This is a genomic window from Pseudomonas brenneri, assembly GCF_007858285.1.
GTDB lineage: Bacteria > Pseudomonadota > Gammaproteobacteria > Pseudomonadales > Pseudomonadaceae > Aquipseudomonas > Aquipseudomonas brenneri.
On sequence record NZ_VFIL01000003.1, the window covers coordinates 285,029 to 398,692 of the forward strand.

Consider the following 113,664-nt stretch of genomic DNA (forward strand, 5'->3'; position numbering starts at 1 on the left):
AATCAGCCGGTCCAGGCGCTCCTTGGCCTGATCGAACTGCTGCTGTTGCAGTTGCGACAGGTCCATCGGCACATCGCCGCCAAAGGCCATGGCCATGGGTTCGACGATATGCACCAGGGACAGCTTGACGCTATCGCCGGCGATGGCCACGGCGCGCTTGATCACCGGATCGCACTCTTCGGTCAGGTCCACGGCGACCAGAATATGTTCGTAAGTCATGAGGCGTTCCTCCAGGGGACTGCAATAAGTTCAGTATGGCTGCTTTCAAGCGGATGGGGTTGCGTCAGGTCAAATCCGCTCATCTAGAAATTCGGGAGTACACATATGACGGTCTGGATAGTGGTGTCAATCCTTGTGGTGGTGTTGAGCCCCCTGGCATGGCTGCGACCTTCGCGCCACCAGAGCGGGCGCATGGCCCTGCGCATGGAGGCCCGCCGCATTGGCCTGGCGATGCAATTGTCGCCCCAGGAATGGCCGCACTGGCTCAAGCAGGAGCCGCCCAGCCCGTGTGCGCAGTACTGCCGGCCACGGCGCAGCAGTAAGCCGGCCCTCTGGTGTTACTGGCAGTTGGAGCCGGGGGTGTGGGTCAATCAGTGGCGGGAAATCTGCGTCGACGAGAAGTTGTTGCCGCATTTTGCAAAGCTGCCGGATAACGTCTACAAAATCGAAGCCGACGGGCAAATGATCGCCTTGTATTGGGGGGAGAAGGGCGAATTGAGCGTCTTGCAGGACATCAATGCCTTGCTCAAGGCCCTGGCCTGACAGCGTTCCACTGTTCCACTGTAGGAGCGAGCTTGCTCGCGAAAAACCTGAGCACGCCGCGTTAAACCAGGTTTAGCGCGTTATCGTTGACGATCTTCGCGAGCAAGCTCGCTCCTACAGTGACGAAATCACAGGCAATAAAAAGCCCGACATCATCATCGGGCTGGAGTTGGCCAGGCAGGCCGGTAATTCTTCAATTCATCACGCCGCGCATTCGCACAGGCGTTCAAACGTGCGGCTAGCCTAGCCGGATATTCGCCGCTGTACAGGCCTTTTCTAAGCTTTTTGTATTATTGATTATGTGAATGCCTGCGCATTGATTCGCCTTGGCGGTTCTGAAATGACTGAAAAGTCGCGTTTTAGCGGCCCTTTCGAGCGATTGACAATTGTCGGAAATTGGCTGAAGGTGGCGTACCCAAATCAAACGGGCGTATGAATTGAGTGTTTGTCTGTCAGACATCTCAGACATAATCCCGACTATCGCATTGGCGGGTGTGCCTGGCGCATTGGCGTAAGCATTGACGTAATGATCAATGCCCGACCAGAGGCCAGCGTCCAGTGTGTACTGTTCAGCTTCCATATCGTGGAGATCAGTTGATGATTTACGAAGGTAAAGCCATCACGGTTAAGGCTCTTGAAAGTGGCATCGTCGAATTGAAATTCGACCTCAAGGGTGAGTCCGTCAACAAGTTCAACCGTCTAACCCTGAACGAACTGCGTCAGGCCGTAGACACCATCAAGGCTGATGCATCGATCAAAGGTGTGATCGTCTCCAGCGGCAAGGACGTGTTCATCGTCGGCGCTGACATCACCGAATTCGTCGACAACTTCAAGCTGCCCGATGCCGAGCTTGTGGCTGGCAACCTCGAAGCCAACAAGATTTTCAGCGATTTCGAAGACCTCAACGTGCCGACCGTTGCCGCGATCAATGGCATCGCCCTGGGCGGCGGTCTGGAAATGTGCCTGGCCGCGGACTTCCGCGTCATGGCCTCCAGCGCGAAAATCGGCCTGCCGGAAGTCAAGCTGGGCATCTACCCAGGCTTCGGCGGTACCGTGCGCCTGCCGCGTATCATCGGTGCCGACAATGCCATCGAGTGGATTGCCGCCGGCAAGGAAAACCGTGCTGAAGACGCGCTGAAAGTGGGCGCAGTCGATGCCGTGGTTGCTCCGGACAAACTCGCAGAAGCTGCACTGAACCTGATCAAGGGCGCCATCAGCGGCGAATTTGACTACAAGGCCAAGCGTCAGCCGAAGCTGGAAAAACTCAAGCTCAACGCCATCGAACAAATGATGTCGTTCGAAACCGCCAAGGGTTTCGTCGCCGGTCAAGCGGGTCCTAACTACCCGGCCCCGGTCGAAGCGATCAAGACCATCCAGAAAGCCGCGAACTTCGGTCGCGACAAGGCCCTGGAGATCGAAGCCGCCGGCTTCGTCAAACTGGCCAAGACGTCTGCTGCACAGAGCCTGATCGGCCTGTTCCTGAACGATCAGGAACTGAAGAAAAAGGCCAAGGCCTACGACGAAATCGCCAAGGACGTGAAACAGGCCGCTGTACTCGGCGCCGGTATCATGGGTGGTGGTATTGCCTATCAGTCGGCGTCCAAAGGCACGCCGATCCTGATGAAAGACATCAACGAGCACGGTATCGAGCAAGGCTTGGCAGAAGCCGCCAAGCTGCTGGTTGGCCGCGTTGATAAAGGTCGCATGACGGCTGCGAAGATGGCTGAAGTGCTCAACGGCATTCGTCCTACGCTGTCCTACGGCGATTTCGGCCACGTCGACCTGGTGGTCGAAGCGGTTGTCGAGAACCCGAAGGTCAAGCAAGCGGTCCTGGCGGAAGTTGAAGCCCAGGTCAAGGACGACACCATCCTGGCGTCCAACACCTCGACCATTTCCATCACCTTGCTGGCCAAGGCCCTCAAGCGTCCGGAAAACTTCGTCGGCATGCACTTCTTCAACCCGGTGCACATGATGCCGCTGGTGGAAGTGATCCGTGGCGAGAAGTCCAGCGAGCTAGCCGTTGCCACCACCGTTGCCTACGCCAAGAAAATGGGCAAGAACCCGATCGTCGTCAACGACTGCCCGGGCTTCTTGGTCAACCGCGTGCTGTTCCCGTACTTCGGCGGTTTCGCCAAGCTGGTCAGCGCTGGTGTGGACTTTGTGCGTATCGACAAGGTCATGGAAAAATTCGGCTGGCCAATGGGCCCGGCGTACCTGATGGACGTGGTCGGCATCGACACCGGCCACCACGGTCGCGACGTCATGGCTGAAGGCTTCCCGGACCGCATGAAAGACGACCGTCGTTCGGCCGTTGATGCGCTCTACGAGGCCAAGCGCCTGGGCCAGAAGAATGGCAAGGGTTTCTACGCCTACGAGACCGACAAGAAGGGCAAGCAGAAGAAAGTTGCCGATCCATCGGTTCACGAAGTGCTGGCTCCGATCGTCTACGAACAGCGTGAAGTGTCCGACGAGGACATCATCAACTGGATGATGATCGCCCTGTGCCTGGAAACCGTGCGTTGCCTGGAAGACGGCATCGTTGAAACCGCCGCCGAAGCCGATATGGGCCTGGTGTACGGTATTGGTTTCCCTCCATTCCGTGGCGGTGCGCTGCGTTACATCGACTCTATCGGTGTGGCCGAGTTCGTTGCCCTGGCTGATCAGTACGCTGATCTGGGCCCGCTGTACCACCCGACTGCGAAGCTGCGCGAGATGGCCAAGAACGGCCAGAGCTTCTTCGGTTAAGCGCCCAAACGACTAGAGCGAGAATATTTATGAGCTTGAATCCAAGAGACGTCGTGATTGTCGACTTCGGTCGTACTCCGATGGGCCGCTCCAAGGGCGGCATGCACCGCAACACCCGTGCCGAAGACATGTCGGCGCACCTGATCAGCAAGCTGCTGGAGCGCAACGTCAAGGTCGACCCGAACGAAGTCGAGGACGTGATCTGGGGCTGTGTGAACCAGACCCTGGAGCAGGGCTGGAACATCGCCCGCATGGCGTCCCTGATGACCCAGATCCCGCATACTGCTGCCGGCCAGACCGTCAGCCGCCTGTGTGGTTCGTCCATGAGCGCACTGCACACTGCCGCCCAGGCGATCATGACCGGCAACGGTGATGTGTTCGTGGTCGGCGGCGTGGAGCACATGGGCCACGTCAGCATGATGCACGGCGTCGATCCAAACCCGCATATGTCGCTGTACGCGGCAAAAGCCTCGGGCATGATGGGCCTGACTGCGGAAATGCTTGGCAAGATGCACGGCATTACCCGTGAAGCCCAGGACGCTTTTGGCCTGCGCTCGCACCAGCTCGCCCACAAGGCAACCCTGGAAGGCAAGTTCAAGGATGAGATCATCCCGATGAACGGCTACGACGAGAACGGTTTCCTGAAGCTGTTCGATTACGACGAAACCATTCGTCCGGATACTACCCTGGAAAGCCTGGCAGCCTTGAAGCCGGCATTCAATCCAAAGGGCGGCACCGTGACTGCCGGTACTTCGTCGCAGATCACCGATGGTGCCTCGTGCATGATCGTGATGTCGGCCCAGCGCGCCCAGGACCTGGGGATCCAGCCTCTGGCAGTGATCCGTTCCATGGCCGTGGCGGGTGTGGACCCGGCGATCATGGGCTATGGTCCAGTACCGGCCACACAAAAAGCCTTGACGCGCGCAGGTCTGAGCATCTCCGACATCGACTTCTTCGAGCTCAACGAAGCTTTCGCCGCACAGGCCCTGCCCGTGCTGAAAGATCTGAAAGTACTCGACAAGATGAACGAGAAGGTTAACCTGCACGGCGGTGCGATTGCCCTGGGCCACCCATTCGGTTGCTCCGGTGCACGTATTTCCGGCACTTTGCTTAACGTGATGAAGCAAAATGGCGGCAACCTTGGGGTTGCAACCATGTGCATTGGTCTCGGCCAAGGCATTTCCACCGTCTTCGAACGCGTCTAAGCGTTGAGTTGACGGAAGCCGGGGCCCAGTGCCCCGGTTTTTGTTTTTTGGAATTTTTAATTTTTTTTAATAAATTTTGTAAGAGGGCCAGAGCATGAAAGTCGAACCAGGGCTCTACCAGCATTATAAAGGTCCCCAGTACCGCGTTTTTAATGTGGCGCGGCACTCCGAGACCGAAGAAGAAGTGGTGTTTTACCAAGCACTGTATGGCGATTACGGCTTTTGGGTGCGCCCCTTGAGCATGTTCCTGGAAACCGTCGAAGTTGACGGCGAGCAGGTCCCGCGCTTTGCTTTGGTGCAGGTCGAACCCAGCCTTTTTTCAGGGCAATAACGGCCGGTTGCGCAGAATGCTGCGCTTGACCTCACTGTGTTGCCACTATATATAGCGTTGCCGCGTCAGGCGCCAACCGCCTTTCTCTTCTCGAATTCAGGAATTTTCCGATCCATGGGCAAATCGCTGGTCATTGTGGAATCCCCGGCTAAGGCCAAGACCATCAACAAGTACTTGGGTAACGAGTACGTGGTGAAGTCGAGTATCGGCCATATCCGAGACCTGCCCACCAGCGGTTCGGCTAGCGCCAGCAAGGAGCCTGCTGCCAAGCGCGGCAAGGCGGCTGCGGGCGAAGGTCCGGTGCTCTCGCCTAAAGAGAAGGCGCGCAAGCAGCTGGTCTCGCGCATGGGTGTGGACCCGGATCATGGCTGGAAGGCCAAGTACGAGATCCTTCCGGGCAAGGAAAAGGTCATCGAGGAGCTGCGCCGGCTCGCCAAGGATGCCGACACCATCTATCTCGCAACGGACTTGGACCGCGAAGGGGAAGCCATTGCCTGGCACCTGCGCGAAGCCATCGGTGGGGACGACAGCCGCTACAAACGCGTGGTGTTCAACGAAATCACCAAGAAGGCGATCCAGGAAGCCTTCTCCAAGCCAGGCGAGCTGGACATTGACCGCGTCAATGCCCAGCAGGCCCGTCGCTTCCTCGACCGCGTCGTGGGCTACATGGTCTCGCCGCTGTTGTGGGCGAAGATCGCCCGTGGCCTGTCCGCCGGCCGTGTGCAATCGGTCGCGGTGAAGCTGGTAGTGGAGCGCGAGCGCGAGATCCGTGCGTTCATCCCTGAAGAATACTGGGAAGTCCACGCCGACCTCGGCACCGCCAAGGGCGCGACCGTGCGCTTTGACGTGGCCCGCGAGAAAGGCGAGGCCTTCAAGCCGCTTAACGAAGCCCAGGCCATGGCTGCGCTGGAGAAGCTCAAGGCTTCCAGCTACAGCATCGTCAAGCGCGAAGACAAACCGACCAGCAGCAAGCCGTCGGCGCCGTTCATCACCTCCACCCTGCAACAGGCCGCGAGCAACCGCCTGGGCTTCGGGGTGAAGAAGACGATGATGATGGCCCAGCGTTTGTACGAAGCGGGCTACATCACGTATATGCGTACCGACTCCACCAACCTGTCGCAAGACGCGGTGGCGATGGCGCGCACTTATATTGAAAGCGAATTCGGCAAGAAGTACCTGCCGGAGAAGCCAAACGTCTACAGCAGCAAGGAAGGCGCACAAGAGGCTCACGAAGCGATTCGTCCGTCTGACGCCAATACCGAGCCAAGCAAGCTCACGGGCATGGAGCGCGACGCTGAGCGCCTCTACGAGCTGATCTGGCGCCAGTTCCTGGCCTGCCAGATGCTGCCGGCGCAATACCTGTCCACCACCGTCACCGTGGGTGCCGGGGACTTCGAGCTGCGTGCCAAGGGGCGTATCCTCAAGTTCGACGGCTACACCCGTGTGATGCCGCAAATCGCCAAGCCCGGCGATGATGACGTGCTGCCAGACATGGCCCAGGGCGATGTGATGAAGCTGATCAAGCTTGATCCGTCCCAGCATTTCACCAAGCCGCCTGCGCGTTATTCGGAAGCCAGCCTGGTAAAAGAGATGGAAAAACGTGGCATTGGTCGTCCTTCGACCTACGCGGCGATCATTTCCACCATCCAGGACCGTGGCTACGTGGCCCTGCATAACCGTCGTTTCTATTCGGAAAAGATGGGCGATATCGTCACCGAGCGTCTGTCCGAGAGTTTCTCCAACCTGATGGACTACGGCTTTACCGCAGGCATGGAAGAGAACCTCGATGACGTGGCCCAGGGCGAGCGGGACTGGAAGAATGTACTCGACGAGTTCTATGGCGACTTCAAGAAGAAACTCGAAGTAGCCGAGAGCCCGGAACACGGTATGCGCGCCAACCAGCCGGTGATGACGGATATCCCGTGCACCACTTGCGGTCGGCCGATGCAGATCCGCACTGCGTCTACCGGTGTGTTCCTCGGTTGTTCGGGTTATAGCCTGCCGCCTAAAGAGCGCTGCAAGGCCACCGTCAACTTGGTGCCAGGCGATGAAATCGCTGCCGATGACGAGGGTGAGTCCGAGTCGCTGGTACTGCGTGGCAAGCACCGTTGCCCGATCTGCAGCACCGCGATGGATGCTTATCTGCTGGATGAGAAGCGCAAGTTGCACATCTGCGGTAACAACCCGGATTGCAACGGCTACGAGATCGAAGAGGGCACCTACCGCATCAAGGGCTACGAAGGCCCGAGCCTGGAGTGCGACAAGTGCGGCAGCGAGATGCAGCTCAAGACCGGCCGTTTCGGCAAGTTCTTCGGTTGTACCAATACGACCTGCAAGAACACCCGCAAACTGCTGAAAAGCGGTGACGCGGCGCCGCCGAAGATGGACCCGGTGAAGATGCCTGAGCTCAAGTGCGAGAAGGTCAACGACACCTATATCCTGCGTGATGGCGCTTCGGGCTTGTTCCTGGCGGCCAGCCAGTTCCCGAAAAACCGCGAGACTCGTGCACCCCTGGTGATGGAGATCGTGCCGCACAAGGACGAGATCGACCCGAAGTACCACTTCCTGTGTGAAGCGCCGAAGAAGGATCCCGACGGTCGTCCGGCCGTGATCCGCTACAGCCGCAAGACCAAGGAGCAGTACGTGCAGACCGAAGTAGACGGCAAGCCTACGGGTTGGAAAGCGTTCTACGACGGCGGCAAGTGGAAGGTCGAGGACAAGCGCCAGGGCGCTTGATCTGTAGGCGCGAGCTTGCTCGCGAAGGTCGTTAACGATGACGCGATAAACCTGGTGCACTGCGGTGCTCTCAGGTTTTTCGCGAGCAAGCTCGCTCCTACAGGCCGTATCATACTTATGTCGTTGTGGAGACTGCCGTCATGGCCAACGAACTCTATACCCGTACCAACCAGAAAATTTACTTCGCGGGTTTGTCCCTGGACGCCCTTGGCCGTGCCGAGGAAGGAAAGGAGATGAACGCTATCGCGCTGGTCCAGGCGGGGCGAGAGTCGGCGTTGTTCCATCTGTATGGCGCCTTGTTGGGTCTGTGCCATGAAATTGCCGGCTTCTATCGTTTGCCTCAGGCGCATGCGCCGCGGGCCGAGGATATCCTGACCCGTGAGGTGCTGGAGTCGCTGGCCATTCCTGAGTTGGCTGAGCTGGTGGAGATGGCTCGCAGCCCTGACAGTTGGCTGGCACGTTTGCTGGCTGCGCATTCGGCGATGTTTCAGCCGCCGCGTGTGCCGCACAAGCCCAAGGGCGATGTGACCCAACCGCTGATCGTTGCGGTCAGCCTGGAAGAGGAAGGCCCCGAGCCACTGAGCCGGGCCGAGTTGGAGAGCTGGCGCCAGGAACTGAAAAAACTGGCGATACGCTTTCGGGATGGGTTGAACGAGTGCTGAGCCGGATAGCGTTGGCAGGGTAATGAGGCGCTACAGACCATTCATCCAGCTGTACAGAAAGCTGTTCAGATCCTGAGCGAGGCTCTGCTTATGACTGATATAATGCCGGCCTTTCGTGGAGAACAGATTTTTATGCCAACGTCCTTTCTGGAAATTGTTGAACTGCCCGACGGCCGAATTGAGCTGCGCAGGGCTGAGGACGAGGGTTCTCTGGTGACTTTGGATTTTTCCGAGGACGCCAAGGCATTCCTGCAAGGCCAACACGTGGAAGTGGCAAAAGCCATGCTGAGCGTTGGTGTGCAGATGGCGGGGCGCCTGGCTGAGGGCGAACCGGAGAAAGACGACGGTCCACGGATTCTTCACTGAGTCCGCTTGTCGTTTTTAAGATTCAAATGCTCAATCGGCTTCTCAATTCTGTAGAAGCCTAGCGTCCATCGCAGGCACTGACCTGACGTCAGGCTGCAATCGGACGACCTGTACCACTCCCGATAACGCGTTGCGCGTCAGGCTCGGGCTTATCCCAAACGAATATTCAAGCTCTGTGCATCGCCCGTACGCGCTGCGCTGATCAACTGCTGCTTGGCCGAAGCGCCCAGTGGATTCAGCCAACTGACCACCGTGTGGCTGCGTCCGAGGCGCAGCGCTTCACAGGTCAGTTGCTGGGCGCTCTGGGTGCCGCGTGGTTGCAGCAGCAGGATGCGTTCGCGGTTCAGGCCCGCATCCCGCAACCAGGCCTGGGTCAGGCTGGAGGGCGGGGCGATCAGGGTCAGCCAGCGGGCGTCCTGTTCTTCGCTCAGGTTGCGAAGAATGGGGGCCAGCAGGCTCAGGCAGTTTCCGGCAGCGCCGCGCAACGACAATTCACTGAATACCTCAGGTTCAGCGGTGGCGGTCCATGGGGACTGCACCGTCTCGTTGAGGATAGGTGCAAGTGGCTGGGCCAAAAAGGCCTCAAACAGCGGCAGTTGTGTGTGTTGTTGCACGCGTGGGAACTGCATGATGCCTCCGTTAGCGGCGAATAACGCCGACACTCAAGCCTTCGATCACCAGGTCCTGATCCTTCAGGTTGACTTCAATCGGCGAAAACTCGGGGTTTTCTGCCAGCAGCCAGACTTTGCTGCCTTCGCGCTTGAAGCGCTTGACCGTCACTTCATCGCCGATGCGGGCCACGACGATCTGGCCGTTGCGCGCTTCGCGGGTGGTGTGGACGGCCAGCAGGTCGCCGTCGAAGATGCCCACGTCCTTCATGCTCATGCCATGGACCCGCAGCAGGTAGTCGGCGCGAGGATGGAAGAAGGTCGGGTTGATATTGCAGGACTCTTCGACGTGCTGTTGTGCAAGAATCGGCGCACCGGCAGCGACCCGGCCGATGATCGGCAGGGTCGATTCGTCAGCCTTGGCCTCAAAGCCAGGGATACGAATGCCGCGCGATGCACCAGGGGTCATTTCGATCGCGCCCTTGCGGGCAAGGGCCTTCAGGTGTTCTTCGGCAGCGTTGGGGGATTTGAACCCCAGCTCCAGGGCGATTTCCGCCCGGGTCGGCGGATAGCCGTTGTCGTCGAGGCAGCGCTTGATAAAAGCGAGAATCTCAGCTTGGCGTGGCGTCAGTTTTAGCATGTTGATCGCTCTGTCTTTTTATACAGTGACTGGGATTATATACAGTGAACTGCGCTTGGCAATCATCGTTTTTGCCGACTCCGCCGGACGGTCATCCGTCGGTCCTTGCAAAGCCTTGGGATAGCGCTGCCAACAGGCCGTTGAAGATGTGATTAAATAGGTGCGAATCGGGTGACTGCCCGGCCGGAAAACGGACCTGCAGGCTTGACATTGCACAAGGTGAAACGTATGTTTCAAACAAGTGTTTGTCAGGCGGAGTAGCCATGGCCCAGTCGGAAACCGTTGAACGCATTCTCGATGCTGCCGAGCAGTTGTTCGCGGAAAAAGGATTTGCTGAAACTTCATTGCGGCTGATCACCAGCAAGGCCGGGGTCAACCTGGCGGCAGTGAACTATCATTTCGGCTCGAAAAAGGCTTTGATCCAGGCGGTGTTCTCACGCTTCCTCGGGCCGTTCTGTATCAGCCTCGACCGTGAGCTGGAGCGGCGCCAGGCCAAGCCTGACAATAAGCCAAGCCTGGAAGACCTGCTGGAAATCCTCGTCGAACAGGCCCTGGTGGTACAACCGCGCAGTGGCAACGACCTGTCGATCTTCATGCGCCTGCTGGGCTTGGCTTTCAGTCAGAGCCAGGGCCACTTGCGACGTTACCTTGAGGACATGTACGGCAAGGTATTCCGTCGTTATATGTTGCTGGTCAACGAGGCGGCCCCGCGTATTCCCCCTATCGAATTGTTCTGGCGCGTGCACTTCATGCTCGGTGCTGCGGCATTCAGCATGTCGGGGATCAAGGCCTTGCGCGCCATTGCCGAGACGGATTTCGGGGTCAATACCTCCATCGAGCAGGTGATGCGCCTGATGGTGCCTTTCCTGGCAGCCGGCATGCGTGCCGAAAGCGGTGTCACCGACCCGGCCATGGTGGCCGCGCAGTTGCGCCCCCGCAGCAAGTCTGTGCCCGTGCCTGCCAAGGTTTAACCACTGGCGTCTGGGCGCCACCGCTTGCATCCGCTAAGCTAGCCGCCCATGCCGATTTCAAACAGTTACCCGCACCCCGTCACCTTGCCAGGTCAAGCCTGGCAAGGTGACGGGGTGCGCGCGTCATTCAAGGAAAAATTATGACTGCTGCCCTGCAAGGCTCTTTGATGGTGGACGTCGCCGGCACCTGGCTGACGGCTGAAGATCGTCACTTGTTGCGCCAGCCTGAAGTGGGTGGCCTGATCATTTTTGCGCGCAACATCGAACATCCACGGCAAGTGCGGGAGTTGAGCGCGGCTATTCGCGCGGTACGCCCGGACCTGCTGCTGGCTGTCGATCAGGAAGGCGGGCGAGTGCAGCGCCTGCGCCAGGGCTTTGTGCGTCTGCCGGCCATGCGCGCCCTGGCGGACAATCCCAATGCCGAATACCTGGCCGAGCAGTGCGGCTGGGTCATGGCCACAGAAGTACTGGCTGTTGGCCTGGACCTGAGCTTCGCCCCGGTGCTGGACCTCGACTACCAGCGCAGCGCCGTCGTAGGCACGCGCTCGTTCGAAGGCGATCCAGAGCGCGCCGCGTTGCTGGCCGGGGCCTTTATCCGGGGCATGAACAGCGCCGGCATGGCTGCCACTGGCAAGCATTTCCCGGGCCACGGCTGGGCCGAGGCAGACTCCCACGTCGCCATTCCCAATGACGAACGCAGCCTGGAACAGATTCGCGCCCATGACCTGGTGCCGTTCGCACGCCTGAGCAAGCAGTTGGCTGCCGTGATGCCTGCGCATGTGATCTACCCGCAGGTCGATAACCAGCCGGCAGGTTTCTCGCGCCGCTGGTTGCAAGACATCCTGCGCGGTGAGTTGCAGTTCGATGGGGTGATTTTCAGTGATGACCTGTCCATGGCCGGTGCTCATGTGGTGGGGGATGCGGCGAGCCGTATCGAGGCCGCTTTGAGCGCAGGTTGCGATATGGGTCTGGTGTGCAATGACCGTGCGGCCGCCGAGCTGGCCCTGAGTGCAGCCCAGCGCATGAAGGTCACGCCGTCGGCGCGGATTGCCCGTATGCGTGGGCAGGCGATTGCCTCGACTGACTATAAGCAGAACCCACGTTGGTTGGCGGCGCTCGGCGCGCTTCGGGATGCTCAGTTGATCGAATAGGATTGAGGTGCGCCTATCGCAGGCAAGCCAGCTCCCACATTTGAATGTATTCACAGATCAAAATGTGTGGCTTGCCTGCGATAGGGGCCTAACAGTCAGCGCTTCTCTTGCTTATTGGGCAGCGGCGCAAACAGCGCCTCGATATCCTCGTTGCCCAACTTCCAGTCGCCAGTGGTGCGTCCATCCAGCACGCCCGCCGCCAGGTCTGACTTTTCCTGCTGCAACGCCTGGATCTTCTCTTCCACGGTACCGCGCGCAATCATCTTGTACACAAACACCGGTTTTTCCTGGCCGATGCGATAGGCGCGGTCGGTGGCCTGGTTTTCCGTGGCCGGGTTCCACCACGGGTCGTAGTGGATCACGGTGTCGGCTTCGGTCAGGTTAAGCCCGACGCCACCGGCCTTGAGGCTGATGAGGAAGATCTGCAACTTGCCACTTTGGAAGTCCTTGACCGGCGTGCGGCGGTCGCGGGTCTGGCCGGTCAGCAAGGCATAGGCGACTCCGCGTTTTTTCAGCTCGATCTCAATCAGGCTGAGCATTGAGGTGAACTGGGAAAACAGCAGAATCCTGCGCCCTTCGGCAAACAGCTCATCAAGCATCTCCATCAGGCTGTCGAGCTTGCCCGAGCTGCTGCCGCGTGCGGGCAGGGTGGCATCGTTGACCAGGCGCAGGTCACAACAGACCTGGCGCAGCTTGAGCAGCGCTTCAAGAATGATGATCTGGCTGCGGGCCACGCCCTTGCGGGTGATCTCGTCGCGGACCTTCTTGTCCATGGCCAGGCGCATGGTTTCGTACACGTCACGCTGGGCTTCATTGAGATCGACCCAGTGGATGATCTCGGTCTTGGGCGGCAGCTCGGTGGCCACCTGTTCCTTGGTGCGGCGCAGCAGGAACGGTTTTATCCGGCCGTTGAGGTGCTGCAATCGCACCTCGCTGCCGCGTTTTTCGATGGGCACGCGGTAATCACGGTTGAAGCTCTTAACATCACCCAGCCAACCCGGCAGCAGGAAGTGGAACAGCGACCACAGCTCGCCCAGGTGATTTTCCAGCGGCGTGCCGCTCAGGCACAGGCGCTGGCGTGCATTCAGCTCGCGGGCGGCCTGGGCGGCCTTGCTGGTGGGGTTCTTGATGTATTGGGCTTCGTCGAGGATCAGCACATGCAGCGGCTGCGCGGCCAGTTGCTCGATGTCCTTGGGCAGCAGGGCATAGGTGGTCAGCAGCAGGTCGTAATCCTGCAATTGTGCGAAGTGCTTCTTGCGTGCGGCTCCGTACAGCGCCAGGACCTTGAGCTGCGGGGTGAAGTGCGCCGCTTCGTCGAGCCAGTTGGGGATCAGGCTGGTCGGCATCACCACCATGCACGGTCGGTCCAGGCGCCCGGCGATTTTCTCGCTGAGAATATGCGCCAGGGTCTGCAGGGTTTTGCCCAGGCCCATGTCGTCTGCGAGAATCCCGCCCACTTCCAATTGGCGCAGGGACTGCATCCAGCTCAGACCTTCGAGCTGATACGGGCGCAATGTCGCGTTCAGGCCCTCGGGCGCCGTGCAGGTGAAGTCCTTGATATCCCGCAGGCGTTGGGCAAAGTTGCGGATAAGTTCGCCGCCTTCCCATTGCAGGGGCAGGTCTTCTAGCGAGTTGAGGCGAATGGCGTCGGCCTTGGCCAAGCGCAAGGCGGTGCTGCCGGGCTCTTGCAGGTAGAACTCGCCGAGGGTTGCCAGCACCGGTTTGAGCCGGCCATAGGGCAGCGCCACCTGCAGTGGGCCGTGGCCGCCATTGGGCAAACCGGGGATGTTCACCAGGATCAGTTCGTCGTCGCGGCGGCGCGCGAGCTTTTCCGGGTTGAGGATTTCGGTGTGGGAGCGCATCAGGTTCAACAGGATCGGCAGCAGGCTCAGGCGTTCGCCATTGACGATAATCCCCAGCTCCAGGTCGAACCAGTCGCGTTCCGGCACTTCATCGACGCTGGCGTACCAGTCATCGACGGGGCTCAGGTCGAAGCCGAAGTCCTCATCGATCTGCAACTCCCAACCCTCGGCGCGCAGGGTGGGCGAGGCGTTGAGGGTGAAGTTCAGCCAGGCGCTGTCATTGACCATCTCAAACAGCTCGCCGGCGCTTTCCGGCAAGGCCTTGCTCTGGCGGGTGGCGATCTTGAAACCGAGCAGGCGCAATTGTTCGCGATACTGTTGCTCGATCTCGGGATGGCGCTTGATCCGCAGGCTCTGGGTTTCCTGGCGGACTACGATGTCGGCATTTTTCTGGCCGCTGACGTAGTTGCCCAGGTAGTTGAACGACAGCGCCGCGCGGTGCTGGATGTAGCGCTGCATCTTGCCGTTGCGCGGCTCAAAGGCGCTGAACTCGATGCTGGCCAGCCACAGGCGCGGGATCGGCTGCACGTCTTCGAGCACCACTTGTGGCAGCACTACGCGGTTATCCAGCACGGCCTGGAGCTTCTCCAGCAGCTCGGCGTCCTTGGCCGCTGCCGGAAAGGCCAGGGTTTCCTGAACCTGCAGAAGTACTGCGGCAATGTGTTTGCAGTTGGTGTGCACGGGGCAGGTGCAGCGGCTGTCCACCAGGATCAAGGTGCCTTTGGCCGATTCGCGCAGGGAGATGGTCTGGCGGTAGACATTGCCGCCTGAGCCTTCGCAGCTGGCGATGATGGTGCTGTCGCCTGACTCGACGATGCGTACGCGGTTTTCCAGGGCGTAGCGCCGGCCGCGCTCCAGGCTTTGCTCCTTGAAGCGGTTGGCCCAGGAAGGCGCCAGGGGTTTGGTCAGCGGCGACGGCAGGGACATGGTACTGGATCAGTCCGCCAGGCCGGGCGGTGGTGCGCTCGGTGGTTTGGCGGTGAGGGAGGTGATCTTGACCAGTAGGGCCAGGTGGCCGCCGTCCAGGTAGTTGAGTTGGTTGTTCTTGGTGCGTACGTCCGGCTGGCTCAGGTGTTCACTGGCAATCACGCTGCCGTTGCTGTCGAACTGGTTGAGCCAGAAGCTCGCATCAATCCGGGTGAAGCGCCCCAGTTGCAGGTCCAGGGTGCCCTGGATGGGGAACTGGCCGAACTGTTCCTGGCCATCGGTGATCTTCAGCTTGACCGCCTGTTCGCCCAGGTTCTGTTCCCAGGCCTTGTGCAGCAGCACGGTGTAGTCGCCACTGGCCTGGAGTTTCTCGACGATATTGTTCAGGCGTGGCGGGCTGATTTTCTCGATGCCCTGGCGCGCGTCGACAGCCCAGTTTTCCGGGGCGGGCCGGCTGTTGAGCTGGGGTTCCGCATTCTGGCGGACGAGGATCATTTCCACCTGGTAGAGGCTGTCGGCAAACGCCGAAGGTGCGACTACCACCAACAACAGGCTCAGGATACGAAACAGGCGCATGGGGCGTCCTTCAAGCAGATTTCGGGATGAGGCGTTCAAACAGCGCCTCCAGTGTATTAAAGCGCTCTTCTGCGCGTTCCATCGGCACCATGAACTTGAACAGCGTGGCACCTTCGAATTTGTAGCGGTTGGGCTGGCCCTGGATCAACTTGATCAACACCAACGGGTCCACCGGCGTCTGCGCTTCGAACTCGATACGCCCGCCTTGAGGGCCGGCGTCGACCTTCTTGATCCCCAGTTGCTCGGCCTGCAACTTGAGCAGGGTCAGGCGCACCAGGTTCTTGGTCGGTTCCGGCAACAGGCCGAAGCGGTCGATCATCTCCACTTGCAGGTCCTTGAGGCCTTCTTCGTCGGTGGCCGAGGCGATGCGCTTGTACAGGATCAGCCGCGCATGCACGTCTGGCAGGTAGTCCTCGGGAATCAACGCCGGCAAACGCAGGTTGATTTCCGGGCCGCCGCCCAGTGGTTGGTCGAGGTTCGGCTGCTCGCCTTTGCGGATGGCCTTCACCGCGCGCTCCAGCATCTCCATATAGAGGGTGAAGCCTACGGCCTGGATCTGCCCGCTCTGGCCGTCGCCCAGCAGTTCACCGGCGCCACGGATTTCCAGGTCGTTGGTGGCCAGCACAAAGCCCGCGCCCAGGTCCTGGGTGTTGGCGATGGCTTCCAGGCGTTTTTCGGCGTCACCGGTAATCTGCTGGCGCGGTGGCGTCAGCAGGTAGGCATAGGCCTGGTGGTGACTGCGCCCGACCCGGCCACGCAGTTGGTGCAACTGCGCCAGGCCGAACTTGTCGGCACGCTCGATAATGATGGTGTTGGCGCTCGGCACGTCAATGCCGGTCTCGATGATGGTCGAGGCGATCAGCACGTTGAAGCGCTTGTGGTAGAAGTCGCTCATCACCTGTTCGAGTTCGCGCTCGCGCATCTGCCCGTGGCCGATGCCGATCCGCGCTTCCGGCACCAGTTCGGCGAGGTCGGCGGCGCATTTCTCGATGGTTTTTACATCGTTGTGCAGGTAGTAGACCTGGCCGCCGCGCAGCAGCTCGCGCAGCAGGGCCTCTTTGATCGTGCTGTTGTTCTGCTCCATGACGAACGTGCGCACCGACAGGCGTCGCGCCGGCGGCGTGGCGATGATCGACAGGTCGCGCATGCCCGACACCGCCATGTTCAGTGTGCGTGGGATCGGCGTGGCGGTCAGGGTGAGGATGTCGACCTCGCTGCGCAAGGCCTTGAGCTGCTCCTTCTGGCGCACGCCAAAGCGGTGTTCTTCGTCGATGATCACCAGGCCCAGGTTCTTGATTTTCACGTCGTCCGACAGCAGTTTGTGGGTGCCGATGACGATGTCGATCTTGCCTTCGGCCAGATCGGCGACAGCGGCATTCACTTCCTTGGCCGACTTGAAGCGGCTCATCACCTCCACGGTCACCGGCCAGTCGGCAAAGCGGTCGCGGAAGCTGTTGTAGTGCTGCTGGGCGAGCAGGGTGGTCGGCACCAGGATCGCCACCTGGCGGCCGCCATGCACCGCGATAAACGCGGCGCGCATCGCCACTTCGGTCTTGCCGAAGCCCACATCGCCACAGACCAGGCGGTCCATGGGCTTGGGTGCGAGCATGTCGGCGCGCACCGCATCGATGGTGGTTTGCTGGTCCGGGGTTTCTTCGAAGGCGAAGCCGGCGCTGAAGGTGGCGTAGTCGGCCTTCGGGTCGGCGAACGCATAACCTTCGCGGGCTGCACGACGGGCATAGATGTCCAGCAGTTCGGCGGCCACGTCACGCACCTGTTCGGCGGCCTTGCGCTTGGCTTTCTGCCAGGTCTCGGAGCCCAGGCGGTGCAACGGCGCGAGGGCGTCGTCGCTGCCGGTGTAGCGTGCGATCAGGTGCAGGTTGGCCACGGGCACGTAGAGCTTGGCGCCCTCGGCGTATTCCATAGTGAGGAATTCAGCGGCTTGGTTGTCGATCTCCAGGGTCTGCAGGCCCAGGTAGCGCCCCACACCGTGGTCGATATGCACCACCGGTGCGCCTTCGCGCAGTTCGGTGAGGTTCTTGATCACCGCGTCGTTGTTGGCGTCTGCACGTTTTTCCCGGCGCCGGCGCTGCATCACGCGTTGGCCGAACAGCGGGCTCTCGGCAATCAGCGCCAGGGCCGGATCATCCAGTTGCAAGCCTTCGTTGAGCGGGGCAATGGTGATCGCCAGGCGGTCCTTGCCGGCCACGAAGTCCGGCCAGCTGTCGACGGTTTTTGGCCGCAGCTTCAGGCGTTCCAGCAACTCCAGCAGCACTTCGCGGCGCCCGGCGGATTCGGCGGTAAACAGCACGCGGCCCGGGAAGTCGCCGAGGAAGTCGGACAGCGCTTGTAGTGGTTGGGTGGCCTTGGCTTCGATGGCCAGGTTCGGCAGGGCCTGGGCGGGGAAGCGTTCGCGACCGACACCGGCTTCTACATCCTGTTGGCTGGCGACCACGCGCGGCCAGTTCTTGAGGCGGGCGAAGCAGTCTTCTACCGGCAGGAACAGCTCGGCAGGCGGCAATAAAGGCCGGGATGGATCGACGCGGCGCTCTTCATAACGGTTACGCACATCGTTCCAGAAGTTTTCCGCTGCCTGTTCGATGCCTGGCAGCGAGAACACCTGGGTGTCCTGGGGCAGGTAATCGAACAGGGTCGAGGTTTCATCGAAGAACAGCGGCAGGTAGTACTCGATACCGGCGGGGGTAATCCCGCTGCTCAAGTCCTGGAAGATCGGGCAACGGCGGAAGTCCACGTCAAAGCGTTCGCGAAAGCGCGCCTTGAAGCGTGTGACCGCGTCTTTTTGCAGGGGGAACTCCCGGGCCGGCAGCAGCTTGATCGACTGCACCTTGTCGATGGACCGCTGGTTTTCCGGGTCGAAGGTGCGCAGGGTCTCGATTTCGTCGTCGAACAGGTCGATGCGGTAGGGCAGTTTGCTGCCCATCGGGAACAGGTCGATCAGCGCACCGCGCACCGCGAACTCACCATGCTCGTACACCGTATCGACGCAGCGATAGCCGCTGGCTTCCAGGCGGGTGCGCATTTGCTCCACATCGAGCTTCTGGCCGATATCCAGCACCAGGCTGCTGCCGAGCAGGAACTTGGTCGGCGCCAGGCGGTGCAGGGCGGTGGTGATCGGCACCACCAGCACGCCGTGGGCCAGTTCCGGCAAGCGGTACAGGCTGGCGATGCGCTGGGAGATGATGTCCTGGTGCGGCGAGAACAAGTCGTAGGGCAGGGTTTCCCAGTCCGGGAAATGCAGCACCGGCAAATCGGGGGCGAAGAAGCTCAGCTCCTGCTCCAGCCGTTCGGCACTTTGGCTGTCGGCGGTCAGTAGCAGGGTAAAGCGCTTGGCTGCACTGGCAGCCTCGGCAATGGCCAGGCTCAGGGCGGCACCGGGCAGATTGCCCCAATGCTGTTTACCTGCCTCGGCAGGGAGTAGCGGTAGACGCAGGACGGGCACGGAAGGTTGAGCTCCAGCGTTGCGACAAAGTCGGTAATTGTAACGGCCCGGAGTGCCGCCTGTCAGTTGCTGACTGTGCCTATTACGGTTTGTAGGAAATGTAGTGGCTAAGACAAACAATGCGCGGTTTTGACTCGATATGTAGTGCAAAAATGCATGGATGTTTCGGAGGGTTACGGACAAGTCGCCCGGGTCTTTCCCTGAGGGGTACGCTGGAAGCCGCGTATTTACTGGGCTGTAGCGCGGCGAAAATTATTTGCAAGGGCTTTTGTTGCGTGGCGCGCATTGCTCCGAGGGCGGTCGGGCGGCATAATGTAGCCCCTTTTTTCTGCCCCTACATGTGGAAGGTTCCCGTGACTCAGAAGCCCGACCAGTGTCTTGGTGAATGGATCGACCGTGAAGCACTCGCTGAAGCGATGATTCCGCTTATCGGTCAGCTGTACCGCAATAACAATGTGGTGAGCTCGATCTATGGCCGCAGCCTGATCAACCAATCAGTCATCGCGATTCTCAAGGCTCATCGCTTTGCTCGCCATCGTTCTGCCGACGATAGCGAACTCTCCGTCCACGAAACATTCCCTCTGCTTAAAGCCATGAGCGAGCTCAAGCTCGGCGCGGCTTCGGTGGACCTGGGCAAGTTGGCCTATAAATTCCGCAACGAAGGCAATGGCCGTACTGCCGAGCAGTTCGTCCGTGAAGAAATGGCCGACGTGGTTGGCCAGCAAAACGCTGCGGCCCGCAAAGGCACCGACGTTGTGTTGTACGGCTTCGGTCGTATCGGCCGCCTGCTGGCGCGCATCCTGATCGAAAAAACCGGCGGTGGCGACGGCCTGCGCCTGCGGGCCATTGTCGTGCGCAAAGGCGCCGAGAACGACCTGACCAAGCGCGCCAGCCTCTTGCGCCGCGACTCGGTACACGGTTCGTTCAATGGCACCATCACCATCGACGAAGAAAACAACACCATCACCGCCAACGGTAACCTGATCCAGGTGATCTACGCGAAGAACCCGACTGAGGTGGATTACACCCAGTACGGCATCCAGAACGCATTGCTGGTGGACAACACCGGTGTATGGCGTGATGCCGACGGCCTGGGCCAGCATTTGGCCTGCCCGGGTATCGACCGCGTTGTGTTGACCGCGCCTGGCAAGGGCAAGCTGAAGAACATCGTTCACGGCATCAACCACAACGAAATCACCGCTGACGACAAGATCGTGTCCGCCGCTTCCTGCACCACCAACGCCATCGTGCCGGTGCTCAAGGCAGTGAATGACAAGTTCGGCATCATCAACGGCCACGTCGAAACCGTTCACTCGTACACCAACGACCAGAACCTGATCGACAACTTCCACAAGGGCGATCGCCGTGGCCGTAGCGCCGCGCTGAACATGGTCATCACCGAGACCGGTGCGGCCACCGCTGCTGCCAAGGCCCTGCCTGAGCTGGCCGGCAAGCTGACCGGTAACGCGATCCGTGTGCCAACGCCGAACGTGTCGATGGCCATTCTCAACCTCAACCTTGAGAAAGCCGCCACCCGTGAAGAGATGAACGAGTACCTGCGCTACATGGCGCTGCATTCCGATCTGCATAAGCAAATCGACTTCGTCAACTCGCAGGAAGTGGTATCGACCGACTTCGTTGGCTCACGCCACGCCGGTGTGGTGGATGCTGAAGCGACCATCACCCAGGATAACCGCGTTGTTCTGTACGTCTGGTACGACAACGAGTTCGGTTACAGCTGCCAGGTGGTACGCGTGATGGAAGACATGGCTGGGGTCAACCCGCCTGCGTTCCCACGCTAAGCATCAGCGCTAAATGAAAAAGCCCCGACTGGTTCGGGGCTTTTTTATGCCTGGGGGTTTTGTGTTGGGTTTCAAGGCCTCATCGCGGGCAAGCCTGCTCCCACAGTTTGATTTGCGAATACATTCAAATGTAGGAGCGGGCTTGCCCGCGATAGCGATCTATCAGGCCCCACCGACCACCGAAGCCTGCGCAGTGCGCAGTTCATGCCGGTTACCCTTGAACAGCACCAGGGTCGCAACCAACCCCAGCACCGCCGCCCCACTGAGCCAGATCCCCGGCGCGGCCTTGTTATCCAGCACATGGATCAGGTAGGTACAGGCCGCTGGAGTAAAGCCGCCCAAGGTCGCGGTCGCCAGGCTGTAGGCCAGGGAGAAACCGGTGGTGCGCACCTCAACTGGCATGATCTCGGTCAGGGCGACCACCATGGCGCCGTTATACGAGCCATAAAGGAACGACAACCACAGCTCGACGATCAGCAGATGGCTGAAGCTGGGGTTGGCCACCAGCCATGACAGAGCCGGGTACGCCGTGAGGATGGCCAGAATCGTCGCCCCCAGCAGTAGGGGTTTACGGCCAATCTTGTCCGACACTGCCCCCATGACCGGTAGCCAGAAGAAGTTCGACAAGCCGATGCACACGGTAACCAGCAACGCATCGAGGTCTGACAGGTGCAACTCGGCCTTGCCGAAGGTCGGTGTGTAGGCGGTGATCAGGTAGAACGACACCGTGGTCATCACCACCAACGCCATGCCGGCCAGGACGATGCCGAAATTCTGGCCAATGGAGTGGATGATTTCCTGCAGGGTAGGGCGATGTTTGCGCGCCTGGAATTCCGGGGTTTCTTCCAGGGAGCGGCGAATCACGAAGATCACGGGCACGATCAGGCAACCGATCAGGAACGGCACGCGCCAGCCCCATTCACCCATTTCCTCGGGGCTCAGCCAATGGTTCAGGCCTACGCCCAGCAGGCCGGCAAATACCACGGCGGCTTGTTGGCTGGCGGACTGCCAACTGACAAAGAAACCCTTGCGCCCCGGGGTGGCGATTTCTGCCAGGTACACCGAGACCCCGCCCAGCTCGACACCCGCAGAAAAGCCTTGCAGCAACCGGCCAAACAGCACGATCAGCGGTGCGGCCACCCCGAGGGTGGCGTAGCCAGGGACGCAGGCGATCAGCACGGTGCCGGCAGCCATCATGGCCAGGGTGATCACCAGGCCTTTTTTACGGCCGTGGCGGTCGATGTAGGCGCCGAGGAAAATCGCCCCCAGCGGGCGCATCAGGAACCCGGCACCGAAGGTCGCCAGGGACAGCATCAGGGACGCAAAGGCGCTGTCGGCAGGGAAGAAGGTCTTGGCGATGGCCGTGGCGTAGAAGCCGTAGACCATGAAATCGAACATTTCGAGGAAGTTACCGCTGACAACGCGAAAGATCGCCTTGCCTTTGCCCGTGGTGCTGGACATGTCATTTACTCAACTGGCTATCTTGTTGGAAATCCCTGGTTGTTGTTCGTCCGTGCTGCAGGATCTAGGCGCGCGGCGGCGCCAAAGAGTTTTGTAACCATATGTGTATCCGTGGTGGTGAGCAACAAAAACCGTTAGCAAGCTGGCTATTAACCCCTGGCCAGGCCTCATCAGGCGACGACATGCCGCATAATGGCCCGCCCCGAAAATATGCTTGAGTGCGGCTTCATTCAGTTTTCAGTAGCGATAAGGTTGTGTGGCTTATGGACGGTTTGCGATACGCAGTGGTGGGGGCTTTGTTGGCTATCCTGGCGGGCTGCGACAAAGGTGAGTCTCTGGAGGCTTTTGGTGGCCCGACCATGGGCAGCACTTATTCGATCAAATATGTCCGCACCCCCGGCACGCCGGCGGCCAGTGATGTGCAGCCGCAAGCGGAGAGCATCCTTGGTGAGGTCGACCGGCAGATGTCGACCTATCGCAGCGATTCCGACATAGAGCGCTTCAACGATCTGCCGGCCAACAGTTGCCAGCCGATGCCCGAGCCGATCCTGCACCTGGTGCGCACCGGCGAGCAGTTGTCCCAGGCCAGTGGCGGCGCTTTTGACCTGACGGTCGAGCCACTACTGAACCTGTGGGGCTTCGGTCCCCAGGCGCGGCAGGTAAAGGTCCCGGATCCTATGGCATTGGTCCAGGCACGCCAGCGCGTCGGCCATCAGCATCTGCGCATCGAGGCTGGCCAGTTGTGCAAGGATGCGGCGGTTCAAGTGGACTTCAACAGCATCGCCGCCGGCTACACGGTGGACCGGATTGCCGGGCGGCTTGAGCAGTTGGGTATTCACCGGTATCTGGTCGAAGTGACTGGCGAACTCAAGGCCGCCGGGCGCAAACCTGACGGCACGCCCTGGCGCGTGGCCCTGGAAGAACCGCGTGATGACCAGCAGGTGGCCGAGCGGATTATCGCGGTGGACGGTTTCGGCGTATCGACTTCAGGTGACTACCGCAATTATTTCCAGCAGGATGGTCGCCGCTATTCCCACACCCTCGATGCCCGCAGTGGGGCGCCGATTACCCATCACCTGGCGTCGGTCACGGTGCTGGATCCTTCGGCGTTGATGGCCGACGGTTTATCGACGTTGCTGTTGGTGCTGGGGCCTGAAGAAGGCTGGGACTATGCAGAAAAACACCGGATCGCGGCATTTTTTGTGATGCGTGAGGGGGATGCTTTCGTCACACGCAGCAACAAAGCGTTCGAACAACTGACGCCGGTCAAGCCGTAATCAATACGGTGTAGTAAAGGCAAAACTGGCCTACGACGCGACCAAGGGTTAATGTGCGCGGCGTTGAGCCTTATATAGACTGTGCCCCGGCTCACACACCTGAGCCTATTTGATCCTTCATGACCGCTGGCCGCGGCATGATTTAGCCAGGCGCCCAACCGTGCGCCCTGGCCTGTTCTGAGGAGTACGCATGGCTGTCTACAACTACGACGTGGTGGTACTGGGTTCCGGCCCAGCTGGAGAAGGTGCGGCGATGAACGCCGCCAAAGCTGGGCGCAAGGTGGCGATGGTCGATAGCCGGCGTCAGGTCGGCGGTAACTGCACCCACCTGGGCACCATCCCGTCCAAGGCCCTGCGTCACTCGGTGCGCCAGATCATGCAGTTCAACACCAACCCGATGTTCCGGGCCATTGGTGAGCCGCGCTGGTTCTCGTTCCCGGATGTACTGAAAAGCGCCGAAAAGGTGATTTCCAAGCAAGTTGCCTCGCGTACCGGCTACTACGCCCGTAACCGCGTCGACTTGTTCTTTGGTACTGGCAGCTTCGCCGACGAGCAAACCGTCGAGGTGGTCTGCGCCAATGGCGTGGTCGAGAAACTGGTGGCCAAGCACATCATTATCGCCACCGGCTCGCGCCCGTATCGCCCGGCGGATATCGATTTCCACCACCCGCGTATCTACGATAGCGACACCATCCTCAGCCTGGGCCACACCCCGCGCAAACTGATCATCTATGGCGCCGGCGTGATTGGCTGTGAATACGCCTCGATCTTCAGCGGCCTGGGTGTACTGGTGGAGCTGGTGGACAACCGCGACCAGTTGCTGAGCTTCCTCGACTCGGAAATTTCCCAGGCGTTGAGTTACCACTTCAGCAACAACAACATCACCGTGCGCCACAACGAGGAATACGACCGCGTTGAAGGCCTGGACAACGGGGTGATCCTGCACCTCAAGTCCGGCAAGAAGATCAAGGCCGATGCCTTGCTCTGGTGCAATGGCCGTACCGGCAACACCGACAAGCTGGGCATGGAAAACATCGGGGTCAAGGTCAACAGCCGTGGCCAGATCGAGGTGGATGAAAACTATCGCACCTGCGTCACCAACATCTACGGTGCGGGCGATGTGATCGGCTGGCCGAGCCTGGCCAGTGCTGCCCACGACCAGGGCCGTTCGGCCGCTGGCAGCATTGTCGACAATGGCAGCTGGCGCTACGTGAATGACGTGCCGACCGGGATCTACACGATTCCCGAGATCAGCTCCATCGGCAAGAACGAACACGAGCTGACCAAGGCCAAGGTGCCTTACGAAGTGGGCAAGGCGTTCTTCAAGAGCATGGCGCGTGCGCAGATCGCCGGCGAGCCGCAAGGCATGCTGAAGATTCTGTTCCACCGCGAGACCCTGGAAGTGCTCGGCGTGCATTGCTTCGGCTACCAGGCCTCGGAGATCGTGCACATCGGCCAGGCCATCATGAACCAGCCGGGTGAGCAAAATACCCTCAAGTATTTTGTGAACACCACGTTCAACTACCCGACCATGGCCGAAGCCTATCGGGTTGCCGCGTACGACGGCCTCAACCGGCTTTTTTGAGCGGCTCCGGCCGGTGGCCTGAGCCGGCCGGGGAGACCGATTTCAGTAATTCCCGAGAGTGGCAGTGGCCAAACCGGGAAAGTCTGTAATCAGGCTATCTACGCCGAAGTCGGCGAGCCTGCGCATCAGCGCGGGTTCGTTGACTGTCCACACGGACACGTGCAGGCCCTGGCGCTGGGCTTTTTCCAGTCGCTCGGGGGTGCACAGCGTCCAGTTCAACGCCAGAATCTCACAGCCGTAGTTCTGGGCGACCTTCAGCGGGTCGAGCCAGGCATATTCGGCGACCAGTCCACGGGATAGGTCCGGCGTCAGGTCCAATGCGGCCTTCAACACTTCCCGCGAGCTTGAGGTCACGGTGACCTTGTCCAGCAAGCCAAACCGCTGGGCCATTTCCCGAATCGCCAGCACGGTGGTCGCGGCGCGGGTGCGCGAGGCACTTTTGACTTCCAGTTGCCAGTGGTCGAAGTCGCACTTTTCGAACAGCTCTTCCAGGCGTGGGATCGGGCAGGGGGTGACCCAGCCCGGGCCGCCCTTGCGCGCGTCCATCTTCACCAGGTCGGCGGCGGCGTATTCCACCACCTTGCCACGGCGGTCGGCGGTGCGCTTGAGGGTCGGGTCGTGGATCACCATCAACTCGCCGTCCATGGACAGGTGCAAGTCCAGTTCGCAACGGCGCACGCCGTGCTTGAGGCATTGCTGGAAGCTGGTCAGGGTGTTTTCCGGTGCTTCGCCTTTGGCGCCGCGATGGCCATAAATCAGGGTCACAGATGCTCCTTTGCGCCAGGTGTCCTGGCTGGATAAATACGAAATCAGGTGTCTAGGCCGTCGTTTTGTTCGCGGGCCAGGCGCCGTTCCTGGGCCTGTTTTTGCAGAATGTAGCGGGCCAGCAACTGGCGCTGGGCGTCGGTCATGGACTCGAACTCGGTGCCAACGTCGAAGCCGCTGCCTTTGGGGTCGCAATGGGTGACTTTGGCTCTTAACAGTAGGCCAAGGGCCTGGGGCATCAGTACCAGCTTGACCGCCAGGTGGCTGCCCGGCGGCAGTGGCGTGGGGTGCTGGAAGTCGATACCGCCTTCGGAGATGATCACCGGCTGCGGTGCGCCGATCTCACCCAGCAGGCTTTGCGCCATGACCTGGCTGAGCAAATCCATGCGTTTGTTCTGCACCTTGAGGAAGGCGGCGAGGGTGCGGTCGCGCTCGCCAAGCTGGCGCAGCAGGTGCTGGGATTCGAATTCGCTCAGGTGCAGTTCACTGAGCAGATTGAACAGTGGGGAATCATCCAGCAACACTTCCTTGCCCAGCGCTTGGGCGGCAGGCAGGCTTTTGATTTGAAGTGCGATCATGTCGTCGATACGGTAGTATTCGCGGCGATCTTCTTCATCTAATGTCGTCATGGCGAACCCCAGGTAACGGTAATGGTCTGAGTGTAAAGCTGCTTACCAGACCCCGCCACCGGGACGTCTTCTTTTCCTCCGAACAAGCCCCGACATGTTCAGACCTCTCTTCGTATTTATCGGCACGCGTTATACCCGTGCAAAGCGTCGCAATCATTTTGTGTCGTTCATTTCCCTGACCTCCATGATCGGACTCGCCCTGGGCGTGGTCGTGATGATCGTGGTGCTATCGGTGATGAATGGCTTCGATCATGAGATGCGCACCCGCGTGCTGGGCATGGTGCCCCACGCGACCATCGAGTCCGGTGAGCCCCTGGCTGACTGGCAAGGCCTGGCCGACAAGGTCAAGCAGAACCCCAAGGTGCTGGCCGTCGCGCCGTTTACCCAGATGCAGGGCCTGTTGACCAACGATGGCAAGGTGCAGAAAGTCCTGCTCAATGCCATCGATCCGGCGCAGGAGCGCAAGGTCTCGATCATTGACCAGTTCATGCAGCAGGGCCAACTCGACGCCCTTACGCCTGGCAGTTTCGGCATCGTCATTGGTGACCGCGCAGCAGCCAAGCTGGGCGTGGCCATCGGCGACAAGCTGACCTTTGTCGCCCCTGAGGTCACGGTGACCCCGGCCGGTATGTTCCCGCGCATGAAGCGCTTTACCGTGGTCGGCATCTTTCATGTCGGTGCCGGCGAGATCGACGGCTTCCTCGGCTTGACCAACCTTACCGACCTGGCTCGCCTGCACCGCTGGAAGCCGGATCAGGTGCAGGGCCTGCGCCTGAAATTCAACGACTTGTTCGAGGCGCCGCGCGGTGCCTGGGAAATCGCCCAGCAGTTGGGTGAAAGCCAGTACTACGCCCGCGACTGGACCCGTACCCACGGCAACCTGTACCAGGCGATCCGCATGGAAAAAGCCATGATCGGCCTGTTATTGCTGCTGATTGTCGCGGTGGCGGCCTTCAACATCATCTCCACCCTGGTGATGGTGGTGAACGACAAGAAGGGCGATATCGCCATCCTGCGCACCCTCGGCGCCACGCCGGGGCAGATCATGGCGATCTTCATGGTCCAGGGTACGGTGATCGGTGTGGTCGGTACCGTGATCGGCACGGTGGTGGGGATTTTCGCCGCGCTGAACGTCAGCGCCGCCATCGCCGGTGTCGAAACCCTGATCGGCCACAAGTTTCTCAACGCCGACGTCTACTTCATCGATTATTTGCCATCCCAGGTGCAGAGCCAGGATGTGTTGATGGTGGGCGGCGCCGCGTTGGTCCTGAGTTTCCTTGCCACCCTGTATCCAGCCTGGCGCGCGGCACGTACCCAGCCGGCGCAGGCTTTACGTTATGAGTGAATCGGGCATGAGTGAAAAAGCAATCCTGAGCTGCCGCAACCTGGGCAAATCCTACGAGGAAGGCCCGGAATCGGTGGTGGTGTTGTCCAACCTGCAGCTTGAACTCCACCCTGGCGAGCGCGTGGCGATCGTCGGCAGTTCCGGCTCCGGTAAAAGTACCTTGCTCAACCTGTTGGGCGGCCTCGATACGCCGTCCCATGGCAGTGTGTGGCTGGCCGGTGAAGAACTCTCGGCCTTGAACGAGAAGGCCCGTGGCCAGTTGCGCAATCGCTCCCTGGGCTTTGTGTATCAGTTCCACCACTTGCTGCCAGAGTTTACCGCCCTGGAAAACGTGTGCATGCCGCTGTTGATCGGCAAGACCGCGATCCCGCAGGCGCGCCAGCGTGCCACGGCGTTGCTGGAGCGCGTCGGCCTTGGCCATCGCCTGGAGCACAAACCGGCAGAGTTGTCCGGCGGCGAGCGCCAGCGTGTGGCGATTGCCCGTGCCCTGGTGAACAACCCGGGCCTGGTGATGCTCGACGAGCCGACTGGCAACCTCGACTCCCACACTGCCCAGGGCATCAAGGACTTGATGTTGGAGCTGAGCACCCAGATGCGCACCGCGTTCCTGGTGGTGACCCATGACATGAGCATGGCCCGGCAGATGGACCGTGTGCTGCACCTGCAGGAAGGTCATCTGGTCGCCATTTGACCTGTTTCAAGCCCGGGCCCCCGTGCCTGGGTTTTCTATTTTTTCAGGCGGTGCAAGCGAATGTTCAGACCGTTATCGATTTTCATCGGCACGCGCTATACCCGCGCCAAGCGCCGCAACCGTTTTGTCTCGTTTATCTCGATGACCTCGATGATCGGCCTCGCCCTGGGCGTGCTGGCGATGATCGTGGTGTTGTCGGTGATGAATGGTTTCCAGCGGGAAATGAGCTCACGCATCCTTGGCATGGTGCCGCACGCCACCATCGTCGGCGTCAACCCGATCAGCGACTGGCAACCGGTGGCGGCGGCTGCCCTGAAGAACCCGGAAGTCACGGCGGCCGTGCCGTTCACCGAGATGGAAGGCATGCTGTCGTACAAGGGCTCGATGCAACCGATCCAGATCAGCGGCATTGATCCGGCCCAGGAAGGCAAGGTGTCCATCGTCACCCAGCATATCGTCCAGGGAAGCCTGGAAAACCTGCAGCCGGGTGAGTTCGGCGTGGTGATCGGGGAAATTACCGCGCGCCGTTTCCGCCTGAATGTGGGCGACAAGCTGACGCTGATCGTCCCGGAAATCAGCACTGCTCCTGGCGGTATCACCCCGCGCATGCAGCGGTTGAACGTGGTGGGCGTGTTCAAGGTCGGTGCCGAGCTGGATGGTTCGATGGCCCTGATCCACGTCGCCGATGCCGCGCAAATGCTGCATTGGCAGCCCAACCAGGTGCAAAGCGTGCGCCTGGCGGTCAAGGATCTGTATGCGGCGCCCAAGGTTTCGGCGGATATCGCCACAGGCCTCGGTGCAGCCTACAAGGCGGACGACTGGACCCATACCCAGGGCAGCCTGTTCAGCGCGATGAAGATGGAAAAGACCATGATCGGCCTGTTGTTGCTGATGATCGTGGCTGTCGCGGCCTTCAATATCATCGCCACGCTGATCATGGTGGTGAACGACAAGGGCGCGGACATTGCGATCCTGCGCACCATTGGCGCCACGCCGCGGCAGATCATGGCGATCTTCATGGTCCAGGGCACGGTGATCGGTATCGTCGGCACCCTGATTGGCGGCGTGCTGGGGGTGATTGCCGCGCTGAACGTCAGCGAACTGGTGGGCTGGATGGAGCGCGTGACCGGGCAGCATATCTTTAGTTCGGACGTGTATTTTGTCAGCAACCTGCCTTCGGAACTGCAAGGTGGCGATGTGCTGCTGATTTGCAGTGCCGGGTTTGTGTTGAGCTTTTTGGCGACGATCTACCCGGCGTATCGCGCGGCGAAGATTGAGCCGGCGCATGCCCTGAGATATTCGTAGGGTTCAAGACCGCTTTCGCGAGCAAGACCGCTCCCACATTTGTACCGCGTACTCTCTTTGAAATGGGGTCAAATGTGGGTGTGGGCTTGCTCGCGATGAGGCCCGCCCAGCTTGCATCAATCCCTCTTGGGCAACTCAATCACAAACCGCGTCCACCCCGGCTGTGACTCACAGAAAATCCTCCCCCCATGCGCCCGCACTATCGACTGGGTAATCGCCAACCCCAGCCCCGCATGCTCACTGCTGCCTTCATGCCGTGCCGGATCCACGCGGTAGAACCGGTCAAACAGCTTGGTCAGCAACCCCTGGGGAATCCCGGTTCCGGTGTTTTCCACGCTCAGGTTCACGCCCTGGGCGTTTTCGCTGATCCTCACCCGCACTTCACCGCCCGGCGGGGTAAAGCGCAGGGCATTGTCCAGCAGATTGGAAAACGCCCGGCGCAGCATGCTGCGGTCACCGGCGGCGCTGGCGCTGCCGTCGCGCAACAGGTTGACCTGGGCATCCTCGGCCAATGGCGCGAAGAACTCCAGCAAGGCATCTACCTCGTCGGCCAGGGCCAGGGGCTCGCGTCTGGGGTTGAGTAAACCGTGGTCGGCCTTGGCCAGGTACAACATGTCATTGACCAGTTGGGCCATCCATTGCAGTTCTTCCAGGTTGCTGTGCAGCGCTTCGCGGTAGTCCTCCAGCGGCCGAGGCTGAGTAAGGATGACCTGGGTCTGGGTCAGCAGGTTTGATAAAGGTGTGCGCAGTTCGTGGGCGATATCGGCGGAGAATGCCGAAAGCCGCTGGAACGCATCGTCCAGGCGGCTGAACATGGCGTTGAAGGCCTGGGCCAGTTCCGCCAGTTCGGCCGGCATCTGTTCCTGGGGCAGGCGCTGGGTCAGGGAGTGGGCGCGCACGCGGCTGGCCACTTCGGTCATCCGCCGCAGGGGCCGCAGCCCGCTGCGTGCGGCCCAGGCGCCGAGAAGCGCGGTTGCCAGGGCAGACAGGCCGACCGTCAGCCAGATCAGGTGTTGCATGCGTTGCAGGAAGTGTTGGTGATGGGTGATGTCCAGCATCAGGATCAACTGCGCGGAGCCCGGTTTGCCTGGGTTCAAGGGGGCGTTGTACACCCGGTAATTGGTGCCGGCGTTTTGCAGGCTGTGCAGGCCAGGCGTGGTGGGCAATTCGGCGGGAATACGCGGGGAGCTGTCAAACCAGCGCTGGCCATCGGCGGCATTGATGCGCACGGACAGATCGGGTTGATGGCTCAGTTCGTCTGCCAGTGCGGCTTGGCGCTGGGCGAACAGCGTTGGGGTATCGGCGTCTTGCAGGGCGCTGCGCAGGGCCATCAGCTTGCTGTCGAGCAGTTGCTGGTCCAGTTCGATGAAGTGTTTCTCGCTGGCCTGGCTGAACAACACGCCTGCCAGCAGCGAGACCACGGCGGTGCAGCCGGCAAACAACAACGCCAGGCGGCTGGACAGGGAGATGCGCTTCATCAACTGAACCGCTCTTCCAGCACATAGCCCATGCCGCGTACGGTGTGGATCAGCTTGTTGGGAAAACCGTCATCGATCTTCAAGCGCAGGCGGCGGATGGCCACTTCGATGATATTGGTGTCGCTGTCGAAGTTCATGTCCCAGACCTGGGAGGCAATCAGCGATTTTGGCAGCACTTCGCCCTGGCGGCGCAGGAGCATTTCCAGCAGGGCGAACTCCTTGGCGGTCAAGTCGATGCGCTGGTTGCTGCGCTCCACGCGACGCCGGATCAAGTCCAGGCGCAAGTCGGCCAGGTGCAGGCTGGTCTCCTGGGGCGTGCTGCTGCCCCGGCGCAACAGGCTGCGCACCCGGGCCAGCAGTTCGGAGAACGCGAACGGCTTGACCAGATAATCATCGGCGCCCAGTTCCAGGCCGTGGACCCGATCCTCGACCGCATCCCGCGCGGTCAGAAACAATACCGGGATTTCCAGACCGGCACTGCGCACCGCCTGGAGAATTTGCCAGCCAGTGCGACCCGGGAGCATCACATCGAGGATCAGCAAGTCGTAGTCGCCGGTCAGCGCCAGGTGCTGACCGGTGGTGCCATCGGCCACCAGTTCGGTATTGAATCCGGCTTCGGCCAGGCCCTGGCGCAGGTATTGGCCGGTTTTAGGTTGGTCTTCGACGATCAGCAGTTTCATAGGCAACTCATGGCAACGGGTAGCAGCGGGCTTTATACCGTGCGCACAGGGGAACTGGCATAACCTGACAATTTTGTAATCTAGCAGTCAGGTAGCTGGCAGCGGTGCATTATTAAAGTGTCCCACAGGCTGTTCCTATACCTTTGGAGGATAAACATGTTTTTGCGTAAATCTTGGTGGTTGGCAAGTTGCCTGTTGGTGTTGAGCGTCCCGGCACTGGCCGATGGCGCCGACACTTTCGCGTTTGGCGAGGCTGCGCCGGCAACCAAGGCCACTCGTACAGTGGAGGTGGTGCTGCAGGATATTTCCTTCGCCCCTACGTCTCTTGACGTAAAAGCCGGTGAGACGGTGCGCTTTGTGCTGGTCAACAAGGGCCAGTTGCTGCACGAATTCAATCTGGGTGACGCGACCATGCATGCCGATCACCAGAAGGAAATGCTCAAGATGCAGGCCAGTGGCATGCTGACCGCCACCGGCATGGGCCAGATGGACCACGCAGCCATGGGCCATGGCGACATGGGCGGCATGAAGCATGACGATCCCAACAGTGTGCTGGTGGAGCCGGGCAAGAGCGCCGAACTGACCTGGACCTTCAGCAAGGCCGGTGCGCTGGAGTTTGCCTGCAATATCCCTGGGCACTATCAGGCAGGGATGGTCGGCAAGCTGACTATCAGCAAGTAACCCCGGGGCTCAAAGGCGGGAGCAAAGGCTGTTAGACTGGCGGGGTTTATTTAGCCAGGTTTCCGCCATGCATCCCGCAGCCGAACATTCGCCGCTGGGCAAGTCCAGTGAATACATCTCCACTTACACCCCTTCATTGCTGTTCCCGATTCCGCGCGCGGCCAAGTGGGCCGAGCTGGGCCTGAGCGCCGAGACGCTGCCCTATAAAGGCGTGGATTTCTGGAACTGCTTTGAATTGTCCTGGCTGCTGCCCTCTGGCAAGCCGGTGGTGGCTATCGGTGAGTTCAGCATCCCGGCTGACTCGCCGAACATCATCGAGTCGAAATCTTTCAAGCTTTACCTCAACTCGTTGAACCAGACGCCGTTTGCCGACATGCCAAGTCTTGAGGCAACCCTGCGTACGGACCTGAGTGCGGCAGCCGGCAAACCGGTAGGCGTGCGCATTCGCAGCCTGGCCGAAGTGGAAGGCGAAGGTGTGGGCAGCCTGCCGGGCGTGTGCATCGATGAGCTGGATATCAGTGTCAGCAACTACGAGCACCCACGCCCGGAACTGCTGCGCTGTGACGATTCCCGCGTGGTGGAGGAGAGCGTGCATAGCCATCTGCTCAAATCCAACTGCCCGGTGACCAGCCAGCCGGATTGGGGCAGCGTGGCGGTGGAGTACCGCGGCGCGGCGCTGGATCACGCCAGCTTGTTGGCGTACCTGGTGAGTTTCCGCCAGCACTCGGACTTTCATGAGCAGTGCGTGGAGCGGATCTTTCTCGACCTGCAGCGGTTGCTCAAGCCTGAGAAATTGACGGTGTATGCGCGGTATGTGCGTCGGGGCGGGTTGGATATCAACCCGTATCGCAGTACCGAGGATGTGTCGTTCCAGAACCTGCGCCTGGCCCGTCAATAAATCTGATGAGCGATGGGGTGGCGGAAAGATTCACTTCCACCACCCTTACTAGCTAAGCGTCCAAACCGTTACTTTCAGTATGTGATTTTGTCTGAATCCAGTTTAGCCTGCTTTAAGCTCGCAATATCCTCTGGCGTTGCAACCTGGAACGATCCCAAGACTTCTGATGTACTTGAGCCCTTTTCTTGTGACCGATCGTTGGGTTGAAGCGATGATTGTGTTTGTGGCGATGCGGGATTGTTTGCAATAGCTTCCATTGTAGGTAAATGCTCCGAAATCAAATAAGAGGGTCATTCCTCTCACAAGCTAGGTGGCAAATACTGCAGATTGGGTTCCGCTATACGACGAAGTTTTTCATGGGGGTGTTAACAGATGACTCTTGTCTGTGACCCAAGGGGGAGCGATGTTGCGAGGTGGTGTCCGTGCGTGCATAAAGATCCGATGCCAGCTAAAGCATCGGACTTTTGTTGTGTCGAAAGAGAACAAGCAGGAGCACGTGGCTAATGGGCTTGAATGTTTACTATCAGATGCCGATACCACCCAGAGTCACCACAATGTTACGCAGTACTCCGGCAATACCTGGATGGTCTAGCTCGAAGCGTCCGACCGCCTGGTTCAGATCCTCGGTAATACTGGGCGGCTGAGTAGCGGGTTCCAATTGGAGCTGCACTTCAAATTTTGCAATCAATGCTATTAGTGAGTCACGTTTTTCCTGGGGTAGCTCTGGATGCTTCTCCAGTTGCTCGCGCAAGATATTGACCTGTTCTTGTAGCTGTTCGCGGGCAGGCATGGTGTTCTTCCTTCTATCAATAGGCACTGGCATAGACCACGGCACGCCGAGAAAGGTCTACGGGATGACCTGTAGATTAATCCACTGGCAGCAACTGTGCATGATCTTGATCAGGGCTTCTCGCCTTTGAGCCGGCGCAGGCTGATGTCTGCCAGGCACGTGCCCAAGTCACCCAGATGATCGATCACCGAGTGCACGCCCAGCCCGTACAGCGCGACGGTGGCCTTGGCACGTTTGTGTTCGCGGGCCTGTTCGCTCAGTGCCTGCCATTGGGACGGAGAGAGCCCGCACAATGATCCGCAGGACGCCAGCCCAATCGTCCAGAGTCCGGCGTTGAGCCCCGCTTGCAGCAGTCGCGGCTCGCCACTGACCAGCACGCAGCCATCCAGGCGTTCGATGTTGAGGTCCATCAGGGCTTGCCAGCAGGCATGGGGTGCAGGCCAGGGCGTGGTGGCGGGGCGGGTACCCTGGAGCCACTGCGGCAGGGCTGCGGCCAGGGGTGTCGTGACGGCCGGCGGCAACTCATCCAGCCAGGCACAGGGGGTGCCTTGATCATTGAGCCATTGCAGAATTTTCAGGGCGCCAGGGGTGGCCAGGGTTTCGCTCGCGGGTACGGAGTCGGCATGGGCCATGGAACCGAAGTCCACCAGGCAACCACTGAGGCCAAACAACACGGCGGTCAAGGAGGGGGCGTTGTCTGCAACGATCTGGGGGTGAGGCATTTCGACGTCCCTGAAAATAGCTGTGACGCTATCGGAGGTCCGTGACAGGCAGATGACACCTGATGAGATTGTGGGAAAATTGTACATTTTCTGAATGACAATTCCTTCAAGCTGCCTAATCTTACACTTACGTCATATACTGGCGGCCTTATTCAGGGCATAGCGCCCGTGACAGATCAATCAAGGAGTTCAAGCTATGCGCTGGAGCCAGTGTCTTGCTCAACTATCCGTGTGTGCCAGCGTCCTGCTGGTGCCTTTCGCCGCCCAGGCTGCGGAAGAGGATCCGTGGGAAAGCATCAACCGCCCGATTTTTACCTTCAACGACACCGTTGATACCTACGCACTCAAGCCATTGGCCCAGGGTTACCAGTTCATCACCCCGCAATTTGTCGAAGACGGTATCCACAACTTCTTCCGCAATATCGGCGATGTAGGCAACCTGGCCAACAACGTGCTGCAGCTCAAGCCCCATCAGGCCGGTGTCGATACTGCGCGCCTGCTGGTCAACACCACGTTTGGTGTGTTGGGCTTTATTGACGTGGGCACCAAAATGGGGCTGCAGCGCAGTGATGAAGACTTCGGCCAGACCCTCGGCTACTGGGGCGTGGGCAGCGGTCCCTACGTGATGCTGCCGCTGCTGGGCCCAAGCACCCTGCGTGATGCGCCGTCCAAGTACGTCGACAGCTACACCGAACCGTACCGCTATATGAACGACATTCCATCGCGCAACAGCGCCTTTGGCCTGGATATCATCGATACCCGCGCCAGCCTGCTGTCGGCGGAAAAGCTGATCAACGGTGACAAATACACCTTTATCCGCAATGCCTACCTGCAGAACCGCGAGTTCAAGGTAAAAGACGGCAATGTGGTGGATGACTTTTAAGGCACATGCCTTGAATGAAAAAGGCGGCCTTCGGGGCCGCCTTTTTTGTGTGCATTGATTTCAGTACATCTTGAGAATTTTCAGGCCCAGGTGCTGATCGTCGCCTTCTTTGCGGGCCCATACCACCTCAGTGTCGGCTTCCAGGCCTTTGAGCGCGGCGTGCTCTGAGTCGATGCGCACCTTCAGTTGGTCACCCACATTGAATGGGTGCTGCGCCTGAACCTGCATTCCAGAGCTGGAGAGGTCCAGGCAGACCCCGGCAATCTCTTGCCCGGCATGGATCAACGACACGCCAGCATCCACACGCATGCGGATGAAATCGCGCTTTTCTGCATAGTCACGTTCATTTGCGCTCATAGGTTTCATCCGTCCATTGCGTTGTGGTTTTGCCTGTTCTTATAACTCCCGGTGATTTGCGATGTAAAGACGCCCAGCGACCATCGGCATGAGCTTGAAACCCCTGACGGATGGGAGTACCGTCTGCGCCTTAGAAGGGCACCTCTGCTTTACCTTTGTGCGTCGGTTAAAAGCGCATGTTTTGTAGGACAGAGAGGCTAGAAAGCGAATCCAGTAGTGCGAGCCGGGCCATTGCCTGACTGCCTACGCCAACCTAATTCTGGCGCCGTTTGCCCACATGCAGAAAACCAGTGCCACGCTGCTGATAATCGATGACGACGAAGTAGTGCGCGCGAGTCTCGCGGCCTATTTGGAAGACAGTGGCTTCAGCGTCCTGCAGGCCGGCAATGGTCTTCAGGGTCTCCAGGTGTTCGAGCGCGACCAGCCCGACCTGGTGATCTGCGACCTGCGCATGCCCCAGATGGGCGGCCTTGAGCTGATCCGCCAGGTGACCGAGCTTGCCCCGCAGACACCCGTGATTGTCGTGTCCGGTGCCGGGGTGATGAACGACGCTGTGGAAGCCTTGCGCCTGGGCGCCGCCGATTACCTGATCAAGCCCCTGGAAGACCTGGCCGTATTGGAGCACTCGGTGCGCCGTGCGCTGGATCGTGCCCGCCTGCTGCTGGAGAACCAGCGCTACCGCGAGAAGCTCGAAACCGCCAACCGTGAACTCGAAGCGAGCCTCAATCTGCTCCAGGAAGACCAGAACGCCGGTCGCCAGGTGCAGATGAACATGCTGCCGGTGAGTCCGTGGAGCATCGACGAGTTCCAGTTCGCCCACCAGATCATCCCGTCACTGTACCTGTCGGGTGATTTTGTCGACTATTTCCGTGTGGATGAGCGCCGGGTCGCGTTTTATCTGGCCGACGTCTCCGGACACGGTGCTTCCTCCGCTTTTGTCACCGTGTTGTTGAAGTTCATGACCACACGGTTGTTGTTCGAATCCAAGCGAAATGGCACCTTGCCAGAGTTCACCCCCTCGCAAGTGCTGGGCCACATCAACCGGGGCCTGATCAGCTGCAAGCTGGGCAAGCACGTGACGATGGTGGGCGGCGTGATTGATGAAGAAACCGGTCTTTTGACCTACAGCATTGGCGGTCACCTGCCATTGCCGGTTTTATACACTCCAGACAGTGTGCGTTACCTGGAAGGGCGTGGTCTGCCGGTTGGCTTGTTCAATGAAGCCACCTATGAAGACCACATCCTGGAACTGCCGCCGGCCTTCAGCCTGACGCTGATGTCCGACGGCATCCTGGACCTTCTTCCAGAGCCTACACTCAAGGAGAAAGAAGCCGCCTTACCCCAACGGGTCAGGTCGGCGGGCGGCAGCCTGGATGGTCTGCGGCAGGTTTTTGGATTGGCCACGCTAGGGGAGATGCCGGATGATATCGCCCTATTGGTGTTGAGCAGGAATCTTTGATGAGTACCGGAAGAATCCAATTCGCCGAACAAGAAGGGACCTTCGTCCTGAAATTTGTCGGTGAAGTGCGCCTGACCTTGTGTTCGGCGCTGGATGCAACGATTGAGCGGATTTTCACAGCCTTGAACTTCTCGGCGATCGTGATCGATCTGACCGAAACCCGCAGCATCGATAGCACCACCCTTGGGCTGTTGGCTAAGCTGTCCATTCTGTCTCGGCAGAAGGTCGGACTGCTGCCGACCGTCGTCACCACCCACGAAGACATCACTCGGCTCTTGCAGTCGATGGGTTTCGATCAAGTGTTCAACATCGTTGACCGCCCGATCCCGTGCCCGGAATGCCTGACCGACTTGCCATCCCAGGACCAGTCCGAGGAAGTGGTACGACTCAAGGTGCTGGAGGCGCACAAGATCCTGATGGGCTTGAACGAATCCAACCGCGAAGCGTTCCACGACCTGGTCAACGCTCTGGAGCGCCACTAACCTCACGGTTGGAGCACGGTCAAAATGTGGGAGCTGGCTGCCTGCGATAGCGCCAGCCCAACCAACACATACTGAACGGGTACAAAAAAGGGCGGCATCCTAACGGATACCGCCCTTTTTACCGCGCCCGCTTTTTACAGCTTGGCGCTCAACAACGCCTCCAGTTTTTCCTGGTCACGAGCAAACTGACGAATGCCCTCAGCCAGCTTCTCAGTGGCCATGGCATCCTCGTTGGACTCCCAACGGAATTGCGCCTCGGTCATGTGCACACGGGCTTCACCGGCATGGCCTGGGGCCAACTTGCGCGCAAGCTTGCCATTGTCGGCTGCCAGCTTCTCCAGCAAATCCGGACTGATGGTCAAGCGATCGCAACCGGCCAGCTCTTCGATCTGGCTCAGGTTGCGGAAGCTCGCGCCCATCACCACAGTCTTGTAGCCATTGGCCTTGTAGTAGTTGTAGATGCGCGTTACTGACTGCACGCCTGGGTCATCGGCCCCGGTGTAGTCGTTGCCATTGGCCTTTTTGTACCAGTCGTAGATACGACCCACGAACGGCGAAATCAGGAACACCCCGGCTTCAGCACAGGCCACGGCCTGGGCGAAGGAAAACAACAGAGTCAGGTTGGTCTGAATACCTTCCTTTTCCAACTGCTCGGCGGCACGAATGCCTTCCCAGGTGGACGCGATCTTGATCAGCACGCGGTCGCGGCCAATGCCAGCGTCTTCGTACAGGCCGATCAGGCGATGTGCGCGCTTGAGTACCGCGTCAGTGTCGAACGACAGGCGGGCATCCACCTCGGTGGAAATACGCCCTGGCACCACTTTAAGGATCTCTTGCCCGACGGCCACCGCAAAACGGTCACTGGCCAGGCCCACATCACCGTTGCAATCCTGTACGCAGGCATCCAGCAGCTTGGCGTAGGCTGGAATTGACGCCGCCTTGAGCAAGAGGGACGGGTTGGTAGTGGCATCCTGCGGCTTGACGCGAGCGATAGCTTCAAAGTCGCCGGTATCGGCCACTACAGTCGTGAATTGCTTGAGTTGTTCCAGCTTGGAAGTCATGGGCGTGCTCTATCCTATGGGTCTGATGACATTACCCGAGGGTCGATAGCCGCTCAAGGGCGCAAATGCATTCGATCGTTTGCGAGGGCAACAACCTGAAAACAGTCGTTTGAATGACCATACACTTGCACCTATCCTCCGCCATCGCAGGCAAGCAAGCTCTCACATTTTTGACCTCCATAGATCAAGTGAATGTCATTCTGCTTTTGTTGAAAGTCTCTGATCGCTCATGAGCTGACGGAATACCCCCATACCTATTGGTCGATTGCATCGCAGCCGGCACTCACGCTTATCTATACCCACGCGAAGACTTCAAGGCGGGCGGCCAGCAGCAGGATGCGCGGTGCCCGCTTTCTAACAATGGCCTGCAAAGGCAATAAAAATAGTCTGTCTGGGGAAGCGCACGAGATGAAATACCCATTGCGTCCTTTGGTCTTCTGGCCAACCTTTCTGATTCTGCTGGTGGCGGTGATCGCCAGCTACGTTGACCTCAAGGCATTCCTCGCCGTGAGCAAGCAACTCAATACGGTGATCCTGCAAAACTTTTCCTGGCTGTTCAGCGCCGGTTCCTTTGCCATGGTGGTACTGACCGCGATCGTCTATTTTTCGCCCCTGGGCAAGGTGCGCATCGGCGGAGAGGGCGCCACGCCCCTGTTGAGCAAATGGCGTTGGTTCATGGTTGCACTGTGTACCACCCTGGCGGTGGGCGTGTTGTTCTGGACCACGGCTGAACCGCTCTACCATGTGTATTCACCGCCCAGCAGCCTGCCGATCGAGGCGGGCAGCGCGGCGGCCAAGAGTTTTGCCCTGTCGACGATGTTCCTGCACTGGACGATCACCCCTTACGCGATTTACCTGGTGCCCTCCCTGGTCTTTGCTCTGGTGTTCTACAACCTGCGCAGCCATTTCTCGATTGGCGCTATGTTGCAACCCTTGCTCGGCGCCGCGCGGGTCAAGCGGTATGCCGGGCTGATCGACACCCTGGCAATGTTCGCCCTGGTGGCGGGCATGGCCTCGTCCCTGGGCACCGGCGCGCTGACCTTGTCCGGCGGCCTGAGCCAATACATCGGCGGCGAAACCACGCCGTTGCGCCTGGCGCTGATCATCGCGGTGATAGTCATCACTTTCGTGGCCTCGGCTGCCAGCGGCCTGCAACGCGGCATCGTCATGCTGTCGTCGTTCAACACCTGGATCATGCTGGCCCTGGGCGGGTTTGTATTGCTGTGCGGGCCGACCCTGTACATGTTCAGCCTGGGCGTCGAGTCCCTGGGGGTCTACCTCGATACCTTCTTCAGCCGCAGCCTGTTCACCGGCGCTGCCAGTGGCGACAGCTGGCCGCAGAGTTGGACGGTGTTCTACTGGTCGGTGTGGTTCGCCTGGGCCCCGGTCAGTGCGCTGTTTCTCGGCAAGATCGGCCGGGGCTACACGGTGCGCGAATTTATCCATATCAACATGCTGTACCCGGCGTTGTTCACCGCGCTGTGGATCTGCATCTTTTCCGGCAGCAGCCTGTACTTCGATGCCCTGGGCGACGGCAGCTTGAACCGCGTGCTCAACGAACAAGGCGTGGAGCATGTGTTGTACCAGATGTTCCAGCAGTTGCCGGCCAGCGGCTTGATGATCGCGTTCCTGTTGTTTGTCGCGTTCATCTCGTTCGTCACCGCCGCCGACTCCAGCACCGACGTGATCGCCAACCTGTGCAGCAAGGGGGTTACCGCTGATTCGGACCTGGACGGCAACCCGCTTTTGAAGATCGTCTGGGGCGTGATCATCGGCACGGTGTCCTGGGTCATGGTGGCCTTTGTCGGTATCGACGGGGTGAAGATGCTCTCCAACCTCGGCGGCTTGCCGGGAATGATCCTGGTGCTGCTGGCCAGCACGTCGTTGATTTACTGGTTGAAGAACCCGGCGCTGCTGGAGGTAAAGGCAGTGGCACCGACGATTGAGCCTGGCTTGCGTGATGCCAGCCCCGTGGCGGATTTTGCCCGCTGACTTGCCTGTTTGTTGCTGGAGTTACCGATGGAAATCGTCACCGAATTTGCCTACACAGTCCGTGAAATAGAACATTGCCTGATCCCCATGAGCGACGGCACGCAACTGGCGGCTCGCATCTGGCTGCCTGAAACCGCCAGCGCGCAGGCCTTCCCGGCGATCCTCGAATACCTGCCCTATCGCAAGCGCGATGGCACGGCGGTGCGCGATGCGCTGACCCATCCGTGGATGGCGGGGCAGGGCTATGTGTGCGTGCGCGTTGATATGCGCGGCAACGGCGAATCCGAGGGCTTGATGGCCGACGAATACCTGTTGCAGGAACAGAACGACGCCCTCGAAGTGATCGAGTGGTTGTGCCAGCAACCCTGGTGCGACGGCAACCTGGGGATGATGGGCATCTCCTGGGGGGGGTTCAACAGCCTGCAAGTCGCGGCGCGCCAGCCCGAGGCGTTGAAGGCGATCATCACCCTGTGCTCCACCGATGACCGCTTTGCCGATGACATCCATTACAAGGGCGGCAACCTGCTGCTGGAGAACTTCGGCTGGGCCGCAACCATGCTCAACTTCAGTGCGGCGGCGCCGGACCCGCAACTGGTCGGCGATGCCTGGAAAACCCTGTGGCAACAACGCCTGGACGCCATGCCGCTGCTGGCCGAAACCTGGTTGCAGCACCAGACCCGCGATGCCTACTGGCGTCACGGCTCGGTCTGCGAGGACTACTCGGCGATCAAGGCGGCGGTGTACGCCGTGGGCGGTTGGGGCGACGCCTACAAGAATGCGGTGCCGCGCCTGATGCAGCATCTGCCAGGCCCGAAGAAAGCCATGATCGGCCCCTGGATCCACAAGTACCCGCATTTCGCCGTGCCCAACCCGGCCATTGGTTTCCTGCAGGAGGCCAAGCGCTGGTGGGACCATTGGCTCAAAGGTATCGAAAACGGGGTAATGGACGACGCAGCCTGCACCTTTTACCTACAGGATGTGTTGGCGCCCAAGGGCAGTTATGCCGAGCGGCCGGGCATTTGGGTGCAGACGTCGGGTTGGCCCGATTCCCAGGTCCAATGGGCCGACTACAGCCTCGACGACCGTGGCCTCACGCCCGGCCTGCAGCCACTGGGCAGCGCACGCAGCATCTGTTCGCCACTGACCACTGGCCTGCACCAGGGCGAATACTGCGCCATCTGGTTCGGCCCCGACGGCCCGACCGATCAGCGTCGCGACGATGCGCAATCGCTGTGTTTCGACTCCCAGCCACTGGCCGAACCCCTGGCGCTGCTGGGCGATGTGCGTTTGCAACTGCGCCTGGCCAGCGATACCACCTGCGGGCAACTGGTGGCGCGACTGAATGCCGTGGCGCCCGACGGCCAGGTCACGCAGATCACCTACGGCGTGCTTAACCTTACCTTGCGTGAAGATGCCTCGCGTCTGACACCACCCGTGCCAGGCGAACCCATGGACGTGCAGTTGAGCCTGGATCACATCGGCACGCGGGTGCCGGCCGGCCATCGTCTGCGCCTGGCCCTCAGCACCGCGAGTTTTCCGTTGCTGTGGCCCAGCCGTGAGCTGACCACCCTGACCGTGCTACCCGCCCTGCAACGTGTGCAATTGCCGATCTTCAGTGGTGCGGCGGTGCCATGCCCATTCGGCACTCCGCAGGCGGCTGCCCCGGCGGCACTGCAGATTCTGCGGGCGGCCGCACCCAAGCGCACGTTGATCGAGGATGTGGGCAGTGGCGAAGTCTGCGTGAAAATCGAGGACGACCTGGGCGCTGTGCGCTTCACCGAGCACGGCCTGGCGGTGGACCAGCGCTGCACCGAGCTCTATCGCACCTTGCCCTGGGACCCGTTGTCGACCCGGGCCGATATCCAGTGGCACTACCGCGTCGAGCGCGGGCCGTGGTCGGTGGAAGTCGACAGCCGCCTACAGGTGCATGCCGACGCCCAGTGGTTCTACGTCGAGGCCCAACAGCACGCGCGGGAAAACGGGGCACAGGTCCATCACCGAACCTGGAACAAACGTGTCGCGCGGGTCGCGTTGTGAGCGGGCAAATGGCAGGATACCTGCTTGTCTGATCAAGCACGGGGCCCTGCATGTCGCGCCGAAACGTCGATCTTCCACCGCTCAATTGTTTACAGACGTTTGAAGCGGCCGCCCGTCATTTGAGTTTCACCCAGGCGGCCCATGAGCTGAACCTGACCCAAAGCGCGGTGAGCCGTCAGATCAAACGCCTGGAGGAAGACCTGGCGCGGCCGCTGTTTTATCGGCTGGCCTTGGGCCTGAGCCTGACACCGGCCGGCGTGCGTTACTTTCGCACCATCCAGCGGCTGCTGCGCGAGCTTGATCGCGAGTCGGCGGAGCTGCGTCGGCGTGGCGCCGATCGCCAACTGACCCTGGCCAGCACGCCGACTATCAGTTCCATCTGGCTTGCTGCGCTGCTGCCGGCCTTCCAGCGTGAGCACCCGGACCTGGATATCCGCATCTTGTGCAGTGAAAGCCCAAGCCACCTGGATGTCAGTGAATATGACCTGGGCCTGTTCTATCACCTGGATGAACTGCCGCCGCCCCTCGGCCTGGAACTGACCCCGGTATTTGCCAGCGAACAGGTCATTGCCGTGTGCAGTCCTGGTTACATTGAGCGTCACGGCACGATCCGCGACGCCCAACACCTGCTGCACAGTCACACCTTGTTGATCGTCGAAGACCACTATCACGACTGGCTGACCTGGGCCGACTGGTTCGCCGATATCGGTGCGCAATACCACACGCCCCGTCATGCCTTGCGCACCAACAGCTATCAGTTGCTGATGCAATCGGCGGTGATGGGGCACGGTGTGGCCCTGGGCTGGAAGTGCTTGCTGGAGGGTGAACTGGCGGCTGGCCGCCTGCAACTGGCCTTGCCCCATCACATGCACAGCCGTGGCCGTCTGCAACTGATGCAGCCACAGCACCGCAACCCGCCCTCGGCGGCGCGCAGCTTTCAGCAATGGTTGCTGGCCAATCCTGTGGGAGCGGGCTTGCCCGCGATGGTCGTTAACGATAACCCAGGGTGACTGACACCCTGATCGTCATCGAGCTCCTACAGGGTTTAGTCAGGGAGTGTTACGGCCATGCCGATAATCACTCACCGCCTCATACACCGCCTTGCGCAACCGGTTGATCCCACCAATCGGTCGGTGTTCCTCCACGCCAAACCACGGGTTGAACGACTGGTTGTCACAGGCCAGGTTCAGCGCAGGGGTGTCGAAATCCTGCGCCGGAATGCGAATTTTCGCCACGCTCTCGTAGGGCGCGTCGCTTTCCTTCCATTCGATACTGGTGTCTTCGATAGGCATGTATTTCTGTGGGTTCTGGCGCTGGATCTGCAACACAAAACAGGCGTCGATACGGTCGGTGGACAACTGCTGGTTCAAGGCGCTGCGCAAGAAGTTCGGCAAGTCCTGGTTCTGTTTCGGCAGGCTGTATGGCGGGCAGCTTTGCGGGTCAGGCGCAACGCGGAACTTGGCGTTGGCCGCACCAAACTTGTAGGGCGATACTGAAAAATACGTCGCCTCTGTCGGGCTGGCCGGCGCCGGCGCCAGCGTTGCGAGGGCGATAAACAGATGTCGCACCTGCCAGCTGCGTGGGTCGAAGCTGGGGAAAAACGCCATGGCTTTCTGGCCATTGGCCTGGGCCCCGATGTTTTGCGCGTACTCCGCCACGTCGCTGACGAAAAAGTTGGGGTGGCTGAACATCACAAAGTCCTGCTCGGCACGCGCCTGCTGATCGGCCAGCAGTTGCTTGCCCGGCACGTCCAGCAGTTTGATCGCCATGCCGCGGGCGTCGCGGATGCTGTCGAACTGTGGATAAGCGTTGCCGTTGGACAGGCGCATCAGCGCCTGCCAGGTCTTGCCCGGTTCAGCGAACACGCCCTGGCGCAACGCCGGGTCGAGGCCCGGCAGTACGCTGACTTCGGCCTTCACGCAGCCGTGGGCCTTGGCATGCGCGTCACGCAGGTAGCGGGTGCCTTCGCGATGCTGGTCGACGATGCGCACCGCCGTCTGAATGATGCCTTGAGTCATGGCGGCTTCGCCGGGCGGGATCTGTTCCTCTACAGGCACCGGGCCGCTGTGGTGCCAGGCAAACCACAGGGTGGCCGCCAGCCAGCCGAGCAAGCCCAGGCCCACCAGCCATAACAGTGTCTTGCCGAGAAATGCGCCGAGGCGCAGCCACAGTCGAGCGAGCATGGAGCGATCCTTGTATCGAAAGGGGGAAGTCATGGCAGTTGCTGCTCCAGCGGGCCGCCCAGTACTTTCAGGTATTCGAGCAGCGCCCAGCGTTCCTCAGGCTCCAGGCCCCGGCCAATCACCCCGTTGCCACGCTTGCCTGCGCGAAATTCGTGGCCGCTGTTGTGGTTGCCGGTGATATTCGTATCGAACAGGAAGGCGTTTTTAAAGGCCTCGGTGCGATAACCCAAGTGACGTGGGTCGTAATCGAAGGTGCCTTTATAGAAAGTACGGCTGCGCTCGTACTGCGGTGAAAGCAACTGGTAGAGCGTGGGCACCGAGCCATTGTGCAGGAACGGCGGCGTGGCCCACACGCCGGCCAGTGGGCGGGCCTTGTAGGCCCACAGTTCGCGCACGCCGATGGGCAGGCCGTAGCCGTCCAGGCGCGGGCGTTCTGCCGGGGTGATGCCGGCGGCGCGGTAGGCGTGTTCTTCGACAAATGCGGTGACATAAGCCAGGCCCTTGGCCACAGACAGGCTGCGCAGGTCCAGCGGTTCGGTCGGTGTCGGGTGCAACTCGACATTCAACTGCGCCAACTCGGCCGGGTCCCATTGCAGGGCGCTGAGGTCATAGCGCTGGTTGGCAATATTGCTGGCGGTGCCGGGGTCGGTGCCGATGTAGTCCACGGGCAGCATTTTCAGTTGTTGCACCGGGCGCCCGTTGACCAGGGTTACGCTGGGTACGTGGCAGCCGGCGCAGTTTTCGGTAAACAGCGCGCGGCCCCTGGCGGCCAGGGGTTTGTCCACGGCCCCGAACAACGCTTCAGGCCAGGTCGGTGGTTTGAGCCGTTGCAGGGTTTCTTCGATCAGGTTCAAGTCACGCACCCGCACACTGGAGGGGTAGCGCGCCTCGCCCTTGAGCGGCTGGCCGGCGCTGTCGAAGAAGTCCAGGGTCGCGCCCACGCCTAACGCCTCGCCGATATTACGCGCCATGGGTTGCTGGGCCGAGCCATTCCATTGCACCCAGTCGAAGGTCCACATGTCCCACAACTGCGGGTAGTCCACCGGTGCGTTGGCGATACGGTAGTTGTCCGGCGAAATGGCATCACCAAAGCTGGCGTTGGCGATACGACCGAAGGCGTCGGTGCGCCCCGGGCCTTCTTCGGTGGGGTAGAGGCCACGGTGGGTATCGTTCCAGGCCACCTTGAGGAAGGTGTCCAGGGACTTTTTGAAGTCCTGGCGCAACTGATCGTACTGGGCGTCGTATTGATCCCCCAGCACGTTGTGGGCAAAACGCCTGAACTTCAGCGGGTTGTAATAGGTGGCGGTAAGGCTGGCCACTAGGGCCTGGCCGAAGCTGCCACCGCGCAGGGTCGGCACGCTGGAGGGCAGCACGTGTTGCGCAGCGCCCCCGTCGATGCGCAGCGCCTGGCCATTGAAGCGCAACTCGCCGGTGTGGCAGGCGGCGCAGGTGATATCGAGAAACTCCGCGTTGCTGCCGGCATTCTTGTGCCGGGCGAAGCCAGCGGGCAGGTTGCCGGGGTTCTGGGGTGTGGCCTGTTGCCGCGGCTCTACCAGGAAACCGAACCGCGCAAGGTAAGCCGGTTCGGCAAAGCGCTGCTCGGAAAACGGCAGCTCCAGCGCCGTGAACCAGTCATAGCGCAAGCCCTTGACCTGGGTGCCCTGGGGCGTGAAGTAGTAGACCTGGCGGTCGGCGGTGGTCCATTGGTCCTGGTAGTGCACCTGGTCCACCGGCACGTAATCCGGCAGCTTCGGGTTGAGCACGTAATAGAGCACCACGGCCAGCGCCAGTCCCATAAGTGACAGGATCAGGAGTAAAACACGGGAAAAAATGCGCAAGATAACTATCCTTGTCGAGTTGTTGCGTCCTTATGCCACCGAGCGAGGCAGGCGGCAAGTAGCCATGATCGGTCTGCACCGGTGGTTTTCGGCTGGCCTGCTGTCCTTCGTCGGACTTTGACGCAGATGAAAATGCTTTTAAACACGTGAACTTATCAGAAGTTTCCTGCTCACATGCCGGTAGCCATTGGTCGTGGCCGCCTGATAAGCTCGCGACTTTATTCGAATGCCCTTTTGGCGCATGAACAAGGAAATAGCATGAAACAGCATCGGTTGGCGGCGGCGGTGGCCCTGGTTAGCCTGGTACTTGCGGGTTGTGATTCGCAAACCAGCGTAGAGCTGAAAACCCCGGCGCAGAAAGCTTCCTACGGTATCGGCCTGAACATGGGCAAAAGCCTGGCTCAGGAAGGTATGGATGACCTGGACTCCAAGGCAGTTGCCCAAGGCATCGAAGATGCCGTTGGCAAGAAAGAACAGAAGCTGAAGGACGAAGAACTGGTTGAAGCGTTTTCCGCACTGCAAAAGCGTGCCGAAGAACGCATGACCAAGATGAGCGAAGAGTCGGCAGCCGCCGGCAAGAAATACCTCGAAGACAACGCCAAGAAAGACGGCGTGGTCACCACTGCTTCCGGTCTGCAATACAAGATCGTGAAGAAGGCCGAAGGCGCCCAGCCCAAGCCGACCGACGTAGTGACTGTGCACTACACCGGCAAGCTGACCAACGGCACCACCTTTGACAGCTCCGTGGATCGCGGCAGCCCGATTGACCTGCCGGTCAGCGGCGTGATCCCGGGTTGGGTCGAAGGCCTGCAACTGATGCACGTGGGCGAGAAGGTCGAGTTGTACATCCCGTCCGACCTGGCCTACGGCGCCCAGAGCCCGAGCCCGGCGATTCCAGCCAACTCCGTACTGGTCTTTGACCTGGAGCTGCTGGCAATCAAGGACCCGGCCAAGGCCGAGGCTCCTGAGGCACCTGCTGCCAAGTAAGCAGCAGTTGAACATCCAACGCCCCGTTTATACGGGGCGTTGTTGTTTCTGGGCCGGGGCTCGACAGCTCCCACAGTTGACCGTGGTTGTGGAGGGGCGTGGGTTAAATCCGAACGAATCCCTGCGACTTAGAGCAGTCTGATGCTATACCTCGGCACGGGTAGCCGCAGATGTACCCCAAGTCAATGAAATCTTGGGATTTTTTTATGTGCGCAAAAAACGCCCGATCTGACTGTAGGCCTTGTACTACGTGGCTTTCAGCCGCGAAAATGGCCTCTGTTCACAAGGTTATCCACAAGTTGTGTGGATAACCTTTTCTCTCGCCTGGAACTGGAGTGACGATGAAAGCACCCTGGAATTTCACCCGCTTCCTACCGTTGGCCGCACGGCTAATCGGGCGTGGACGCCTGCCGACCTTGTTGTTCGCGGTTGCCGCCAAAGGCTCAAGCCAGGGTAACCGCTTGGGCAAGCTCAAGGACGACCTCAAGCTGCTCCAGGCGCTGTGCCTGGCCTACTGGCGTGGCGAGTACCGGGCGATCAGCCCCAAGGCGCTGATATCGGTGGTAGCGGGGCTGATGTACTTCCTCAGCCCGATTGATGCGATCCCGGACTTTTTGCCCATGTTCGGCATGCTCGATGACATCGCGGTACTGGCCTGGGTCATGAAGTCCCTGGACGGGGAGTTGAGTGCCTTCCGCGCCTGGCGTGAACGCCAACGCCCGGAGAAGCTGGTGGTGGTCGAGCGCTTGCCCGCCACACCGCAGCTTCTGGAGCAGGAAAACCCGAAAAAAAACTGAAGGCGCGGATTATCCCCCTGCGCTCTTTGCGGCTGTTAGGATTACACTCCTAAGGAAAGTACTTACTTCGTAAGTGTTGTGATCCTACGGGGCAGTCATGGATATACAGATCATTTCACGGGATGGCGAACCCGAATATGCGGTTCTGCCATGGGCTCAGTACCAGGTGCTGTTAACAGCCGCCGGCCTGCAGCAACCAAGCACTCCTGCTGCACAGACCCCTCCCGTCGCGACCGCGACGGATCTACGCCCCCTGGCGCACTTGCGCAACCTGCGCGAAGCCAAGGGCCTGGCCATTGAGGCATTGGCCCGCACCGTGGGCATCAGCCCGTCCTACCTGGGCTTGATTGAAAGTGGTGAACGCCAGCCGGATGCCGCGATCCGTCGCAGCCTGGCCTGGGAGTTGGGGATTGCCGGTTGGAGGGATGAAACGTGAGTGTGCGCATCAGCCGTCAACATTGGGATGGGTTGCTCAACGAACTTGACCAGGCCCGTCGCCAACGCCATCTTTTGACTTATCGTGCATTGCTTGAGCGCCTGCAGTTTCCGACGCCGGCGATGCAAACCCTGACCGCGGCCCTGGAACACCTGGCCGCCCTGGATGCCAAGGCCGAGCAACCGCTACGCAGTTCCCTGGTGATCAGCCAGGGCGCGAGCCGGTTGCCGCGTACCGGTTTTTTTGAATGTGTCGAACGCCTTGGGCGTTTCTGTGGACCTTCCGATGGTGTCGCCGCAGCATCCTGGCATGCCTCGGAAGTGGTCCGAGTGTTCGAGTACGAATATCCTGAATCAGCGGAGGCCTGAGTGTTCTGGAAACTCAAAGCGTATGCCAGCTATTGGCTGGCACGCCGGTTGTTTCATTGGTCATGGTTTGTGCGTCAGCCCCGTGGCTGGCACTGGCTGGAGGGCCAGTTCGCACGCATGGCCAACCTGGGCAATGTCGATGCACAAAGTTTTTATGGGCATATCCTGACCTTTCGTGGCCAAGGGTTGGGCGCGCGGGAAGAAGGCGTGCGCTTGCTGCGCCTGGCGGGGCAGGCAGGCGATGGCAAGGCGGCCTATCAAGTCGGTGTGCTGAGCCTGGCAGGCAGCCTGGGCAAGGCCCCGGACCCGGCTGAAGCCGCGCGCTGGTGGACCATCGCCGCCAAGGCCGGGCATCCGCTGGCGCAGATACGCCTGGAGCAGTTGTAGGCGTCGGCAAGCCTGCGAAAAACGCCGGGTGCCTGGTGCTCCGTGTTGCTCTCTGGTTTTTCGCTGGCAAGCCAGCTCCTACAGGCGTTCGCGGCTGTCGATCACGTGGATGCTGTAGCCGGCCACGTTCTTGGCGTGATGCTTGGCCTGCGAGGCCAATTCGGCCAGTTGACTGGCATCCAGGTGGCCACAGCTCAATGGATGCAGATGCACCACGCCAATGGACAGCGACAGCAGGGCGAATTCCTGACGCAGGCCTTGGCGATTCAGGGCGATAAAACAGCCGGCCTCCAAATGCTCACTGCGGTAGAAGCGCCGGCACTGGGTCTGGAAATCATCCACCAACTGGTTGAGCCGCTTGCGCCAATCCTGGGCGCCGAGCACCAGCAAAAAGTCATCGCCACCAATATGCCCGACAAAGTCGCGGCTGGGGTCCACCCGGTCGTTGAGGCATTGTGCCAGGCACAGCAGCACTTCATCGCCACGCCCATAGCCGTAGATATCGTTGAACGGCTTGAAACTGTCGATATCCACATAACAAATCACTGACTCGCGCTGCTGCTGCAACAGCCGCGTCAGGCACTGCTGGATTGGCACGTTGCCCGGTAGCAGGGTCAGCGGGTTGGCGTAGCGCGCCTGTTGGATTTTCAGCTCGGTAATCAACTTGAGCACGTCGATCACTCGGCCCAACCCCAGGTAGTTGCCGTTCTGGGTGATGATGAAATCTTCTTCGATCCGTTGCCGCGCCCGGCTGGTCAGCAGGCGGCTGACCTGTTGCAACGACTGGCTCAGCTCCACGGCCAGGAAGTCATCGCTCATCAAGCGGCTGATGGGCTTGCGCGCAAACAGGTCGGTGGCAAACGGCTTGAGCAGCGCATCTGACAACGAGTGCCGATGCACGATACCGATGGGCTGGCCAAGCTCGTCCAGCACTGCCAGGGAGTTGAGGTTGGCCTGGCGGCGAAAGGCTTCCAGCACATTGGCGGTAGGCGTGTGCTGGGCCACGGCGGGTTGTTCGTTGAGCAGGGCGCTGAGGTCGCTGGCTTCTTCGTTGAGCGAGACGCTGGTGCTGTCGGGCCTGGCCAGCATCAACCGCGCTTCCTGGGGCGGATGCTCCTGGGGACGACACAGCAGGTAGCCCTGGATCAGGTCCACACCCATTTCCGTCAGTACTGCCAATTCCTCCTGCAACTCGATACCTTCGGCAATCACCTGCGCGCGGGAGGCCCTGGCGATTTGCAGGATCGAGCCGACAAACTCACGCTTGAGCGCATCCTGGTGGATCCCGTCGATAAAGTGTCGGTCGATCTTCACATAGTCCGGACGCAACTCAGACCACAGCCGCAGGCTCGAATAACCGGCGCCCAAGTCATCCAGGGCAATCGAAAACCCCATGTTGCGATAGTGATGCAGGGCGGTTTGCAGCAGTTGGAAGTCGTCGGTCGGGGATTGTTCGGTGAGTTCGATCACCACCTGGCTGGGCGCGATGCCGAAGTCGCGCAGCATGTGCAAGGTGCGCCCTGGTTGGTGGGTGGTCTCCAGCAACGATTCCGGTGAGACGTTGAGAAACAGCTTGCCCGGCAACTGTTGCTCGCTGAAGCGCCGACATGCGCTTTGCCGGCACGCCATCTCCAACTCATTGAGAAGCCCGCCCTGGCGTGCGACCGAAAACAGCGCCAGGGGCGAGTGCAACGGGCTGTTGGACGGGCCGCGGCTCAGGGCTTCATAGCCGAGGATGCGACGTTCGGAGAGGCAAATGATCGGTTGGAACAGACTGTGCAAACTGCCTTGAGCCAGGATGGAGCCCAGGGCATTCAGCTGTTCGGTCATGGTCATGATGATCTCGGTCGAAAAAAAAGGACCGGGTGCCTGGGGCGCCCGGTCCTTCATTTCACGACAGAATGATGTCTATTTGATGACGCTCCGTGGAGCGCTCACATTAAATTGCCATCACTTACTGCTTGGCCACCGTCTTGCTGATTTTCAGGTAGTCCAGCAGAATCCGCCCGGTTTCGCTCAGGTAGGCATCATCTTCCGGCTTGGTCTTTTCAGGTTCGGTCGGCAGCGCGTCTTCGTCTTCTTTCTTCAGCTCCTTGAGGGCTTCTTCACCCTTGGCCTTGCGTCGGATGTTCTCCAGGGCCAGTTGCTGATTTTCGATGTCGGTGTGCTGCGCACGACGGTCCACTTCATTGAGGCTGACGGTCTTCTCGGCCATCAGCTTCTTGGCCAGGGCCAGCTTGTCGCGGATAAACACGAACTCGGCATCCTTGGCGGAGCGGGCGTCATGTTCGGTCTTGAGCTGGGCCAGGTACGGCTTGAAGGGGTCCGAGGCAGGCTTGATGGCCGGGCGGATGGTGTCCCACGGCATGGCTTCGGGCAGGGCGCTTTCGCCGATTTCCTTGGTGTCGATGATCGACGGGAAATCAATGTCCGGCAGCACGCCCTGATGTTGGGTGCTCTGCCCGGAAACCCGGTAGAACTTGGCCAACGTCAGCTTGAGCTCGCCATGGTTGAGCGGCTGGATAGTCTGCACCGTGCCTTTGCCGAAGGTCTGGCCACCGATGATCAATGCGCGGTGGTAATCCTGCATCGCCCCGGCAAAAATCTCCGAGGCCGAAGCCGAGAGGCGGTTGACCAGCAACGCCATCGGCCCTTTGTAGAAGGCCCCCGGGTTTTCGTCTTCCAGCACATCTACGCGGCCATCGGCGTTGCGCACCAACACGGTCGGACCCTTGTCGATAAACAGGCTGGTCAGCTCGGTGGCTTCCTGCAAGGAACCGCCACCGTTGTTGCGCAGGTCGATGACCACACCGTCAACTTTCTCTTTGGAAAGCTCGGTGAGGATTTTCTTCACGTCGCGAGTGGTGCTCTTGTAGTCCGGATCGCCAGCACGGAAGGCCTTGAAGTCCAGGTAGAAGGCCGGGATTTCAATGATGCCCAGCTTGTAGTCCTTGCCATCCTGCTTGAGGTTGAGGACTTTCTTCTGCACGGCCTGGTCTTCGAGCTTCACCGCTTCGCGGGTGATCGACACCACCTTGCTGGTCTGGTCGTTCGGCGCATTGGTGTGCGGAATCACTTCCAGGCGCACCACGCTGCCTTTCGGCCCACGGATCAGCTTGACCACTTCGTCCAGGCGCCAGCCGACTACGTCGACCATTTCTTTGTCAGCCTGGGCCACGCCGATGATCTTGTCGGCCGGAGCAACCTGCTTGGTCTTGTCCGCCGGGCCTGCCGGCACCAGGCGCACGATCTTGACCTGATCGTTGTCGCTCTGCAGCACGGCACCGATGCCTTCGAGGGACAGACTCATGTTGATATCAAAATTTTCCGCGTTATCTGGCGACAGATAATTGGTGTGCGGATCGTAGGACATCGCGAAGGTGTTGATATAGGCCTGGAAGATATCTTCGGCGCGGGTCTGCTCCAGGCGGCTCAATTGATTCTTGTAGCGCTTGGTCAGCAGTTCCTGGATCGCCTTGGGCTCTTTGCCGGCGATCTTCAGGCGCAGGACTTCATCCTTGACGCGCTTGCGCCACAGGTCATCCAGGGCGGCGGTGCTGGTCAGCCAAGGGGCGTCCTTGCGATCCACCAGCAGGGTTTCCTTCTGGGTGAAGTCGAGCTTGTCGACGCCTTTGTTCAGCTCACCCAGAGCGAAGTCCAGACGCGCTTTGACACGGTCCAGGTAACGCTTGTAGATGGTGAAGCCAGGCTGCAGGTCGCCGCTCTTGAGCAGGTCGTCGAACTGGGTCTTCCACTTGTCGAACTCAGCGATATCGCTGGCCAGGAAGTAGCTGCGCGAGGGATCCAGCAGCTTGAGGTAGCTGTCATAGATGATCACCGAACGTGCATCGTCCAGCGGCGGCTTGCTGTAATGGTGGCGCTTGAGCAACTCAACGACGTTAAGGCTGGCAATCACCTCGTCGCGATCGGGCTGAAGCTTGTCCCAGCTGTTGGCTGCGAACGTATTGGTCGACAGCGGCAACAGGCCGAGACCAATGAAAAGAGCGAGGGCGGTGCTGGGGAACAAATGCTTCATGCTGATTCGACGCGGGGGCAATTGATAACGCATATTAGGCCGTCTTTGAAGTCGCCGGTTCCATTTGGGCCGGTCGCATAATGCAAAAAGCCCGGCGCTACAGCAACGGGCTCAGTCCAGACTCACTATGGAGGCACTGTGAAAGCATTGCAAGGCGTTGAAGGTCATGTGGAGTGGGTTGAGACCCCAAGTCCTACATGTGATGTAGGCCAAGTTCGTATTCGTGTGGCGGCAGCCGGCTTGAATCGGGCCGACTTATTACAGCGTGCAGGGCTCTATCCGCCACCGCCAGGGGCTAGCGAAGTGCTGGGCCTGGAGTGTTCCGGGGTCATCAGCGAAGTCGGTGCCGGCTCGGCCTGGCAAGTGGGAGACCGGGTCTGTGCGCTGCTGGCGGGCGGTGGCATGGCCGAAGAAGTGGTGGTGGATGCACGCCACGTACTGCCGGTGCCGGAGGGATTGTCCCTGGCCGAGGCGGCGGCGTTGCCGGAGGTGTACAGCACGGCCTGGCTCAACCTGTTCCAGTTGGCGGCGCTCAAGCCCGGTGAAAAGGTGCTGTTGCACGCGGGCGCCAGTGGTGTCGGCTCGGCAGCGATCCAACTGTGCAAGGCGTTTGGCAGCCCGTGCTGGGTCAGCGTCGGCTCGGCGGATCGCCTGGCCTATTGCGAAGCCCTCGGCGCCCAGGGCGGCGTGGTACGTACCGACGGTATCGAGGCCTTGCGCGATTTCGGCCCGTTCGACGTGATTCTCGACCCGGTGGGCGGCAATTACGCCGCGATCAACCTCAAGCTACTGGCCCGCGATGGGCGCTGGGTGTTGATCGGTCTGATGGGCGGGCGCGAGGCCCAACTGGACCTGGCGCAGGTGCTGGCAAAACGCGTGCAAGTGCTGGGCTCGACCTTGCGTAGCCGTGATGAGCAGTTCAAGGCCGATTTGTTCAGTGATCTGAGTCAGCATGTATGGCCGTTGTTTGGCGAAGGGCGGTTGAGCCCGCAGTTGGCCAAGACCTTTGCGATCACGGATGCCGAGGCTGCGTTTGCGGAGCTGGCGACCAACCAGATTTCCGGGAAGTTGGTGCTGGTGATCGACGCAAGCCTGGCTTAAATGCCAATGCCGAATTGAAACCGGGTCAAAAAAATGTGGGAGCGGGCAAGCCCGCTCCCACATTTTGATTGGGTTTCAATTCAGGAAAAGGGGTGTCAGGTCCACTGGTGGATCGGCCAGCCGGCCTGTTCGGCATGGGCCCGCAGCACCGGATCCGGATTCACCACCTGGGGAAAGTCCACTTTGCTCAACAGCGGCAAGTCATTGCGCGAATCCGAATAGAAGTACGCGCCTTCCAGGCTTTCACCTTCCTGCTCCAGCCATTGCATCAGCCGGGTGATCTTGCCTTCACGGTAGGTCAGTACACCGACTGTCTTGCCGCTGTACACCCCATGCGCCACGTCCAGTTCAATCCCCAGCACTTCCTCGATGCCAATGCGTGCTGCAATCGGCTTGACCAGATGAGTGCCCGAGGCCGAGATCACCAGGATCCGGTCACCGTTCTGGCGGTGGCGGGCGATGGTCTTGGTGGCGTCGCTGTAGATCAGCGGCTCGATAATATCTTCCACCCAGGGCTCTACCAGATGTGCGACTTCTTCCGGGGTACGCCCGATCATCGGTTCCAGGCTGAAGTCCATGAACTCTTCCATGGCCAACTCTCCGCGGCTGTAGGCGGACATCAGTTCATGGTTCTTGCGCATGAACGATTCACGGTCCACCCAGCCCAGGCGGCCCATCTGTTCGCTCCACAAGGTGGCGCAGTCGCCGTGGATCAGGGTGTCGTCCAGATCAAAAATTACCAAAGCCATCAGTCATGCTTCCTCAATAAACGCTGCATCCTCAGGCTACCTCACACAGCGCAGCGGGATCGATAGAAAGTGCCAGGCGCTGGCCATCCGCATGCAGATCCTGGGCCGAGCGATTGAGTACGTCCACCACCAATTCCACGCCCCGGGCTTCGATCCGATAGCGGATCACATTGCCCAGCAGGCTATGGCTGCGGACCAGGGCGTCCAGTTCGCCGCTGCGGTTGAGCTCGATGGATTCGGGGCGGATAGCGATGCGCCCGTTGACCGGGCGTTGCAACAGCTTGCTGGCCTGCTCGGCATCCAGCAGGTTGTAGTTGCCGATAAAACCGGCGGCAAAGGCGTCCACGGGGGCGGTGTACAGGGTCTCGGCGTCGCCGCTCTGCACAATCTTGCCCTGGTTCATCAGGAAGATGCGGTCGGACATGACCAGCGCTTCTTCCTGGTCATGGGTCACGAAGATGGTGGTCAGCCCCAGCTCGCGCTGGATCTGGCGGATCTGTTCGCGCAGGTGTTTGCGAATCCGTGCATCCAGCGCCGACAGCGGCTCATCGAGCAGCAACAGGCGCGGCCGGGTGACCAGGGAGCGGGCGAGGGCGACGCGCTGGCACTGGCCGCCGGACATCTGGTGCGGGTAACGCCCGGCCAGATCCTTGAGTTCGACCAGTTGCAGCACTTCCTGGACACGCTTATGGCTGTCGTCGCTGTTGACCTTCTGCATACGCAGGCCGAAGGCGACGTTCTGCTCCACGGTCATGTTGGGGAACAGCGCGTAGCTCTGGAACACCATGCCGATATGGCGCTTCTGCGGGCTAACAGGAACGATGTCCTGGCCGTCCAGTAGGATCTGCCCGCTGTCCACTGGCGTCAGGCCGGCGATGCAGCGCAGCAGCGTGGACTTGCCGCAACCGGACGGGCCGAGGAGGGTGACGAATTCGCCCTTGGCGATCTCGCAATTGATATCGCTGAATACCGGGGTGGCGGCATAGCTTTTTTGCAGGTGCTGGACGCTGACGAAGCTCATTGGCTTTTGTCCTTGTTCAAGAGGTTGGCGGCCCAAGTGAGCAGCAGCACGAAGAGGAAGTAGGAAATGACCACGGCGCTGGTGAAGTGGCCGCTGCTGTTGCGCATGTTGTTGAGGTACACCTGCAAGGTCTCGTAGCGCGTGCCGACGAGGATATTGGCAAACACAAACTCGCCGAACAGGAACGAGAACGACAGCAGCAACGCCACCATCAGACCTTTGCGCAGGTTAGGCAACACCACCAGGATCGCCGCCTGCCAGGTGCTGGCGCCGAGCAGTTGGGCGGCATCCATCAAGTCGCGCAGGTTGATTGCTTGCAGGTTGTTGGTGATCGCGCGGTACATGAACGGCAGCGCCACGGTGAAGTAGCAGCCAATCAGGATCCACGGCGTGCCGACCATCGCCAGTGGCCCCGAGCCGTATAACTGCAACAGCCCCACCGACGACACCACCGGCGGCACCGCGAAGGGCAGCAGGATCAGGATGTTCATCAGCGCGTCGAGCTTGGGAAAGTGGTAGTGCACCACAAATAGCAGCGGCAGGATCAGCACCACCGACAGGATCAGCGCGCCGACGCAGACCAGCAATGACTGACCAAAGGCGTGCAGGAAGCGCGGATCGCTCCACAGTTGCACATACCATTTGAAGGTAAAGCCTGAGGGCAGGATGGTTGCCGACCAACTGCTGGCGAGGGAGTACACCAGGGTGCCAATCAACGGCAGCACCAGGATTGCGAACAGCAGGTACACCACCACGCGATGATAGAGGGCGACGGGGCTGGCTTCAGCGCGAGACATGGTAGCTCCTCTTGAGCAGCAGTTGATGGACCACGGTGACCACGGTCATCAGCGCCACCAGGATCACGGCCAGGGCGCTGGCCATGTTCGGGTCCAGGGAAATATCGCCGGAAACCATCGCCGCGATGCGGATCGGCAGCACGTTGAAGTTGCCGGTGGTCAACGCATAGACCGTGGCGTAGGCGCCCAGGGCATTGGCCACCAGGATCACGAAGGTGCCCAGCAGCGCCGGGGTCAGCACCGGCAGGCCGATATGCCGCCAGTACTGCCAGCCATTGGCCCCTAGCAACGCGGCGGATTCGCGCCAGTCTTCGCGCAGGGCATCGAAGGCCGGGTACAGCAGCAACACGCCCAGGGGGATCTGGAAGTAGGTGTACAGGATGATCAGGCCGGTCTTGGAGTACAGGTTGAAGTCCTGAATGATCCCGGCCTGCTTGAGCATGATGGTGATGCTGCCGTTGAACCCCAGCAGGATGATGAAGGCAAAGGCCAGGGGCACGCCGGAGAAGTTGCTGGTCATGTTGGCAAACGCAGTGACGAAGTTGCGCAGCGGCGAATCCACCTTGCGCAGGGAATAGCTGCCCAGCAACGCGATGATGATGCCGAAGATGCTGGAGTAGAAACTGATCTCCAGGCTGTGCTTGATTGCCTGCACGTAGAACTTCGAGCTGAAGATCTTGCTGAAGTTGGCCAGCCCCCAGCCGAACTCTTCCGATTGCAGGCTGTTGACCATCACCCAGAACAGCGGCGCGATCTGGAACACGATAAAGAACAGGGCGAAGGGCACCAGGCACAGGGCGGCCAGCCATTTGCCACGGATTACTGAATTCACTTCAACAGCTCCTGGCAGACAGGTTTGTCGTGGGCCACGCCAAGCAGGGCGCAAACGGTGCCGCAGATTTCGGTTTGCTTGGGCTGGGCCTTGGGGTCGAGGCTGAACGCATCGCCGAGGACAAACAGCGGTACTTCGCGTTCCTCCGCCAGCAGACCGTTGTGCGAACGGTCGTTGTTCATGCCGTGGTCGGCGGTGACCAGCACCTGGTAACCGACATCGAGCCAGCCTTGCAGGTAGTCGGCCAGGATGATGTCGGCCGAGCGGGCGCTGTTGCGGTATTGCGGGGTGTCGAGGCCGTGCTTGTGGCCGGCGTCGTCGATATTCATCGGGTGTACCAGCAAAAAGTTCGGCGCGTGCTTGAGGCGCAGGCTTTCGGCATCGGCAAACAGGTGGGCGTCGGGATAATGATCGCTCCAGTAGAAATGCCCGTGCTGGATCGCCAGGGCCTCGTCATCGGTATGCCGGTCGCGGGCTGCGCTGAAGGGCGAGCGGTTATACAGCTCGCTGACCCAGTGGTAAGCCGCCGCTGCGGTGCTCAGGCCGGCATCCGTGGCGTAATGGAAAATGCTGCGCTGGGTGGACAGGCGCGAGACGTGGTTGTGGACGATGCCGCTGTCGATCGGCGCTACGCCGGTGAGGATGCATTCGTACAGCGGGCGGGAGAGGGAGGGCAATTCGCATTCCAGCTTGTACAGCGCTGCGCGTCCTGCGCCGACGTAGGCCTGGAGATGCCCCATGGCATGCCGGGCGACCTCGTAGTTCAGGCCGTCGAGCACCACAAGGATGACGTTGTGCTTCATAGGGGCTCCGCAACAGTAAACATCGGTATGTCTGGAGGAACAGGGTCAAAACTGTGGGGGCGGGCTTGCTCGCCCCCACACAAGCCTGTTCCCACATTGGGTCTCCAGTGGATTGCCAATGTGGGGTGCTGGGCTTACTGCATATTGATAATGACTTCTTCCTGCCATTTCTGCGGCAGCGCCTTGGAGGTCTTCTCCCAGGCATCGGCGTCCTTGATCGGGGTCACGCCCTTGTACTGCTTGTTGGGCAGCAGCTTGGCCTGGACTTCTGGGGGCAGGGTCAGGTGTTCGGCACGGATCGGCCGCGCATTGCCCTTGGCCAGGTTGATCTGCCCGGCATCGCTGAAGATGTATTCGCGGGTCAGTTTGGCGGCGTTGGGGTGCTTGGCGTATTTGTTGATGATGGTGGTGTAGCCGGAAATCACCGAGCCATCCGATGGGATCAGCACCACATAATCATCCGGGTTGGCCATCTTGGCCTTGTAGCTCAGGCCGTTGAAGTCCCAGACCACGCCTACTTCAACTTCACCTTTTTCCATGGTGGCGATGGTCGGGTTGGCCAGGGAGATCCGCCCCTGCTTGGCGATCTCGGCGAACATCAGCAGCGCCGGCTGGATGTTCTTTTCATCGCCACCGTTGGCCAGGGCTGCGGCCAGTACGCCGTTGGCGGCCTGGGCGGCGGTGCTCACGTCACCAATCGAGACCTTGTACTTGCCGGTCTTCAGGTCAGACCACTTGGTCGGGACTTCGGAACCGTGCAGCAGCTTTTTGTTGACGATAAACGCGATGGTGCCGGTGTAGGCCAGTGCCCAGTTGCCGTCCTTGTCCTTGGCCCAGGCCGGGATCTGCTCCCAGGTGCTTGGCTTGTAGGGTTGGGTCACGCCCTGCTTGACCGCAATCGGGCCAAAGGCTGCGCCCACGTCACCGATATCGGCGCTGGCATTGTCTTTTTCTGCGGCGAACTTGGCGATTTCCTGGGCCGAGCTCATATCGGTATCGATGTGCTTGAGGCCGTACTTGGCCGCCAGGTCTTCCCAGGTGCCGCGCCAGTTGGCCCAGTCATCGGGCATGCCGACGCTGTTCACAGAGCCTTCTGCCTTGGCGGCAGCCTCCAGGGTTTTCAAGTCGGTGTCAGCGGCCATGGCGGCGGTGCACATGGCAATGGTCGAGCCTAACAGTGATGCCAGGAAAAGCTGTTTCATCCGAAGCTCCTTTGGGCGTTTTCAACGCTGCGTTTTTTATGATGCGCGGTTGGTTTGGTCTAGGTCAGCAATACACGAGCCAATTTAGGCGCGCTGGATGACAGTTTCATGTCGATGTCGTTTTTATAACGCCTGCGCAGGCGCCTGCCGGGTAAGCGTAGACCAATGCATGGACCCCGTATTTACTGGACTTGGCCGATGTATTGCAGGGCGTATGAGGCAGCGGCGCAAGGCGCTGTCATCTGTCGGTCATGTGTGATGCCTAGGCTTGCACGCAATGACCGCCGCCCATTCCAGGGGCATTTGGTGCACCCAGACAGTGCTGGCCTAGTCCAGATAGGTAACGTTGATGCGTGATGAGGCAACCAAAGCGGTGACAGCCATTGGCCAGGCGCTGCAAGAGCAGATCAGCCACGGCTTATTGACGCCTGCGAGCAAATTGCCGGCCGAGCGCAAACTCAGTGAGTTGTTTGGTACCACCCGGATAACGGTGCGCGAAGCCTTGCTGCAATTGGAGGCCCAGGGCCAGATCTACCGCGAGGAACGCCGCGGCTGGTTTGTCTCGCCGCCCCGTCTGGCCTACAACCTGATGCAGCGCAGCCACTTCCACGCGATGGTCAGCGCCCAGGGCCGGGTGCCGTCTACCGAGGTCATCTCGGCACGCCTGCAACCGGCGTCGGCGGCAGTCTGCGCGTGGTTGCAACTGCCGGCCCTGTCCAGCGTGATCCAGATCCGCCGCAGGCGACGGATTGATGGGCGATTGGTGCTGTATGTCGAGCACTACCTCAATCCCCAGTATTTCCCGGGGATCCTGGCGTGCGACTTGAATGAATCGATGACCGAGTTATATGCACGCAAGTACGACCTGCATTACGGGCGCGTGCGCTTCGAGATTGTGCCGACCTCATTGCAGGTAGACGCGGCAGCAGCCCTGAAAGTCTCGGTGGGCAGCCCTGGGCTGCGGATCGCCCGGGTCAACTACGATCAACATGAGCGGCTGATCGATTGCGATCTGGAGTTCTGGCGCCATGACGCGATTCATGTGGGGGTGGATGTGACCTGAGTGTCCTGCGGGCCACTCGCCGCCGTCACCACCTGCACACTCAAGCGCGGCATCGCCAGGTCCATCCCGGCCTCGTCCAGATGCCGCTTGAGCGACAGGTTGAACGCCCGCGACACCTCCCACTGCTTGGTCGGCGCGGTCTTGAAGCGTGCGCGCAGAATAGCGTTGCCGGACTCGAAACTCTCCACACCCTGGAACTCCAGGGGCGACCAGATATTGCGACGTTGCAGCGGGTCGGCGCGCATTTTCTGCCCCACATCGCGCATCAGCTTGATCGCGGTGTCGATGTCCATGCTGGCGGGTACCGCGACGCGGAAAATCGCGTAGCCGAATTCCCGCGAGTAGTTCTTGATGCTCTTGATCTCGCTGAACGGGATGGTATGGACGATGCCGTCGATGTCACGCAGGCGCACGGTGCGGATGGTCAGGCCTTCGACGGTGCCCAGGTGGCCGCCGACGTCCACGTAGTCATCGATGGCCAGGGAGTCTTCGATGATGATGAACAGGCCGGTGATCAAGTCCGCCACCAGGGACTGCGCACCAAAGCCGATGGCCAGGCCGATCACACCGGCACCGGCCAGCAGTGGCGTGACGTTCATGCCCATGTTCGCCAGGGCGACGATGGCGGCGATGATAAAGATCGTCACGAACAGCACGTTACGGATCAACGGCATCATGGTCTGCGCCCGCGCGTTGGCCAGGCCTTTGCGTGAGCGGGTGAGGGCGTGATGGATCGCGGTATCGGCGAGGATCCAGATCAGCCACGAAAACAGCAGCGTACCGGCCAGGCCAAACAGTTTGACGCTGATTTCATGCCCGTCGCCTTCGGTAAAGCGGATCAGCGACCAGCCCCACACGCGCAGGCCCAGCTCGATAAACACCAGCCATACCAACAGGTGGACCAGGGTGTAGAAGAAGCTTTTCAGCCGCTCGGAATACAGCGCGTGACGCTTGTGCCCGCGTTGCGGCTTGAGGGCCTGGCGGCGCACCAGGCCATTGATCACCATGCACAACACCAGCAACACCGTGCAAAACAGCGACTGACGCAGCGCGGTGCTGGTGTCGCCGGCGGAAACAAAGGTGGCAAACAGCGAAATACCCACCAGCAACAGTGCCGGCAAATACCAGAAGGTGCCGATGATCGACAGGGTATCCGTCAGCGCACGGCGGGTCAGGCGCCGTGACAGTGGCTGGTTGCGGATCAGGTGGGCGATGGGGCGGCGGAAACGCAGGATGAACACGCCGGTGGACAGCGCGGCCAGTACATTGGCGACCGTCGCCGCGCTGTGCGCGAGGTGGATCCCCAGGGCTTCGGTCAGGCGCGGGTCGCTCAGCGCCTCGCCAAAGGCGGCAAAACTGCCGATCAGCCACAGCGGGCGAAAGGCCTGGTGGCGCAGGATATACAGCGCCCGGTGGCGGTGCGGGCCGTCGAGTACAGAGAAGGCAATGACGCAGATCGCCGAGAAACAGGTGCCGACCACCAGCGCGTACGCCAGCACCATGGCCAGGGATTTGCCCAGGGATGAGGGCAGGGCGTAACTCATATAGACCGTGATCACCAAGGCAATCAGCCAGGGCCCTAGCTTGCGCAAGGCAAAGCGCAGCATGTCCCAGGTCTTGGGGTGTTGTGGCAGTTCTTCACTGAGGCCAAAGCGCAGGCGCACCCAGTGACCGAGCCAGATCAGCGCGGCAGCCAGCAGGCTCCAGAGCATCAAAATCACGGCAAAACCGAAGATGATCGGCAGCCATTCGCTGGCCGGCAGCATCAATGCGGAAAACTCGGACTTAGCCTGGTCGAATTCGGCAGACCAGCGATTGAGCGGGCTGTCGGTGCCGGACAGCTGTTGCTCCAGACTGGCCAGGGTTCCACCGATCAAGCCCAGTACCCCTTGCTCGGCGGCGGGCTGGGCCTTTTTCGTGGCTTCGCGCAGCTTTTTCAGGTCGGCCAGCAGCTTGGCGCGCTGCTGGTCGTTTTCCAGGTTCTTGATCACCTCGTCCAGGGACTGCCCCAACGGCACATCGGCCTGCGGCTGGGCCTTGGAGGAGCTGCCGAGGATGCCGGGCAGGCCGACCGCCTGGGCAGGGGCGATGGGCAGCAGGGTCAGCAGACACAGGAGCAGGCAGTACGGCAGGGCAAACAGACGGGTAAGCACGAGGCGGTCAACCTTGAAAACGACAGATCGACCGAGTGTACGAGGGCGCTATGCCCAATGCGAGTGCATTTGTCTATTCGGCCAGTTTGGCGAGGATCCGGAAGACGATGGTGCCGAGGATCAGCAGCATGCCGACCCACATGCCAAACACACCGAGGTTCTTGTCGCGGAAGTTGAAGCCAACGGCCAGCAGGATCATGCCCGCGAGGATGGGGATGAGCATGGCGTGGAAGGCGGACATCGGGATCATGGTGGGGACGGCCTTGTCGTTGGAAGATGATTACCAGTCTAGGCGTGTTTGGTGCAGGGTGCCTTGATGTGTGTCAGATAGAGATGGAGTGCGGTCGAAATCGCCATCGCGGGCAAGCCCACTCCCACATTTTGACCGCAGTCTTCTGTAGGAGCGGGCTTGCCGCGATTGGCAGCGCCGCCGATCTCAGGGCAGGTCACGACTCGCATAAAACGCACTCAACACCTTCACCAGGTGCGCCAGGTCATGGCTGCCGCACAGCTCGCGGATAGAGTGCATGGCGAATGTCGGCAGGCCGATGTCCACGGTGCGCACGCCGAGGTGGCTGGCGGTGATCGGGCCGATGGTCGAGCCGCAGCCCATGTCGCTGCGCACCACGAAACTCTGCACCGGTACTTCTTCGGCCATGCACAGGTGGCGGAAGAACCCGGCGGTTTCGCTGTTGGTGGCGTAGCGCTGGTTGCTGTTGACCTTGATCACCGGGCCGGCATTGAGTTTGGGGCCGTGGTTGGCATCATGCTTGTCGGCATAGTTGGGGTGGATGCCGTGGGCATTGTCGGCAGAGACCAGCAGTGACTTCTGAATCGTACGTACGAACTCATCACCTTCAGGCAGCAGGCGGCGCAAGGTCTGCTCCAGCATCGGGCCGTCGGCACCGCAAGCCGAGCAGGAGCCGACTTCTTCGTGGTCGGTACACACCAGCACGCAGGTTTCGTCGGTCTCGCTGGTGAGCAGGGCTTGCAGGCCGGCGTAGCACGACAGCAGGTTGTCCAGGCGTGCACCGGCGATAAAGTCGCCATGCAGGCCAATCACGGCGGCGCCTTGGGTGTCGTAGAAACTCAACTCGTAGTCGAGCACCACGTCGGCGTTCAGGCCATGTTCGCGGGCCAGTTGGTCAGTGAGCACGGCGCGGAAGTCCACGCGCTCGTCACCGGCAAACTGCGCGAGGATTGGCGGCAGTTCGGTCTGGGCGTTGATCGCCCAGCCCTGGTTGGCTTCCCGGTTCAGGTGGATGGCCAGGTTGGGGATAATGGCGATCGGCAACTTGAAGTCGATCAACTGGCTTTCGACCTTGCCGTCACGGCGGAACGTCACGCGCCCGGCCAGGGACAGGTCGCGGTCGAACCACGGCGCCAGCAATGCGCCGCCGTAGACTTCCACACCCAGTTGCCAGAAACCCTGGCGTTGCAGCTCGGGTTGCGGCTTGACCCGCAGGCACGGGCTGTCGGTATGGGCGCCCACTAGGCGGATGCCGTCATGCAGGGGGGATTGGCGACCCATCTTGAAGGCGATGATCGAGGAGTCGTTACGGGTTACGTAGTAGCGACCGTTGGCCTCGGTGGTCCAGGTCTCGCGCTCGTCAAGACGCTGGAAACCGGCGGCTTCCAGGCGTTGGGCCAGGGCAGCAGTGGCATGAAAGGGGGTGGGAGAGGCCTTGAGGAAGTCGATCAGGCCTTGATTCAACGCTTCGCGCATAAGTAGCTCCAGACAGCAATGGCGCGAGTTTACCGTCCGATGTGATAAGTGCACAGAACAAATGTGGGAGCGGGCTTGCTCGCGAATGCGGTGTGTCAGTCAGCCTTTCTGTGACTGATAGACCGCATTCGCGAGCAAGCCCGCTCCCACATTTTTGATCGGGTTGCCAATTTTAGAACGGCGCAGGGCACTCGAAGCGCAAACGTTCGCCGCTTTGCGGGTGAGTAAAGCTCAGCATGCTCGCGTGCAGGCACAGGCGGGGCCAGGCAGCCAGGGCCTGTTCGTGGGCATACAAACCGTCGCCCAGCAGCGGGTGACCGATGGACAGCATATGCACGCGCAACTGGTGTGAACGTCCGGTAATCGGCGTCAGCTCAACCCGGCACCAATCCCCGCAACGCTCCAGGACTTTCCAGAAGGTCAGTGCGTGTTTGCCGAACTCATGGTCCACCACATGTCGCGGCTTGGTCGGCGGGTCATAGCGCAGCGGCAGGTCGATGCTGCCACTGTCCAGTTCCGGTTGGCCCCAGCACAAGGCGGTGTAGGCTTTTTCGGTTTCGCGGTCGTGAAACTGACGGGACAGTTCGCGGTGGGTGTCAGCATCCCGGGCCAGCAGGATGATCCCCGAAGTTTCCCAGTCCAGACGATGGACGATGCGGGCCTCGGGATAGCCGTTTTCCTGCAGGCGGGTGATCAGGCAATCCTTGTTGTCGTCGGCGCGACCTGGCACCGACAGCAGCAGGGTAGGCTTGTTCACCACCAGCACAGCGGCATCCTGGTGGAGAATATGGATATTGGACAGCGGCATTAAACAGCCTCGTAACAAACGCCAACGGCGGCTGCGCCCATCGCCTCTTGTAGGAGCGAGCTTGCTCGCGAAGAACCTGAGAGCGCCGCGTTTATCCAGGATGAACGCGGTGCACTTGAGTCCTTCGCGAGCAAGCTCGCTCCTACAGGGGGCGATATAGCGGAGCCGCCGTGGCGACCGCCTGTTCGATCAACGATCAGGCAGGGTGATATTGAGTTCCAGAATCGAGCAGCTGCCGTCATTTTCCAGGGCGACATGCACGTCATCGTTACCGATATTGACGTACTTGCGGATCACCTCCACCAGTTCCTTTTGCAGGGCTGGCAGGTAATCCGGGGTGCTGCGTTGGCCGCGTTCGTGCGCCACGATGATCTGTAGACGCTCTTTCGCTACCGACGCAGTGCTAGTTTTTTTGGTGGAGCGAAAGAAGTCAAAAATACTCATTGTTTAGTTGCCTCCAAACAGGCGCTCGAAGAATCCCTTCTTCTGTGCATCGAGGAAGCGATGTTCCACGGTCTTGCCCAGCAAGCGATCGACAGCATCGCTGTACGCCTGGCCGGCGTCGCTCTGGTCGTCGAGAATGACCGGTACGCCCTGGTTGGACGCCTTGAGTACCGCTTGGGATTCTGGGATCACACCCAGCAGCGCAACTGCCAGGATCTCTTTAACGTCTTCTACGCCCAGCATCTCGCCCTTACTTACGCGCTCAGGGTTGTAGCGGGTCAGCAGCAGGTGCTCCTTGATCGGGTCTTCGCCTTTCTCGGCGCGACGGGATTTGCTGGCCAGCAGGCCCAGCATACGGTCCGAGTCACGTACCGAAGACACTTCCGGGTTGGTCACGACGATGGCTTCATCGGCGAAGTACATCGCCAGGTGAGCACCGGTCTCGATACCGGCCGGGGAGTCGCAGACCACGAACTCAAAGGTTTCCTTGAGTTCCATCAGGACTTTTTCCACGCCTTCTTTGGTCAGCGCGTCTTTGTCACGGGTCTGGCTGGCGGCCAGTACATACAGGTTCTCAAGGCGCTTGTCCTTGATCAGTGCCTGTTGCAGGTTGGCTTCGCCGTTGACCACGTTGACGAAGTCGTACACCACGCGGCGCTCGCAACCCATGATCAGGTCAAGGTTACGCAAGCCCACGTCGAAGTCGACGATGACTGTCTTGTGGCCGCGCAGAGCGAGGCCGGTACCGATAGCGGCGCTGGTGGTGGTCTTACCCACACCACCCTTGCCGGATGTAACCACGAGAATCTTGGCCAAGGTGTTTCACCCCTAAGGAAAAAGGACTTTTCGGTCCCTGAAAAACATCTCTTGAAACTCGCTGCAGGCGGACAGCCTTCGTAAGAAAAAGATGTGGTTCCCGTAGGGAAACGCCAACTTCCTATTGTTCCTACACAAGTCTTGCCGGTTTCGCTTTGCTATCAGAGTCTAGAGATGCTTGGAAAATGCGGCAGTATCCGTTAAAGACGGATGATGTTCAACACATCGCCCGACAGGCTGATCTGTACCCCGGCCCCCCACAGCGGATCACGCCGCAAATCTTCTGAAACCTTGTACTGCCCGGCGATGGACACCAGCTCAGCACTCAGTTGCTGGCAGAAAATCCGTGCCTTGGTATCACCCTTGACCCCGGCCAGTGCCCGACCGCGCATTGGGCCGTATACATGGATGTTGCCATCGGCGAGAAGTTCCGCACCGGGACTGACGGGGGCGACTACAACCAGATCGCCGCCCTGGGCGTAAATTTGCTGCCCGCCGCGTACGGGGGAGGTGATGATCTTTGTAGGCTTGATCGTCGGCTCGGGTGGTTTTTCCGGTTTTTTCTTCACTTCAGTTTCCACCGGGTCGAGCACGCGCTCGCGGGCGCCGGACGGTGGCAATACTGGCAGTTCAATGGCGATGGCCGCAGCGATGTCTTCAATGCGGCTGGCGCGAATGGCCAGGGTGCGCAGGCCATGTTGGCGGCACACGCGCATCAAGCCCGGCAGATCAACGGCGCCCTGGCCGGCTGGCAATTTGTCCAGGGCCAGCACCAGCGGCGCATTGTTGAAGAAATTCGGCGCGAGGGCGACTTTGGCGGCAAGCTGGCGATCCAGTGCGTCAAGGTCGTTGCGGGCCAGTTCCAGCACAGTAATGGCCAGCATGCTGCCCTTGAGCTGGAATACGGGATCTTGGTCTAGCGATTCAGTTTGGCTCATGGTCGGCAAAGCGGCTTGTCACGAAAAGTGTCGAGACTTATAACGAGAACATCCGCTAGCCGCAAGCCGGGTCGAACCGTTGTAGAATGCGCGGCCCTTGTCTTTACCGGAATCTGTAATGGATCGCCCGCGTTTTCGAGCTGTATTTTTTCACCCGCGCTTCTGGCTATTGTGGCTGGGACTTGGTGTGCTGTGGTTGATCGTGCAGCTGCCATACCGGGTTTTGTTGGGGATTGGCCGTGTCCTGGGTGCGTTTATGTACCGAGTGGCCGGTGAACGTCGGCGTATTGCCGCGCGAAACCTGGAACTGTGCTTCCCGCAAATGTCCGCCCAGGAGCGTAAACATTTGCTCAAGGAAAACTTTGCGTCCACCGGCATCGCCTTCTTCGAGATGGCCATGAGCTGGTGGTGGCCCAAGCCGCGCCTGGCGCGCCTGGCCCATGTCGAAGGGCTGGAACACCTCAAGCAGGCACAACTGGAAGGCAAGGGCGTGATCCTCATGGCCCTGCATTTCACCACCCTGGAGATCGGCGCTGCCTTGCTGGGCCAGAAGCACACCATCGATGGCATGTACCGTGAGCACGGCAACCCGTTGTTCGATTTCATCCAGCGCCGTGGCCGCGAGCGCCACAACCTCGATTCCCTGGCGGTAGAGCGTGAAGACGTGCGCGGCATGCTCAAGCTGCTGCGCGCCGGCCGGGCGATCTGGTATGCGCCGGACCAGGACTATGGCGCCAAGCAAAGCGTTTTTGTGCCGTTGTTCGGTATCCAGGCCGCCACGGTCACCGCCACCAGCAAGTTCGCGCGGCTGGGCAAGGCGTTAGTGGTGCCGTTTACCCAGCAGCGCCTGGCGGATGGCAGCGGTTACCGCATGGTGATTCATCCGCCGTTGCGCGACTTTCCCGGTGAGTCCGACGAAGTCGATTGCCTGCGCATCAACCAGTGGGTGGAAACGGTGGTGCGCGAGTGCCCTGAGCAATACCTGTGGGCCCATCGCCGTTTCAAGAGCCGGCCGCCGGGCGAACCCAAGCTGTACGAAAAGCGTCGCTGAACAAACGGACTGTCCCCCGCCCATGGAGTTATGCAATGCGCCCAACTGAACCGGTCACTGGCTTGATTCTTTCCGGCGGCGGGGCGCGTGCGGCGTATCAGGTCGGGGTGCTGGCGGCGATTGCCGAACTGTTGCCGCCGGGCGCGGCCAATCCCTTCCCGGTGATTGTCGGCACCTCGGCCGGCGCAATCAACGCCGTGAGCCTGGCCAGCGGGGCCATGGATTTTACCGCCGCCATTGAACGCCTCACCGCCTTCTGGCAGGGCTTTCGCAGCCATCTGGTACTGCGCAGCGACTGGCCGGGGGTGATTCACCAGGCCAGTCGCTTCCTGACCCGCAGCCTGTTGGGCCTGGGATCGCCGGTGCCGGTGGCGCTGCTCGACAGTTCGCCACTACGGGAACTGTTGCAGGAAAAATTGCATTTCGAAGGCATCAATGAGGCGATCCGCCATAAACACCTGCACGCCGTCGCCGTGACGGCGTTCGGCTATGAGTCGGGGCAGGCGGTGACGTTCTATCAGGGTGGCGGCACCATCGACGCCTGGCTGCGCCACCGGCGCATTGGCCTGCCCACGGAGTTGACCGTGGAGCACCTGCTGGCCAGCTCGGCGATTCCGTTGCTGTTTGCGCCAGTCAAACTCGATCAGGAGTATTTTGGCGATGGCGCCGTCCGGCAGTCGGCGCCGATCAGCCCGGCTTTGCACCTGGGGGCGAGCCGGGTGCTGGTGGTGGGCGTCAGTGGCAACCCGCGTTCCGTTGACCCGAATGAGCCGCAGCAACGCACTTACACCGGCCAGCAGCCGACCCTGGCGCAGATCGGCGGGCACATGCTCAACAGCACGTTCATTGACAGCCTTGAGAGCGATATCGAGTTGCTGGAGCGCCTCAACCAGTTCAGCCATCTGCAGCCGGCCGACAGCGCCGCGCGCGGTCTGGCACCGGTAGACGTGCTGGTGATTGCGCCCAGCCAGCCAATCGACGAGATTGCGGCGCGCCATCGCCAGGAACTGCCGGCAGCGTTGCGTCTGTTTTTACGTGGGCCAGGGGCGACCAAGACCAGCGGGGCGGGGGTGCTCAGCTATCTGCTGTTCGAGGCGGGGTATTGCAGTGAGTTGATCGAGCTGGGCCGGCGCGATGCACTGGCCAAGCGCGAAGAGTTGCAGCGGTTCCTGGGCTTGGCCTGATCCCTTGTAGGAGACAAGCTCCTACAGGGGGCCGTGTTCAGGCTTTAGAAGTGGTACTTGACCAGCAGGCTCGCCGTGTCCTGATTGGTCTCGAACGCGCCGCTGTCCTGGATCCCGTACTTGTTCTTCCAGTAGTCGTATTCAAAGCCGACATACAACTGCTTGGCGCCCCAGCTCATGGCCTTGCCCAAGTCATATTTGACCTGCGGGTTGAAGTGCAGGTTGGCGTGGTAGGTGCCACGGGCGTTCTTGTCGTTATCCACCACCCAGTCCATGAAACCGTCGATCAGCACGTCGGAGTTGCCCACGGGAATGGTGTACGACCATACCGGCGTGATCTGCCATACGCCGTCACCCGGGCGATTGCCTTCGGTCTGGCGCTGGTAGAAGTTCAACTGGAAGTAATCGAAGCCGGGGATGTTCAAGTCAAATGCCGGGCCTACCAGGTAGGACTCATTGTCGCCTTCGCCGAACTCGTAAGTGAACGCCAGCAAGACATCTTTGATCGGTCCGAAGGACAAGTCTTTATCGAAGATCTTGCCAAACGACAGCCGTGGGCTGAACTCGCCATAGTAAGTATTGGGGCCGACGTTGCCGTCTTCCTTGCCGTTGTAAAAGATACGGTCGAGGAAGAAGAAGTTGTCGCCGTACTTCCACGCATCGGCATGTTCAAAGGTGACGGTTTGCTGGATCTCTGGGTTGACTTTGAAGTTCTTGCCCCACAGGTAAGTCAGGCTGTTGTTCTGCCACTGCAGCAGGTCACCCGCCATCGCTTGGCCCCCAACCAACAGGGATCCTGCCAACATAAGGCTGTTCACGGTACGTTTCATTCGGTTGCTCCCGAGCTAAGGTTTTGTGGTTTTTCTTCTACGCAGGCGCTCTGGTGTGGCGCCTTTTGGTTCGCTGCAAAAATCGTCTGTTCGGTCAGCTTTAATGCTTTTAGCAAGAGCTGCGCCAAGGTGTTTGAAAAGCCAAAAAATCCCCGTCGGCTGCAGGGGATGCAGTCGAATTCAGAGGACTTTTGCGCACTTTGGCAGCCAACATAAGGCCGGGATAAGTTGGCCTTTAAGTCAGCTTTTACATTTGCTGTTTTTTTTTGAGTCGATTTGAGCGGGCGCGGAGAATACTGGCTCCAGAGCCTGTGCTCAAGTGCGCTGTAAAAGAGCGCGAGGGGCGAGAATGGGGCACGGCGTGTGGTCGGCCCCAGGTGAATGGCGTGCATGTGGATATTCCCTGTTCGTTGTTATTTTTGTAGTAACGAAGGAATCAATGCGTATGGGCGACTTCGGGTCGTTCTGAACCGCCCAGGATGTTGAACAACACGTTCAGCGACAACGCACTGAGCGTGGCCATGGCAATGCCGCTATGGGTAATCGGGCTCATCCACAACGGCAACTGGGCGAAGAACTCCGGGCGTACCACCGGAATCAGGCCCATGCCGATGCTCACGGCCACCAGCAACTGGTTACGGCGGTCGGCAATGTCGGCTTCCTGGAGGATCTTGATCCCGGTCGCCGCGACCATGCCGAACATCGCGATGGCCGCACCACCCAGCACCGCAGGTGGAATCGACGCTACCAAAAACGCCGCCTTGGGCAGCAGGCTCAGCACAATCAGAAAGGCCCCGGCCATGATCGTCACCGAGCGGCAACGCACGCCGGTCATCTGCACCAGGCCGATGTTCTGGGCGAAAGAGGAGTGGGTGAAGGTGTTGAAGAACCCGGCAAAGAACGATGCGCCGGCATCGCACAGCAGGCCGCGCCGTAGCATTTTCGGGGTGACTTCCTGCCCGGTGATCTTGCCCAGGGCCAGGAACATGCCGGTGGACTCGACGAAAATAATCACGACCACCAGGCACATCGACAGGATCGGCGCCAACTCGAACGTGGGCATGCCGAAGTGCAACGGCGTGACCACTTGCACCCACGGCGCCTGCTCCAGGCCACCGAGGTCGACCATGCCGAGCAAACCGCACAAGGCATAGCCCAGGGCCATGCCGATCAGCACCGAGATATTGACCCAGAAACCGCGCATGAAACGGTTGATCAACAGGATGGTGGCGAGTACCAGGCCGGCGATGGCCAGGTAGATCGGTGAGCCGAATTGCACAGCGCTGGCGCCACCGCCCGCCCAGTTCACCGCGACGGGAAACAACGAAAGACCGATGGCGGTGATCACGGTACCGGTCACCAACGGAGGGAAGAAGCGTACTACCTTGGACATGAACGGCGCGATCACCATGCCAAAGAACCCGGCGGCGATGGTTGCGCCGAAGATCCCTTGCAGGCCGATACCCGGCATGCCTGCCATGGCGACCATGCTGCCGACCGCAGCAAAGCTGGCGCCCATCATCACCGGCATACGGATACCCAGCGGGCCGATGCCAAAGGACTGGACCATGGTGGCGATCCCCGCCACCAACAGGTCGGCGTTGATCAGAAAGGCGATTTCTTCACGGCTCAAACCCGCGGCTTGTCCGATGATCAGCGGTACGGCCACGGCGCCGCCGTACATCAGCAGTACATGTTGCAGGCCTACCAGGATCAGTTGCAAAAGTGGAAGCCGCACCATGGCGGGCGCGGCAGGAATCTGCGTTTCTAACTGGGACATGCAACACCTCGGATCTTTTTTATTTTTGTGTTGTTTGGCAGTCAATTGCCATTTGGAGCTCGATCTCAAAATCACCGCAGATCCTCTGTGGGAGCGGGCTTGCTCGCGAAAACGGCGGCTCAGTCACCTTAAGGGTTGAATGACACACCGCATTCGCGAGCAAGCCCGCTCCCACATTTTGGATTTGCGTCAGGCTGTCAGTTAGTGCGGGCCCCCTGATTGATCCAGCTACCAATCAACTCGCGTTCCTGTTGAGTCATCTGGGTAATGTTGCCCAGCGGCATGATCTGGCTGGCAACCGCCTGCGCTTGAATGCGCGCCGCTTGCTGCTGGATCTGCGCCGGGGTATCGAACATCACCCCGGCCGGTGCGGTGCTGAACAGCGGGCTGGTGGGCTTGGCCGAATGGCACACGGTGCAACGCTCTTCAATCACGCTATGTACCTTGCCAAAATCCGTCGAGGCCTGGGCCGGAGCCGCTTCTGCCGCTGGTGCTGGCGCGGCGGGAGCTGCTGGCTTGAGGCCGCCACCCAATGCGGTTTCCGGCAATGGCTGGTACTCGATCGCTGCTGGCGCCTTGGCCACGTCCGGTGTGGTAACCGCGGGTTTTGGACCGGTGACATAAGCCAGGCAGATCATCGCCAGGGCACCGACCGGCAGAGTCCAGGCGTATTTCTGGCTGTCGTGGCGGGTGTTGAAGTAGTGACGCACCAACACCGCCGCCACCGCGATCCCGGCCAGGATCAACCAGTTGTACTGGCTGCCGTAGGTGCTCGGGAAGTGGTTGCTGATCATGATGAACAGCACAGGCAGGGTGAAGTAGTTGTTATGGCGTGAACGCAACAGGCCCTTGGCCGGCAGTGCCGGGTCTGGCGTGCGGTTTTCCGCGATCGCCGCCACCAGCGCACGCTGGGCCGGCATGATGATGCGGAACACGTTGCCGACCATGATGGTGCCGATGATGGCGCCCACATGCAGGTACGCGCCACGGCCACTGAACACCTTGCTGAAGCCATAGGCGGCGCCGATCAACAGGACGAACAGGATGAAGCCGAGCAGGGCAGGGCGTTTGCCCAGGGCCGAGTCGCACAGAAAGGAGTAGATGAACCAGCCGGCGAACAGTGAGCCAATGCCCAGCAACACGCCTTCGGTACCGCTGAGGCTGCTGCCGGGGGCGAGCAGGTACAGCGTCGGGTTGAGGTAGAACACCACGCAGAGCAGCGCGACGCCCGACATCCAGGTGAAATAGGCTTCCCATTTGAACCAGTGCAGGTTGTCCGGCATGGTCGGTGGGGCCAGTTTGTATTTTTCCAGGTGGTAGATACCGCCACCGTGGATCGCCCATAAATCGCCAGCCAGGCCGCTTTTGGGGTTGACGCGGTTCAGGTTGTTTTCCAGCCATACGAAATAGAAAGACGCACCGATCCAGGCCACGCCAGTGATCATATGAACCCAGCGCACGCTAAGGTTCAGCCATTCCAACAGATGTGCTTCCACAGTCTTTACCTCTCGCCCGTCACCCTTGTTGTCGGGTGATCGGACCTTCTCTTATTGGTGGGGGGCGAGGATCAACCGCTCATCCTCTTTGAAAAAATGCTCATCGCAGTTATTGCCTGTGCCACTGCGATCAACCACCAGGAAGTCATCCCGCTTTTCGATCGTCAGCACCGGGTGGTGCCAGACGCCGCGATGGTAATTAATGCCCTGCCTGCCGTTGGTGACGAAGGCGCGGACCAAGCCTGATACAGGTTCATCGCCAACCGGCGCGACCACGATCAGAAAGGGGTTGCCGAGCAGCGGGATAAAGGCCTGGCTGCCCAGCGGGTGTCTTTCCAGCATGCACACGGTCAACGGCATGTCCTGCGCATCGGCGCGGAAGATGCTGATGATGGCGTGGTCTTCTGGCGTGGCGGTCTCGACCGTCGCCAGTTTATGAAAGCGCATGGTCGAGCCGTTGTTGATCATGAAGTGATCGCTGCCTTCGGTTTCGATAACGTCTCCGAAAGGGGCGAAGGCTTCTTTGGTCAAGGGTTCGATCATCAGTGTGCGCATGGCTGTCTTCTTAATCTGTTTAGTTATTGATGGATCTGTGTAGGAGCGAGCTTGCTCGCGAAAAACTCAAGGGCACCGCGTTTATCCAGGAGGGACGCGTTATCGTTGACGATCTTCGCGAGCAAGCTCGCTCCTACATGGGCGGCCTTATTTAGCGACCTTGCCGAAAACCCGCAGGCGGCTCACACCACCATCCGGGAATACGTTGAGGCGGATGTGGGTGATCGGGCCCAGTGCCTTGATCTGCTCGGCGAAGGTGTGTTCGGCGTGCATTTCCAGTTTCTGTGCTGGCAGCAGTTCGCGCCAGAACAGCGATTGGGTTTCGATCTGGCTGTCGGTGCCGCCTTTGACGAACGCGCCCTGGATCGAGCAAGTGTCCGGGTAGTTGCCCTTGAAGTGCAGGGTATCGACCACCACTTTTTCGATCTCGCCGGCATGCCCCAGCGCGACGATTACCCAGTCATTGCCAGGCGTGCGACGGCGTGCGGTTTCCCAGCCATCGCCCATGTTGATGCCGCGGCCCGGGTTGAGGATGTTGCCCATGCGCCCGAAGTGTTCATCGGAGCAGGCCAGTGCGCGACCGCCATTGAGGGAGGAGGCCAGGTCCACTTGTTCGTTGTCACCCACGGTCGACCAGTCGCGGAACGGAATGCCGTACACACGCAGACGTGCTACGCCGCCATCCGGGAAGATGTTGAAGCGCAGGTGGCTGAACGCCTGGTCGTTGTTGATCTCGTGGAAGTGATGGCTGTTGCCCTGCAACTCTACGGCGGACAGCACTTCAACCCACTGGGTGTTGTCATCGGGCTCGCCCGAAGCCAGGAAGCAGCCTTCCAGGGACGCCGATGGCGGGAAGTTGCCGGTGAAGAATGAAGTGTCGATGTCCACGCCCTTGATCGAACCCGGTACGCCCAGGCGGATCACCGCGCTGTCGAAGCCTTCGAAGCGCTTGCGGCGGGACTCCCAGCCGTCCATCCACTTGCCGTTATCATCGAAAACGCCCTCCTTCCATACGGCCGGGGTCGGCTGGAACAGTCGGTTGGCGTCGGCGAACCAGTCATCGGTCACCGAGATGATCTTGGTGCCCAGGCGGGCGTCGGCCAGGTTGACGAACTTCTCGAAAGGTACGGGTTGCGCTTTCATTCTTCTTGTCTGCCTTAGATAGAGTGGCTTGGGATGCTTGCCAGGCCCTGGGCGTTGATCGATTCGCTCGGGCCAGGTTTGCTAAAGGGTCAGTAATCGGAACAACGCGATCTTGTTGATCTCTGCCAGCGCGCACTTGAACTCGGTCTCGACCGGGTTGTGGATGCGCGTTTCAAACGCGGCGAGGATCTGATGCCGGTTGCTGCCTTTTACCGCCATGATGAAGGGAAACTTGAACTTGGCCTTGTAGGCATCGTTCAGCTCGGTGAAGCGCGAAAACTCGTCGCTCGAGCATTGGTGGATACCGGCGCCAGCTTGTTCGTTAGTGCTGGCTTCGGTCAGTTGGCCCTGGACGGCAGCTTTGCCGGCCAGGTCCGGGTGAGCGTTGATCAGGGCCAGTTGCCTGGTGTGATCGGCACTCAACAGGATATCGCTCATGCGCTGGTGCAGGGTCTCAATCTCATCGATCGAAGCGTCCTGGCCCAGGTCGAAGGCCTTTTCGGCCACCCATGGCGAGTGTTCATAGATATCGGCGAAGGCTGCGACAAATTCGTCGCGGCTGAGGGTCGATGGTTTCAAGGTTTGGAACGCTGTCATTTGGCGGCTCCCTGGAAAGGGTGTACGTCATGCCAGTGGCGGGCAATGTCGACGCGGCGGGTGAACCACACCTGGTCATGGCCCTTGGCGTATTCGATAAAGCGCTTGAGTGCGGCCAGGCGCGCCGGGCGGCCGATCAGGCGGCAATGCAGGCCGATGGAGAGCATTTTCGGGGCCTCGGCACCTTCGGCATACAGCACATCGAAGGCGTCCTTGAGGTATTCGAAAAAGTCGTCGCCCTTGTTGAAACCCTGGACCTGGGTGAAGCGCATGTCATTGGTGTCCAGGGTGTAGGGGATCACCAGGTGCGCCTTGCCGGTCGGGTTGTTCGGTTCCCAGTAGGGCAGGTCGTCGTCGTAGGTGTCGCAGTCATACAGGAAGCCGCCTTCTTCCATCACCAGTCGCCGTGTGTTGGGGCCGGTGCGTCCGGTGTACCAGCCCAGTGGGCGTTCGCCGGTCAGCTCGGTGAGGATACGGATGGCTTCGAGCATGTGCTCGCGCTCCTGGGCCTCATCCATGTACTGGTAGTCGATCCAGCGGTAGCCGTGGCTGCAGATCTCGTGACCGGCGGCGACCATGGCACGGATCACATCGGGGTGGCGCTGGGCAGCCATGGCCACGGCGAAGATGGTCAGCGGAATGTCGAATTCCTTGAACAGCTTGAGGATGCGCCACACGCCGGCACGGCTGCCGTATTCGTACAGTGACTCCATGCTCATGTTGCGCGCGCCTTGCAGCGGTTGGGCCGAGACCATTTCCGAGAGGAAGGCTTCCGACTCTTTGTCGCCGTGCAGGATATTGCGCTCACCGCCTTCTTCGTAATTGAGTACGAACGACAGGGCAACGCGCGCCTTGCCCGGCCAGTGAGGGTGCGGTGGGTTACTGCCGTAACCGATCAGGTCGCGTGGGTAGTCAGCGCTCACTGCAGTCTTCCTTCTTGTTCGTGATCGATGGTGTGGCGGTCGTGGCGTCACAGCGATGGGCTGATTGTATACAACTTGATGGTCACTTTGTAAGCCTGTATTTCTGCATTTTTTCCAGGCGGTAGCAGAGGCCTATCCTTGCAAGAAACTTGCCCAATTGGTCAACTAAAATATGAAAAACCATCTGTAGGAGCCGGCTTGCTGGCGATGGCATTCTTGCTGTTGCCACATCTGTGGTCGATACACCGTCATCGCCGACGAGCTGGCTTCTACAGGGGGGAGGGATGTTTGTTGAATTTATTGTGTACAATTTTTTTGAAAAGTGTCTTAATCGGCTATCGCCGGCTTTTCATTGCCCTGCAAAGGTGCGGCCTCTTTATTAATCCACGACACGGGAGCTCCGATCCATGGGACGACTGACCACACACGTACTGGACGCCGCCCACGGCTGCCCAGGCAGCGCCATCAAGGTTGAACTGTTCCGCGTCGAAGGCGCGCAACTGGAGCTGGTCGCCAGTGCCCTGACCAACAGCGATGGCCGTTGCGACGCGCCGCTGCTGCAAGGTGATGAGTACCGCAGTGGTGTCTACCAGTTGCAGTTCAGTGCCGGCGACTACTACCGCGCCCGTGGCGTGCAACTGCCGGAACCTGCGTTTCTCGATGTGGTAGTGCTGCGTTTTGGCATCAGTGCCGAACAGGATCACTACCATGTGCCGCTGCTGATTTCGCCCTACAGCTACTCCACCTATCGCGGTAGCTGAGTCGTCACCTCGCTTCACACCCCCAAATGCTCTTCGTTGGTTTCGCCCGCTCACACTGCGGGCTTTTTTTTGCCCGCTCTGTAGGAGCGAGCTTGCTCGCGAAAAACGTCAACGATAACGCGCGTTGTCTGGCTACACGCGGTGCGCTCGAGTTCTTCGCGAGCAAGCTCGCTCCTACACGGCGTCAGGAAGCCACTAGCCCCTGAGCAGCGATGCCGCCCCGGCGCTGCCAAACAGCCCGGCACTGAAACGGTTGAACCAGCTCTGGCCCTTGCCGGTGCGCAGATACCGCGCGGCACCATGGGCTCCCAGGCCGTAGGCCAGCTTGCATAGCAGGTCCAGCACGGTCCAGGTGGCGATCATGATCAGCAGTTGCGGCAAAAACGGCTGCTGGCTGCTGAGAAACTGCGGCAGGAAGGCGGCGAAAAACAGAATGTCCTTGGGGTTGCTCGCGCCCAGCACAAAGGCCCGGCCAAACAGCGCGCGAAAGCGCGGTACGGGTGCTGCGTCCGGCACCACGGCGCCCTGGGACGGCAGGCGCGACTGCTGCCAGCTCTGCCAGGCGAGGTAGAACAGATACAGTGCACCGACGATCTTCAAGGCGCTGAACAACTGCTCCGACGCCAGCAACAAGGCCCCCAGGCCGAGGGCCGAGGCGCTCAGCAGGCAGATCGAGGCAAACACCCCGCCAAGAAACGCCGGGTACGAACGGCGCAGGCCGTAGTTCAGGCTGTTGCTGATCATCAGCAACGACAGCGGCCCCGGAATCAGGATCACGATCAAAGCAGCGCCGCTGAACAGCAGCCAGGTTTCCACGCTCATTACATTCCTCCATACATGCAAAAGCCCCACCCGAGGGTGAGGCGGTTTTCGCCGGCTTCCGAGTTACAGGAAGACAAACTTGGCGATGAAAATCGCGCACAGCACCCACAGGCTGATGGAAATTTCCTTGTACTTGCCAGTACCGGCCTTGAGGGCCACGTAGGTGATAAAACCCAGGGCGATGCCGTCGGCGACGGAAAAGGTCAAGGGCATCATGATCGCCGTGACAATCGCCGGGATGCTGTCGGTGGCGTCGTCCCATTCAATATGGGCCATGCCGCTCATCATCAGCATCGCCACATAAATCAATGCACCGGCCGTGGCATACGCGGGAATCATGCCCGCCAGCGGGGCGAAAAACATCGCTGCCACAAACAATACGCCCACGGTAACGGCGGTCAGCCCGGTGCGCCCGCCTGCGGCCACGCCCGCAGCGCTTTCCACATAACTGGTCACTGGCGGCACACCCACCACCGCACCAAACACGCTGGAGGCGCTGTCGGCTTTCAAGGCCCGCGAGAGGTTTTCGATCTTGCCGTCGGCGTTCACCAGCCCGGCGCGCTGGGCAACGCCCATCAGGGTGCCGGCAGTGTCGAACATGTGTACAAACAGGAAGGCGAATACCACGCTGATCATGCTGACGTTGAACACGCCCATCACGTCCATCGCCATCCAGGTCGGTGCCAGGCTCGGCGGGGGCGCCACAATACCCTGGTAATGCACCAGGCCCAGGCCCCAGCCGGCCAGGGTAACGGCGATGATGCTGATCAGGATCGCACCGAACACCCGGTGATAACTGAGGATCGCGATCAGCAAAAAGCAGATGGCCGCCAACAGCGGAGCCGGTTCATGCAGGGAGCCGAGCTTGATCAGGGTGGCGGGGCTTGCAACGATGATGCCGGCGGTTTTCAGGCCGATCACCCCCAGAAACAGACCCACCCCCGCGCCCATGGCGTGGCGCAGGCTTACCGGGATGCTGTTGAGCAGCCATTCGCGGATGCGCGACAGCGTCAGAATCATGAACAACACGCCGGAGATAAATACCGCACCCAGCGCGGTCTCCCAGGTGTAGCCCATGGTGCCGACCACGGTGTAGGTGAAAAACGCATTCAAGCCCATGCCGGGAGCCAGGCCTACAGGCCAGTTGGCATACAGGCCCATCAACAGGCAGCCGAGGGCCGCGGCGATACAGGTCGCGACAAAGGCGGCGCCGTGGTCGATGCCGGCATCGGCCATGATGTTGGGGTTGACGAAGATGATGTAGGCCATGGTGATGAAGGTCGTGAGGCCGGCGATCAATTCGGTCTTCACTGTGGTGCCATGCAAGCTGAGTTTGAACAGGCGTTCCAGCCAGCCCTGCTTCACGGTTGAAAGGTGGGGCGGACTGCGATCCAGCGTAGGGGCGTCGGATTTATGGCTTTCCACAGCAAGTACTCCTCAAGAGTTTTATTGTTATTTCCAGCACCGGACACAGGGGTGGGCAGCGGTGCTTTGAGGTACCAGCGGGTTTTGTTGACCAGTAGGTCAGGAACTCGCACGAAGCGAATTATGCTTTTGTATACAAAGAAAGCAAATAATGTTTGCGATTATGTGTGCAAAAAAGATGAAAGGCCACTCTCAAGGCAGGGTCAGGGCCTTGTTCACCGCCAGCCAGCCATTCACTGCGTCCTCGCCGGCCTCGGCAAAGGCGCGCTGCAGCAACTTGACTTGCTCGCGGCGCAGGGCGTGTTCGAAGCGCTGGCCTTCTTCGGTCAATTGCAGCAGGCGCTTACGTTTGTCGGTGTCCGAGGCGATGCTGTCGACCAGGTGCATTTCCTGCAATTGGCGCAGTGGCATATTCAGCGCCTGCTTGCTCACCCCCAGCAGTTCCAGCAGTTGCTTGACGTTCAAGGCGGGGTAACGGGCGATAAAAAACACGATGCGCTGATGCACCCGGCTCAAGCCCCGGCGCTCCAGCATTTCATCGGCCTTGGCGGTGAAGGCCTGATAGCCGAAGAAGAACGCTTCCATGGCGGCTTGCTGCGAAGTCTGGTTTTTAAGGTCAAGCATATTGACGTATCTACCCGGGGCGTCGTAATTTCGGTCAACCAGTTTGACGTATTTCCCCCAGGCTTTGCTACCGGTGACCCTATGGCTTTCTCTGAACGTGTTTCGCGCCTTAAAAGCTCCTTGATCCGTGAGATCCTCGCGGCGGACCAGCGTCCGGAGGTGATGTCATTCGCCGGAGGCCTGCCCGCCGAAGCCATGCTGCCGGCGCTGGATTGGCAGGGCATGCCGCCGGCCATGGGTCAGTACGGCATGAGTGAAGGCGAGCCGCAATTGCGCGAGTTGCTGGCGGCCGAAGCGCGAGCGCTGGGGGTGGCCTGCGAGGCCAGCCAGGTGTTGGTGGTCAGCGGCTCGCAGCAAACCCTGGACCTGGCGGCCAAGCTGTATATCGACCGGGGCACGCAGATCCTGCTGGAAGGCCCGACCTACCTGGCTGCCCTGCAGATCTTCCAATTGTTCGGCGCCGATTGCCTGACCGTGGAACTGGAAGCCGATGGCCCGGACCTGACGGCGCTGCGCAGCAATCTGGAACGCCATCGCCCGGCATTCATCTACTTGATCCCGACCTTCCAGAACCCTTCGGCGGTGCGCTACAGCGAAGCCAAGCGCGACGCCGTAGCGGCCTTGCTGGATGAGTTCGGCGTGACCCTGATCGAAGACGAGCCTTACCGCGAGTTGACCTTCGATGGCGCCAGTGCGCGGCCGATTGTCAGCCGGCTGCGCAAGGCCAGCTGGATCTACACCGGCACCGTATCGAAAACCCTGCTCCCCGGCTTGCGTGTCGGTTACCTGATCGCCAGCCCCGATGTGTTTCCCCATCTGCTCAAGCTCAAGCAGTCGGCGGACCTGCACACCAACCGCGTTGGCCAATGGCAGGCCATGCAGTGGATCGGCACCGAGCGCTACCAGCAGCACCTGGTGCAACTGCGCAGTTTTTACCGTGAGCGTCGTGATGGGTTCCAGGCGGCACTGAAGCGCCACTTCGATGAGCTGGCCGACTGGCAAGTGCCTCAGGGGGGATTATTCTTCTGGCTGACCTTGAAACAGCCCTTGGATACCCGCACCTTGTTGGCACCAGCGCTCGATCAGGACGTGGCGTTCATGCCCGGTGAACCGTTCTTTTCCGAGCCAGACCAGCACCATGGGCACCTGCGGCTCAATTTCAGCCACATCGACCCGGCGTGCCTGGACGAAGGTCTCAAGCGTCTCGCGGCGGTGGTCCGTCAAGCACAGCGCGCGCAAGCGGCATAAGGGGAGCTTCATGTACAAGGTTTATGGCGATTACCGCTCGGGCAACTGCTACAAGATCAAGTTGATGCTCAACCTGCTCGGCATCGCGTATGAGTGGGTGAATGTCGACATCTTGAATGGCGACACACAGACCGCCGAGTTCCTGGCGAAGAACCCCAACGGCAAGATCCCGGTGCTGGAACTGGAAGACGGCACTTGCCTATGGGAGTCCAATGCGATCCTCAACTTCCTCGCCGACGGCAGCGAATTCCTGCCCAGCGAGCCGCGCCTGCGCACGCAGGTGTTGCAATGGCAGTTTTTCGAGCAATACAGCCATGAGCCGTACATTGCAGTGGCGCGGTTTATCCAGCTTTACCTGGGCCTGCCGGACGATCGGCTGGAGGAGTACAAAACCACCCATAAAGGCGGCTACAAGGCGCTGAAGGTCATGGAAAAACAACTGCAAGCCACGCCGTACCTGGTGGGCGACCAGTATTCGATTGCCGACATTGCGCTGTATGCCTACACCCATGTAGCCCATGAAGGTGGCTTCGACCTGAGCCCCTACCCAGCCGTGCAAGCCTGGCTTGAGCGTGTGGCCAGCCATCCCAAGCACGTGCCGATGCTCGACTGATAGGCGCGGTCAAAATGTGGGAGCGAGCAAGCCCGCTCCCACATTTTGACCGCGTTTTCTGTCAGATCGCGGCGAAGCGCTTATCCAGGTAATCGATGATTACCTTGGAGTCATACATCCAGGTGGTCTGGCCGTTTTCTTCGATACGCAGGCACGGCACCTTGATCTTGCCACCTTGCGTCAGCAAAGCCTGGCGGTCCTGCTCGTTGTTCTTCGCATCCTTGAGCGCCACCGGCACATTCAGGCGGTGCAGGGTGCGGCGCGTCTTCACGCAGAACGGGCAGGCGTGGAACTGGTACAGGGTCAGGCCCTTGGCCGCTTCATTGACCTGCGCCTGTTGCTCGGCAGGGCGCTGTTTTTTACGTGGGCGGGTCAGGAAATCGCCCGCGATGATGACGTGGCCGAGGCCCACTCGAAGTGCTTTGACGAACATGGCTGAAACCTCTTGCCCATGACAGAAGGGGCCGCAGCTTACCTGATTTCCACGGGCGAAAAAAAACCGGCGATGAATGCCGGTTTTTCCTGGCGCCGCCGGTTACTTGATCAGGCTGAGGAACTCGCTGCGGGTGGCCGCGTTTTCGCGGAACTCACCCAGCATCACCGACGTGATCATCGACGAATTCTGCTTCTCCACACCGCGCATCATCATGCACATGTGCTTGGCCTCGATCACCACGGCAACGCCCAGGGCACCGGTCACCTGCTGGACCGCATCGGCGATCTGGCGGCTGAGGTTTTCCTGGATCTGCAGGCGACGGGCATACATGTCGACAATCCGCGCGACCTTCGACAGGCCCAGCACCTTGCCGCTCGGGATATAGGCGACATGGGCCTTGCCGATGAACGGCAGCAAGTGGTGTTCGCACAGCGAGTACAACTCGATGTCCTTGACCAGCACCATTTCGCTGCTGTCGGAGCTGAACAGGGCACCGTTGGTGACCTCTTCCAGTGTCTGCTCATAGCCGCGGCAAAGGTATTGCATGGCCTTGGCGGCACGTTTTGGCGTGTCGAGCAGGCCCTCGCGGGAGACGTCCTCGCCGATTTGGCCGAGGATCGCTGTGTAATTCTGTTCCAGGGACATGAAACTACCTGTGGGATTTTCGCAAAGTGCAAGGGTACGGTGGCCGGCAGATCGCTGCAAGCGTGGGTTACTCGTCACGCCCTTCGAGCATCGTGCGCTTGAGCATCACATACACCGCGCCGGCGCCGCCATGGCGCGGTTGGCAGGAGGTGAAGCCGAGCACTTGGGCATGCTGGCGTAGCCAGGTATTGACGTGGCTCTTGATCATGGGGCGCTTGCCGTCCAGGCGCACGGCCTTGCCGTGGGTGACGCGTACGCAGCGGATTTCGAATTTGGTGGCTTCGGCAAGGAAGGCCCAGAGGGTTTCCCGGGCCTTTTCCACGGTCATGCCATGCAGGTCGAGGCTGCCTTCGAACGGGATCTGCCCAGCCTTGAGCTTGCGCACCTGGCTTTCCTGGACCCCGTCGCGGGACCACATCAACTCGTCTTCGGGGCCGACGTCAATCACGAACTGGTCCGACAGGCCGTCCACCGTGGTGGCGTCAGTGCGCACCGTGGCCGCCTGGCGCAGTTTGGCGATCTGCGCGCGGTCGGCCTTGGGTTTGCCGGTATCGGCGCGGTCGTGCTTGATCGGCTTGACGCCGCGCAGCTCGTTTTTGAACAGGGAAAAATCGTCGTCTTGCATGGCAGCCTCCGCGAAGGGCGGGCAGTTTACCCAAATCAGCGCGGTTGATGCGGGACAAAACGCTATCAGTGCTCGATCAGTCGTGCTTTTTCATCAGGTGTGAGGCGATGTTCAGCGCCAGTGGTTCACGCATGCGGCGTCGGCAACGGCGCCACAACCAGACGCCGAGCCACAGGATCAACAGCCCGCCGACTAACAGCACCGCCGCACCGCCCGGGCTGGTATTGAGTTCGCCCAACGCAGGCGAGTGGCCAGACAGCGCGGCGCCACCGGCCAACGAGAGCAGCAAGCCAAACAGCGCGAGCAGCGCGGCAAACACCGCGCCCAGGCGCAAACGCCAGTTGCTCTGGCCCTTGGGGCGCAAGCGACGAGCGTCAAATCCATCGGATATCTTCATTCCGACCTTTCCTCCAGGGTATCGGCCCTTCGACCGGAAGATAAACAACTTGTTCCGGGCTGGGAGGCAATTGCGGTAAATGACAGGCTTTAGCGGATGAGCGGGGCCGCAAGATGGCCGCGCCGCTCATCGACAGGGCGATCAGATCAGATCTTGGGTCAAGGCGAGGGTGGCGAAGTTGTCGGCCATGATGGCCATTTCAGTTTGCTGGACATGTTCGGCGCTGAGGATGCCGCCCTTGTAAGGCAAATCGCGGGTGGCGCAGGCGTCTTCCACCAGGGTGCAGCGAAAGCCCAGGTTCTTCGCCGCGCGCACGGTGGTGCTGACGCTGGAGTGGCTCATGAAGCCGCAGACGATCAAGTCCAGGGAGCCCAGGTCCTGCAGGGTTTTTTCCAGCGGCGTGCCGTGGAAGGCGCTGGGCAGCAGTTTGCCGATGATGGTTTCGTCGTCTTGCGGTTCCAGGCCAGGAATGAACTCGCCGCGCTCGCCCTGAGGGTCGAACAGGCCGCCGACGGTGCCCAGGTGACGGACATGCACAATGGGGCGCCCGGCCTTGCGTGCGGCGGCGCTCAGTTGCTTGATGTGTTCTACCGCTGCGTCCATGCCCGACAAGGCGAGCGGGCCGCTCAAATACTCTTTCTGGGCATCGATGATCACAAGGGTCGCGTGGCTCAAATTGGCCGGTGCGTAACCGCGACCGCTGAGTTGAAACATCGTCTTTGGAACGGACATTCTGGGGCTCCTGTGAGTGGGGCTTTTGCGACATTGTCCTCTGGCTGAGCGGTTCTGTGAATCGCTACTAACGTAAGGTGCGCCGTTGTTGGCCTACAGCCATGTCAAGAGGGGGTGCTGTGTAACAGAAAAACCTTGAATCAGGTTAACACTGACGTGCTGCAAAGGTTTTTCAGACATCGTCCGTACAGCTTAAGGCTGTTAGAATTGCCAGTCGTTTTTTCCTGGAGCTTGCCCCCGTGATCACTTCCCGCCTGCGCACCTTGCGCGACCATATCCGTTGGGCTGTCAGCCGTTTCCATGGGGAAGACCTGTTTTTTGGCCATGGTACCGACAATGCCTGGGACGAAGCCCGGCAATTGGTACTCGGTGCACTGCACCTGCCTTGGGAAATTGCCGACAGTTACCTGGACTGCAATCTGGAAGAAGAGGAAGTCGCCCATGTGCAGCGCTTGCTGCATCGCCGTATCCACGAGCGCGTGCCTACGGCCTACCTGTTGAAAGAGGCCTGGTTCTGCGGCATGTCGTTTATCGTAGACGAGCGTGTGCTGATCCCGCGCTCACCGATTGGCGAACTGATCGAAAACCGCTTCGAACCCTGGCTGGCCCAGCCGCCGGCGCGCATCCTTGATCTGTGCACCGGCTCCGGTTGCATCGGCATTGCCTGCGCCTACGAGTTTCAGGAGGCCGAAGTGGTGCTGGGGGACTTGTCCTACGAGGCGCTGGAAGTGGCCAACCAGAACATTGAGCGCCACGGCGCCGATGAGCGCGTCTACACCGTGCAGGGTGATGGCTTCGACGGTTTGCCCGGCCAGCGTTTTGACCTGATTGTGTCCAACCCGCCGTATGTCGATGCCGAGGATTTCGCCGACATGCCCGACGAATACCAGCACGAACCCGAGCTGGGCCTGGCCTGTGGTGATGACGGTTTGAACCTGGTGCGTCGGATGTTGGCCGAAGCGGCCGATCATTTGACCGAGAAGGGCTTGCTGATTGTCGAGGTGGGCAACAGCCAGGTGCACGTTGAAGCGCTGTACCCGGAAGTGGATTTTGCCTGGCTGGAATTCCAGAACGGTGGCCATGGCGTGTTCATGCTGACGGCGCAGCAGTGCCGGGAGCATCAGGCGGTGTTTGCCTCCAGGGTCTAGCCCGGCCCATGTAGGAGCAGGCTTGCCTGCGATGGCATCAACTCGGTGTAGCTGATACACCGAGTCGTCTGCATCGCAGGCAAGCCAGCTCCTACATTTGAGGTGCTTTGTTCAGTTAAACCGCGTTGTCAGCGGTGCGTCGCAATCCAGATCAGCAACCCCGCCTGGAACACGGTAAACGCCACCAGGCAGGTAATGGTGAAGCGCAAGCCGCTGTCTTCACGCTTGAACTTGATGACCTTTTCTTCTTCGTGGCGCAGTTTCACTTCCTGCTCCACCAGGTTCTGCTCGGCCTGTTGCAGCATCTGCGCCGCCTCCAGGATCTCCACGAACTGCACCTTCTCGGTGTTCCAACTGTCCAGCACCTCGCTGACCTTGCCCGGTTGCACATGGCCCTTCAGATGCTGGACATCGGCATAGGCCACGTCAAAACCCTGGATGCGCAAGAAGTGGTCGCGACGCAGGCGCGTGGCTTCGTTCAGTGCGTCCTTGTTCGCCAGGTCGACGCCGTCGACGCGATAGTGCGACCACTTCTTTTTCGCCCACGCGGCGCCCTGGGCGACCAGGAAACGGCCAAGGCCACGGTTTGCCGGTTCGATTTCCAGGCTGTTGCCCGGGCCGAAATGCACGCGGTGGGTGGCGTGGTCGACCCAGACATCGAGGTGATTCTGTTCGCGTCGCACCCGTTGGCTGGGCAATTGGATGACCATGCGCAGCAGGCTATGGTCCTTGTTGTTGCGTTCGGCGTAGCCAAACTGCACAAAGCGCAATGGCCGTGCACCCGTGGCGCGATCGGTGGCCAAGGGCGCCAGGCGCAGCATTTTGAAGTGTTCGGCCTCAACCTCCGCCCACGGCAGCGCAGCCGCTGCCGCCGTTTCGGTGTCGGCGGTGGTGTCGGCGGGAGGTTGCGGTACTGCTTCGGTGTTCGTCATTCGGCGCGATCCTGTCCAAGCCCTGCAAGTCGACAGGCTTTTTGCTGTCGACCCTGTGCTTATCGGCCGTTTTCTCCAGGACTGGAGGGTCAATAGTCGCTTATCGGGGGCGAAGTCCGTCGATAAAGCCAACCAGGCGCCTGCCCAGCGCATCGGCGAGGGGCAATTGCGGATCGTTGTAGGAATTCAGTTGCTGTTTCACGTCGTTGGGCACGATGCGCATGACGTGGTTCATGCCGAGAATCACCGCCAGTTCTGCGTCGGGTTTGGCCTCTTTGAGCTTTTCGGCATCGGCGACCCCCACTTGCAGGTCGGTGGTGCCCTGGACAATCAGCGCCGGCATCGTCAGGCGGGCGAAAGCCGCCGCAGGGTCTGCCCGAAACAGGCTAATCAGGTAAGGCTGAACGCTGGGACGGAAAATACTCTGCAACGGGCCGGGCACATCGGCATCGACCTGGCCGGCCTTGAGCCGATCCAGAATCTGGTTACTGCGCAGCAGCAGGGCAGGGGGCATGTGGTCGGCCAGTTGCTGGCGAATTACCTGGTCCACCGGGCGGGCACTGCCGGACAGGGAAATCACCCCGGCGGGGTCGAGTTCAGGCGCGGCCAGGGTCGCAACCAAGGCACCTTCACTGTGGCCCAGCACCACCAAGGGCCCGAAACGCGGGTCGGCCTTGAGCAATTTGCCCCAGGCCACGGCGTCGGCTACATAGGCATCCAGGGTCAGGTTGCGCTCGTCGGGCGTGGCCTTGAGGCTGGCGGCCACGCCGCGTTTGTCATAGCGCACGCTGGCGATGTTGTGCCGGGCCAGCACCCAGGCCAGGCGCTTGAGGCTGTCGTTGCGTGCACCGTCGGCGCTGTTGCCGTTGCGGTCGGTGGGGCCGGAGCCGGCAATGATCAGCACCACGGGCACGGGTTTGGCGGATTGGGGCAGCAGCAACGAGCCAAACAACTCGCCGCTGCCGGTGTCCAGGCTGATGGGGCGTTGCAGCACCACAGGCGCGGCGGCGTGGGCCACGGTACAGATCAGGGTGAGGGTGAACAGCAAAACTCGCAGCATCATCGCGCCATCATGAGGAAGGTGCCGGTTGGACCAACGTCTACCGGGAAGGTTTCGAGGATGAACTACTGGGTGAGCCTGCGTATACTGGCGCGCTTAGTTATCACGGTTGAGTTGATTCAACTGATTTCACGGAGCGCCCTGCATGTCCGGCAATACCTACGGCAAGCTGTTCACTGTCACCACCGCGGGCGAAAGCCATGGCCCGGCGTTGGTCGCCATTGTCGACGGCTGCCCGCCCGGCCTTGAGCTGTCCCTGGACGACCTGCAGCGCGACCTCGACCGCCGCAAGCCCGGCACCAGCCGCCACACCACCCAGCGCCAGGAGCCCGACGAAGTCGAAATCCTCTCCGGCGTGTTCGAAGGCCGCACCACCGGGTGCGCCATCGGCCTGTTGATCCGCAACACCGACCAGAAGTCCAAGGACTACTCGGCGATCAAGGACCTGTTCCGCCCGGCCCACGCCGACTACACCTACCACCATAAATACGGCGAGCGCGACTACCGTGGCGGTGGCCGCAGTTCGGCGCGGGAAACCGCGATGCGCGTGGCGGCCGGGGCCATCGCCAAGAAGTACCTGGCAACCCAGGGCATCGTGATTCGTGGCTACATGAGCCAACTGGGCCCGATTGAAATCCCGTTCAAGACCTGGGACAGCGTGCAAGACAACGCTTTCTTCAGCCCCGACCCGGACAAGGTGCCGGAACTGGAAGCCTATATGGACCAGTTGCGCCGTGACCAGGACTCGGTGGGCGCCAAGATCACCGTGGTCGCCGAAGGGGTGATGCCGGGCCTGGGCGAGCCGATCTTCGACCGCCTGGACGCCGAACTGGCCCACGCGCTGATGAGCATCAACGCGGTCAAGGGCGTGGAAATCGGCGCCGGTTTCGCTTGCGTGGCCCAGCGCGGCACCGAGCATCGCGATGAGCTGACCCCCGAAGGTTTTGTCAGCAACAATGCGGGCGGTATTCTCGGCGGTATCTCGTCCGGCCAGCCGATTGTGGCGCACCTGGCACTCAAGCCGACGTCGAGCATCACCACGCCGGGCCGTTCCATCGATGTGCATGGCAACCCGGTGGAGGTGATCACCAAGGGCCGCCATGACCCTTGTGTCGGGATCCGCGCCACGCCGATTGCCGAGGCAATGATGGCCATTGTGCTGATGGATCACCTGTTGCGTCACCGTGGGCAGAATGCCGATGTGCGTGTGAGTACCCCGGTGCTGGGTCAGCTGTGACGGTCTGACCGTGACAGCGCTCCCGTACTGGCGACTTTCCAGCTTCTATCTGTTCTATTTCGCCCTGCTGGGGGCGACGGCGCCATTCCTGGCGCTGTACTTCCATCATCTGGGGTTCTCCAGCGCGCGCATTGGTGAGCTGGTAGCGATCCCGATGCTGATGCGCTGCGTAGCTCCCAATATCTGGGGCTGGCTGGGGGACTACACCGGTCGGCGCCTGGCCATCGTGCGATTTGGCGCGGTGTGCACGTTGCTGAGCTTCTCGCTGATCTTCGTCAGCCAGAGCTATGCCTGGCTGGCGCTGGTGATGGCCCTGCATGCGTTCTTCTGGCATGCGGTGCTGCCACAGTTTGAGGTCATCACTCTGGCGCACCTGCAAGGCCAGACCTCGCGCTACAGCCAGGTCCGCTTGTGGGGCTCCATCGGGTTTATCCTCGCAGTGGTTGCCTTGGGGCGATTGTTCGAGGCCTTGAGCCTGGATATCTACCCGGTGGCGATCGTGTTGATCATGGCCGGTATCATCGGTGCCAGTTTGTGGGTGCCCAATGCCCAGCCGGTTTCCACTGGCGATGGTGGGGTCGGCGACGGTTTCCTGCGGCAGTTGCGCAGCCCTGGTGTGCTGGCGTTTTATGCCTGTGTCGCCTTGATGCAAATGAGCCACGGCCCGTACTACACCTTCCTCACCTTGCACCTGGAAAACCTGGGCTACAGCCGTGGCGTGATCGGCCTGTTGTGGGCCCTGGGCGTAGTGGCGGAAGTGTTGATGTTCATGGCCATGAGCCGGATTCTCACGCGTTTCTCGGTGCGTCGGGTGCTGGTGGCCAGCTTTCTGTTGGCGGCGTTGCGCTGGTTGTTGCTGGGATCGTTCGCCGAGTTCCTGTGGGTGCTGCTGTTTGCCCAACTGCTGCATGCCGCGACCTTTGGCAGCTTTCATGCGGCGGCCATCCAGTTTGTGCAGCGTAGCTTCGGTGCGCGCCAGCAAGGCCAGGGCCAGGCCCTTTATGCTGCGCTGGCCGGTACGGGTGGTGCGCTGGGCGCCTTGTATTCCGGGTACAGCTGGAACCAACTGGGGCCCACCCTCACATTCAGTATTGCCAGCCTCGCGGCCTTGGCAGCCGCGTTGATCATGGCCGTGCGCTTGCCCGAGGAGCGGCCATGAGCCCGGTCCATCATCTGAATATTCTTACTGCCCGAGGACTCCTTTCATGAGCATTCTTTGCGTTTATCACGTCTCTACCCCGGACACCCCGAACAAAGTCTTGACCCACGTTGACGATATTGCCCAGACCCTGGCCGAGCAGGGTGTGGGTTTTGAACGCTGGCAGGCCAGCACCCGCGTGGAGGCCGGGGCCAGCGCGGCTGAGGTGACGGCGGCGTACCAGGGGCAGATCGACAGCTTGATGACCGCAGAGGGCTACGCGCAGGTGGAGGTGTTGAGCGTGAGCCGCGAGCACCCGCAGCAGGATGGGGGGCGGGCGCGCTTGCGTGATGAACATCGCCATGACGCCGATGAAATCCGCCTGTTCGCTGCTGGGCGTGGGCTGCTTGGCCTGCACATCGACGACTATGTCTACACGGTGCTGTGCGAAAAACACGACCTGCTGCGCATACCGGCCGGCGTGCCACGCTGGTTTGATTTGGGAGAGGAGCCGCGAGTGGTCGCAATCAGCCTGTTCAAGACCGCGTCCGGGGCCGTGGCACACGTGACTGGCAGTGAGATCGCCCAAGGATTTCCTGGGCTGGATGATTGACGTTAGTTCACGATCTGCAAACTTATTCAATGCACTTAAGTTGGATAAGTTTGTGGGAATGGACTCTATAGTTTGTAAGTTCCGGCTATTTGTCTGTGGGTCGATGTGTTAATCCCAGGCTTTGTGTAACTCTCCCGTCGCTGTGTACTTATCTGTCAATAGGAGGAGTCCGAATATTGGCAGTGCAAATCACTACGAGAGGGAGAGGCATGCATGAGCAGCCCAGAGGAGCCCACCCCATCCGTTGAGCCTGCGGCAAACGCGGCGGTGGATGTGTGTGAGCAGGCGTCCGACGACCGGGCTGGCGGCGCACCGTCGTTGCCGGATAAACCGCTGACGGTCAAAGAGTTGGAAATACTGCGCTGGGCCACGGAGGGCAAGACAGTGTGGGAAATCAGCCGTATACGTTGTGTCTCACAGGCCACGGTGAAGTTTCATCTGCGCAATATCTACTGCAAATTGCACGTCAATAACCGAGTCCAGGCGGTGAGCGAGGCGATCAAGCGCGGATTGTGCGGGTAAAAAAAGGGCCGTGAAGCATCACGGCTTCACGGCCCTGGGAAACTGACCTGCACTTATGCCGAGTGGTACGTCGGCAGGGCAAAGCGATTCTGACTTTGCAGCATCGAAATCTGTGGCAATTCGCTGGCCTGTTCTGCCAGGTCACGACGGATGGCGCTGATGACCCAGGTCAGTTGATCGGCGGTGTGCAGTTGCTGGTAGGAGATCGAGCGCTTGATCTGCTTGCCTTCGGTGTTACGCAAGGTCAGCAGGATGCCACCGTCAGGACGCGGTTGGGTGGTGACGTCGTAGCTGGAGAATACAGAAGCGAATTTGTCTTGGATCAGGCTCATGTCTATCGGCTCCATTGGCTCGTGTTGTGCGGCATGGAGTGATAGGTGCAGTGATTGTGCCAGTATTGTGATTTATAAAATATCATTATAAATCAATGATTTACAAAAAATCAGCATTTTCGGTTTCGTGCAATATGCATGAATGGCCATCGTGCATCCTGCATTTTGCGCTATTGACCGGTGACGAGCGGTACTGGGGGGCGCCGTTCCCCGGGATACAAAACATTGCAAATCCTGCGTGTACAGCCAAGGAATGGCTGGCGTATTTTCCTGCAAGGCATTCAGGAACGGTCCTACACCGTATGAACGCCCGCGGGTCATACGAATAATAAGAAAAAGGACTTTTGTGCATGAGCAATCCGAACAGCGAGATGATCACCCTCGGCATGATGTTGCGTAAGGTGCCGACCATTGTCAGGGCCCTGCCACGATTGGTGCGCGGTATCCGCGTCGCCAATATCACGGACCCCGACCAGCCGTGCGGGCTGGGCTGGACCTTCGAACAGGCCACCCAGCGCAATCCCGAGGGTGCGGCCCTGTTGTACGGCGATCAGGTCCTCAGTTATCGCCAGGCCAACCAGCACGCCAACCGCATCGCCCATCACCTGCAGGCCCAAGGCATTGGCAAGGGCGATGTGGTCGCGCTGTTTATTGAAAACCGCCCCGAGCTGCTGCTGACCGTGCTGGCAGTGGCCAAGGTCGGCGGTATCTGCGCCATGCTCAACACCGCACAAACCCAGGCGGTGCTGGTGCACAGCCTGACCCTGGTGAACCCGGTAGCGATTGTTGTCGGTGCCGAACTGGTCGCAGCCTTTGACGCGGTGCGTGAGCAGGTGGCGATCGATCCGCTACGCACTTGGTATGTTGCCGATCAACAGGCGGTGCCGGTGCCTCACGGGTACATCGACCTGATGGCCGCCAGCGCGGACTGCTCGACGGATAACCCGGCCAGCAGCCAACAGATCTACTTCAACGACCCGTGCTTCTATATCTATACCTCCGGCACCACCGGTTTGCCCAAGGCCGGCATCTTCAAGCATGGCCGCTGGATGAAGTCCTCGGCCAGCTTCGGCACCATCGCCCTGGATATGGGGCCTGAGGATGTCGTCTATTGCACCCTGCCGCTGTACCACGCCACGGGGCTGTGTGTGTGCTGGGGCTCGGCGATTGCCGGCGCGTCGGGGTTTGCCATCCGCCGCAAGTTCAGCGCCAGCCAGTTCTGGGACGATGTGCGCAAATTCAACGCAACTACCCTGGGGTATGTCGGTGAGTTGTGCCGCTACCTGATCGACCAGCCGCCAAGCCCGCGCGACCGCGACAACCGCGTGGTGAAGATGATCGGTAACGGCTTGCGCCCCGGGGTGTGGGGGCCGTTCAAGGAGCGCTTTGGCGTCGATCATATCTGCGAACTGTATGCAGCCAGCGACGGTAATATCGGTTTCACCAATGTGCTGAATTTCGACAACACCATCGGCTTTTCCCTGATGCACTGGGCGCTGGTGGACTACGCTCACGACACTTGCGAACCGATCCGTGGCAGCAACGGTTTTATGCGTGAAGTGCAGAAGGGCGGCCAGGGCCTGCTGCTGGCCAGGATCGACGACAAGGCGCCATTCGATGGTTACACCGACCCGGAAAAGAACCGCAAGGTGGTGTTGAGCGACGTATTTGAAAAGGGCGATCGCTATTTCAACACCGGCGATCTGTTGCGCAGCATCGGCTTTGGCCATGCGCAGTTCGTCGACCGCCTGGGCGATACCTATCGCTGGAAGGGCGAAAACGTCTCCACCACCGAGGTGGAAAACATCTTCATGCAACACCCGCAGATCACCGAGGCGGTGGCCTACGGTGTGGAAATCGCCAACACCAACGGGCGGGCCGGGATGGCGGCGATTACCCCGACCGAATCCCTGGCAACCCTGGATATGCAGGCATTGCTGCAGTTCGCCCAGAGTCAGATGCCAGCCTATGCGGTGCCGCTGTTCCTGCGGGTCAAGGTGAAGATGGAAACCACCGGCACCTTCAAGTATCAGAAAGTGCGGCTCAAGGAAGAGGCGTTCGACCCGGCCAAGGTCGGTGATGACCCACTGTATGCCTGGCTGCCGGGCACTGATGCCTATGTTCCGGTGACCGGGCAGGTGTTGGCGGATATTCAGGGTGGAAAATATCGCTACTGACGGTATGTGATAGGGCACGACTATCGCGGCCTTCGGCAAAAAAGGGATGACAGGCGTACGGTTGCTCGGGAAACTGACGGCCTTACGAAACACCTTACAGGGAGCCGCAGATGTCAGATCAAGCCAAACAAATGACCGAAGAAGAAGCCGCCGAATTTGCCGAGCAGGTCTTCGACGTAGCTCGCCGGGGCGATGCCGCCATGTTGGCGGCACTGTTGGCCAAGGGCTTGCCGGTCAATCTGCGTAACCACAATGGCGATACCTTGTTGATGTTGGCGGCCTATCACGGGCATGCCGAGGCGGTGAAAGTGTTGCTGGAGTTCAAGGCCGACCCGCAGATGGCCAACGACAAAAACCAGTTGCCCATCGCCGGTGCTGCGTTCAAGGGCAACCTTGAGGTGGTCAAGGCGCTGATCGAAGGTGGCGCCCCGGTTGAAGGGGCATCTGCCGATGGCCGCACGGCACTGATGATGGCGGCGATGTTCAATCGCACCGAAATGGTCGAGTACCTGCTCAGCGTGGGGGCCAACCCCAAGGCTACGGATGCCCAGGGTGTAACCGCCCTGGTGGCCGCCCAGACCATGGGTGCTGTGGATACGACGGCGCAGTTGCAAAAACTGGTGTAGGCTTTGCGCCCTCAAAATCAGCCTCGCCACAGGATTCGCCCATGAACACCGCGCTCGTCGAACTCATCACTAAAATCAGTTCCGGTTGCCTGGGTGACGCCGAGATCGTGCAGATCGCCGACGAAGCCACCCAGGCCTACGCCGATGCCGAGGGATTTCTGGCGGCCAACCCTGATATCAACTACGACGACACCTTCCCCATCCCCCTGGGTGAGTGGATTGTGGTGGGTAGCCTGCCGGAAACGGTGCTGTTCCAGGCCGATACCTACCAGGAACTGTTCGCCCAGATCGTCGCGTCCTTTGGCCCCAGCGTTGCGTTCAACCTCAAGCCCAAGCAACTGGCCAAGACCGAGGCGCTGACTGCGCTCAATCGGATCCAGATCCAACTCGGCGCCATGAACCCGGAAAGCGGCGGTTATACGCTGATGAATTTCAGCCAGTTGCTCGATGACGAAATCCAGGCGGTATTGGTGTATGGCAACGACGTACCACGGGTGCTGGAGTTGTGTGCCGAAGTCGGGATCAAGGGTGAGCCGTCCCTGGAGGCCCTGCGCATTGCATTGCACGTCTGAAATAAAACGGAACCCTCGCCAGGGCTGGCTATCCTAAGCAGGCAAGCCCTCACTTAGGAGCGACACCATGGGTTCCACATTTAACAGCCTGATCGGGTTGATCATCCTGGCGCTGGATATCTGGGCGATCATCAACGTCTTCAAAAGCGGCGCCGGGACCGGGGCCAAAGTGTTGTGGATCCTGTTGATCCTGTTCCTGCCGGTGCTGGGCCTGATTATCTGGGCCATTGCCGGGCCACGGGGCAATGTGCGGATCTGACCGACACACTCCATTTTTCGAGTGAGCACAGTAAATGTGGGAGCAAGCCCGCTCCCACAATTGCTTCTCCTGTGTTCTGAAGATTTGTGTGTCGAGATATTCGCTGGACAAAATTTTCACACTTCATCCAAGACAATTCCCCCGCTTTATTTTCCTGTCACGGCCCGTGTGTGCCGCCAGGAGCCCTGCGCGATGAGTAATCAATAGCGTTGCCGACGTTGATCGGGCACCATCTGCCCACCGCGTAATACCTGGACCCTGCGCCTTCATTGGCCGGGGCAGGACGCCGCTGCATTATTTCGCAACTTAAACTTCCAATGGGTCCTCAAACAACATGGCAAACCCGGACGCCCTGAATCAGCAGCGAGCTTCTAATCGCTTGCTGCAACCCACCGTCAAATCCCACCTGGCCTACACGCTGCTTTGTGCCCTGGTCATGATGGTGATGCTCTCCCTGCTGCGCCTCGGGCTGTTGGTGTACAACAGCGACATGATGCTCGATACCCCGGCCTCGACGTTCCTTGAAGCGTTCGTCAATGGCCTGCGCATGGACTTGCGTCTGGTGGTGTACCTGAGCATTCCGCTGATCCTGGCCCTGTTCAGTGTGCGCGCCATGGCTGCCCGCGGGTTCTTCCGGTTGTGGCTGACCGTGGTCTCCAGCATCGCGCTGTTCCTTGGCCTGATGGAGATGGACTTCTACCGCGAGTTCCACCAGCGCCTCAACGGCCTGGTCTTCCAGTACGTCAAGGAAGATCCGAAAACCGTGATGAGCATGCTCTGGTACGGCTTCCCGGTGGTGCGCTACCTGCTGGGTTGGGCGGTCGGTACGTTTATCCTGAGCATCGCCTTCAAGGGCGCCGACCGCGCGACGCGCCCGCGTGGCCCGTTCAGCGGTGGCACCGTCGGCACTCGCCAGGTTGCCCCGTGGTACAGCCGCATTGCGGTGTTCGTGGTCTGCCTGCTGATCGCCGTGGTCGCCGCACGCGGCACCCTGCGCCAGGGCCCGCCGATGCGTTGGGGTGACGTGTACACCACCGACTCCAACTTCGCCAACCACCTGGGCCTCAACGGTACGCTGTCGCTGATCGGTGCGGCCAAGGCGCGTTTCTCCGAGCATCGCGAGAACGTCTGGAAAGCCACCCTGGAGCAACCGCTGGCCACCCAGACCGTGCGCGACATGCTGGTACTGCCGGACGAGAAACTGGTGGATACCGACACTGCCGCCGTGCGCCGTGACTTCACGCCACCGGCCGAGAAGACCCTGCCGATCAAGAACGTCGTGGTGATCCTGATGGAAAGCTTCGCCGGTCACTCGGTGGGCGCGTTGGGCAGCAACGGCAAGATCACGCCGTACTTCGATGAGTTGACCAAGGAAGGCCTGCTGTTCGACCGTTTCTTCTCCAATGGCACCCATACCCACCAGGGCATGTTCGCCACCATGGCGTGCTTCCCGAACCTGCCAGGCTTCGAATACCTGATGCAGACCCCGGAAGGCAGCCACAAGCTGTCGGGCTTGCCGCAATTGCTCAGCGCCCGTGATTTCGACGACGTGTATGTCTACAACGGCGACTTCGCCTGGGATAACCAGTCGGGCTTCTTCAGCAACCAGGGCATGACCAACTTCATTGGCCGCAACGACTTCGTCGACCCGGTGTTCTCCGATCCGACCTGGGGCGTGTCCGACCAGGACATGTTCGACCGTGGCCTGCAAGAGTTGAAGGCGCGCGAAGGCGGCAAGCCGTTCTACGCACTGCTGCAAACCCTGTCCAACCATACGCCGTATGCCTTGCCGACACCGTTGCCAGTCGCGCCGGTCACTGACCGTGGCCGCCTCAACGAGCATTTGACGGCCATGCGCTACTCCGACTGGGCCTTGGGCCAGTTCTTCGAGAAGGCCCGCAAGGAGCCGTACTTCAAGGACACCCTGTTTGTGATCGTCGGCGACCATGGTTTTGGTAACGAGCAACAGATCACCGAAATGGACCTGGGCCGTTTCAACGTGCCATTGCTGTTGATCGCACCGGGCATGCAAGACAAGTTCGGCGTGCGTGACCACACCGTGGGTACGCAGATCGATATCGTGCCGACCATCATGGGTCGCCTGGGCGGTGAAACCCGTCACCAGTGCTGGGGCCGTGACCTGCTCAATTTGCCGGAAGGCGACAAGGGCTTTGGCGTGATCAAGCCATCGGGCAGCGACCAGACCGTGGCCTTGCTCACCGCTGACCGCGTGTTGGTACTGCCCAAGGAAATGCCACCGAAACTGTGGCAATACGAACTGGGTGCCAACCCTACCGGCAAGGTGATCCCTGAGTCGGCGGATGAGGCGCAACTTAAGCAGAAACTTGAGTCGTTCCTGCAAACTGCTACCAAGAGCCTGTTGGATAACACCGCAGGCGTGGTAGACGGCAAGCCGGACTAATCGGCGCCAATAAAAAAGAGGCCTTCTTCAAGGCCTCTTTTTTTTGCATCTTTTTCTGTAGGAGCGAGCTTGCTCGCGAAGAACTCAGAGCCAGCACGTTTATCCTGAAGAAACGCATTGCCTGGGTGTTCTTCGCGAGCAAGCTCGCTCCTACAGTTATGGGTTACAGCCGTTATATCTTGCCCAGCAGCAACAGGATCAACAGCACCACCAGCACCGTACCGAGAATGCCCGATGGCCCATAACCCCAGTTGCGTGAGTGCGGGAACACCGGCAGGCCGCCGACCAGCAGGAGGATCAGAACAATGATAAGAATGAGGCTCATAGTGTGTTTTCCTTATTCGTCTTCTGAGAAATACCTGAGTATCAAGTGATAGCGCCGGTCATTTAAAACGGCGGCCTTAATTGATCCGACTCCTGCACTTTGCAGAAAATTCCCTGTTTTTTTAACTCGATTTGGCTACTGGTTTATTTCTTTTTTAATTGTTGTGCTGCTTCGCACTTAGTTTGAAAAGATTGAACTTACCCCGTGCTCCGGCATCCGACCGGGCCTTTGGTTTGCTTCGGGCATTCAGCAACTTGATGGTGCATGGGTCGGTGAATAACCTTCGCTACACTGGCGCGTACTTCTTCCCTGAACCACAAGGCTACTTCCTATGCAAAATCGCATGATGATCACCGGCGCTGGATCTGGCCTGGGTCGCGAAATCGCTCTGCGCTGGGCCCGGGAGGGCTGGCAACTGGCCTTGTCGGACGTCAGCGAGCCGGGCTTGCAGGAAACCCTGGCGCTGGTGCGCCAGGCCGGTGGCGACGGGTTTATCCAGCGGTGTGATGTGCGTGACTACAGCCAGCTCACGGCCTTTGCCCAGGCCTGCGAAGTCAAGCTGGGCGGTATCGATGTGATCGTCAACAACGCCGGGGTTGCCTCCGGTGGGTTCTTCAGCGAATTGTCCCTGGAAGACTGGGACTGGCAGATCGCAATCAACCTCATGGGCGTGGTCAAGGGCTGCAAGGCTTTCCTGCCGCTGCTGGAAAAGAGCAAGGGCCGCATCATCAACATCGCTTCCATGGCCGCCTTGATGCAAGGCCCGGCCATGAGCAACTACAACGTGGCTAAGGCCGGCGTGGTGGCGCTCTCGGAAAGCCTGCTGGTGGAGCTCAAGCAACAGGAGGTCGGGGTACACGTGGTTTGCCCGTCGTTCTTCCAGACCAACCTGCTGGATTCGTTCCGTGGCCCGACGCCTGCGATGAAGGCCCAGGTCGGTAAATTGCTGGAAAGCTCGCCGATCAGTGCGGCAGACATTGCCGATTACATCTACCAGCGTGTGGCCGAGGGTGAGTTCATGATCCTGCCCCACGAGCAAGGGCGGATGGCCTGGGCACTGAAGCAGAAAAATCCGCAGTTACTGTATGACGAGATGACCAGCATGTCGGAGAAAATGCGCGCCAAGGCACAGTCGGTCAAAGGCTGATGGATATAAACAGTGTGTTTATATTTTTGCGGTTCTGCTTGGCTATTTGATATTTGTCTGTCAGTAAAACAAACCCTAGGTTGTAGGGAGGATCTGTTTATTTGGCAGGCCATTGATGGCTCGTAGGGGAGGGAGCATGGTCGACGTCCGGTAATTTTCCAAAGGACATACACCATGCTGGTACTTAGCCGCGCGGTAGGCGAAATCATTTCCATCGGTGACCACATCACCCTGCGGATCCTGGAGGTCAACAACCTCCAGGTGAAACTCGGCGTGCAAGCGCCGACAGGGGTCAACGTGCACCGGGCGGAGGTCTATGAAAGGATCCGCCACCAGCAGGCAAACCCGGTATCCGTGCCTAATCCCTAGTCAAACAGGTGCTTGGGCACATCGTGCTTGAGCATCAATTGGCACTGTTCACTCTCAGGGTCGAAAACGATCAGCGCCTGGCCCTTGGTCAACGCCTGGCGTACGCGCAATACGCGGGTTTCCAGGGGCGTGTCGTCGCCGTTATCGGTGCCGTCGCGGGTCACGAAGTCTTCGATGAGGCGTGTCAGGGTGTCGACTTCAAGTGCATCGTGGGGAATCAGCATACAAGCCTCAAATGATTGATCCCGGCGATGCTACTGTGCCGGGATCATTGTTGCCAGCTTCAGGATTTCTGCCCGACCAGGCTGTCTACCGAGGGCACGCGGGTATCGCTCTCCATTTGTGTTTCGTGTTCCAGCTGATGACTGAAGCGGTCCAGGGATCCCTGGGCCGGTTGGGCATCGCTGGCAAACACCGGCGGGCTGAGGATGTAGGCGCCCAGCAGGCGACTCAAGGCTGCCAGGCTGTCGATATGGGTGCGCTCGTAGCCGTGGGTTGCATCGCAGCCGAAGGCCAGCAGCGCGGTGCGGATATCGTGGCCGGCGGTGACGGCCGAATGGGCATCACTGAAGTAATAGCGAAACAGGTCACGCCGTACCGGCAAATCGTTATCTGCCCCCAGGCGCAGCAAGTGTCGGGACAGGTGATAATCGTAAGGACCACCAGAATCCTGCATCGCCACGCTCACCGCATGTTCACTGGAGTGCTGGCCGGGGGCGACCGGTGCAATGTCGATGCCGACGAATTCACTGACATCCCAGGGTAATGCGGCCGCCGCGCCACTGCCGGTTTCCTCGGTGATGGTGAACAGCGGGTGGCAGTCGATCAGCAACGGTTCACCACTGTCGACGATAGCCTTGAGCGCCGCCAGCAAGGCGGCGACCCCGGCTTTGTCATCCAGGTGACGGGCGCTGATATGGCCGCTCTCGGTGAATTCCGGCAGCGGGTCGAAGGCCACGAAATCACCGACACTGATCCCCAGGGAATCGCAATCGGCACGGGTGGCGCAGTAGGCGTCCAGCCGCAGTTCGATATGGTCCCAACTGATTGGCATTTCATCCACGGCGGTATTGAACGCGTGTCCGGAAGCCATCAGCGGCAGGACGCTGCCACGGATCACGCCATTGTCGGTGAACAGGCTGACGCGGCTGCCTTCGGCAAAACGGCTGGACCAGCAACCGACGGGGGCCAGGGTCAGGCGGCCATTGTCCTTGATCGCCCGCACGGCGGCGCCGATGGTGTCCAGGTGCGCGGAAACGGCGCGGTCCGGGCTGTTTTGCTGGCCCTTGAGGGTGGCGCGGATCGTGCCGCGCCGGGTCATTTCAAAGGGGATGCCGAGTTCTTCCAGGCGCTCGGCGACGTAACGCACGATGGTGTCGGTAAACCCGGTGGGGCTGGGGATGGCGAGCATTTCCAGCAGCACTTTGTGCAGGTAGTTGAGATCCGGTTCGGGGATGGTTCGGGTCATAAGGGGTCCTTGGCTGCAAGTTTCAGGCTGCAAGCTGCAAGATAAATAGGGGCTGCTTTATTCTTGCGGCTTGCAGCTTGTCACTTGCAGCTTTTCACTATGTGGAAACAACAGATCCACGAATTTCTCCGCAGTCGGTTGCGGTTCATGATTGGCCAACCCAGCACGCTCATTGGCCTCGATAAATACGTACTGCGGCTGGTCGGCGGCCTGCACCATCAAGTCCAGGCCCACCATGGGAATATCGAGGGCACGGGCCGCGCGGATGGCGGCATCCACCAGCGTGGGGTGCAGGATTGCGGTGACATCTTCCAGGCAACCGCCGGTGTGCAGGTTGGCGGTGCGCCGTACCGCGAGCACTTCACCGCAAGGCAAGAGGCTGTCGTAGTCATATCCCGCGGCCTTCAGGGTGCGCAGGGTTTCGTCGTCCACCGGGATCTTGCTCTCGCCGTCTGTGGCAGACTGGCGACGCCGGCTCTGGGCCTCGATCAGGGCCCCGATCGAGTGCTTGCCATCACCGATCACCTGCGCCGGGCGACGGATCGCGGCGGCCACCACTTCGAAACCAATCACCAGGATGCGCAGGTCCAGGCCCTCGTGAAAGCTTTCCAGCAACACCCGTGAGTCGAACTGGCGCGCCGCTTCGACGGCGCGTTGCACTTCTTCGATGGTCTGCAAGTCCACGGCCACGCCCTGGCCCTGTTCCCCGTCCAGCGGCTTGACCACGATGCGCCGGTGTTCGTCGAGAAACTCCAGGTTATCGTCGGCGCTGGCCGCCAGTTGTTGCGACGGCAATTGCAAACCGGCGGCGCTCAATGCCTTGTGGGTCAGGCTCTTGTCCTGGCACAAGGTCATGCTGATCGCGCTGGTCAGGTCGCTCAATGACTCGCGGCAGCGCACCCGGCGCCCGCCATGGCTGAGGGTAAACAGCCCGGCATCGGCGTCATCTACCTGGACGTCGATCCCGCGCCGGTGGGCCTCCTCGACAATGATCCGCGCATAGGGGTTGAACCCGGCCTGTGGCCCCGGCCCAAGGAACAGCGGCTGGTTGATGCCGTTCTTGCGCTTGATGGCGAAGGTGGCGAGGGCGCGAAAGCCGAGCTTGGCGTAGAGGCTTTTAGCCTGGCGATTGTCGTGCAATACCGACAGGTCCAGGTAACTCAGGCCACGGCTCATGAAGTGTTCGATGAGGTGGCGTACCAGCACTTCACCGACCCCCGGCCGCGAGCATTGCGGGTCCACGGCCAGGCACCAGAGGCTGCTGCCGTTCTCCGGATCATGGAAGGCCTTTTGATGATTAAGGCCCATGACGCTGCCGATCACTGCACCGCTGTCTTCATCTTCGGCCAGCCAGTACACCGGGCCGCCTTGATGGCGCGGGGTCAACAGGTTGGCGTCCACCGGCAACATGCTGCGCCCCTGGTACAGGCGATTGACGGCCTGCCAGTCGGCTTCGCTCTGTACGCGGCGAATGCGAAAGCCACGAAACACCCGGGTCGCCGGGCGGTAGTCGGTGAACCACAGGCGCAAGGTGTCGGAGGGATCGAGGAACAACTGTTGCGGATCAATCCCGAGGATCTGCTGGGGCGCGGCCACATACAGGGCGATATCCCGTTCCCCCGGCTGCTCGTTGAGCAACTCCAGGGCCAGGCTCGCCGGGTCGGGGAAGGTATGCCCAATCAACAGGCGGCCCCAGCCGCAATGCACGGCGATGGGTTGCGCGCTGGGCTCGCTGCCGTCTTCGGCGAAGCGCGCCTGCAGGCGCTCGTAGGACGGCGCCTGGCCGCGCAGCAGGCGTTGGTTGTAGGCCGTGGCGTGAGGTTTCATCAATCAGATTCCTTGTTCGCTGAGCCACAGGTTCAGCGCTGCCAATTGCCACAATTTGGAGCCGCGCAACGGCGTCAGTTGCCCTTGCGGGTCCGTGAGCAGGCGGTCGAGCATCGCCGGGTTGAACAGGCCACGATCCTGGCTCGGGTCCAGCAGCAGGTCGCGCACCCAGTTGAGGGTATCGCCCTGCAAGTGCTTGAGGCCGGGCACCGGAAAGTAGCCTTTCTTGCGGTCGATGACCTCGCTGGGGATCACCCGGCGCGCGGCTTCCTTGAGCACTTGCTTGCCGCCGTCCGGCAGTTTGAATTGACCCGGCACACGGGCCGACAGCTCCACCAGGCGGTAGTCGAGAAACGGCGTACGCGCTTCCAGGCCCCAGGCCATGGTCATGTTGTCCACACGCTTGACCGGGTCGTCCACCAACATCACCGTGCTGTCCAGGCGCAGGGCTTTGTCCACGGCGGCAGTCGCGCCGGGTTGTGCGAAATGTTCGCGCACGAAGTCGCCGGCGGCGTCATTGGCGGTCAGCCATTGCGGCGCGACGGTGGCCGCGTAGTCGTCGTAGCTGCGGTCGAAGAATGCTTCGCGATAAGCCGCGTACGGGTCGCTGGCGCCGTCCACCTGTGGGTACCAGTGGTAACCGGCGAACAACTCATCGGCGCCTTGGCCGCTTTGTACTACCTTGCAATGCTTGGCCACTTCCCGGGACAACAGGTAGAAGGCGATGCAGTCATGGCTGACCATCGGCTCGCTCATAGCGCGGAATGCGGCGGGCAGTTGTTCGATGATTTCGCTTTCGGCGATGCGCAACTGGTGGTGCTCGGTAGCGTAGTGTTTGGCGATCAAATCCGAATACTGGAACTCATCGCCACGCTCGCCCCCGGCATCTTCAAAGCCGATGGAGAAGGTCGACAGATCCTGCACGCCGACTTCGCGCAACAGGCCCACCAGCATGCTCGAATCCACACCGCCGGAAAGCAGCACGCCGACATCCACCGCTGCGCGTTGGCGAATGGCCACGGCTTCGCGGGTGCTGTCCAGCACGCGGTCGGTCCAGTCTTCCAGGGTCAGGTTTTGTTCATCGTCGCGGGGGCCATAGGGCAGGGTCCACCAGGTTTTCTGCTCGGTGTTGCCGTCTGCGTCGATGCGCATCCAGGTGGCTGGCGGCAGCTTTTCGATGCCCGCCAGCAAGGTGCGCGGTGCGGGCACCACGGCATGGAAGTTCAGGTAGTGATTGAGCGCCACCGGATCGAGGAGCGGGTTGATGTCACCGCCCTTGAGCAGCGCCGGCAACGCCGAGGCAAAACGCAGGCGCTGGCCGGTGCGCGACAGGTACAAGGGTTTGACGCCCAGGCGGTCGCGGGCGATGAACAGGCGCTGGCTGTCGCGCTCCCAGATGGCAAAGGCAAACATGCCATTGAGCTTGGGCAGCAAGGCTTCGCCCCAGGCGTGATAGCCCTTGAGCAGCACTTCAGTGTCACCACCGGAATAAAAGGCATAGCCCAATGCTTCAAGCTCGGTGCGCAGTTCCGGGAAGTTGTAGATCGCGCCGTTGAAGGCCAGGGATAGGCCCAGTTGGGCGTCGACCATCGGTTGGGCGGAGCCGTCCGACAGGTCCATGATTTTCAGGCGGCGATGGCCCAGGGCAATCGGCCCTTGGGCATGGAAGCCCCACGCATCAGGTCCGCGTGGTGCCAAGTGATGGGTGATTCGTTCCACCGCTGCCAGGTCGGCAGGTTGATGATCGAAACGCAGTTCTCCAGCTAGTCCGCACATAAATTCCTTACCGGTTTTTCCGTTGGGGAGGGATAAAAATGCACGCGCCAAAACGGCGGGTACCTAGGGACTGACCCGAGGCTGTTAGTGGAGTTTTAGATCAATACGTTATATGGCAAACGGCCGCTCCCCTTCGCCACAGACCCTGCGGGCTGTGCAGCGTGGGTGCAGCGGGGAGGAATTAGGTCAACGTGATATGCAAATAGTGGGGGCGCTCCGATCGGAAGGACCCCAGCTATGGCGGGTTGAGGGGCCGCTCACTGAGGCTTTTTTGCCACATTGCTGCGAATCAATGCGCGCACGGCAAAGCGATTCGGGTGACAGGCCTCAGCCACGCTGCGGGGCAGGGGCAGTGGTTCATTGTCCAGCCATGCCGCCAGCAGTTCACCGGACAACGGTGCGGTGATCAGACCCCGTGAGCCGTGGCCACTGTTGACGTATAGACCGTCGAGCCACGGGCAGATGGCGTCCGGCGTGTGGCGGGCGTCCTTGCGCAGGCTGTCATAGGCTTGCGTAAACGCCTGGGGATCGACCAGTGGCCCGACAATCGGCAAGTAGTCCGGGCTGGTGCAGCGAAAGGCCGCCCGACCTTCCAACGCTTGCGGGGCCAATGTGGCAGCGTGCAGGCGCTGGGCCAGGTCCGGGGAAATTTCCTGCAGCAGCTGCAAGTTGCCGGCGTGCTCGGCGGCGGTGGGGGCCAGGTCATCGCTCTTGAAATCAAAGCTGGCGCCCAGGGTATGTTCGCCCAGGCGTGGTGGTGCAACGTAACCTTCGGCGCACACCACCGTGGCCAATGCTGCGCTCTCGGCAGTCTGCGGCAACCGGGTGATTTGCCCGCGAATGCGCTTGAGGGGCAGTTCGGCGCTGGCGGCAAAGCGCTTGACCTCGGCGGCCCCGGCCAGTACCACCACGGGCGCGCTGGCCAGTAGTACTTCACCGTCCCAGGCCTGCCATTGGCCGTCGACTTTGCGCAGCTTGAGCACTTCATGATGAACATGCACCGTGATGCCCGGCTGGCGCGCCTGCCACTCACAGAGAGCGGGCGGATGAACCCAGCCACCCTCGGGGAAAAACAGCCCGCCATGGTCCAGGCCAACCCCGGCCCGGGCCTGTGCCTGGTCCTTATCCAGCAGATGCAGCAAGTCAGGGGGGAACGCTTCGGCCAGTTGCACCTGGCGTTCGGTTTCCTTGGCATTGAACGCCAGTTGCAGGACGCCGCAACCGTCCCAGTCCACGCTGCGTTGCAGGTGCTCCAGCAGGCGACGGGTATGCCCGAACCCGCTGACAATCATCTGCGACAACGCCGTACCGTGCGCCGACAGCTTGAGATAAAGCACCCCTTGCGGGTTGCCAGAGGCTTCTTGAGCGAGGCCTTGATGACGCTCCAGCAGACTGACTTGCCAGCCCCGTGCCGCGAGGCTGGCCGCGCTCGCGCATCCGGCCAGGCCGCCGCCGATCACCAGGGCACGGCGCTCGCCGCCGAGCACGGGCGGTCGGGCGAACCAGGGTTTGCTGCTGGCGGGTACCGGCGTTTCGGCCGGCCAGCCGAGGAACTCACCCCGCAGGATTTCCCACTTGTGGCCGATGCCTGGCGTGCGTTTCATCTTGAACCCGGCACCATTGAGCAGGCGCCGCACCCAGCCGGTGCTTGTAAAGGTGCTGATGGTCGAGCCCGGGGCTGCCAGCCGCGCCAGTTCGGCGAACAGTTCGGCAGTCCACATGTCAGGGTTTTTCGCCGGTGCGAAACCATCAAGAAACCAGGCGTCGACCTGCGCGTCCAATTGCGGCAGTTGTTCCAGTGCATCTCCGACCAACAGCGTCAATGTGACGCGCCCGTGATCCAGCACAAGGCGCTGGAAACCTTGATGAATAGCGATGTACTGCGCGAGCAATTGATCGGCCAGTGGCTTGAGTTCCGGCCAGAGGGCGAGCGCGCGTTGCAGGTCGGCGTGGCTCAGCGGGTACTTTTCCACACTGACAAAATGCAGGCGCGCACCTGCTACCGCATGCTGTTCAAACAGCTGCCAGGCACACAGGAAATTGAGCCCGGTGCCAAACCCCGTTTCTCCGATGATAAGCCGCCCGCCCACGGGCAGCGCGGCAAAGCGCTCCTGCAGACGGTTCTGCTGGAGGAACACGTAGCGGGTTTCTTCCAGGCCCGACAGGTCGGAGAAATACACGTCGTCGAACACCCGCGAGCGCGGGCGTCCCTGGTCGTCCCAATCAAGCTGGGCATTTGGCAGTACGGGGTTCATGGGCAACTCGGCCAAGACAAGGCGGCCATTCTAGCCGATACCGGAGCATGCGATTGATCCACGGTTGCCCGTGTCGAAATAATGGCGGTAGCCCATTAGTTCTTACATGGAAAAAGCCACCGAAATACCACGTTGATTGATTAACTATCAGCGTTAATTCAACGCCTTGCACCGGGGTATCGTTAACGCTTGATTATTGGGCAATAAAGGATATTGCTGATGCAGGCACAGGATGATTTGACTAAGACATGTACTCAATTGACGCAGCAACAATTGCAAGCTGCCTTGTTGGAAATGACGGGCGATCTAGCCAAGGCCGATGTGCTGCAAAAGCGCCTGCCGGGCTGGATGATCAATGCCCCGAAAGGTTTGCTGGAAGCGCTGGAAAAGGATGCTGAGCGGGTCGAAGAGGCCAGGACTGCGGTCGACGGCCGTTTGAGGCGATTACGGTCGCTGGATGAGTTTTGCAGTGGGCACTTGAAGGCGTACTGCCAGAAAAAGTGGCAGGTAACGGTGGACCCCAAAAAGGATCTTTTTGTCTATGCCACCTACGAATACCAAAAAGCAGTCCTTCCGTTGGAATATGAGAGAAGCCTCAAGCTGGAACGGCAGAGCTTGTTGCACATGGCGCTGCAGAATTTTTCCGAGGAAGAGGCGCGAGCGGGGCATTACTCAGAGGAGTCGGGGCTGCAAGCCGGATCAGCCCCCTATGCAGCTATCGCGGTCTCTGCGCATGAGTTTGCCAAGGGTTGCAGGGAGCTGGATCTTGGTCGGCTGTATCAGCAGCACATCGCTGAAGTATTTCACCTGGATATTGGCGAGACCGCTGATGGGCCCTACGTCAACGGGGCAGCGGTTGATATTGGTTGGATGAAAACCCTGGACGTAAGAATCGACGCGCATATCGCCTGCATGCGTGGCGATATCACCCAGGACTCCTACGCCATGCTATGCACGCTGCTTGATCGGAACATGACTCCCGCCCAGGCCAAAGACCTGTTGTTTCAGGGGCGCCCGGTCCTCTGGCAAGGCTTGAATGCACTCGACTGTTGCCTGTGGAGTGTCGTGGTGTTCTCGGGACGGCCGATCGGGGATTACCCGGAAGAACCCTGCGTGGTCTATATGCCCAATGAGCCCAAACGACCGTTCTTTGAGTATCCCTCGCTCAATGACTTCAAGGTCTATCTGGATCTGAAGCTGGAAGTCTCCACCTATCGCACATTCTTTACCGGTTACCTGGGGGAGGTTGACCGGCTGGTTTTTTTCAGTCGGTTTGGGGAGCACCGTACGCTGGGTGTGCTGGCGGCCAAGCCCATAACGACCAGCTTGGCGCTCCACTTTTTTGCCACTTACGTGGGCAAGTTGCAAATCGACGCGAGGACACTGGCGGTACCGGTGGTAGATGTCGATGAGGACGTCCGCAAGCAGCGCTTGCTGGAGTACCTTGATGCCGGTTTGACGCTGCTCAACCTCGCGGGCTTTGTCGTCCCAGCGTTGGGATTGCTGATGACGGGGGTGGCGGTGGGGCAGATGCTTGGCGAGGTGTATGAGGGCATTGAGGACTGGCGTCGCGGTGACAAGGTAGAGGCGCTCAAACAGTTGGGTGCTGTGGCGGAGAGCCTCACGTCGATGGTGTTGTTCGCGGCGGGGGCCAAGGTGGTCGGTAAGGTTTTGAAGCGCGCCCGACAGGGCATTGAGGGCTACTTCCAGGAACTGGAGGCCATACGTTTAGACGACGGTAACCTACGGCTATGGCGCCCCGACATACTGCCGTACGCCCATGATCAGCACCTCGTCGAGAATAGGGTTGCCGATGCGGAAGGCATTTATAAAGTAGGTGGTCATTCCTACGTAAAGGTCAATGGTTTCGTCCATCAGGTTTCGTTTGATCCAAAGCTGGGTCAGTGGCGGGCTAACCCCGCTGTGAGGCAGACGGCCTATCGTCCGGCAATGCTGCACAACGGTGAGGGCGCTTGGCGTTTTTCATTTGAGAGGCCTGAGACGTGGGAGGATGAAGGGTATCTCTTTTCACGCCTGGAACCCGCGAGTCGTCACCCGGTGCTGGATTCGCGCAAGTTGCAACTGGTCAAGTCCATCATGGACAAGCCCCACCGATGGGGTTACCACCTGGCTCAGGAATGCCTTCCCTTTCCCGCACGGTTTCGTGATTTATACGAGCGTTTCAGGCTGGAGCACTCCATTCGTGACCTGATCTGGCTGTTGGAGCGCAGTGTTTACCTCAATGCTGAAAGTGCGATCTTGCAGATGCACGCTTTGCCCTTGTTGTCGGGTTGGCCTAAGGGCCGTTATTTCGAAGTGCTTGACGCCCAGGGAGGCGTCAAGGCGCGTTACCCCTCCACCGGGTTTATTGACGATGTCAGGCAGCGATTGACCATCACCGAGAAAGCTGTGTCCGAGGGGAAGGTGTTTGATGTGTTGTTGTCCCGGTTGGATGAGCAGCAAAAAATCGGGCTGTTGGGGGAAGGCATTACTGCCAATCAGGAGCACGCTGTATTGGCGCGCCAATTGCTTGAGCACCTCAAGGCTGATCGTAAACCGCTGTTTGAGCAGTTGTATCAGTCCTATGACGGGCCGGTGCCACAGGAGTGGGAGTTGCTCAGGAAGACGTATCCGCAATTGCCCTATCGAGTCATGCGGGAGGTGATGGCTGAGGCGTCCTCGGTGGAGAGGGAATCTCTGCGTGACAAGCAGCGTGTTCCCATGGGGCTGGCCGAATCGGTGCGATATGCACTCGAAGAACAGCGCCTGGATCGCGCCCTTGCCGGTTTTGAACAGCCGGAGTTGGCTGGCCTCGACACGCAGTGTCTCGCGGTTCGCATGTTGCCGCGCGTAGACGGGTGGGATAAGTCGCTACGACTGGAGTTACGCCAGGATTCTCCACAGGGTGACTTATTGGCCCTTGGTGCGATTGAGAGTGCCAGCGTGCGTCGGGTTGTGGTCAGGTCCACAGCAGGCTTTGAGCCGTTCGATGACAACGCTGTGAGTAGGGGGGATGTTCAGTCAGGTCCGGACGGGTTTTTCGAGACGATCCTGGGCACGCTGGAGGACAGGCAGCGGGCGACCTTGAAACTGCCTTTGGAAGGGACCGAAAGCGGCTGGAGGCTGCGACGTATGGTTGCCGACCGGGCTCAGAGTGAACGTGATGTGGCGGCCGAGGCTTTCTCCACTAAGGCCCACGAGCCCCTGACAGTGGAAACACCTTGCCGGTTGGCGGATCCAGCGACCGGTTCGGCGGCGCAATCCTCTGCGCTGGTGCGCAAAGTGAAGAAGATTTATCCGCTGCTCAGTGACGAGCAAGCGTTTGACCTTCTCCAGTCGGTGTCAGGTGTCGATGAGCTTTCCCGGGCCAAGGCCGTTGCTCGTATGGAGGATGACCTGGGTCATCTGCGGGCAATCCTCAAGCACTGGAAGAACAACGTTGGAGACCTGGAGACGCAACCGGGTTTCAGAGACATTCGGCAGAGCCGCCAGCAAGTGGCTGAGCGCATTGAAGCATGCTGGCGGCGCCAGGGTTTTGTACTTGATGAATTGCAGGTGCCCGTTTACGGTCTGACCCTGGACGGGATGCGTGTGGGCTCATTACCGAAACTGCCCCATGAAATTCGTTTTGATCATGTCCGGCAGTTGTCCCTCAAAAATATGCGCTTGGACGATGACGCTGCCTATTTCCTGAGGCACTTCAAGGGGCTTAGGCGCCTGGATCTGGACCGTAACAATCTGACCCGGCTACCGGAATATCTTTCCCGCATGCCTGAACTCGACAGTTTGTCGTTGCCTCACAACCAGCTTGCGCTGACCGAGTACACCCGAAAAAAACTGGCCGACATGACCACGTTGCGTCGGTTGGACATGAGCCACAACCCTGTTGAGGTGCACCTGGATGTCAGCAATATGCACGATTTGCATACATTGTTATTACAGGACACGAGGATTGTCGACCTGCCTATAGGGCTCGGGCGCCTGGCCCATTTGGAACAGGTGGATCTGCGCAATAACTGGATTACGGTGTTGCCCGACTGGGTATTCACCATAACGCGCGGTTTCAGCCAGGCGATCAACTTGGCTGGTAACCCATTGTCCGCCACAACGATGACTGCACTGGTCCGCTACCGAGACGAGATGGGTATTGGTATGGGCCTTGTGGATGACGATCAATCACGCTTTACCGAGTTGAGCGCCCGGGCGGCCTGGTTGCCGGACGAGGTGTCTGCTCAAGATGCCAACAAACGCACCCTTTGGGCGAACCTGCGCGATGACCCTGACTCGGCGCCGCTGTTTATATTACTGGCCAAGTTATCCGATACCGCCGACAGCCTTTACGTCCGTGAGGATTTGAGCCGCAGGGTCTGGGACGTCTTGCAGTCGACCCACGACAGCGTCGAACTCCGCGAGCAGGTCTTTCAACTGGCGGCTCAGCCGCCAAACAGTTCGGATCAGGCTGCAGAGACCTTCAGTCAGATAGAAGTCCTCAAGACGGTCAAGAATGCGACTCGTCAGGCCGGTCGCGGGCAAGGAAACACGGATGTGCTATTGACCTTGGGGCGTGGTTTGTTTCGCCTCAGTGAGCTGGAAAAAATTGCGGCACGCTATGCCGTCGAGCACTCCTCCGAGTATCCCTTGGAGGTCAGCCTGGCCTACCGAGTCGGGTTGGCCAAGAGCCTTCAGTTGCCGGGACAACCCAAGC

At 60.3% G+C, this 113,664-nt stretch carries 105 protein-coding genes (2 of these 105 only partly in view); 48 read left to right on the forward strand and 57 right to left on the reverse strand.

The window, feature by feature from the left end; all coding sequences use genetic code 11:
* Positions 1 to 219, reverse strand: the beginning of a protein-coding gene (locus tag FJD34_RS07920) for a universal stress protein (protein WP_032863318.1). It extends 219 nt beyond the left edge of the window; only the first 219 of its 438 coding nucleotides appear in the window; its start codon is at positions 217 to 219; the stop codon falls past the left edge of the window.
* A gap of 105 nt (positions 220 to 324) precedes the next feature.
* Between FJD34_RS07920 and FJD34_RS07925 the strand changes: the two genes are divergently transcribed.
* The 7 genes from FJD34_RS07925 to FJD34_RS07960 all read left to right on the forward strand — a co-directional run bounded on the left by FJD34_RS07925 (position 325) and on the right by FJD34_RS07960 (position 8,807).
* Positions 325 to 762, forward strand: coding sequence for a hypothetical protein (locus tag FJD34_RS07925; RefSeq protein WP_032863317.1), 438 nt, complete (start codon positions 325 to 327; stop codon positions 760 to 762).
* A 597-nt stretch (positions 763 to 1,359) separates the two neighbouring features.
* Positions 1,360 to 3,507, forward strand: coding sequence for a fatty acid oxidation complex subunit alpha FadB (gene fadB / locus FJD34_RS07930; RefSeq protein ID WP_032863316.1), 2,148 nt, complete (start codon positions 1,360 to 1,362; stop codon positions 3,505 to 3,507).
* Positions 3,508 to 3,536: 29 nt separating this feature from the next.
* Positions 3,537 to 4,712, forward strand: a complete 1,176-nt coding sequence (fadA, locus tag FJD34_RS07935) for an acetyl-CoA C-acyltransferase FadA (protein ID WP_090291659.1) — start codon at positions 3,537 to 3,539, stop codon at positions 4,710 to 4,712.
* A 94-nt stretch (positions 4,713 to 4,806) separates the two neighbouring features.
* Entirely contained in the window at positions 4,807 to 5,043 is a 237-nt protein-coding gene (locus tag FJD34_RS07940) for a DUF1653 domain-containing protein (RefSeq protein WP_017137419.1), read from the forward strand.
* Between the two features lie 114 nt (positions 5,044 to 5,157).
* A complete protein-coding gene (gene topA, locus FJD34_RS07945) occupies positions 5,158 to 7,779 on the forward strand; it encodes a type I DNA topoisomerase (protein WP_090291658.1) in 2,622 nt (873 codons plus the stop codon).
* A gap of 140 nt (positions 7,780 to 7,919) precedes the next feature.
* Positions 7,920 to 8,441: a DUF6586 family protein gene (locus FJD34_RS07955; protein WP_032863313.1), complete on the forward strand. Its 522-nt coding sequence runs from the start codon at positions 7,920 to 7,922 to the stop codon at positions 8,439 to 8,441.
* Positions 8,442 to 8,573: 132 nt separating this feature from the next.
* Positions 8,574 to 8,807 carry a hypothetical protein gene (locus tag FJD34_RS07960; protein ID WP_029300092.1) on the forward strand — a complete coding sequence of 78 codons (234 nt, stop codon included), beginning with the start codon at positions 8,574 to 8,576 and terminating at the stop codon, positions 8,805 to 8,807.
* Positions 8,808 to 8,956: 149 nt separating this feature from the next.
* Here FJD34_RS07960 and sulA read toward each other — a convergent pair whose 3' ends face one another.
* Complete coding sequence (sulA, locus tag FJD34_RS07965) at positions 8,957 to 9,436, reverse strand: SOS-induced cell division inhibitor SulA (RefSeq protein ID WP_090291656.1); 480 nt, start codon at positions 9,434 to 9,436, stop codon at positions 8,957 to 8,959.
* Positions 9,437 to 9,446: 10 nt separating this feature from the next.
* Complete coding sequence (lexA, locus tag FJD34_RS07970) at positions 9,447 to 10,055, reverse strand: transcriptional repressor LexA (protein ID WP_029300096.1); 609 nt, start codon at positions 10,053 to 10,055, stop codon at positions 9,447 to 9,449.
* A 263-nt stretch (positions 10,056 to 10,318) separates the two neighbouring features.
* On the opposite strand from lexA, the gene psrA reads away from it, so the two are divergent.
* Together psrA and nagZ are read left to right on the forward strand one after the other, a co-directional pair.
* Complete coding sequence (psrA, locus tag FJD34_RS07975) at positions 10,319 to 11,026, forward strand: transcriptional regulator PsrA (protein ID WP_032863310.1); 708 nt, start codon at positions 10,319 to 10,321, stop codon at positions 11,024 to 11,026.
* 140 nt (positions 11,027 to 11,166) lie between these two features.
* Positions 11,167 to 12,177: a beta-N-acetylhexosaminidase gene (gene nagZ, locus FJD34_RS07980; protein ID WP_065942365.1), complete on the forward strand. Its 1,011-nt coding sequence runs from the start codon at positions 11,167 to 11,169 to the stop codon at positions 12,175 to 12,177.
* Between the two features lie 95 nt (positions 12,178 to 12,272).
* Here nagZ and FJD34_RS07985 read toward each other — a convergent pair whose 3' ends face one another.
* From FJD34_RS07985 to mfd, 3 genes are read right to left on the reverse strand one after another with little or no spacing between them, the layout of a single operon-like run.
* Positions 12,273 to 14,966: a DEAD/DEAH box helicase gene (locus FJD34_RS07985; protein ID WP_065942366.1), complete on the reverse strand. Its 2,694-nt coding sequence runs from the start codon at positions 14,964 to 14,966 to the stop codon at positions 12,273 to 12,275.
* A gap of 9 nt (positions 14,967 to 14,975) precedes the next feature.
* Complete coding sequence (locus FJD34_RS07990) at positions 14,976 to 15,542, reverse strand: CsiV family protein (protein WP_032863307.1); 567 nt, start codon at positions 15,540 to 15,542, stop codon at positions 14,976 to 14,978.
* A 10-nt stretch (positions 15,543 to 15,552) separates the two neighbouring features.
* The gene (gene mfd / locus FJD34_RS07995; protein WP_032863306.1) at positions 15,553 to 19,002 is read right to left on the reverse strand and encodes a transcription-repair coupling factor; all 3,450 of its coding nucleotides are present in this window, start codon (positions 19,000 to 19,002) and stop codon (positions 15,553 to 15,555) included.
* Between the two features lie 338 nt (positions 19,003 to 19,340).
* Here mfd and FJD34_RS08000 point away from each other — a divergent pair, with 338 nt between their 5' ends.
* Positions 19,341 to 20,804 (forward strand): glyceraldehyde-3-phosphate dehydrogenase, encoded by a 1,464-nt coding sequence (locus tag FJD34_RS08000; RefSeq protein ID WP_032863305.1) that lies wholly within the window; start codon positions 19,341 to 19,343, stop codon positions 20,802 to 20,804.
* Positions 20,805 to 20,966: 162 nt separating this feature from the next.
* Here the strand turns inward: FJD34_RS08000 and tcuC are convergent, their stop codons facing one another.
* A complete protein-coding gene (gene tcuC, locus FJD34_RS08005) occupies positions 20,967 to 22,265 on the reverse strand; it encodes an MFS transporter (RefSeq protein WP_090291654.1) in 1,299 nt (432 codons plus the stop codon).
* 263 nt (positions 22,266 to 22,528) lie between these two features.
* On the opposite strand from tcuC, the gene FJD34_RS08010 reads away from it, so the two are divergent.
* Both FJD34_RS08010 and sthA read left to right on the forward strand, forming a co-directional pair.
* A complete protein-coding gene (locus tag FJD34_RS08010) occupies positions 22,529 to 23,542 on the forward strand; it encodes an FAD:protein FMN transferase (RefSeq protein WP_090291652.1) in 1,014 nt (337 codons plus the stop codon).
* A 190-nt stretch (positions 23,543 to 23,732) separates the two neighbouring features.
* Positions 23,733 to 25,127, forward strand: coding sequence for a Si-specific NAD(P)(+) transhydrogenase (sthA, locus tag FJD34_RS08015; RefSeq protein ID WP_024074093.1), 1,395 nt, complete (start codon positions 23,733 to 23,735; stop codon positions 25,125 to 25,127).
* A 42-nt stretch (positions 25,128 to 25,169) separates the two neighbouring features.
* Here the strand turns inward: sthA and FJD34_RS08020 are convergent, their stop codons facing one another.
* Both FJD34_RS08020 and FJD34_RS08025 read right to left on the reverse strand, forming a co-directional pair.
* Positions 25,170 to 25,892: a glycerophosphodiester phosphodiesterase gene (locus FJD34_RS08020; protein ID WP_032863302.1), complete on the reverse strand. Its 723-nt coding sequence runs from the start codon at positions 25,890 to 25,892 to the stop codon at positions 25,170 to 25,172.
* A 44-nt stretch (positions 25,893 to 25,936) separates the two neighbouring features.
* Positions 25,937 to 26,521 carry a PilZ domain-containing protein gene (locus FJD34_RS08025; RefSeq protein ID WP_090291650.1) on the reverse strand — a complete coding sequence of 195 codons (585 nt, stop codon included), beginning with the start codon at positions 26,519 to 26,521 and terminating at the stop codon, positions 25,937 to 25,939.
* 94 nt (positions 26,522 to 26,615) lie between these two features.
* Here FJD34_RS08025 and FJD34_RS08030 point away from each other — a divergent pair, with 94 nt between their 5' ends.
* From FJD34_RS08030 to FJD34_RS08040, 3 genes are read left to right on the forward strand one after another with little or no spacing between them, the layout of a single operon-like run.
* Positions 26,616 to 27,866 carry a lipoprotein-releasing ABC transporter permease subunit gene (locus tag FJD34_RS08030; RefSeq protein ID WP_032863300.1) on the forward strand — a complete coding sequence of 417 codons (1,251 nt, stop codon included), beginning with the start codon at positions 26,616 to 26,618 and terminating at the stop codon, positions 27,864 to 27,866.
* Positions 27,867 to 27,873: 7 nt separating this feature from the next.
* On the forward strand, positions 27,874 to 28,557 hold the full coding sequence (gene lolD, locus FJD34_RS08035) for a lipoprotein-releasing ABC transporter ATP-binding protein LolD (protein WP_167360824.1): 684 nt from the start codon (positions 27,874 to 27,876) through the stop codon (positions 28,555 to 28,557).
* Positions 28,558 to 28,617: 60 nt separating this feature from the next.
* Positions 28,618 to 29,862: a lipoprotein-releasing ABC transporter permease subunit gene (locus FJD34_RS08040; RefSeq protein ID WP_032863297.1), complete on the forward strand. Its 1,245-nt coding sequence runs from the start codon at positions 28,618 to 28,620 to the stop codon at positions 29,860 to 29,862.
* Positions 29,863 to 29,978: 116 nt separating this feature from the next.
* Here FJD34_RS08040 and FJD34_RS08045 read toward each other — a convergent pair whose 3' ends face one another.
* Both FJD34_RS08045 and FJD34_RS08050 read right to left on the reverse strand, forming a co-directional pair.
* The gene (locus tag FJD34_RS08045; protein WP_032863296.1) at positions 29,979 to 31,340 is read right to left on the reverse strand and encodes a heavy metal sensor histidine kinase; all 1,362 of its coding nucleotides are present in this window, start codon (positions 31,338 to 31,340) and stop codon (positions 29,979 to 29,981) included.
* Entirely contained in the window at positions 31,340 to 32,020 is a 681-nt protein-coding gene (locus FJD34_RS08050; RefSeq protein ID WP_032863294.1) for a heavy metal response regulator transcription factor, read from the reverse strand. The genes FJD34_RS08045 and FJD34_RS08050 overlap by 1 nt, the downstream gene beginning before the upstream one ends.
* 156 nt (positions 32,021 to 32,176) lie before the next feature.
* Between FJD34_RS08050 and copI the strand changes: the two genes are divergently transcribed.
* Both copI and queF read left to right on the forward strand, forming a co-directional pair.
* Entirely contained in the window at positions 32,177 to 32,701 is a 525-nt protein-coding gene (gene copI / locus FJD34_RS08055; RefSeq protein ID WP_090291648.1) for a copper-resistant cuproprotein CopI, read from the forward strand.
* A gap of 67 nt (positions 32,702 to 32,768) precedes the next feature.
* Positions 32,769 to 33,599 carry an NADPH-dependent 7-cyano-7-deazaguanine reductase QueF gene (queF, locus tag FJD34_RS08060; protein WP_032863292.1) on the forward strand — a complete coding sequence of 277 codons (831 nt, stop codon included), beginning with the start codon at positions 32,769 to 32,771 and terminating at the stop codon, positions 33,597 to 33,599.
* 523 nt (positions 33,600 to 34,122) lie between these two features.
* Here the strand turns inward: queF and FJD34_RS08065 are convergent.
* A complete protein-coding gene (locus FJD34_RS08065) occupies positions 34,123 to 34,389 on the reverse strand; it encodes a DUF4404 family protein (RefSeq protein ID WP_032863291.1) in 267 nt (88 codons plus the stop codon).
* A 110-nt stretch (positions 34,390 to 34,499) separates the two neighbouring features.
* On the reverse strand, positions 34,500 to 35,111 hold the full coding sequence (locus FJD34_RS08070) for a phosphatase (RefSeq protein ID WP_090291646.1): 612 nt from the start codon (positions 35,109 to 35,111) through the stop codon (positions 34,500 to 34,502).
* 196 nt (positions 35,112 to 35,307) lie between these two features.
* On the opposite strand from FJD34_RS08070, the gene FJD34_RS08075 reads away from it, so the two are divergent.
* The gene (locus FJD34_RS08075; RefSeq protein WP_032863289.1) at positions 35,308 to 35,994 is read left to right on the forward strand and encodes an MlaA family lipoprotein; all 687 of its coding nucleotides are present in this window, start codon (positions 35,308 to 35,310) and stop codon (positions 35,992 to 35,994) included.
* 60 nt (positions 35,995 to 36,054) lie between these two features.
* On the opposite strand, the gene FJD34_RS08080 is transcribed toward FJD34_RS08075, so the two are convergent.
* Entirely contained in the window at positions 36,055 to 36,351 is a 297-nt protein-coding gene (locus FJD34_RS08080; protein ID WP_032863288.1) for a PilZ domain-containing protein, read from the reverse strand.
* A gap of 277 nt (positions 36,352 to 36,628) precedes the next feature.
* Here FJD34_RS08080 and rssB point away from each other — a divergent pair, with 277 nt between their 5' ends.
* Both rssB and rssC read left to right on the forward strand, forming a co-directional pair.
* On the forward strand, positions 36,629 to 37,810 hold the full coding sequence (gene rssB, locus FJD34_RS08085) for a two-component system response regulator RssB (protein ID WP_032863287.1): 1,182 nt from the start codon (positions 36,629 to 36,631) through the stop codon (positions 37,808 to 37,810).
* The gene (rssC, locus tag FJD34_RS08090; protein ID WP_032863286.1) at positions 37,810 to 38,292 is read left to right on the forward strand and encodes an anti-sigma factor antagonist RssC; all 483 of its coding nucleotides are present in this window, start codon (positions 37,810 to 37,812) and stop codon (positions 38,290 to 38,292) included. Before rssB ends, rssC begins: the two co-directional genes overlap by 1 nt.
* 134 nt (positions 38,293 to 38,426) lie before the next feature.
* Here rssC and tal read toward each other — a convergent pair whose 3' ends face one another.
* Positions 38,427 to 39,353: a transaldolase gene (tal, locus tag FJD34_RS08095; protein WP_032863284.1), complete on the reverse strand. Its 927-nt coding sequence runs from the start codon at positions 39,351 to 39,353 to the stop codon at positions 38,427 to 38,429.
* A gap of 408 nt (positions 39,354 to 39,761) precedes the next feature.
* On the opposite strand from tal, the gene FJD34_RS08100 reads away from it, so the two are divergent.
* From FJD34_RS08100 to FJD34_RS08110, 3 genes are read left to right on the forward strand one after another with little or no spacing between them, the layout of a single operon-like run.
* Positions 39,762 to 41,345, forward strand: coding sequence for a BCCT family transporter (locus FJD34_RS08100; RefSeq protein WP_032863443.1), 1,584 nt, complete (start codon positions 39,762 to 39,764; stop codon positions 41,343 to 41,345).
* 27 nt (positions 41,346 to 41,372) lie between these two features.
* The gene (locus tag FJD34_RS08105; RefSeq protein WP_090291644.1) at positions 41,373 to 43,382 is read left to right on the forward strand and encodes a CocE/NonD family hydrolase; all 2,010 of its coding nucleotides are present in this window, start codon (positions 41,373 to 41,375) and stop codon (positions 43,380 to 43,382) included.
* Positions 43,383 to 43,432: 50 nt separating this feature from the next.
* Positions 43,433 to 44,392 carry a LysR substrate-binding domain-containing protein gene (locus FJD34_RS08110; RefSeq protein WP_065942371.1) on the forward strand — a complete coding sequence of 320 codons (960 nt, stop codon included), beginning with the start codon at positions 43,433 to 43,435 and terminating at the stop codon, positions 44,390 to 44,392.
* A gap of 39 nt (positions 44,393 to 44,431) precedes the next feature.
* Here FJD34_RS08110 and FJD34_RS08115 read toward each other — a convergent pair whose 3' ends face one another.
* Entirely contained in the window at positions 44,432 to 45,565 is a 1,134-nt protein-coding gene (locus tag FJD34_RS08115; RefSeq protein WP_032863280.1) for a catalase family protein, read from the reverse strand.
* Between the two features lie 29 nt (positions 45,566 to 45,594).
* Complete coding sequence (locus FJD34_RS08120) at positions 45,595 to 47,403, reverse strand: di-heme-cytochrome C peroxidase (protein WP_090291642.1); 1,809 nt, start codon at positions 47,401 to 47,403, stop codon at positions 45,595 to 45,597.
* Between the two features lie 258 nt (positions 47,404 to 47,661).
* Here FJD34_RS08120 and FJD34_RS08125 point away from each other — a divergent pair, with 258 nt between their 5' ends.
* The 5 genes from FJD34_RS08125 (at position 47,662) to FJD34_RS08145 (ending at position 50,378) form a co-directional block, all read left to right on the forward strand.
* Complete coding sequence (locus tag FJD34_RS08125) at positions 47,662 to 48,390, forward strand: FKBP-type peptidyl-prolyl cis-trans isomerase (RefSeq protein WP_032863277.1); 729 nt, start codon at positions 47,662 to 47,664, stop codon at positions 48,388 to 48,390.
* 341 nt (positions 48,391 to 48,731) lie between these two features.
* Positions 48,732 to 49,187, forward strand: a complete 456-nt coding sequence (locus tag FJD34_RS08130) for a YkvA family protein (RefSeq protein WP_032863275.1) — start codon at positions 48,732 to 48,734, stop codon at positions 49,185 to 49,187.
* A gap of 97 nt (positions 49,188 to 49,284) precedes the next feature.
* On the forward strand, positions 49,285 to 49,623 hold the full coding sequence (locus FJD34_RS08135) for a helix-turn-helix domain-containing protein (RefSeq protein WP_032863274.1): 339 nt from the start codon (positions 49,285 to 49,287) through the stop codon (positions 49,621 to 49,623).
* On the forward strand, positions 49,620 to 49,991 hold the full coding sequence (locus tag FJD34_RS08140; protein WP_029292807.1) for a hypothetical protein: 372 nt from the start codon (positions 49,620 to 49,622) through the stop codon (positions 49,989 to 49,991). The genes FJD34_RS08135 and FJD34_RS08140 overlap by 4 nt, the downstream gene beginning before the upstream one ends.
* Entirely contained in the window at positions 49,992 to 50,378 is a 387-nt protein-coding gene (locus tag FJD34_RS08145; protein WP_032863273.1) for a tetratricopeptide repeat protein, read from the forward strand.
* A 78-nt stretch (positions 50,379 to 50,456) separates the two neighbouring features.
* Here the strand turns inward: FJD34_RS08145 and FJD34_RS08150 are convergent, their stop codons facing one another.
* Positions 50,457 to 52,214, reverse strand: a complete 1,758-nt coding sequence (locus FJD34_RS08150) for a bifunctional diguanylate cyclase/phosphodiesterase (RefSeq protein ID WP_275656681.1) — start codon at positions 52,212 to 52,214, stop codon at positions 50,457 to 50,459.
* Positions 52,215 to 52,332: 118 nt separating this feature from the next.
* On the reverse strand, positions 52,333 to 54,414 hold the full coding sequence (locus tag FJD34_RS08155; RefSeq protein ID WP_174553288.1) for a carboxy terminal-processing peptidase: 2,082 nt from the start codon (positions 54,412 to 54,414) through the stop codon (positions 52,333 to 52,335).
* A gap of 138 nt (positions 54,415 to 54,552) precedes the next feature.
* On the opposite strand from FJD34_RS08155, the gene FJD34_RS08160 reads away from it, so the two are divergent.
* Positions 54,553 to 55,515: a zinc-binding dehydrogenase gene (locus FJD34_RS08160; protein WP_032863270.1), complete on the forward strand. Its 963-nt coding sequence runs from the start codon at positions 54,553 to 54,555 to the stop codon at positions 55,513 to 55,515.
* Between the two features lie 95 nt (positions 55,516 to 55,610).
* Here the strand turns inward: FJD34_RS08160 and FJD34_RS08165 are convergent, their stop codons facing one another.
* From FJD34_RS08165 to FJD34_RS08190, 6 genes are all read right to left on the reverse strand, one after another.
* Positions 55,611 to 56,264, reverse strand: coding sequence for an HAD family hydrolase (locus FJD34_RS08165; protein WP_032863269.1), 654 nt, complete (start codon positions 56,262 to 56,264; stop codon positions 55,611 to 55,613).
* Between the two features lie 31 nt (positions 56,265 to 56,295).
* Positions 56,296 to 57,285, reverse strand: coding sequence for an ABC transporter ATP-binding protein (locus FJD34_RS08170; protein ID WP_032863268.1), 990 nt, complete (start codon positions 57,283 to 57,285; stop codon positions 56,296 to 56,298).
* Positions 57,282 to 58,082 (reverse strand): ABC transporter permease, encoded by an 801-nt coding sequence (locus FJD34_RS08175; RefSeq protein WP_032863267.1) that lies wholly within the window; start codon positions 58,080 to 58,082, stop codon positions 57,282 to 57,284. Before FJD34_RS08175 ends, FJD34_RS08170 begins: the two co-directional genes overlap by 4 nt.
* Entirely contained in the window at positions 58,069 to 58,914 is an 846-nt protein-coding gene (locus FJD34_RS08180) for an ABC transporter permease (RefSeq protein ID WP_032863266.1), read from the reverse strand. The genes FJD34_RS08175 and FJD34_RS08180 overlap by 14 nt, the downstream gene beginning before the upstream one ends.
* Entirely contained in the window at positions 58,911 to 59,717 is an 807-nt protein-coding gene (locus FJD34_RS08185; RefSeq protein WP_090291640.1) for an alkaline phosphatase family protein, read from the reverse strand. Before FJD34_RS08185 ends, FJD34_RS08180 begins: the two co-directional genes overlap by 4 nt.
* A gap of 134 nt (positions 59,718 to 59,851) precedes the next feature.
* A complete protein-coding gene (locus tag FJD34_RS08190) occupies positions 59,852 to 60,919 on the reverse strand; it encodes an ABC transporter substrate-binding protein (protein ID WP_090291638.1) in 1,068 nt (355 codons plus the stop codon).
* A 349-nt stretch (positions 60,920 to 61,268) separates the two neighbouring features.
* Here FJD34_RS08190 and FJD34_RS08195 point away from each other — a divergent pair, with 349 nt between their 5' ends.
* Positions 61,269 to 61,982: a UTRA domain-containing protein gene (locus FJD34_RS08195; RefSeq protein WP_032863263.1), complete on the forward strand. Its 714-nt coding sequence runs from the start codon at positions 61,269 to 61,271 to the stop codon at positions 61,980 to 61,982.
* Here the strand turns inward: FJD34_RS08195 and FJD34_RS08200 are convergent.
* From FJD34_RS08200 to minC, 7 genes are all read right to left on the reverse strand, one after another.
* Positions 61,958 to 64,135, reverse strand: coding sequence for a mechanosensitive ion channel family protein (locus FJD34_RS08200; protein WP_090291637.1), 2,178 nt, complete (start codon positions 64,133 to 64,135; stop codon positions 61,958 to 61,960). The two genes, FJD34_RS08195 and FJD34_RS08200, sit on opposite strands and share 25 nt — an antisense overlap.
* A 73-nt stretch (positions 64,136 to 64,208) precedes the next feature.
* A complete protein-coding gene (locus tag FJD34_RS28035; RefSeq protein WP_162843703.1) occupies positions 64,209 to 64,385 on the reverse strand; it encodes a hypothetical protein in 177 nt (58 codons plus the stop codon).
* A gap of 186 nt (positions 64,386 to 64,571) precedes the next feature.
* Complete coding sequence (locus FJD34_RS08205; RefSeq protein WP_032863261.1) at positions 64,572 to 65,861, reverse strand: M18 family aminopeptidase; 1,290 nt, start codon at positions 65,859 to 65,861, stop codon at positions 64,572 to 64,574.
* A 172-nt stretch (positions 65,862 to 66,033) separates the two neighbouring features.
* Positions 66,034 to 66,669: an RluA family pseudouridine synthase gene (locus tag FJD34_RS08210; RefSeq protein WP_065942377.1), complete on the reverse strand. Its 636-nt coding sequence runs from the start codon at positions 66,667 to 66,669 to the stop codon at positions 66,034 to 66,036.
* Between the two features lie 189 nt (positions 66,670 to 66,858).
* Positions 66,859 to 67,113 (reverse strand): cell division topological specificity factor MinE, encoded by a 255-nt coding sequence (minE, locus tag FJD34_RS08215; RefSeq protein WP_032863259.1) that lies wholly within the window; start codon positions 67,111 to 67,113, stop codon positions 66,859 to 66,861.
* 3 nt (positions 67,114 to 67,116) lie between these two features.
* Entirely contained in the window at positions 67,117 to 67,929 is an 813-nt protein-coding gene (gene minD / locus FJD34_RS08220) for a septum site-determining protein MinD (RefSeq protein ID WP_032863258.1), read from the reverse strand.
* Between the two features lie 200 nt (positions 67,930 to 68,129).
* Positions 68,130 to 68,867: a septum site-determining protein MinC gene (minC, locus tag FJD34_RS08225; protein WP_032863256.1), complete on the reverse strand. Its 738-nt coding sequence runs from the start codon at positions 68,865 to 68,867 to the stop codon at positions 68,130 to 68,132.
* Between the two features lie 118 nt (positions 68,868 to 68,985).
* Between minC and FJD34_RS08230 the strand changes: the two genes are divergently transcribed.
* Together FJD34_RS08230 and FJD34_RS08235 are read left to right on the forward strand one after the other, a co-directional pair.
* A complete protein-coding gene (locus FJD34_RS08230) occupies positions 68,986 to 69,918 on the forward strand; it encodes a lipid A biosynthesis lauroyl acyltransferase (protein ID WP_032863255.1) in 933 nt (310 codons plus the stop codon).
* 35 nt (positions 69,919 to 69,953) lie between these two features.
* The gene (locus FJD34_RS08235; RefSeq protein ID WP_032863254.1) at positions 69,954 to 71,102 is read left to right on the forward strand and encodes a patatin-like phospholipase family protein; all 1,149 of its coding nucleotides are present in this window, start codon (positions 69,954 to 69,956) and stop codon (positions 71,100 to 71,102) included.
* Positions 71,103 to 71,146: 44 nt separating this feature from the next.
* On the opposite strand, the gene FJD34_RS08240 is transcribed toward FJD34_RS08235, so the two are convergent.
* From FJD34_RS08240 to puuE, 8 genes are all read right to left on the reverse strand, one after another.
* Positions 71,147 to 71,932 (reverse strand): outer membrane protein OmpK, encoded by a 786-nt coding sequence (locus FJD34_RS08240; protein ID WP_032863253.1) that lies wholly within the window; start codon positions 71,930 to 71,932, stop codon positions 71,147 to 71,149.
* On the reverse strand, positions 71,929 to 72,324 hold the full coding sequence (locus tag FJD34_RS08245) for a hypothetical protein (RefSeq protein WP_146552190.1): 396 nt from the start codon (positions 72,322 to 72,324) through the stop codon (positions 71,929 to 71,931). Before FJD34_RS08245 ends, FJD34_RS08240 begins: the two co-directional genes overlap by 4 nt.
* 44 nt (positions 72,325 to 72,368) lie before the next feature.
* On the reverse strand, positions 72,369 to 73,712 hold the full coding sequence (locus tag FJD34_RS08250; protein WP_065942378.1) for a nucleobase:cation symporter-2 family protein: 1,344 nt from the start codon (positions 73,710 to 73,712) through the stop codon (positions 72,369 to 72,371).
* A gap of 197 nt (positions 73,713 to 73,909) precedes the next feature.
* A complete protein-coding gene (locus FJD34_RS08255; protein ID WP_090291635.1) occupies positions 73,910 to 75,208 on the reverse strand; it encodes a urate hydroxylase PuuD in 1,299 nt (432 codons plus the stop codon).
* Between the two features lie 51 nt (positions 75,209 to 75,259).
* Positions 75,260 to 75,763 carry an ureidoglycolate lyase gene (locus tag FJD34_RS08260; protein WP_032863250.1) on the reverse strand — a complete coding sequence of 168 codons (504 nt, stop codon included), beginning with the start codon at positions 75,761 to 75,763 and terminating at the stop codon, positions 75,260 to 75,262.
* Positions 75,764 to 75,910: 147 nt separating this feature from the next.
* Positions 75,911 to 76,906: an allantoicase gene (alc, locus tag FJD34_RS08265; RefSeq protein ID WP_032863249.1), complete on the reverse strand. Its 996-nt coding sequence runs from the start codon at positions 76,904 to 76,906 to the stop codon at positions 75,911 to 75,913.
* Between the two features lie 81 nt (positions 76,907 to 76,987).
* Complete coding sequence (gene uraD / locus FJD34_RS08270) at positions 76,988 to 77,503, reverse strand: 2-oxo-4-hydroxy-4-carboxy-5-ureidoimidazoline decarboxylase (RefSeq protein ID WP_032863248.1); 516 nt, start codon at positions 77,501 to 77,503, stop codon at positions 76,988 to 76,990.
* The gene (puuE, locus tag FJD34_RS08275) at positions 77,500 to 78,426 is read right to left on the reverse strand and encodes an allantoinase PuuE (protein ID WP_032863247.1); all 927 of its coding nucleotides are present in this window, start codon (positions 78,424 to 78,426) and stop codon (positions 77,500 to 77,502) included. Before puuE ends, uraD begins: the two co-directional genes overlap by 4 nt.
* Positions 78,427 to 78,833: 407 nt before the next feature.
* Here puuE and uraH point away from each other — a divergent pair, with 407 nt between their 5' ends.
* Positions 78,834 to 79,187 carry a hydroxyisourate hydrolase gene (gene uraH, locus FJD34_RS08280; RefSeq protein ID WP_032863246.1) on the forward strand — a complete coding sequence of 118 codons (354 nt, stop codon included), beginning with the start codon at positions 78,834 to 78,836 and terminating at the stop codon, positions 79,185 to 79,187.
* Between the two features lie 195 nt (positions 79,188 to 79,382).
* Here uraH and FJD34_RS08285 read toward each other — a convergent pair whose 3' ends face one another.
* The 3 genes from FJD34_RS08285 to FJD34_RS08295 all read right to left on the reverse strand — a co-directional run bounded on the left by FJD34_RS08285 (position 79,383) and on the right by FJD34_RS08295 (position 82,058).
* The gene (locus tag FJD34_RS08285; RefSeq protein ID WP_032863245.1) at positions 79,383 to 80,009 is read right to left on the reverse strand and encodes a LysE family translocator; all 627 of its coding nucleotides are present in this window, start codon (positions 80,007 to 80,009) and stop codon (positions 79,383 to 79,385) included.
* A 63-nt stretch (positions 80,010 to 80,072) separates the two neighbouring features.
* Positions 80,073 to 81,404, reverse strand: coding sequence for an NCS2 family permease (locus FJD34_RS08290; RefSeq protein ID WP_223232712.1), 1,332 nt, complete (start codon positions 81,402 to 81,404; stop codon positions 80,073 to 80,075).
* A gap of 222 nt (positions 81,405 to 81,626) precedes the next feature.
* Positions 81,627 to 82,058 (reverse strand): MarR family winged helix-turn-helix transcriptional regulator, encoded by a 432-nt coding sequence (locus tag FJD34_RS08295; RefSeq protein WP_032863243.1) that lies wholly within the window; start codon positions 82,056 to 82,058, stop codon positions 81,627 to 81,629.
* An 81-nt stretch (positions 82,059 to 82,139) separates the two neighbouring features.
* Here FJD34_RS08295 and FJD34_RS08300 point away from each other — a divergent pair, with 81 nt between their 5' ends.
* Complete coding sequence (locus FJD34_RS08300; protein WP_090291633.1) at positions 82,140 to 83,306, forward strand: aminotransferase-like domain-containing protein; 1,167 nt, start codon at positions 82,140 to 82,142, stop codon at positions 83,304 to 83,306.
* Between the two features lie 10 nt (positions 83,307 to 83,316).
* A complete protein-coding gene (locus tag FJD34_RS08305) occupies positions 83,317 to 83,919 on the forward strand; it encodes a glutathione S-transferase family protein (RefSeq protein WP_032863241.1) in 603 nt (200 codons plus the stop codon).
* A 61-nt stretch (positions 83,920 to 83,980) separates the two neighbouring features.
* Here FJD34_RS08305 and FJD34_RS08310 read toward each other — a convergent pair whose 3' ends face one another.
* The 5 genes from FJD34_RS08310 to FJD34_RS08330 form a co-directional block, all read right to left on the reverse strand.
* The gene (locus tag FJD34_RS08310) at positions 83,981 to 84,352 is read right to left on the reverse strand and encodes a glutathione S-transferase N-terminal domain-containing protein (protein WP_065942382.1); all 372 of its coding nucleotides are present in this window, start codon (positions 84,350 to 84,352) and stop codon (positions 83,981 to 83,983) included.
* A gap of 102 nt (positions 84,353 to 84,454) precedes the next feature.
* On the reverse strand, positions 84,455 to 85,000 hold the full coding sequence (folE, locus tag FJD34_RS08315) for a GTP cyclohydrolase I FolE (protein ID WP_032863239.1): 546 nt from the start codon (positions 84,998 to 85,000) through the stop codon (positions 84,455 to 84,457).
* A gap of 67 nt (positions 85,001 to 85,067) precedes the next feature.
* On the reverse strand, positions 85,068 to 85,625 hold the full coding sequence (locus FJD34_RS08320; protein WP_032863238.1) for a Smr/MutS family protein: 558 nt from the start codon (positions 85,623 to 85,625) through the stop codon (positions 85,068 to 85,070).
* Between the two features lie 76 nt (positions 85,626 to 85,701).
* Complete coding sequence (locus FJD34_RS08325) at positions 85,702 to 86,022, reverse strand: hypothetical protein (RefSeq protein WP_032863237.1); 321 nt, start codon at positions 86,020 to 86,022, stop codon at positions 85,702 to 85,704.
* A 141-nt stretch (positions 86,023 to 86,163) separates the two neighbouring features.
* Positions 86,164 to 86,754 carry a cysteine hydrolase family protein gene (locus tag FJD34_RS08330; RefSeq protein ID WP_065942383.1) on the reverse strand — a complete coding sequence of 197 codons (591 nt, stop codon included), beginning with the start codon at positions 86,752 to 86,754 and terminating at the stop codon, positions 86,164 to 86,166.
* A 239-nt stretch (positions 86,755 to 86,993) separates the two neighbouring features.
* On the opposite strand from FJD34_RS08330, the gene prmB reads away from it, so the two are divergent.
* Positions 86,994 to 87,902: a 50S ribosomal protein L3 N(5)-glutamine methyltransferase gene (gene prmB / locus FJD34_RS08335; protein ID WP_032863235.1), complete on the forward strand. Its 909-nt coding sequence runs from the start codon at positions 86,994 to 86,996 to the stop codon at positions 87,900 to 87,902.
* 128 nt (positions 87,903 to 88,030) lie between these two features.
* On the opposite strand, the gene FJD34_RS08340 is transcribed toward prmB, so the two are convergent.
* Positions 88,031 to 88,834: a hypothetical protein gene (locus FJD34_RS08340; RefSeq protein WP_032863234.1), complete on the reverse strand. Its 804-nt coding sequence runs from the start codon at positions 88,832 to 88,834 to the stop codon at positions 88,031 to 88,033.
* A gap of 100 nt (positions 88,835 to 88,934) precedes the next feature.
* Entirely contained in the window at positions 88,935 to 89,897 is a 963-nt protein-coding gene (locus FJD34_RS08345) for an alpha/beta hydrolase (protein WP_090291631.1), read from the reverse strand.
* Between the two features lie 142 nt (positions 89,898 to 90,039).
* Between FJD34_RS08345 and aroC the strand changes: the two genes are divergently transcribed.
* The 4 genes from aroC to FJD34_RS08365 all read left to right on the forward strand — a co-directional run bounded on the left by aroC (position 90,040) and on the right by FJD34_RS08365 (position 93,404).
* Positions 90,040 to 91,131 (forward strand): chorismate synthase, encoded by a 1,092-nt coding sequence (aroC, locus tag FJD34_RS08350; RefSeq protein WP_032863232.1) that lies wholly within the window; start codon positions 90,040 to 90,042, stop codon positions 91,129 to 91,131.
* 10 nt (positions 91,132 to 91,141) lie between these two features.
* Positions 91,142 to 92,290 (forward strand): MFS transporter, encoded by a 1,149-nt coding sequence (locus FJD34_RS08355; RefSeq protein WP_090291629.1) that lies wholly within the window; start codon positions 91,142 to 91,144, stop codon positions 92,288 to 92,290.
* Positions 92,291 to 92,336: 46 nt separating this feature from the next.
* Entirely contained in the window at positions 92,337 to 92,882 is a 546-nt protein-coding gene (locus tag FJD34_RS08360; protein ID WP_065942386.1) for a 1,2-dihydroxy-3-keto-5-methylthiopentene dioxygenase, read from the forward strand.
* 213 nt (positions 92,883 to 93,095) lie between these two features.
* On the forward strand, positions 93,096 to 93,404 hold the full coding sequence (locus tag FJD34_RS08365) for a response regulator transcription factor (protein WP_082445671.1): 309 nt from the start codon (positions 93,096 to 93,098) through the stop codon (positions 93,402 to 93,404).
* A 53-nt stretch (positions 93,405 to 93,457) separates the two neighbouring features.
* Here FJD34_RS08365 and FJD34_RS08370 read toward each other — a convergent pair whose 3' ends face one another.
* Positions 93,458 to 93,736 carry a DUF3509 domain-containing protein gene (locus tag FJD34_RS08370; RefSeq protein WP_032863228.1) on the reverse strand — a complete coding sequence of 93 codons (279 nt, stop codon included), beginning with the start codon at positions 93,734 to 93,736 and terminating at the stop codon, positions 93,458 to 93,460.
* A 350-nt stretch (positions 93,737 to 94,086) separates the two neighbouring features.
* Between FJD34_RS08370 and FJD34_RS08375 the strand changes: the two genes are divergently transcribed.
* From FJD34_RS08375 to FJD34_RS08395, 5 genes are all read left to right on the forward strand, one after another.
* Complete coding sequence (locus FJD34_RS08375; RefSeq protein WP_090291627.1) at positions 94,087 to 95,913, forward strand: long-chain-acyl-CoA synthetase; 1,827 nt, start codon at positions 94,087 to 94,089, stop codon at positions 95,911 to 95,913.
* A gap of 110 nt (positions 95,914 to 96,023) precedes the next feature.
* On the forward strand, positions 96,024 to 96,539 hold the full coding sequence (locus tag FJD34_RS08380; protein WP_032863225.1) for an ankyrin repeat domain-containing protein: 516 nt from the start codon (positions 96,024 to 96,026) through the stop codon (positions 96,537 to 96,539).
* A gap of 41 nt (positions 96,540 to 96,580) precedes the next feature.
* Positions 96,581 to 97,111: a hypothetical protein gene (locus FJD34_RS08385; RefSeq protein ID WP_090291625.1), complete on the forward strand. Its 531-nt coding sequence runs from the start codon at positions 96,581 to 96,583 to the stop codon at positions 97,109 to 97,111.
* Positions 97,112 to 97,178: 67 nt separating this feature from the next.
* Positions 97,179 to 97,370 (forward strand): PLDc N-terminal domain-containing protein, encoded by a 192-nt coding sequence (locus FJD34_RS08390; protein ID WP_032863221.1) that lies wholly within the window; start codon positions 97,179 to 97,181, stop codon positions 97,368 to 97,370.
* Between the two features lie 334 nt (positions 97,371 to 97,704).
* On the forward strand, positions 97,705 to 99,792 hold the full coding sequence (locus FJD34_RS08395; RefSeq protein WP_090291623.1) for an LTA synthase family protein: 2,088 nt from the start codon (positions 97,705 to 97,707) through the stop codon (positions 99,790 to 99,792).
* 172 nt (positions 99,793 to 99,964) lie between these two features.
* Here FJD34_RS08395 and FJD34_RS08400 read toward each other — a convergent pair whose 3' ends face one another.
* Positions 99,965 to 100,117, reverse strand: coding sequence for a DUF3309 family protein (locus FJD34_RS08400; protein WP_032863216.1), 153 nt, complete (start codon positions 100,115 to 100,117; stop codon positions 99,965 to 99,967).
* Positions 100,118 to 100,448: 331 nt separating this feature from the next.
* On the opposite strand from FJD34_RS08400, the gene FJD34_RS08405 reads away from it, so the two are divergent.
* Complete coding sequence (locus FJD34_RS08405; RefSeq protein ID WP_032863214.1) at positions 100,449 to 101,264, forward strand: SDR family oxidoreductase; 816 nt, start codon at positions 100,449 to 100,451, stop codon at positions 101,262 to 101,264.
* Between the two features lie 174 nt (positions 101,265 to 101,438).
* Positions 101,439 to 101,633, forward strand: coding sequence for a carbon storage regulator CsrA (csrA, locus tag FJD34_RS08410; RefSeq protein WP_065942390.1), 195 nt, complete (start codon positions 101,439 to 101,441; stop codon positions 101,631 to 101,633).
* Here csrA and FJD34_RS08415 read toward each other — a convergent pair.
* The 5 genes from FJD34_RS08415 to mnmC all read right to left on the reverse strand — a co-directional run bounded on the left by FJD34_RS08415 (position 101,630) and on the right by mnmC (position 108,959).
* The gene (locus FJD34_RS08415; RefSeq protein WP_003172962.1) at positions 101,630 to 101,857 is read right to left on the reverse strand and encodes a YheU family protein; all 228 of its coding nucleotides are present in this window, start codon (positions 101,855 to 101,857) and stop codon (positions 101,630 to 101,632) included. The genes csrA and FJD34_RS08415 overlap by 4 nt on opposite strands.
* 59 nt (positions 101,858 to 101,916) lie before the next feature.
* Positions 101,917 to 103,101, reverse strand: a complete 1,185-nt coding sequence (locus tag FJD34_RS08420; RefSeq protein ID WP_032863209.1) for an osmoprotectant NAGGN system M42 family peptidase — start codon at positions 103,099 to 103,101, stop codon at positions 101,917 to 101,919.
* Between the two features lie 57 nt (positions 103,102 to 103,158).
* A complete protein-coding gene (gene ngg / locus FJD34_RS08425) occupies positions 103,159 to 104,928 on the reverse strand; it encodes an N-acetylglutaminylglutamine synthetase (protein ID WP_090291621.1) in 1,770 nt (589 codons plus the stop codon).
* A gap of 3 nt (positions 104,929 to 104,931) precedes the next feature.
* Positions 104,932 to 106,704: an N-acetylglutaminylglutamine amidotransferase gene (locus tag FJD34_RS08430; RefSeq protein WP_090291619.1), complete on the reverse strand. Its 1,773-nt coding sequence runs from the start codon at positions 106,702 to 106,704 to the stop codon at positions 104,932 to 104,934.
* Positions 106,705 to 106,961: 257 nt separating this feature from the next.
* The gene (gene mnmC / locus FJD34_RS08435) at positions 106,962 to 108,959 is read right to left on the reverse strand and encodes a bifunctional tRNA (5-methylaminomethyl-2-thiouridine)(34)-methyltransferase MnmD/FAD-dependent 5-carboxymethylaminomethyl-2-thiouridine(34) oxidoreductase MnmC (RefSeq protein WP_090291617.1); all 1,998 of its coding nucleotides are present in this window, start codon (positions 108,957 to 108,959) and stop codon (positions 106,962 to 106,964) included.
* Between the two features lie 219 nt (positions 108,960 to 109,178).
* On the opposite strand from mnmC, the gene FJD34_RS08440 reads away from it, so the two are divergent.
* A protein-coding gene (locus FJD34_RS08440) for an NEL-type E3 ubiquitin ligase domain-containing protein (RefSeq protein WP_090291615.1) crosses the window boundary here: on the forward strand, positions 109,179 to 113,664 show its 5' portion. It continues 359 nt past the right edge of the window; only the first 4,486 of its 4,845 coding nucleotides appear in the window; the start codon lies at positions 109,179 to 109,181; its stop codon lies beyond the right edge, outside the window.

Coding starts and splice junctions, on each gene's coding strand:
- FJD34_RS07925 (WP_032863317.1), top strand. CDS start 325: ATGACGGTCTGGATAGTGGTGTCAATCCTTGTGGTGGTGTTGAGCCCC.
- fadB (WP_032863316.1), top strand. CDS start 1,360: ATGATTTACGAAGGTAAAGCCATCACGGTTAAGGCTCTTGAAAGTGGC.
- fadA (WP_090291659.1), top strand. CDS start 3,537: ATGAGCTTGAATCCAAGAGACGTCGTGATTGTCGACTTCGGTCGTACT.
- FJD34_RS07940 (WP_017137419.1), top strand. CDS start 4,807: ATGAAAGTCGAACCAGGGCTCTACCAGCATTATAAAGGTCCCCAGTAC.
- topA (WP_090291658.1), top strand. CDS start 5,158: ATGGGCAAATCGCTGGTCATTGTGGAATCCCCGGCTAAGGCCAAGACC.
- FJD34_RS07955 (WP_032863313.1), top strand. CDS start 7,920: ATGGCCAACGAACTCTATACCCGTACCAACCAGAAAATTTACTTCGCG.
- FJD34_RS07960 (WP_029300092.1), top strand. CDS start 8,574: ATGCCAACGTCCTTTCTGGAAATTGTTGAACTGCCCGACGGCCGAATT.
- sulA (WP_090291656.1), bottom strand. CDS start 9,436: ATGCAGTTCCCACGCGTGCAACAACACACACAACTGCCGCTGTTTGAG.
- lexA (WP_029300096.1), bottom strand. CDS start 10,055: ATGCTAAAACTGACGCCACGCCAAGCTGAGATTCTCGCTTTTATCAAG.
- psrA (WP_032863310.1), top strand. CDS start 10,319: ATGGCCCAGTCGGAAACCGTTGAACGCATTCTCGATGCTGCCGAGCAG.
- nagZ (WP_065942365.1), top strand. CDS start 11,167: ATGACTGCTGCCCTGCAAGGCTCTTTGATGGTGGACGTCGCCGGCACC.
- FJD34_RS07985 (WP_065942366.1), bottom strand. CDS start 14,966: ATGTCCCTGCCGTCGCCGCTGACCAAACCCCTGGCGCCTTCCTGGGCC.
- FJD34_RS07990 (WP_032863307.1), bottom strand. CDS start 15,542: ATGCGCCTGTTTCGTATCCTGAGCCTGTTGTTGGTGGTAGTCGCACCT.
- FJD34_RS08000 (WP_032863305.1), top strand. CDS start 19,341: ATGTGGAAGGTTCCCGTGACTCAGAAGCCCGACCAGTGTCTTGGTGAA.
- tcuC (WP_090291654.1), bottom strand. CDS start 22,265: ATGTCCAGCACCACGGGCAAAGGCAAGGCGATCTTTCGCGTTGTCAGC.
- FJD34_RS08010 (WP_090291652.1), top strand. CDS start 22,529: ATGGACGGTTTGCGATACGCAGTGGTGGGGGCTTTGTTGGCTATCCTG.
- sthA (WP_024074093.1), top strand. CDS start 23,733: ATGGCTGTCTACAACTACGACGTGGTGGTACTGGGTTCCGGCCCAGCT.
- FJD34_RS08025 (WP_090291650.1), bottom strand. CDS start 26,521: ATGACGACATTAGATGAAGAAGATCGCCGCGAATACTACCGTATCGAC.
- FJD34_RS08030 (WP_032863300.1), top strand. CDS start 26,616: ATGTTCAGACCTCTCTTCGTATTTATCGGCACGCGTTATACCCGTGCA.
- lolD (WP_167360824.1), top strand. CDS start 27,874: ATGAGTGAAAAAGCAATCCTGAGCTGCCGCAACCTGGGCAAATCCTAC.
- FJD34_RS08040 (WP_032863297.1), top strand. CDS start 28,618: ATGTTCAGACCGTTATCGATTTTCATCGGCACGCGCTATACCCGCGCC.
- FJD34_RS08045 (WP_032863296.1), bottom strand. CDS start 31,340: ATGAAGCGCATCTCCCTGTCCAGCCGCCTGGCGTTGTTGTTTGCCGGC.
- FJD34_RS08050 (WP_032863294.1), bottom strand. CDS start 32,020: ATGAAACTGCTGATCGTCGAAGACCAACCTAAAACCGGCCAATACCTG.
- copI (WP_090291648.1), top strand. CDS start 32,177: ATGTTTTTGCGTAAATCTTGGTGGTTGGCAAGTTGCCTGTTGGTGTTG.
- queF (WP_032863292.1), top strand. CDS start 32,769: ATGCATCCCGCAGCCGAACATTCGCCGCTGGGCAAGTCCAGTGAATAC.
- FJD34_RS08065 (WP_032863291.1), bottom strand. CDS start 34,389: ATGCCTGCCCGCGAACAGCTACAAGAACAGGTCAATATCTTGCGCGAG.
- FJD34_RS08070 (WP_090291646.1), bottom strand. CDS start 35,111: ATGCCTCACCCCCAGATCGTTGCAGACAACGCCCCCTCCTTGACCGCC.
- FJD34_RS08075 (WP_032863289.1), top strand. CDS start 35,308: ATGCGCTGGAGCCAGTGTCTTGCTCAACTATCCGTGTGTGCCAGCGTC.
- FJD34_RS08080 (WP_032863288.1), bottom strand. CDS start 36,351: ATGAGCGCAAATGAACGTGACTATGCAGAAAAGCGCGATTTCATCCGC.
- rssB (WP_032863287.1), top strand. CDS start 36,629: ATGCAGAAAACCAGTGCCACGCTGCTGATAATCGATGACGACGAAGTA.
- rssC (WP_032863286.1), top strand. CDS start 37,810: ATGAGTACCGGAAGAATCCAATTCGCCGAACAAGAAGGGACCTTCGTC.
- tal (WP_032863284.1), bottom strand. CDS start 39,353: ATGACTTCCAAGCTGGAACAACTCAAGCAATTCACGACTGTAGTGGCC.
- FJD34_RS08100 (WP_032863443.1), top strand. CDS start 39,762: ATGAAATACCCATTGCGTCCTTTGGTCTTCTGGCCAACCTTTCTGATT.
- FJD34_RS08105 (WP_090291644.1), top strand. CDS start 41,373: ATGGAAATCGTCACCGAATTTGCCTACACAGTCCGTGAAATAGAACAT.
- FJD34_RS08110 (WP_065942371.1), top strand. CDS start 43,433: ATGTCGCGCCGAAACGTCGATCTTCCACCGCTCAATTGTTTACAGACG.
- FJD34_RS08115 (WP_032863280.1), bottom strand. CDS start 45,565: ATGCTCGCTCGACTGTGGCTGCGCCTCGGCGCATTTCTCGGCAAGACA.
- FJD34_RS08125 (WP_032863277.1), top strand. CDS start 47,662: ATGAAACAGCATCGGTTGGCGGCGGCGGTGGCCCTGGTTAGCCTGGTA.
- FJD34_RS08130 (WP_032863275.1), top strand. CDS start 48,732: ATGAAAGCACCCTGGAATTTCACCCGCTTCCTACCGTTGGCCGCACGG.
- FJD34_RS08135 (WP_032863274.1), top strand. CDS start 49,285: ATGGATATACAGATCATTTCACGGGATGGCGAACCCGAATATGCGGTT.
- FJD34_RS08150 (WP_275656681.1), bottom strand. CDS start 52,214: ATGACCATGACCGAACAGCTGAATGCCCTGGGCTCCATCCTGGCTCAA.
- FJD34_RS08155 (WP_174553288.1), bottom strand. CDS start 54,414: ATGAAGCATTTGTTCCCCAGCACCGCCCTCGCTCTTTTCATTGGTCTC.
- FJD34_RS08165 (WP_032863269.1), bottom strand. CDS start 56,264: ATGGCTTTGGTAATTTTTGATCTGGACGACACCCTGATCCACGGCGAC.
- FJD34_RS08170 (WP_032863268.1), bottom strand. CDS start 57,285: ATGAGCTTCGTCAGCGTCCAGCACCTGCAAAAAAGCTATGCCGCCACC.
- FJD34_RS08175 (WP_032863267.1), bottom strand. CDS start 58,082: ATGTCTCGCGCTGAAGCCAGCCCCGTCGCCCTCTATCATCGCGTGGTG.
- FJD34_RS08185 (WP_090291640.1), bottom strand. CDS start 59,717: ATGAAGCACAACGTCATCCTTGTGGTGCTCGACGGCCTGAACTACGAG.
- FJD34_RS08190 (WP_090291638.1), bottom strand. CDS start 60,919: ATGAAACAGCTTTTCCTGGCATCACTGTTAGGCTCGACCATTGCCATG.
- FJD34_RS08195 (WP_032863263.1), top strand. CDS start 61,269: ATGCGTGATGAGGCAACCAAAGCGGTGACAGCCATTGGCCAGGCGCTG.
- FJD34_RS28035 (WP_162843703.1), bottom strand. CDS start 64,385: ATGATCCCGATGTCCGCCTTCCACGCCATGCTCATCCCCATCCTCGCG.
- FJD34_RS08205 (WP_032863261.1), bottom strand. CDS start 65,861: ATGCGCGAAGCGTTGAATCAAGGCCTGATCGACTTCCTCAAGGCCTCT.
- FJD34_RS08210 (WP_065942377.1), bottom strand. CDS start 66,669: ATGCCGCTGTCCAATATCCATATTCTCCACCAGGATGCCGCTGTGCTG.
- minE (WP_032863259.1), bottom strand. CDS start 67,113: ATGAGTATTTTTGACTTCTTTCGCTCCACCAAAAAAACTAGCACTGCG.
- minC (WP_032863256.1), bottom strand. CDS start 68,867: ATGAGCCAAACTGAATCGCTAGACCAAGATCCCGTATTCCAGCTCAAG.
- FJD34_RS08230 (WP_032863255.1), top strand. CDS start 68,986: ATGGATCGCCCGCGTTTTCGAGCTGTATTTTTTCACCCGCGCTTCTGG.
- FJD34_RS08235 (WP_032863254.1), top strand. CDS start 69,954: ATGCGCCCAACTGAACCGGTCACTGGCTTGATTCTTTCCGGCGGCGGG.
- FJD34_RS08240 (WP_032863253.1), bottom strand. CDS start 71,932: ATGAAACGTACCGTGAACAGCCTTATGTTGGCAGGATCCCTGTTGGTT.
- FJD34_RS08245 (WP_146552190.1), bottom strand. CDS start 72,324: ATGCACGCCATTCACCTGGGGCCGACCACACGCCGTGCCCCATTCTCG.
- FJD34_RS08250 (WP_065942378.1), bottom strand. CDS start 73,712: ATGTCCCAGTTAGAAACGCAGATTCCTGCCGCGCCCGCCATGGTGCGG.
- FJD34_RS08260 (WP_032863250.1), bottom strand. CDS start 75,763: ATGCGCACACTGATGATCGAACCCTTGACCAAAGAAGCCTTCGCCCCT.
- alc (WP_032863249.1), bottom strand. CDS start 76,906: ATGAAAGCGCAACCCGTACCTTTCGAGAAGTTCGTCAACCTGGCCGAC.
- uraD (WP_032863248.1), bottom strand. CDS start 77,503: ATGACAGCGTTCCAAACCTTGAAACCATCGACCCTCAGCCGCGACGAA.
- uraH (WP_032863246.1), top strand. CDS start 78,834: ATGGGACGACTGACCACACACGTACTGGACGCCGCCCACGGCTGCCCA.
- FJD34_RS08285 (WP_032863245.1), bottom strand. CDS start 80,009: ATGAGCGTGGAAACCTGGCTGCTGTTCAGCGGCGCTGCTTTGATCGTG.
- FJD34_RS08295 (WP_032863243.1), bottom strand. CDS start 82,058: ATGCTTGACCTTAAAAACCAGACTTCGCAGCAAGCCGCCATGGAAGCG.
- FJD34_RS08300 (WP_090291633.1), top strand. CDS start 82,140: ATGGCTTTCTCTGAACGTGTTTCGCGCCTTAAAAGCTCCTTGATCCGT.
- FJD34_RS08305 (WP_032863241.1), top strand. CDS start 83,317: ATGTACAAGGTTTATGGCGATTACCGCTCGGGCAACTGCTACAAGATC.
- FJD34_RS08310 (WP_065942382.1), bottom strand. CDS start 84,352: ATGTTCGTCAAAGCACTTCGAGTGGGCCTCGGCCACGTCATCATCGCG.
- folE (WP_032863239.1), bottom strand. CDS start 85,000: ATGTCCCTGGAACAGAATTACACAGCGATCCTCGGCCAAATCGGCGAG.
- FJD34_RS08320 (WP_032863238.1), bottom strand. CDS start 85,625: ATGCAAGACGACGATTTTTCCCTGTTCAAAAACGAGCTGCGCGGCGTC.
- FJD34_RS08325 (WP_032863237.1), bottom strand. CDS start 86,022: ATGAAGATATCCGATGGATTTGACGCTCGTCGCTTGCGCCCCAAGGGC.
- FJD34_RS08330 (WP_065942383.1), bottom strand. CDS start 86,754: ATGTCCGTTCCAAAGACGATGTTTCAACTCAGCGGTCGCGGTTACGCA.
- FJD34_RS08340 (WP_032863234.1), bottom strand. CDS start 88,834: ATGACGAACACCGAAGCAGTACCGCAACCTCCCGCCGACACCACCGCC.
- FJD34_RS08345 (WP_090291631.1), bottom strand. CDS start 89,897: ATGATGCTGCGAGTTTTGCTGTTCACCCTCACCCTGATCTGTACCGTG.
- aroC (WP_032863232.1), top strand. CDS start 90,040: ATGTCCGGCAATACCTACGGCAAGCTGTTCACTGTCACCACCGCGGGC.
- FJD34_RS08360 (WP_065942386.1), top strand. CDS start 92,337: ATGAGCATTCTTTGCGTTTATCACGTCTCTACCCCGGACACCCCGAAC.
- FJD34_RS08365 (WP_082445671.1), top strand. CDS start 93,096: ATGAGCAGCCCAGAGGAGCCCACCCCATCCGTTGAGCCTGCGGCAAAC.
- FJD34_RS08370 (WP_032863228.1), bottom strand. CDS start 93,736: ATGAGCCTGATCCAAGACAAATTCGCTTCTGTATTCTCCAGCTACGAC.
- FJD34_RS08375 (WP_090291627.1), top strand. CDS start 94,087: ATGAGCAATCCGAACAGCGAGATGATCACCCTCGGCATGATGTTGCGT.
- FJD34_RS08380 (WP_032863225.1), top strand. CDS start 96,024: ATGTCAGATCAAGCCAAACAAATGACCGAAGAAGAAGCCGCCGAATTT.
- FJD34_RS08385 (WP_090291625.1), top strand. CDS start 96,581: ATGAACACCGCGCTCGTCGAACTCATCACTAAAATCAGTTCCGGTTGC.
- FJD34_RS08390 (WP_032863221.1), top strand. CDS start 97,179: ATGGGTTCCACATTTAACAGCCTGATCGGGTTGATCATCCTGGCGCTG.
- FJD34_RS08395 (WP_090291623.1), top strand. CDS start 97,705: ATGGCAAACCCGGACGCCCTGAATCAGCAGCGAGCTTCTAATCGCTTG.
- FJD34_RS08400 (WP_032863216.1), bottom strand. CDS start 100,117: ATGAGCCTCATTCTTATCATTGTTCTGATCCTCCTGCTGGTCGGCGGC.
- FJD34_RS08405 (WP_032863214.1), top strand. CDS start 100,449: ATGCAAAATCGCATGATGATCACCGGCGCTGGATCTGGCCTGGGTCGC.
- csrA (WP_065942390.1), top strand. CDS start 101,439: ATGCTGGTACTTAGCCGCGCGGTAGGCGAAATCATTTCCATCGGTGAC.
- FJD34_RS08415 (WP_003172962.1), bottom strand. CDS start 101,857: ATGCTGATTCCCCACGATGCACTTGAAGTCGACACCCTGACACGCCTC.
- FJD34_RS08420 (WP_032863209.1), bottom strand. CDS start 103,101: ATGACCCGAACCATCCCCGAACCGGATCTCAACTACCTGCACAAAGTG.
- ngg (WP_090291621.1), bottom strand. CDS start 104,928: ATGAAACCTCACGCCACGGCCTACAACCAACGCCTGCTGCGCGGCCAG.
- FJD34_RS08430 (WP_090291619.1), bottom strand. CDS start 106,704: ATGTGCGGACTAGCTGGAGAACTGCGTTTCGATCATCAACCTGCCGAC.
- mnmC (WP_090291617.1), bottom strand. CDS start 108,959: ATGAACCCCGTACTGCCAAATGCCCAGCTTGATTGGGACGACCAGGGA.